Origin of the sequence: Arthrobacter sp. S41, from assembly GCF_004320535.1 — a bacterium.
Lineage (GTDB): Bacteria > Actinomycetota > Actinomycetes > Actinomycetales > Micrococcaceae > Glutamicibacter.
In genome coordinates this window covers 344,693-460,035 of record NZ_SIHY01000002.1, presented here as the reverse complement: position 1 = coordinate 460,035, position 115,343 = coordinate 344,693, and the positions used below count along the sequence as shown (strand labels likewise).

Sequence of the window (115,343 nt, the reverse complement as noted above, 5' to 3'; positions counted from 1 at the left end):
TCTCACCCACGCCGAACTGACGCACACCATCGCTGCGGGCGAGGTTCGCATTGCTTGGCGCATCGAGGACACGCAAGTCTGCGTCGAGGTGAGCATCCCCGCAAACACCACCGCTGAAGTCGTGCTGCCACTGCACACCGATTCGCAGGTCGTTGAGATCGAAGGGGGAGAACACTCGTGGAGTTACGAGATTAATCCGGTGATGCGCCCCGTTCTCAGCCTGGACTCCACGCTGCGTGAAGTGTCGGATGACCCGGCCGGATGGCGCCGCTTCACCGAGACCTTCGCGCGCCACTACCCGGGTGTGCCCTTGGACGGGCGCGCCCCCGAGGCGACAGGAATGTCGATCCGCACGATGCTTGAGTATGTTCCCGGTGCCTCCGAGAAACTCCGCGCCGAACTTGCCGCCGCTCTTGAAGGAGCCAACAAGTGAACACCTCGCACTGCACTGTTCACCGTCACACCGTCCCATCTCTCGACTCCGTGGAGGAACCGATGTCTGCCCTGCCTTACAAGAATCCTGATCTCTCGGTCGAAGAGCGTGTCGAGGACCTGCTTTCGCGCCTGAGCGTCGAAGAGAAAGCGGGGCAGCTGACACAGTACTTCTACACCGGCGACGGAGAACCGCTCCCGGAGGACTTTGATATCGAGTCGCTTCCGCCGGAGCACAGGATCCACGTCGAACTCCCGGCGCTCATCGAAGCGGCGATTCGCGAAGGTCGAGCCGGGTCTCTGCTCTTCCTGCGAGATCCCGCGCTGAGCAATCGCATGCAAAGGTACGCAGTGGAGGAGTCGCGCCTGGGTATACCCCTGTTATTCGGCTTCGACGTCGTCCACGGCTGGCGGACGATCTTCCCTGTGCCGATCGCTCTGGCCGCGACGTGGTCGGAGTCGAGTGTGGAAGCAGTGCAGGCAGCTGCGGCGCGCGAAGCGCGTGCCGCCGGGGTGCACTGGACGTTCGCGCCGATGATCGACATCGCCAGGGATCCACGGTGGGGCCGCATCATCGAGGGCGCAGGGGAGGACCCCGTGTTGGGAGCGGCGATGGCCGCGGCACAGGTGCGCGGTTTCCAGGGGGATCTTGGCGCTGACAGCATCTTGGCCGGGCCCAAGCACTTCGTCGGTTACGGTGCCGCTCGCGGCGGGCGTGACTACGACGACGCCGAGGTGTCGGAGAATGAACTCTGGAACGTTCACATCCCACCGTTCCGGGCGGCCATCGAGGCCGGGGCTGCGAATGTGATGAGCGCCTACATGGACCTCAACGGTGTTCCGGCCTCGGCGAACAGGACGCTGCTCACCAGTATTCTTCGCGACCAGCTCGGCTTCGAAGGATTCGTCGTGTCGGATGCTAACGCGGTCCGCTCGCTCGCCGTTCAGCACTTCGCTAAGGACCAGACCGACGCCGCGATTCGGGCGCTCGGTGCCGGACTGGACATGGAGATGTGCATGTTTGAACCGGCCTTCGATAATATCCCGCAGGCGGTGGCCGATGGCAGGATCAGTGAGAGCGCGCTCGATGAAGCAGTGCGCAGAGTGCTCAGAGCGAAGATTCGACTGGGCCTGTTCGAGAGTCCCTACGCTGAGGAGGAACACACCGCCTCCGTGCTCGCTGCACCTGAACACAGGGAGCTGGCCAAAACGGTGGCGGAGGAGTCTATCGTGCTCCTCAAAAACGATGACTTGGCACTTCCCCTCGACTCGAGCGCTTTGGGACGCATAGCGGTGATTGGCCAACTCGCCGACAGTCAACGCGAAGTGCTCGGGCCTTGGGTTTTCGATCAGGACACGAACGAGACCGTCACGATCGTCGACGCACTGCGCGCCGCACTCGGGGACGCGAGAGTCGGCTACGAGGCAGGAGCAGGAATACCGGAAAGGATCCATCCGTCGATGTTCGACGTGCTTGACACCACTGTCGAACGCACGCCGCCAGACTACGACGACGATGCCGCCATCGACCGCGCGATCGCGCTCGCGGAGGCCGCAGATGTGGCGATCGTTGTGGTCGGACAGCGACAGAACCAGATCGGGGAGAAATCATCCACTAGTACTCTGGATCTGCCCGGTCGCCAACTGGAGCAGTTGCAGCGTATCCATGCCACCGGCACCAAGGTCGTGGTGGTGGTCGTCTCCGGCCGGCCATTGGATCTTCGTTGGGCTGATGAGAATGTCCCAGCGATCGTGCAAGCGTGGTACCCGGGAACACGTGCCGGTGAAGCGATCGCGTCGGTGCTCACAGGCGCGACCAGCCCCGCGGGTCGTCTGCCGTTTACCTGGCCTAGGCATGTAGGTCAGGTGCCGTTGATCTACGCGCACAACCGCACTTTCATTCCGGAAGAGCAGAATGCACGGTACTTCGAAGAGTCCAATGCACCGCTGTATCCGTTCGGGCACGGCCTGTCCTTCTCCTCTTTCAAATACAGCAGTCTTCGTATCGAACGACCGGTGATCGCCAGGGGCGAGTCGACCACGGTGAGTGTCGATATCACTAACATCGGGGATCGTGACGCCGACGAAGTCGCACAGTTGTATATTCACCAGCGGTACGGAACGTCCTCTCGTCCTGTTCGGGAGCTGAAAGGCTTCGCCCGGCTCTGCCTCGCTGCCGGGGAATCGCGTCGGATCGAGTTCATTCTTGGGCCGGACCAACTTCAGTATTGGAGCGCGGTCACGTCGTCGCACATCCAGGACGTCACGACGTTTGATATAGGCATCGGCGGCGACTCCACCGCGCCGTTCACAGCGTCTGTCGAAGTGACGTCGTGACTACTCAAACCGCCATCCTCGGCAAAACAATCATGGCGACAGGAACCGTCTGTCACTGTCGAGCCGGTCAATCATCGGCAACTGCAGAACCTAGCCCAGAACGCTCACGAACCGCTTCCGGCGACACCGCTGGAAGCGGAGACTTCACTGGGCCGGTTCTTGGCCAATCACGAGTTGAAATGGCTGCGGAACGCGATGTCCTGTGACCGGAAAACCAGCAACGAAAGGCAGTCATGACCCGCTCTTCTCTCAACTCCGATTGGTCTTACCGGCCGAAGACCAGCATATTCGCGGATGTGCAGGGTCAGTCGTCGGCAGGTATCCCGGTGCGCCTGCCGCACGATGCGATCATTGGCCTGGAACGCAGTGCTGATGCGCCCAGCGGTGCCGCGGGCGCCTTTTTCCCAGCCGGTGCATTCGAGTATGTCACCTCGCTCGATGTCCCGCTGGAGTGGAGCGATAAGCACGTCGCGCTCGAATTCGAAGGCGTCTATCGCGACGCCATGATTTACGTGAACGGTGCATTCATCGCGCAACGGCCCAACGGCTATGCAGCCTTCGTGGTCTCGCTGGACGGCTTCCTCGAATACGGTGCTCAGAACACCATCCGAGTGGATGCTCGGACGCATGACGATTCGCGGTGGTACACCGGCGCAGGGATTTACCGCGAAGTGCACCTCTGGGTCAGCGATCGAGTGCACATCTTGGAGCAGAACGGTGTCCGGATCACGACACCCGATATCGATGATCAGCTCGCTGTTGTGGAGATTGCTACGCGCGTGCGCAACACCGGAATCCTCACCCGCACGGCAACGGTGTCCACCGAGATCCTTGATCCAGAGGGCAATGTCGTTGGGATTCAGAACAGCCCGATCACGACGCTTCCCCAAACTGAAGGAGTCGTCCGACAAAGGATCTATGTCCCAGAACCGCAACGATGGAGCGTCGATCGTCCAGCCCTCTACACCGCTCGTACGAGGTTAAACGGTATTGCCGACGAACCGGAGATCCGCCACACGACCTTCGGAATTCGAACCCTGCAACTCGACCCCCATCACGGTTTGCGCATCAACGGTGAAACCGTGAAGCTACGAGGCGCATGCATCCATCACGACAACGGCATCATGGGCGCCGCGACATTCGCGGATGCCGAAGAGCGTCGCATCATTCTCCTCAAAGCTGCCGGCTTCAATGCCATTCGCAGCAGCCACAACCCAATGAGTGTTGCGATGCTCGACGCCTGCGACCGTCACGGCGTCCTGGTGATGGACGAGACTTTCGACATGTGGACCGATTCGAAATCGCCCTTCGACTATGCGCTCTCCTTCCCCGAATGGTGGGAAAGGGATGTCGCGGCGATGGTCGCCACGGATTTTAACCACCCCAGCGTGATCATCTACTCGATCGGAAATGAGATCCCCGAAACGGGTAACGCGATCGCAAGTCAATGGGGACGCAAACTCGCAGAAAAGGTCAGGGAGCTCGACGGCACACGCTTCGTCACCAACGGTATCAACGGCTTCGTCTCCGCAATGAGCGAGATCTCCACGGTCATCGAGGAAGCCACCGCCCAGTGCGCAACAGAGGGGGAGCCTGAGAGTGCGGAGGCCGACGGCGGCGTCAACGCACTCATGGGAAGTACCGAGGACTTCATGGACTGGGTGGCCACCTCGCCACTGGTCACCGCTGCCACGGCGGAGTCTTTCGCGATGCTCGATATTGTCGGATTGAACTATGGCGATGCACGATACGAACTGGAACGGCAAGAACACCCAGAGCGCATCGTGGTCGGCACGGAGACGTTCCCCTCGCGTATCGATCGCAACTGGAAACTCGTGACTGATCATCCGCAGGTGATCGGAGATTTCACGTGGTCCGGATGGGATTACCTCGGCGAAGTCGGAGTAGGACGCGTCAAATATGAGGGAGAATCGGACGCGTTCGACGGGCAGTTCCCATGGCTGACGTCTTGGTCGGCTGACCTAGACATCACGGGCCACCGCCGCCCCATGTCGTATTATCGCCAGACCGTATTCGGTCTGCGTTCCACGCCCTATATCGCCGTTAGGCGTCCTGCCAATCATGGTCGTGCGTTCACCCTTGGGCAGTGGAGCTGGACGGATGCCGTCTCCAGCTGGAGCTGGAACATCGCTGACGGATCACCGATGATCGTTGAGGTCTACAGCAATGCTGACGAGATCGAACTGGAGCTGAACGGTCGGGTGATCGCGAGGGAGCTGGTCGGAAGTCGTCGCGCTTTTTTGGCGGACTTCGAGCTTCCGTTCGAGGCGGGTGCGCTCACCGCGATCGCCTTGCGCGAGGGCGAGGAAGTCGGTCGCAGCATACTGCGCACGGCATCCGGCGAGGCGCTTCTTGATGTCAGGCTCGATAAGTCCAGCACCGATTTGCGCGACGGGGCGTTGTTCTTCGTCGAGATCGAGCTTCGAGATGCCGACGGCAACCTCATCAACGATGCTGATCGTCCCGTGACTGTCTCCGTGACCGGGGCAGGATCGCTGGCGGCTTTCGGCAGCGGACGCCCTTGCACGTCGGAGCGTTTTGATAAGGACACGCACGGTACGTATGACGGGCGTGTGCTGGCGGTAATCCGTCCTGATCGTGTCGGTCTCGTTGAGGTCACCGTTTCCGCAGAGGGGGTGGCGGATGTGGTTGTCAGTGCCGAGGTGCATGAGCGTTCTGCCGCTCCCTTTTTGGACAGCATTACACCGTCCAATTTCACAGAATCGATCCAAGCATGAATGGAGTACATATGAACACCCGGCTTACGGAAAAGATCATCATCGTCACCGGAGCAGCGTCCGGTATCGGACGCGGTACCGCCCTGAGGCTGCTGAGCGAGGGGGCGCAGGTCGCGGCCCTCGATCTGCGCGAGGAGGATCTGCGACTACTTCACGAGAGTGCGCCGGACAATGAGCGCTCTCGGCTCTTCACCCAACGAGTCGATATCTCGGACGAACGGTCAGTGCAAGAAGCGGTGGCGGTAGTCATCGCTCGCTTCGGCCGACTCGATGCGATCGTAAATGCCGCCGGCATACTGTACGGCGACCACACGCATGAGATGACTCTGGACCGCTGGAACCGCCTCCTCCAGGTGAACTTGACCGGAACCTTCTTGATGGTTCGGGAGAGCCTGCCTCATTTGCTGGAGAAGAAGGGCGGTGTCATCATCAACTTTGCGTCGACCTCAGCGTTCTTCGCGCACCCATATATGGCGGCCTACGCGGCGACGAAGGGAGCGATCGCCTCCTTCACTCACTCTGTCGCACTCGAGTACGCAAAGCAGGGCTTACGCGCAGTGAACATCGTCCCGGGCGGAATCACGAGCGGAATCACGAACACCACACCGCAGAACCTGCCGGCGGACGCTGACTGGAGCCTGCTTGAGCATCTCGGCGCACCTCTGAACGATGGGCGAATGGGGACTCCCGAGGAGGTCGCTGGAGTGATCGCCATGCTCATCTCCGAGGATGGAGCCTTCATTACGGGCACGGAGATCAGGATCGACGGCGGCGCACACACCTAAGCTGCGGGGGAATAAGTGGCCGATTAGGTTCGCGGGTTCAGTGGATGGTGAGCATGGTGGCACCAAAACTGAACACCGCGAGGTTGCTGGGTGATTCGAACGCGTGAATTCGGCCTGAGCTGACGCATCGAAAAGATCACGAAGACCGTGATGCTGATCGTGCTCCGCGCAGCTAGTAGGTGTATGGCCAGACACCTCGGTGAGACTCCTGCGCCTGCGAGCTCACGGTCACTTCTCGATGAACAGCGTGGCCATCAAAAAGGCGGAGACCGGCGTGGTCCAGCTCGTCTCAGCAGCAGTGCCCCTTGAAGGACGAGGCAATGCGGACGCGGTGTGAAGCCCACAGAGCTCTGGGGGAAGCACGCCCCGCAGTATCCTGGCCGTCATCACGATGTCCGCCGTCCACGATTTGAGGGATCGCTCTCAGGGGCCCGCTAGGCAGCACAAGGTAAGGGTGTTCGACAGGAGCATGATGGGAGACAGTATTTCGATGAAGTGCTTCTAATCTGCATGCGGGGTTTCCCTGAACTGAGTCAAGTTTCCGCAATGCTGAATGAGGCCGGGATGTTTCGGTACTGAAGACGTGAAGTTCACGAAACATAAAATTGTTCAACAACATCTTGCCAAGGTTGTTCAACAACCTGTAATGTCATGTGCGTTACATTGATTCTGTGACAGCTGTCACCACTATCGCATTGGAACGTCACCATGGCACTTCCTGAGTCAAAGACTGAAATGAGCCCCAAAGCGCGGCGCACCGCCCTGCTAGGCGCTATGTTCTTGATGGCCACCAGCGCCATCGGGCCTGGATTCATTACCCAGACCACCGAATTCACAGTGAAAATCGGCGCGGCCTTCGCCTTCGCTATTGTTGTGTCGATCCTCGTCGACATCGCGGTACAGCTGAACGTCTGGCGCGTTATTGGCGTCAGTGGCATGCGAGCACAGGAACTAGGGAACAAAGTCCTACCTGGCATTGGCTGGGTTTTGGCAGCGCTCGTCTTCATCGGCGGCATGGTTTTCAACATCGGTAACATCGCCGGTACAGGTCTTGGCGCGAACGCAATGTTGGGAGTGGACGCCAAAATTGGTGGTGTCGTCTCGGCAGTAGTGGCAATCCTGATCTTCCTGTCCAAAAAGGCAGGGATGGCATTGGACCGAATCGTGGTGCTTCTTGGCGCCATCATGATTCTCTTGATGCTGTACGTAGCCATAGTTGCCGCGCCTCCGGTAGGTGAGGCACTGAAGAACGTCGTTCTGCCCGAGAAGGTCGACTTCCTGATTATCACCACCCTGATCGGTGGCACCGTTGGTGGTTACATCACCTACGCTGGTGCACACCGCATGATCGACTCGGGCACCAGCGGTATTGAGCACGTCAAATCAATTTCCAACATCTCGATCTTGGCTATCATCGTCACCGGTGTCATGCGAGTGCTCTTGTTCCTGGCGATCCTCGGCGTTGTTGCCGGCGGCGTGGTGCTGGCCAGCGATAACAAGGCAGCTGAAGCTTTCGGCCACGCCGCAGGCGATATCGGTATTCGAGCCTTCGGCATCATCCTGTGGGCTGCGGCTCTGACCAGCGTTATCGGCGCCGCCTACACCTCGGTTTCATTCATCACCAAGCGGACCACCTCAGAACGAACCCGCAATTTGATCACGGTCGCCTTCATCGCAGTCTGCGGCATCATCTACCTGTTCCTGGGTAAGGCACCAGCAACCTTGCTGATCTTCGCCGGAGCATTCAACGGCTTGATCTTGCCTGTCGGTTTCGCAGTTCTACTGTGGGTTGCGTGGCGTCGTCGGGATCTCATGGGTGGCTATAAGTACCCGAAGGTCCTGCTTCTGGTGGGCGTGCTCGCATGGCTGTTGAGCGTGTTCCTTGGATGGAACTCGTTGGCCGGGCTAGCAGCGCTCTGGCAGGGCTAAGGCAGGTAGACCGTGAGTAACATCAGTGACATGACCGTGGCCGAACGTTCGGCATTATCCCCAAGCCAAGCTCGTGAGTTCTTCCGCGAAGGCCAAGTGCTTCCCACCGCTGGAATCAGCGCTGGGTATGCGCAGGCGAACCTCATGATCGTGCCGCGAGCACTAGCGTTTGATGTTCTGCTTTTTGCCCAGCGCAACCCCAAATCCTGCCCGGTGCTGGGCGTGCTTGAAGCAGGGGAAGTGTCCGGCGAACTACTGGCTGGCGGAGACATCAGAACCGATGTTCCGAAGTACGCGGTCTATGAAAATGGGGTCAAGGTTGCCGAACCCACCGACCTGACCGAGTATTGGCGCGATGATTTGGTCACCTTCATCATTGGCTGTTCGTTTACCTTTGAGTCAGCCTTGATGGACAACGGAATCTCCGTCGCGCACATTGATCAGGGTGTCAATGTGCCCATGTATAAGACCACTGCGCGCAGCACCACTGCTGGGGTGATCTCCGGTCCAATGGTGGTGTCGATGAGGCCCATACCGGCGTCGCAGGTAGCGGATGCCGTTCGGATTACCTCGCGATATCCAGCGGTGCATGGGGCACCGGTACATATAGGCAATCCGGAAGAGCTGGGAATTACTGACCTGTCGAAGCCAGACTTTGGTGACGCGGTGCAAATTCCGGCAGGAAGTGTCCCGGTGTTCTGGGCTTGCGGCGTCACGCCACAAGCAGCTGTCATGGAGTCGAAGCCATCCTTGGCTATCGGGCATGCACCTGGCCACATGCTGATCACCGACATCAAAGATTCGCAATATCAGGTGCCATAACCAATAAGTGCTGCGGTGTTCATCCCCTAAGGGAAGAACACCGCAGCACTTATTTAGACCGAAAATCTTCTCTAGCGTTGGCTAACCCAAGCCTCTACTTCTGCCAGTCGCTCACTCTTCGCAGAATCGTCAATGAATGAAGATTCAAAAGAATTTCGGGCCAACTGTGCCAATTGCTCGGTGCTGAAATTGAAAGCCTTCATCAGCGAAGCGAAGTTGGCATCCATGTACCCGCCGAAATACGCCGGATCATCGGAATGCACGGAAACCTTCAGCCCCGCCTCAAGCATGGATGGCAATGGGTGATCCGCCATGGTGTCCACCGCACGCAGTCGGATATTTGACAGCGGGCAGACGGTCAGCGGCATCTGTTCTGCAACGAGTCGCTGCACCAGCTTCTCATCGTCCAAGCAACGAATGCCGTGGTCCACTCGCTCTACCTTGAGCAGATCCAAAGCCTGCCAAATGTAGTCAGCTGGGCCTTCTTCGCCGGCATGGGCGACAACGTGCAAACCACTTTCGCGGGCTAAGCCGAAAACGTCAACAAAGAGTTCTGGTGGGAATCCCAGTTCGGAGGAGTCCAAGCCGATTCCATCGATGTCGTGCTTTTCAGCGATCATTAGGCGCAAAAGCTCCAACGCTTCGCTGGCCGGTGCATGACGCCAGAAGCAGGCGATGAGTTTGTGCGAGATTCCCCAGCGTTCCTGCGCTTCGCTCAATGCGTCACGGATCCCGGCGATGATATCGCGCAGGTTCATGCCGCGCTCCACATGGGCTTGGGGGTCAAAGAACAATTCCACGTGGCGCACGCCTGAAGCGTGTGCACGCTGCAAGTAGGCCATGGTGATTTCGTAGAAATCTTCGCGGGTGCGAAGTACCAGCATGTTGGCGTAGAAGAGATCCAGGAATGACTGCAGGTTGCTGAATTCGTACTGTGCCCGCAGCTCGTCGATTGAGCTGTAGGGCAGATCAATTGAATGCTTGGCGGCCAGTGACATGATCATCTCGGGTTCCAGGGTTCCTTCGAGATGGATATGTAATTCGGCAACGGGCAAGTTCACAGGGCGGAACCTTTCAGCAACGACTATAGGGTGCGGTCCTTGGTCTAGCCAGGAACGCGCAAGATTGCCTTAAACCATACGCCGACAAGCTAGGTGCAGGCAGGTCGAAATATCAATCGTGCAGCCAACTTGGCAGGTGAATATCCTTGGATTTTCATCGTGATGACCCATCCGCGAAAAGAACTCATTGCAAGGTGCCGGGGGCGCTAAAAGTGGCGGAATCACAATGAATATTTCGGCTGTTCGTGCCAGGCCAGTCAGGTCTCATTGGTCAAGCGCAACGACGGTGGATCTGGCGTAGCGAAGTCTGAAGAAGCTCAATGGCCATGTTGTCGGTGAGACAGAAATCGCAAGACTGACACGGAGGCGCAACCAGCGTTGACGCTATTCGGATGCCTTGTTGATGTGTTCGAGCAACTCTGCTTCAGCCTTGTCCAAGTACCCGCGCAGGGCCGTCGCTGCTTCATCGCGTTGGCCCTTATTCAGTAGTTCAACCAGGCGGGCATTTTGCTCCACATAGTGCGAGTGGAAATCAGGGGCGTCGCTCATTGCGTGGAAGACCAAACGCATTTTGGCCAGCACACGTCCCATGAGCTCTTGGACCAAAGCGCTGTCAGAGGATCGAACCAGCTGCTGATGGAACGCCTGATTGGCACTAGCCATTCGTGGAATGTCTTTGGCCGCCAAAGCCGCACGAGCTTCGACAATGATCTTGCCCAGCTGCTCCAAATCCAGTTCTGGACCCCAAGCCAGGCAAGCAGGCTCAATGGTGCGTCTCACCGCATAAATTTCGCGCACATCATCAGCATCGGGAGACGCAACAAAAACCCCGCGGTTGGGGATTCGGGTGATGATCAGTTCACTGTCGAGCAGGGTGAAGCTTTCACGCAAGGTATTGCGTGAAAGCCCCAATGACTCCGCCAAGGACTGTTCAGACAGCTTGTCTCCGGGCAACAATTCACCTTCAGCGATGCGAGTGCGCAAAAGGTTCGCGGCCCAAACGCCGCTGTGCGCATGGGGCGCTTTGGCTGGAAGCTTGGAGACATTGCTGCTGGATTTCATTAGTCCAATTTATCCCAACTCGTTGCCTAAAATAGAACGGGCGGAGGTCCAGTTACTGGATACTGCCCAGCGCGTCGGAACGACGTACCGCAGCCCCAACGTCAATACTGCCTGCGGTGAATACTCCGTCGCGATGGGCCGCTACGGCAGACTCCATTTTCATGGCTTCAACCACGGCGACGGTTTGCCCCTTGGAAACGGTCTCACCGTCTTCGACTGCGAAGCGCACGAGATTGCCATCCATTGGGCTGAGTACGGAGGAAGCATCTTGCTCGGCAGTATCCTGGGTCTGAGCTGTCTGGGAGGAACCAGCACCCGATGGGTTGCGCAAGGCGTTGGTGAGAGCGGCGGGTAATCCGAGTTGGACCGCCTTGCCGTCGAGCTCAATGGTGATCGTTTCCCGGCTGGTATCTTGCTGGTCAAGATCCATCTCATCGCTGGCCCCGACTTCATTGAGGAATTCGTCCTCAATCCAGGTCGTGTAGACCTTCAGCTTTTCCCCATTAAAGTCTTCGTGGTCGATGACCGCACGGTGGAACGGTAGGACCGTCGGAACACCGGCAATGGTGATCTCCTCCAGAGCCAGGCGGGCTCGACGCAACGCCTGATTGCGGTCGGCTCCGTGCACAATGAGCTTGGCAATCATTGAGTCGTAGAACGGTGGAATGATTGAACCGCTGCGAACACCAGAATCGATACGCACCCCGGCGCCCGTGGGTGCCTCGAAGCGTTCTACGGTGCCCGGAGCTGGAAGGAATCCGCGGGCAGGGTCCTCGGCGTTGATGCGGAATTCAAAGGCATGGCCCTGGGGAGTTGGGTCTTCGCTCAGTGATAGCGGCAGGCCATCAGCGATGCGGAACTGCTCTGCCACCAAATCCACGCCAGCGGTTTCTTCGGTGATCGGGTGTTCCACCTGCAAACGGGTATTGACCTCCAAGAAGGAGATCAGGCCGTCTTGGGCAACCAGATACTCAACGGTGCCGGCGCCAACGTAGCCAGCTTCCTTGCAGATCGCCTTCGCCGATTCGTGGATGCGGGTTCGCTGCTCATCGCTGAGGAACGGCGCCGGTGCTTCCTCCACCAGCTTCTGGTGACGGCGCTGCAGTGAGCAATCACGGGTACCAACGACGACAACATTGCCGTGGGTATCAGCTAGAACCTGTGCCTCAACATGTCGTGGCTTGGAGAGGAAACGCTCCACGAAGCATTCACCGCGGCCAAAGGCCACGGTGGCCTCACGCGTGGCAGACTCGAAGGCCTCGGAGATCTCATCGAGCGAATACGCGATTTTGATGCCGCGGCCGCCACCGCCAAAGGCAGCCTTGATAGCTACGGGCACACCATATTCCTCGGCAAAGGCACGAACCTCTGCAGCATTTTCGGCAGGACCATCGGTGCCTGGTGCCAATGGTGCCCCGGCACGAACGGCAATCTGACGAGCAGTGACCTTATTGCCCAGTTCCTCAATGGCCTGCGGCGAGGGGCCGATCCATTTCATCCCAGCGTCAATCACCGCCTGGGCAAAGTTGGCGTTCTCCGAAAGGAAACCATAGCCAGGGTGTACCGCGTCGGCCCCGCAGCGCTGGGCGATCTCAATGATCTTCTCGATATTCAAGTAGGTGTCAGCGCCGGTGGATCCATGCAGCGGGTAAGCCTCGTCGGCACGCCGTACGTGCAAGGCGTCGGCGTCTGGGTCCGAGTAAATAGCTACGGAACTAATATTTGTATCAGTGGCCGCCCGGGCAATGCGAACTGCGATTTCGCCGCGGTTGGCGATCAGTACCTTTTTCATGACAATCCTAAGAAGTTACTTGGCCGTCAAAGCGGCGGGGGACTGGAGGACAAATCGAATATTGCTTCCCGGGGGAAGCTGCGCTGCAGCGCTGAGGTCTTCGGCGATCACCGTGGCGATCACCGGGTAGCCACCGGTGACCGGATGATCAGCCAGGAAGAGCACAGGAAGGCCCGACGGTGGAACCTGCAAGGATCCTCTGGCGACGCCTTCACTGGCGAGCTCCCCGGAGAGCACACGCTGTAAGGGCTGCTGGTCGGTCGACAAGCGGATGCCTACGCGGTTCGACTCGCTGGTGACATTCCAGAGTTGTTCGGTCAGCTGTCGCACCCCGGATGGGCCAAACCACTCGGTGCGAGGTCCGGCGATCACTCTGAGCTGGTACACCCCCTGCTCATCGGGAACCGGTAGCGTGCTCGGCTGCGGATTGCCGACTATGCGTCCGATGGCTGGCTGCCTGACCGGAATGACGGATCCGGAAACCAGCGGATCGGGGCCAACCCCAGAGAGTGTGTCGGTGGACAGGGAACCCAGAACTGGTGTGAGCGCAATGGTTCCACGCACCGCGAGGTAGCTGCGCAACCCCAGGCCGTCGGGCTCCACGCTCAGGCGCTCGCCGTTCAGTAGTGCAAAGGGAGCGTTGCTGGCGACCTGCCGTGGGGTGCGTAGCTGGTCATCCTCAGCCGGGGTAATCCACAGCTGCGCTTGCGCCCCGGTATGTGCCAAAACTTGATCGCCGCTGGCTTCGAGGGTGATGCGGCTGCCCAGATTTTCAATGACCGCCTGGCCTGCCGGGTTGCCGACAAGTCGATTGGCTTGGTGGAATGCGGCGGGGTCTGCCGCTCCGGCAACGCCGACTCCGAGGTTTCCGTAACCGATGCGTCCGGCATCCTGGAGCAGGGACTGCAGCCCTGCATCGATGATTTTTAGGCCACCGCCAGGTGCCTGCGCTGGCGCTTCGTCTCGTGCGGCGGGCGCGTGGCTCACCGAAATTTTATGGGTAGCCGGGATGAACTGCACAGTATCTTGTGGTCGGATCAACGCAGGGTTTTCGCGCTGCAGATCCCACATTTGCAGATCGGTATGCCCGATCAACTGCCAGCCACCGGGGGATTGACGCGGATAAACAGCCGAGTATTCGCCGGCCAGGGCCACGGCTCCGGCGGGCACTTTGGTGCGCGGGGAGTTTCGGCGTGGGACATTCAAGACGTGGTTTTCGCCGAGCAGATAGGCGAAGCCGGGAGCGAATCCGCCAAATACTGCCCGCCATTTCTGGCTTGTATGGGCATTGATGACTGCTTCGGTGCTCAGTCCGGTCAGCTCGGCGACTGCCGTCAGATCCTCACCATCATAATGAACTGGTACTTCTACCAGCTTGCCCGCGTTCTGAACTGCAGAAGCGACTTCAAGTTCTGGCAATGTTGCCAGGGCTCGTTCGGCGCTCTGCGGCGAATCGAACTTCAGTAGTACTGTCTGGGCAGCGGCCAAGAGATCGCGCTGTCCGGATAGGGGAGCAGATTCCAAAGCGGCATTGAGCGCAAGGACGGCATCGAGTGAGTCTAGGTCGACGAGCAGATCATTGGATCCAGCCCGGTGGATAGCGCGGATGCTCACGCGAAGCTCCGGATCTGTACTCCGGCGTTTTCTAATCCGGCGCGGACAGCACGAGCCATGGCCACTGCTCCTGCGGTGTCTCCGTGAAGGCAGATGCTTTCGGCTGGCATGGTGATTGTGCTGCCATCGACAGCAACGATGGTTCCTTCGGTGGCCAGACGGATCATATTTTGGGTGACCGCTTCGGGGTCATGCAGTACCGCGTTGGCTTCGCGGCGGGAGACCAAGGTGCCATCTGGGTTGTAATTGCGGTCGGCAAAAGCTTCGGCAACGCCGAGTAGCCCGGCGGCCTCAGCCTTGCGCAGGGCAACGGATCCAGGCAGGAGCAACACCGGAAGGTCCGTGCCGAAAGCCTTGATGGCATCGATGACCGCTTGGGCATGTACCTCGTGGTGCACGATCGTGTTGTAGAGGGCGCCGTGGGGCTTGACGTACTTGATTTCTGCGCCGGCGCTGCGAGCTAGAGCCTGCAAGGCACCGAGTTGGTACAGGACGTCGTCAGCTAGCTCGGTCGCCGAGCAGTCCAGGAAACGACGGCCGAAGCCGGCCAGATCCCGGTAGCCTACGTGCGCGCCGATGGTGACGTTAGCACTGACGGCATCGCGGCAGGTTTGTGCGATGGTGCTTGGGTCCCCGGCATGGAAACCGCAAGCGATATTTGCCGAGGAGACGGAGGTGAAGATGGCGGCGTCATCGCCCATTTTCCAGTTGCCGAATGATTCGCCTACGTCGGAATTCAGGTCTATGAATGGCATTGTGATCCCCGTCTCGTGAACATGTCTTGGTAAAAGAATGCCTTACTTTCGATAATTGTTCAACAATCTGAGAAAGGTTTCGAAAGATTCAACGCTCGACCGGGGATGTTTAAGACAGGCCTACTGCCTTCCCCTGACCGTCAACACCCATGCGCAGGGCAGCCGGCACCTTGGGTAGCCCCGGCATCGTAGTTAATGCTCCGGTAATGGCAACAATGAAGCCCGCGCCGGTTTTGGGAATCAATTCGCGGATCTGCAGCCTGAATCCTTGTGGGGCACCGAGCAGTTGAGGATCATCGGAGAAGGAATACTGCGTTTTCGCTATGCAGACCGGCAATCGATCCCAGCCGTTGGCATGGATCTGCTCCAGCATTCGCTGCGCCTTAACCGAATACTCGACGCCTTCGCCACCGTAGATTTCTTGCGTCAAGGTCAGAATTTTCTCTTCTACACTTTGATCGAGGTCGTACAGGTGCTTGAAATCTGCGGGGGACTGGATGGCCCGCACTACTGCCTCGGCCAGTGCGCCGGCCCCTGCGCCACCCTGACCCCAGACATCGGCCACCGCACAGGCAATTGCATTCTCGGCCGCCCAGTCGGTGACGACCTTGAGCTCAGCCTGGGTGTCCTTGCTGAATTGGTTGATGCCAATGACCGGTGGGATGCCGAACTTCTGGATGATGGAGACATGGCGAGCGAGGTTGGGCAATCCGGCGCGCACGGCGTCGATGTTCTCGGCACCGAGCTCTTCTTTGGCAACTCCACCATGCATTTTTAAGGCACGAATGGTCGCGGTGATCACCACGGCGCTCGGGGCGCAATCGGCATATCGAGCCTTGATGTCCATGAACTTCTCGGCCCCAAGATCGGTGCCGAAGCCTGCCTCGGTCACCACAATGTCCGCCAGAGATCGAGCCGTGTTGGTGGCGATAGCCGAATTGCACCCGTGGGCAATGTTGGCGAAGGGCCCACCATGAATGAACGCTGGGGTGCCGGCGATGCTCTGTACAAGATTCGGTTTGATCGCGTCCTTGAGCAGCAACGTCAAGGCTCCAGCTGCGCCTAAGTCATCGACGGTCACCGGTTTCATCTCATATGTATAGCCGACGGTCATGCGGCCAAGTCGTGCGCGCAAATCTTCAAGACCGGTGGCTAGGCAGAAGACTGCCATGACTTCAGAGGCTGCGGTAATCTCGAATCCGGTCTCGCGCGGGACGCCATCTGTTGGCCCGCCCAGTCCGATCAGCACGGTGCGCAAGGCGCGATCATTCATATCCAGGACGCGCTTGAAGGTGATGCGTTGCGGGTCGAGGCCCAATTGGTTTCCGTGGTGCAGGTGGTTATCGACCAGCGCCATCAGCAGGTTGTTGGCGCTGGTGATGGCGTGGAAGTCCCCGGTGAAATGCAGATTGATTTCATCCATCGGCAGCACCTGCGACTGGCCTCCGCCGGTGGCCCCGCCCTTCATGCCGAAGCTCGGGCCCACCGAAGGCTCGCGCAGGGCGATCATGGTTTTTGCCCCGGTTGCTGCCAAGGCATCGGCCAGGCCGACCACCATGGTAGTTTTCCCCTCACCGGCGGGAGTCGGAGACATTCCGCTGACCAGGACTACCTGTCCGCGGCGTGTCCTATTTCCCGTGAGTAACGAGGGGTCGACCTTGGCCTTGTAGCGTCCGTAGGGTTCCACTGCCTCGTGTTCAATTCCTGCATTCGCGGCAATGTCTGCGATGGGCTTGAGCACCGTTCGTGAAGCGATCGCTAGATCACTCATGTCGGCTTCTGGCGTCGTTGCCATGCTGCGTCCTCTCTGCTGACCCGGAGAATCCGGAATGCGAGGAAGACCAAGGTCAGTGGTATTCCCCGATGTGCCTTCAAGCTACCACCAGAGGTTCCACCGCCCGAGCAACGTGGCCCGCACTTCGCACCACGAAATGCTCAAGCCCCACCGATTCCTATCGACGCTGTGCTGGAGCAGAGCCCTTGATGCACACAGCGAAGACGATCCCTATCGTTGCCAGCACTGCACCGATGATGAACGCGATATGAGCGCCCGAGAACAGGGCCTGCGCAGCGTCAGTACCGGCGTTAATTTTCGCCTTCGAGATCACAGACATCACCGTGACGAAAATGGTGGTGCCGATGGCTCCGCCTAATTGCTGTCCAGTGTTGAAAATGGCAGAACCGTGGCCGAAGAGCCGCGGATCCAGGGTCGCCATGGCCGAGGACATCAACCCGGTCATCAGCAGTGCCAGACCGATGGAGAAGACGATATGGGTGATCATGAACATCCACAATTGCGTTTCCGCGTTGATCAGCGTGTAAAGCCACTGGCCGGCGGCGAGCATGATGGCACCTGGGATCAGGACTGGACGTGGACCGTGCTTGTCATAGATGCGGCCGAAAATGGGAGAGGCAATCGCCTGCGCAACACCGCCAGGAAGCAGCATCATGCCGATCTTCAAAGAATCGATCCCCTTGCCTGATTCCAGCATCAACGGAACGATCATCAACGAGCCGAGCAGGGTGCCAAAGGCGATCATGATCATGATGATCGCAAAGGTGAACCCTCGGGAGCTGAAGGCGGAGAGGTTCAGTAGTTCTCGGCCCCGTCCGGTCAGCTTTAGCTGTCGCTTGATGAAAATCGCTAGCGAAACCAAGCCAACGACAAAGCTGAGAATCGTTAGTGCCGGGTTGGTCGAGGCGTGCTCGATGCTAGAAATGCCGTACACCAAGAAACCAAAAGCCAGTGCGGAGAGGACAACTGACAAGCCGTCCACTCGAATGCTGCGCGCAGTAGATGGAACCTTGAAGAAAATGATTCCCAAGATCAGCACTACCGCAGCGATGGGGAGCATCATCGCAAAGATGTAGTGCCATCCCAGGGCGTGCACTACGGCGCCTGAAACGGTGGGGCCGATCGCAGGACCCACGCCAATGACGATGGAGTTTAAACCCATGATGGTGCCGCGCAGGTGGACCGGTACCAACGTGAGGGTAGTGGTCATGAGCAACGGCAAGATGATGGCCGTGCCCAGCGCCTGGATGATGCGGGCTAAGAGCAAGAAGGCAAAACTCGGGGCAATGACCGCGATGACTGTACCCACCAAGAAGCTGATGATGGCAAACATGAACAGCGAACGGTGGTTGAACCGCTGTAGCAAAAAGCCGGTCGTTGGGATAACCACTGACATGGTGAGCAGGAAGCCGGTGGTGAGCCACTGGCCGGTCGCTGCGGTGATATTCATATCAGCCATGATTCCTGGCAGTGCCACCGTCAACACTGTTTCATTCAGAATCATCATGAAAGCTGCCAACGCGAGCGCGGCAATAATGCCGGTGAGCGCCTTGGTGCTCAACGCTGCTCGAGCGGACTGTGGGGGTGAAGCTTGGGGCTCAGTTTTTGTAGGTTCTGACGTCACTTTTTCTCTTTCTGGGAATCTTCAACTGTCAAATAGTGTCATAGAGTGACACAATTTCGTAAGGAAAAGTGTCAGAGTGTGACAGGAAACTACTTTTCTTCCGGCTTATGAGACGATCGCTAGAAGTTAACAGGTATGGAGGAATGTATGGGGATTCGAGATGAACGCAAGGCTGAGACCTCGCGCAAGATTCAAGCAGCTGCATTGGACCTTGTTGAAGAGTTCGGTTTGGAAGCCACGACCGTTTCACGAATTGCGCAGCAAGTGGGCATCTCGGATCGCACGTTCTTTCGCTATTTTGATTCCAAAGAATCAGCCATCGTCCCTGGACAGGGCGAGCTGGTTACCGCGTTGACGGGCCTTGAACTTGCCGCGGGCGCTACTCCGGCATCGATATTCCAGGCTCTGTTGCAAGTGTGCAGGGATCATTTTTCTGCAGAAATTGAACAGCATGAATTCCGTCGCGTGACGCGCCTGATGGTCTCTGTCCCTAAGCTGCTGTTAATCGCGACCAGTAGGGAACAGGAGCTAGTTGTTGAGCTGAGTCGGTCCCTGGTCGACCGGGGTTTGGTTACACAAATGCAGGCGTTATTGATTGCCGAGATGGTCGCGTCCAGCTGGCGCGTCGCCTGGCAGTGTTTCACCCAAGCTGAAAGATCTGGAACTGGCGCTGTGCCTTCCGAATTCTTTGAGCAGGCGGTCAAAGAGATGGTGCAAATTTCCTCCACTGGCCTAGCGCTTTCCTGAGTAGCGCCGGAAGCAGCATTGAGTTATGGGAGATTAACTTAAATGTGACAAAGTGCTCCCACGCTATTCATCCCGGTATTTCGGGGCAAAAATGAGATTCCCAAAGATCATTCGCACCCCGTGGAAGTGTGGTGCAGAGCAAAATCGGGTAGATTTGGAACGTTGAGTTCAGGGCGGTTAACCCCGCTTCCGCACGAGGTTCAGGGAGACGCCAAACCTATGGCAAAGATTATTTACACCCATACCGACGAAGCGCCAATGTTGGCGACCCACTCGTTCCTGCCAATCGTTGAAGCTTTTGCTTCGACCGCAGGCGTGGAACTGGAGACCCGCGATATCTCGCTGGCAGGCCGCGTTATCGCAACCTTCCCTGACTATGTCACCGAAGAACAGCGCATTTCCGACGCACTGGCCGAACTTGGCGATCTCGCCAAGTCCCCAGAAGCTAATATCATCAAGCTGCCAAACATCTCGGCATCCATTCCTCAGCTCAAGGCTGTTATCGCTGAGTTGCAGGCCGCCGGTTACGCATTGCCTGACTACCCGGACAATCCTTCCTCCGATGAAGAGACCGACGTCCGCGCACGTTACGACAAGATCAAGGGTTCTGCAGTGAACCCAGTGCTGCGTGAAGGTAACTCTGACCGCCGTGCACCACTGAGCGTAAAGAACTACGCACGCAAGTACCCACACTCCATGGGTGCATGGACCGCTGACTCGAAGACCAACGTCGCCACCATGGGTGCTGACGACTTTGCTTCGAATGAGAAGTCGGTTGTTATCGATGCAGACAAGAAGATCTCCATCCGCTTCGTTGGCGAAGACGGCGAAGTTAAGGTTCTGAAGAAGCCTTTCGACGTCCTCAAGGACGAAGTCATCGACGGCACCGTCATGCACGTTGCTGCACTCTCGGAGTTCCTCAAGGCTTCGGTTGCTCGCGCCAAGGAAGAGGGTGTGCTCTTCTCGGCACACCTGAAGGCCACCATGATGAAGGTTTCTGACCCAATCATCTTCGGTCACGTCGTCAAGGCATACTTCTCAGAGCTGTTCGACACCTACGGTGATGAGCTGGCAGCAGCCGGCTTGAACCCAAACAACGGCCTGGCCGCTATCCTCGGCGGCTTGGATGAACTCTCTGACGAGGTTCGCGCAGGCGTTGAGAAGCTGATCGCTAAGGGCCTTGAAGAAGGTCCAGCAGTTGCCATGGTCGATTCCGACAAGGGCATCACCAACCTGCACGTCCCATCGGACGTTATTGTTGACGCTTCCATGCCAGCCATGATCCGCCTGGGCGGCAAGATGTGGGATGCCAAGGGCAACACCGCAGACACCCTGGCTGTTCTGCCAGATTCCTCCTACGCAGGTATCTACCAGGTTGTTATTGATGACTGCCGTGCCAACGGCGCCTACGATCCAACCACCATGGGTACCGTGCCAAACGTTGGTCTGATGGCTCAGAAGGCTGAAGAATACGGTTCCCACGACAAGACCTTCGAATTGGCTGCTAACGGCCACGTTCAGATTGTTGATGAGAACGACACCGTTCTGATTGAACACCAGGTCTTCGCCGGTGACATCTGGCGTGCATGCCAGACCAAGGACGTTGCTATTCGCGACTGGGTCAAGCTGGCAGTGAACCGCTCCCGTGCCTCCCAGACCCCGGCAGTATTCTGGCTGGACGAGAAGCGCGCACACGACGCCGTGCTGATCACCAAGGTCAACGAATACCTGAAGGAACACGATACCGATGGCCTGACCATCGAAATCCTGTCCCCAGTTGAGGCTACCCAGTACTCCATCGAGCGCATCCGCAAGGGCGAGGACACCATCTCGGTGACCGGTAACGTACTGCGCGACTACCTGACCGACCTGTTCCCAATTCTGGAACTGGGTACCTCGGCAAAGATGCTTTCGATTGTTCCACTGCTGGCTGGTGGCGGACTGTTCGAAACCGGTGCCGGTGGATCCGCTCCAAAGCACGTGCAGCAGCTGATCAACGAAAACCACCTGCGTTGGGATTCGCTGGGCGAATTCCTGGCACTGGCAGCTTCCTTCGAGCACCTGGCCGTGAACAACGACAACGCTCGCGCTCAGGTTCTGGCAGACACCCTGGATGCCGCAACCGGCACCTTCCTGCTGGAAGACAAGTCGCCTAAGCGCAAGGTAGGCGAACTGGATAACCGTGGCTCCCACTTCTACCTGGCTAAGTTCTGGGCAGAAGAATTGGCTAAGCAGGACAAGGATGCTCAGCTTGCTGAGGCCTTCTCCGCAGTGGCCAAGGCACTGGGCGAGAACGAGGAAGCTATCGTTTCCGAGCTTGCCGAGGTTCAGGGCAAGGCTGTTGACCTGGGCGGCTACTACCGTCCGGACGAAGCTAAGACCGCAGCAGTTATGCGCCCAAGCGCAACGCTGAACAAGGCTCTGGAGCTGCTGACCAAGTAGTCACCAAAGTTAGCTAGTTTGAGGCGTCCCCTGCGGGTGGCGCCTCAAACTTTTAAGTAATACATCAAAAAGTTTCTAGTGTTCACGTTATTTCGCGGCGCGACTCTTCCTCGTCGGGGCTTCCTACTCTTTTGGGCGCTGCGCTATACCCAGCTGCGCAGACGTCAACCCATCGGTTTGTTCACGCTCGGAGGGCTCGGCGCCTTGAACGTGCTGATGATGCGCAGGCGGTTCAGAAGCAACGGACTCCAGTTCACCAAGTAGGGCGGGGACGTCTTCTGCCGTGACCTCTTCAAAAACCAGGTGACCTACTTCCGCATAGAGCTCAGGGAAGAAATAGTGCCCGGCACTCACTCGATCCATGAGCCACACATCGCGGTAGCTGTTGTAGGTATAGAGCTCTTCAGATCGCTCGTTCAACACGTGCAGGCCCAAGCTATCAGCTGGGTCGGAATAGTCGCCGTGAAATTGGCTCTTGAAGAATCTCATTGTCTCGCCTTGCTCAAGTCGGATCGGGCCCTATACCAACAGTAGCTAGTGGCAGTTCGATAGGCCTGTTCAAGGGCATTCGGCACCAACACTTTGGTGAACTGTCCTAAGTCAGACTTCTTGCGAGTCGACTTCGTGGCGCCTGGCAAGGTGATGGCGCTTATCAAACGAAGGAAAGCGAATCAACAGTGCGCATGTAAAACGCTCATTTTCTGAGTGTAAAAACTTTCTCATTTTGTATAAATCACTTTTGCTTTGAATCCAATGATAATAGTGTCGTAATTGTCAGGAAGAGAATCTGTGACTGGCTGAAAGAAACTACGCAACGAAATCGATTGAGGTATTTTTGATGTTGAGCAATCTCCTTGTGTCCCTGGCCGTGCTGATCCATAGCCTGGGCCTCTAGAACTTTAGACCGCTGCTGTTGAGCAGACAGTATTGACCGTTACTCGTGCAGGGGTAACGGTCAATATTTTTGGCGCAATTAGAGGCGCACCTGACTAGAGGCGATAAGAATACAGTCCGATTCTTCCGGCGCATTACAGTGGGACCTCACGTGGTGAAAGTCGGTACAACGAGGGTCGGTGCTGGAATTGTTGGATTCACTAATTGCTTTTATCGCCAAAGAAACAGGATATTTAACGCGTCAGAAACCAAAGTGTCGGTGAATGGCAGTAGGATCATTTTCAAGTCATTTAGGCGCTAGGAGGAATGATGACTACTCATTTCCCAGGATCTCGGATATCCATAGTTTTAGATGCTGATGGGGTGCGGAGATTTGCTACCGAGGCGCGCCAAACACAACCCACCAGAATTCTTGCCGTTGTAGAGCGCTCCGCATTTACGCGTGACGCAACAGGGCAAAAACATGGCTACGTGCCATTTTCTTCGTCGATAATGTCGCATGGACATCTGGCTCAACGCAGTCAGAGGGGCCTGCACTTCGATTTCGCCGTCACGCTGTGTGATTCCATCCATCGTCCGGTCATCACCCTGACCGGAACTTGTGGCAGCGGCGAGTTAGATGTGGCGATTCTCGATGTCATCGCGGAGTTTACTGGCAGTAGCCGTATTGCTTGTTCCGGTGCGATAGACATTCTCATCTCGAATCGTGACGGACTCGGTCATCAAGAGCTAGCGTCGAACCCAGTTTTTTGCCTGAATCCTGCATGGTTATTCGGCCTCAATATGGAACTTGCAAATCACGTGAACACGCAGGCCCTGGCTGCTACCCGGCAGGCCTATCAATCACGGTCTTCGGTCATTGCTTATACCGACGGTTCGCTTCCTCATCATGGACAAGATCGAGGTGCCGGAGCCATGGTCACCATGCAAGGACATTGGGCTTCGCAAGTTACACCCAAGCGTTTTTCACGTAGTCCGTTGATGGCAGAAACCACGGGGGCATTATTGGCGCTTCGCCACACGCCCGTAGATTCGGACCTCATCATATTCAGCGACTGCAAGGCGTTGGTCAAATCCGTAAATGATGCCGTCAGTGGACTTCAGGGCCAACGGGGCGCTCATGACATCGCGATTGATGTAGCGATGGCGCGTCGCAGGGGAGACACTCGTGCTATTTGGGTGCGTGGGCACAACGGCAATTGCTTTAATGAAGCCGCTGACCGGATGGCTGTACTCATGGCACGACACTTCAACGCAGGAATTAATCCCGAGCAGACCTATTCCTTGATGCAGAAGATTGTTGCTGAGGAACTCTCCGAACTAGCACTAGCCGTGTAGCTCGGGATTGGGCCGAACCGCCAACAGCGGTTACAGCCCTCGGCCTGCTTCCCAAAGACTGTCAGAGGTTCCCGTGAGTAGTGAGTTCAACGAGACTGCTTGTGTATCGGTGAATGAAGCAATGTAATCGACGATGGCTCGTGCCTGACCCAACCGTTGAATTTCGTTCGGCCCAGCCTGAGAGAACAGTTCAGGGTTGGTCTCTCGAAGATGACGGTATTCCTCGGTGGTTGCTTCTACCGAATCTAAAAGCCGTCGCGGTGCGCGGCCGGCGTCATCTGGATCATTGAGCCAGGTATTAAATCCTTCTGCCAACGAGCGGATGATCCTAGTCTGACCGCGCTGATACACGGCCAAGTCGGAACGGTCTAGGACGAAACGTGAATGTACAAACTTGAGGACAACAACGTCATGCCAGGCCTCCTCGCTCAGGCGAATATGGCCGCTACGAACAATAGGTGTCCGATCAACCGTCACCGATGCCTGGAGCCTGTCGATCCAGCGGCGCGTAAATGCGGTCACTGCACGATCGGCCTGCAGCCCTCCGTCGTAAGGAACGGCTAGAAGTCCATCAACCAAGTCATGGTCCACTCGTCGCACGGAATCACGGAATGCATCAGGATTGGCGATCCATGGGTCCTTCGCCACAAGGCGACGCCAAGTTAGTTCCAATGCATGCCCTGGCTGGCGCTGATCCAACTCTGCCGTCTTCAGTGTTTTAAGTTGAGCTGAATGATCAAGCCACGCACGTAATTCGGCCGAGACGCTCGTGTACTGCAAGATTCCGGCGCGGTAGAAATCATCAAGGTCATGGACCGCGTAAGCGATGTCGTCAGCAATATCCATTACCGAGCATTCCAAGGTCTGCTGATATTGGGCTATTCCAGGAAATACCGAAAGTACATCGGCCATCTCTGCGGCTTCGATATCGTAGGCAGAGTATTTCATCGCCCCAGCAGAGGGGTCTGTGCCGATGCCGCGGGGCAGTAGCTCTGGGGAAATTGGTCCCTTGCTTCGCCATTCATTGCGCGTCCATGGGTACTTCAAAACCGCTGCCCGAACTGCTCGCGTGAGGTTCATTCCGCGTGGAGTGGCTCCGCAACTGTCTAAAGCGGTAAGGATGCGAAAGCTCTGAGCATTGCCCTCAAAACCGTCCGGCAGGCCCAACATATTACGGGCGACCCGATCGAGTTCTTGCTCGCCAAGATGACCAAAAGGCGGGTGGCCTAGGTCGTGTGCTGCGGCCGCCGCCTGTACAACTACAGGGTCACAACCGCCCAAATCGGAGATTAGTCTCCTAGTTGATTCATCTGTTGATCTGAGGTTGATCGCGATGGAGCGAGCCACTGCTGAGACTTTGAGCGAATGCGTCAAACGGTTATGCACCAGGGTTCCCGAACCACCCTGCGGAATCACCTGCGTCACCGATGAGAGACGTGAAAAATACGGAGAGAAGCGGATGCGTTCTACATCAACGCGGAACTCATCCTCACCAGCATGATCCTGCTCGGCGATGTCGCGGACTCGTCCGCCGGTCTGATGCGTTTTAACTCTGGTATCCATCGTAGGAACCAGCCTAGGGGATCGGCTGCTCAACGCCGAGTCAATTGATGATTCGGTTGGCGAGTTTTTCACCGTGCGCAAAGGCAATGACCTGATTTACTGCCAGTTCGCTGACCAGAGCAATGAACTGGTCGGTGTCTCCGGCCATGTGAGGGGTGATGATGCAATTCGGTGCGCTCCACAGTGCATGATGTGCCGGCAGCGGCTCGGGGTCGGTGACATCCAAGGCCGCATGCAGCCTGCCGGATTGCAGTTCCTGCACCAGCGCTTCGGTGTCGATGAGGGGCCCGCGTCCCACATTGACCAGTAGCGAGCCGTTTTTCATTGCCGAGAGGAATTCGGCATCGATAAGTTGCTTGGTTTCCGGGGTCTGTGGCAGGGCAACAATCACCACATCGGCGGTAGGAAGAATAGCCCAGAGTCGATTGAAGGAATGAACGGGGTAGCCCTGCTCATGGACTCGTTCGGCGCGCGCAATAGAAGTTAGCTCGGCAGGTTTGAAGGGCAGCAACCGCGAGCGGATTTCGCTGCCCACTCCACCAGCACCAAGGAGCACCACCTTAGACCCGTGCAGCGAGCTGGTCCATGTTCTGGTCCACTGGCGCTCGCGCTGCTGCTGGCCGACTCGCGGCAGCTGGCGCAGAGATGCCAGAACCAAAGCAAGGCAGTGTTCGGCGGTGGCGTCTTCCACGGCACCCTTGGAATTTGTTAATGACACTTGTTTCGGAAGATGCTCCAGAACCCACTCGTATCCGATGGAAAGCAGGTGGACATGCTTCAGTCCCTTGATGCGAGAGACTCTTGAACGTAGACGAGGGTTGCTCGGACGTTCGGTGACCAGGACGTCGGCTTCAGGCGCATCGTGCGGATCATCGTCGATGTGCCACAGGATCGGTTCTATGCCGGGAAGCGTCAACTCGTCGACGAGATCCTGCCAGGGGACGAGAACACGAAGGATCAAGGAAATTCCAATCATCGGTGGGTACATGGCTATTGTGTCTGTTCTGTCTGTAGCTGGACAAGTCCGGCGTCAGAAGTGCACTCAATCGTCGAGCGCCGAGCGTATTGGTCTGCGTGGAAATGATCCAGTGGATAGAATCAGGGTATGACTCAAACTTCAGAGCGCAATGGCCGGAAGGTCTCAGCAGGTTCCACCTCGACAATGGTTATCGGATGGACGTTGGTAGTAATCGGCCTAATCGTTTTCGTGCTCGGAGAACCGGCTGGAGGCGGGCTGCTGGTGGTGTCCGGAGCCGTGCTCCATGCCGGCGCGATGGTTGCCGAGTCCAACCGCCGGTAGGCGCCATATCGGTTCGGGACGTAGTTGTGTGCCGAGGTCAAGAACCAGAGAAGCCGGACAAATCGGAACTTGTACGGGACGCCCATTTAAGTCTTGGCGTGCACTTGCCCAGCCTTGGCAGTGGTGCGGACGCGTAGCAGCCCACGAGGTGCATTCTCGGCTAGCTATCTGTAGTTGCAGTAGGCCTTGGCGAATCAAGAAGCGCCGAGCATGGTTCCAGCGAGGCGCGCTTCGATCTATATCCGCACAATGCGGACTTTTCCGTATCGGCGGCCCACGCATGGTGTGAGTTCATGTTGGACACGGTTCAGGACGCGGGGCGCCGTGGACCAATCTGAACGGTGCATAGTTAGTCCAAAGTGTCGGCGGCACTTCCTATAGTTCAGTTATGACTACAGAAGAGACAACCCTCTGGGTTCAGGCGGCCGCTGTGGTGGTTGCCGTTGGTGCGTCCATTGTTGCGTTGATTGTGTCGGCGTTGGATCGGCGCAACGCCCGATCAATCGCGGCGAAGGACCGCGAACTCGCAGTGAGACAAGCGACGCTCATGTTTGAGCTTGAATCGTTATTGCGCCTTGGACAGCTCCGCCGTCGTGGCGGTCATGTCGACAAGGAAAAGAGCACTGACATGGGTGCCGAAGCGGCGGCGCTGGTCGGCGCGCTAGGTGCGGAGCGATTGCCGAAGAATTGGCTAGGCGCCGTTGATCGTGACGATGCAGGGTTGCGCGCGTTCGTGGACGACGAATCGAACGAAGAATGGAAGAGAAAAGCGGTAGAGGTCCAACTGGCGCTAAATGCCGTGACCGCCGAAATACAAGAACTGCTTCGTGGACAAAAAGCCGAATAGACAGTCATTGATTCGGCGATTGCCCCTAGCGATTTGTGAGAAAATTCCATTGTGGTTCTTCAGTTAATGGGCTACGTTAGATTCAATCATCAATCTATCGGCACAGGTCAGCATGTATTTATTTGCAAATTCATGATTCATGATGACGTGATGCATTACGCCGATTCGCACCCTTTGAAGCAGGATAATTGAAAACTAAATTAGGCACGGCAGCAATGTCCACTGCACTAATCTCAGGATTGGTGCTTTGTGGCCCGGCAGCAAATGCAGAAGTGGTTACGGACGAGGCCAATTCGAGTCCAGCTGAATCTTCAGCGTCAGTTGACTCTCCGACGGAGCCAGTCGTCGTTACTGTTGCACCGGAATCGCCTGTAGAAGAAGTCATCGAATCAGAAGTGGCCGTCGTTTCGACTGAGTCAGAAGCGATTCCAGATGTAGAAGAGCCTGTCGAAACCGCAACGTCAGAACCTGCTATTTCCCCGACACCTGAGCCCTCGGAGACACAAACTGGCCAGCCCGATGAGGCCGCCAAATCTGAGCCTATGGTGGCAGAATCCTCGTCGGCCCCGGAGCCCGAAGCCACAACGGAGGTTACCGCCGAAGCAAGTGAGTCAGCAGAGTCCACGAGCACGCCAACGGACGTTGCAGACCAGGACGAAGACCCTCGCTGGGCCCAAATCGATGCTCTGATGCCTGAGGGCAGCGAGGATTGGGACGAAGCTCAATGGGAAGCTTTCGAGCAAACTGAAGCCGGGCAGGAGATGAACCGTCTTCTTGACGAATTGTTTGCTGAAGATGACATCTGGGACGAAGAATCCGAGCTTTCCGACGAAGAGCTGGCTTTCTGGGAGTCCATTACCGACCTTCTTCCCGAGGAAAGCTTCGACTGGGATGAAGCCCAGTGGGAAGCTTACTTAAGCACCGACCAAGGCCTCGAACTGCTTGACCTGATGCTGCCATTCATCGCCGAAAGTATCGAAAGCGATGAAGACGCCACTGAGTTCCAGGCGTTCCTCGAAGAAGTCTTTGCCCATAATCCCCAACTGCGAGCGTACTACCTTGAATTGTTCTTCGGGATCCAGCCGGAGCAAGAAGACGATGATATCGACGAACCACAAACTGATCAGGAGATGGTTCCATCGGAGAGTGAATCTGCGTCGGCTAGCGCAGAAATCGAGCCTGCCGGTGATGTCAGTGCAGCGCCTTCGGCTAAGAAGCAAGACACAAAGAAGAGCGCCGACTCCGCAACACCAGTACTGGCGAACACTGGCTTTGACGGAGTCACCGCTGGAGTAGCGGGGCTGCTGGTGGCCCTTGCCGGTGCGGTCTTTGTTGCTCTCGGACGTCGAAAGTCGACCAAGCACTAACGCAAAGAGCCATTGGACCAGCTAAAGCTGTTCGGCCGCCGTCTATGAGACGGCGGCCGAAGAGTTTTAACCGTTTAGGCGTGAATTTTCGTTGAGGTGATGCCACGAACGGTTGTGGTAAACCAACGCGTCACCAAGTTCGCCCGGCTGAGCATCACGTTCAATGTGCGCCTGCAGAGCGCGGGCAACAATCACCGTGGAAGTTCCGGCCTGAATCCGTTCAATAACTTCGCAGCGGACCCACGCACGGACGTTGTCAAACACCGTTTCGCCGGTGCTTAAACGTGTCCACGACTGGCTCTGTGCGAAGCGGTCAATGCCGCTGGTTGCACCCAGTTTGGCAACCTCAAGGTCGTGCACATCCAGGCTATGAACGACGATCGTTGCCGCACGAGAAAGAACGTCGGCAGCCGAAGATAACGCCGAGATCGAAAAGACCAATAGCGGTGGATCAACGCTGATTGATGCCACCGAGGTGGCAGTGAGCGCAACGGGCCCGTCGCCAGCATCTGCCGTAATGACGCTGACACCACCCGGATGTCCGCGGAAGACAGCTTTGAAGTCATCCGCGGACAGCGAATCGGTAGCGTCGATGGTGACCTTAGACGCTGGCACCGACGAGCTCCTCGCGCAGGATGGACGCTCCGGCGCTCAAAGCGCTGAGCTTTGCCAGCGCAGTGTCGCGAGGGAACGGTGCCATGCCACAGTTGGTGCTCGCAATCAGCTTGTCCGCGTCCACAAATTCCAACGCCTTGCGCAGGGTCTGTGCGACTTCTTCTGGGCTTTCAACGGTTTCGCTGGCCACATCGATGGCGCCGAGCATGACCTTCTTGCCGCGGACCATCTCAACGACTTCAATCGGCACGTTGGAGTGGTGCGATTCCAAAGATACGGTGTTGATGGTTGAAGCCTGCAACAGTGGGAAGGACTTCTCGTAGTGGCGCCACTGAGCTCCGAGGGTGGCCTTCCAATCGTTATTGGCCTTGATGCCGTAACCGAAACAGATGTGAGCGACGGTTTCAGCTTTTAGCCCTTCGCATGCGCGCTCCAGCGCTGCGATGCCCCAGTCAGCAACTTCGTCAAAGAAGACGTTGAACGCTGGCTCGTCGAACTGGATGACATCCACTCCAGCGGCTTCGAGTTCCTTGGCTTCCTGATTCAGGATGGTAGCGAACTCCCAGGCCAATTTTTCGCGGCTCTGGTAGTGAGCGTCATACAAGGTGTCCACCATGGTCATTGGGCCAGGCAACGTCCACTTAATCTGCTTGTCAGTGTATGAACGCAGGAACTTTGCATCGTCAACAAATACTGGCTTTTTTCGCTCTACTGCACCAACAACAGTGGGCACGCTTGCGTCGTAGCGGTTGCGGATGCGCACGGTCTCACGCTTTTCAAAGTCAACACCGCTCAGGTGCTCAATGAAGGTTGTGACGAAGTGCTGACGGGTCTGTTCGCCATCGCTAATGATGTCGATGCCACGCTGAGTCTGCTCCAGTACGGCAGCGCGCATGGCATCTTGCTTTCCTTCGCTCAGCTCGGAACCTTGGAGCTTCCAATCGGACCACAGGGTCTCAGGTTGGGCCAGCCATGAAGGCTTGGGGAGGCTGCCGACGATTGAGGTTGGAATTAGCTTTGAAGTCATCGTTTATCTTTCGATTCTCAGGCGACAGGAGTTGGGCAGGTGGCGGAAAATTGGTTGAGCAATTCTTGATTAGGGATGATGAAGTGCTCCTGCGTGTACTTACCCTGGCTAGCTCCGAGTCGGGTGCGTTCTTCGCGGTCGTAGTCGATCCGAGTCGGAGCGAAGTCCTGAGCGCTCAGGCTTGGACGGTAGACCGACGGGGCAGCACAATTGGCGTTGTAAATCTCGGGGCGGTAGATCTTCTGAAAGGTCTCCATGGTGCTAATCAGACTGATCAACTGCAGGTTGGTGTAGTCATTGAGTAGATCGCCACGGAAGTAGAAAGCCAGTGGAGCTACGGAACCTGCAGGCATGAAGTAGCGCACCTGCAAACCCATTTTGCCGAAGTAGGTATCGGTCAGGGAGTTCTCGTCCTGCTGGTATTCCAAGCCAAGGACTGGGTGACTATTGCCGGTGCGGTAGTAGGTTTTGGAAGTGGAGACGCTGATGGCGACCACTGGCAACTGGTTAAAACGCTGCTGGTAGGCTTCCGAATCCAAGAAATGCTGGAAGAGCTGGCCGTGAAGGTCGCCGAAATCTTCAGGTAACTTAGGAGCACCCGAGCCGTTGCTGGCCGCCGGAAGCACCACACTGAAGTCATAATCGCGGACGTAAGAAGAGAAATTATTGCCCACCATGCCATGGCTACGGGTACCGGTGAGGCGGTCGACAACGATGGTGTCTAGAACTTCAAGAAGCGGAAAATCCTGCTCTTCATTCTCGGCGGCAAAATGCACGTTGGCCGAGATGATTTCCAGTTCGAGCTCATAACGATCGCCGGCAGGATTGTCCCAGTGAGCCAGCGAATTGAAGCGACGGTTGATCATCGTCAGGGCGTTGCGCAGGTTCTGTTGGCGGTTCTCGCCGCGGGCCAGATTTGCGAAGTTTGTGGTCACTCGTGAGGTGGCACAGGGAGTGTAATTCTCGTCGAATTTGGTGGTGCTAATGCTGAAAGTGAGCTCGTCTGCCATGGCGGCCAATCTTGTGATGAGGGCCTGGGCAGGCCGAAAGTAAGTCGATGCGTCCATCATGCAGGGTCTTCATTGATATCAGGTAACTCGATATAACTATGGATTCATATAGACTGAATCTATGGTTCAAGGAACAAGCGGTTTAACATTGCAACAGCTTCGCTACTTCACCGCGGTCGCTACCGAGGGCTCCATCTCCGGTGCCGCCGACCTAATTTACGTCGCGCAGCCCAGCATGTCCGCGGCCATGAAAGAGCTCGAAGCACGAGTGGGGCGCACCCTGTTGGTCCGCTCCGCAAGGGGAGTGACACTCACCCCCGAGGGGGCAGAATTCCTGGGTTATGCACGCCAGGTCCTGGAGCAGGTGGAGCTTCTTGAACATCGCTACCTCGGCCGGCCTTCGGCTCGGCGCTTGCTTGGTGTCTCCACGCAGCACTACTCATTTTCGGTTGATGCCTTTGTGCGCATGGTTCAGGCCAGCGGCGCAGAGGAGTACCAATTTTCGCTCCGGGAGACCCGCACTGAGGAAATCATCGAGGACGTACGCACTCTACGTAGCGACATTGGGATCTTGTACCGCAACGACTTCAACCGGAAAGTGATCGACAAGCTGCTGCGCGAATCCAGGCTTGTCTTCCATCCGCTGTTCTTGGCCGATCCGCACATTTTTATTTCGCGCAGCAACCCGCTGGCCTCGCGTGCACAGGTGACGCTTGAAGACCTCGAGGACCTGCCGCGGCTTACCTTCGACCAGGGTGCAAACAACTCCTTCTACTTTTCCGAAGAGGTGCTCTCCACCCGTTCAAGCCAACGCGAAATTCAAGTCTCGGACCGCGCCACGATCTTTAACCTCATGATCGGCTTGGGCGGGTACACCATCTCCACCGGCATCATCAGCGACGAGCTTGATCCCTCCATCGTTGCCATCCCGCTGTCCATCGACGAGCGAATCGAGATCGGTTGGATCGACCACGCCGGGATCCCGCTCACCGATCAAGCGCAGCGTTATTTGGAAGAAGTGCGTGCGGTGGTCGCCAGCTTTGACGTTGAGGTGCTGGGCTAAAACCGTAACAGTGTGTCATCTCTAGCCTTCGAGTCGTCACACTAGCAGGGCAAAAATGCTAGATTCCAAGGATTATGCTCAAAGTGGCGCGTCATAAACAGGTCGTAAACCCCGTGTCATCATGACAACTTGGCGACATATGAAGCGTGGCGACCTTGTATGAAGCCGTGAGCCCGATGCCGCTTGCACCGCCCGGGGCAGATATCGAACCATGGAAGAACAACAAACCATCAAGAGCGACTAAGAGATCTGGCTCGAAGACGTCGCAGCAACCATCGGGAAACCGAAAGGTGCTAATGCCAGGGACGATGGAGCAGTTCCGAACGCTTTTAAGCGCACTGTGCCTCGTACCAAGTCAGTGTTCGGGCTTTGGTACGGGTTACATCTTTCGGTGCACTCCCTCGCTAGGAAACGAGAAGGAGCTATGAGCCAAGGAACCGACGCGGTCCACGCAGGGTATCGACCAAGCGGAGATTTCCGCCCGATGCTGCCACCACTACATAACTCCGCAGCGTACCAATTTGAATCCCATGCTGAAGCGATCGAAAAGTTCGCTATGCGCCAGTCCGGGTTCACGTACTCACGCACCGGTAACCCCACCGTTTCGATCCTCGAGCAGCGTGTAGCCGCGCTGGAAGGTGGAGCTCAGGCGGTGGCCACCGCCTCGGGACAGGCAGCTGTTTCACTGTCCCTGTTGGCGCTGACCCAGGGACCTAAGCACATTGTGGCGTCTTCCTCGCTATACGGCGGCACGGTGGACCTACTGACCGACTCCTTCGCCGACTTTGGCATCCGCGTCAGCTTTGTTGACCAAGCCGATCCGGCAGCCTGGGCCGGGGCCATCGAGGATGAGACCCGCGCGTTTTTCCTAGAGTCCGTGTCCAACCCGCTGTGCACGGTGGCCGATCTTCCCGCTATTTCGGCGATCGCCCACGAGCACAACATCCCGGTGGTCGTGGATAACACCCTGGCCACCCCGTTGAACTTCCGCCCACTAGATTTTGGCGCGGATATTGTGGTCCACTCGGCCACCAAGGGTCTGGCCGGCCACGGCTCGGTACTTGGCGGCGTGGTGGTGGATTCGGGAAAGTTCGACTTCTCCGATCCGCTGCGTTGGCCACAGATTGCCGCCCCACGCGTGCGGTTGAACAATACTTCCTTGCTCGAACGCCACGGCTCTGCTGCCTATGCGATGCTGGTGCGTTCCAAGTTCCTGCACGATCTAGGTCCGGCATTAGCTCCGGCCAGCGCCCAAGGCATTTTGGCCGGCATCGAAACTTTGCCGGTGCGTGCAGCGCATGTACAGCGCAGCGTGAGCACCCTGATCCAAGAGCTCTCCGGCCACCCGGGCATCGCGGCCATCCATCACCCCTCACAATCCAGCCACCCGAGCCACACCGTGGCCCAACAGCTCACCCCCAAGGGCACCGGCTGCGTGCTGGCCATCGAGTTGGCACACCCGTCGCTAGTTTCCCCGGTGATTGATGGGCTAGAACTGATCAGTTTGGCCGCGAACGTGGGGGACACCCGCACGATGATTTTGCACCCGGCCACCATGACCCATTGCCGGCTCTCGGCCGATCAGTTGGCCGACGCTGGCCTGAACGCCTCCACCCTGCGCCTTTCGGTCGGGCTTGAAGATCCTGTGGATCTGCTCGCAGACCTGAACCGCGCGCTTGATAATGCACTAAACCGGGCCCTGGCCCCACAAACTCAAGGAGCATGATGACTGGCTTCAACACTCAGGCCGTACACGCAGGCCAGGAAAAAGACCCACACACCGGCGCGGTTGTTCCGCCGATCTACCAGACCAGCACCTTCATCCAGGACGGTATTAACGTACTGCGATCCGGGCACGAATACTCCCGCGGCTCCAACCCCACTCGAGATGGTTTCCAAGACCAGCTCACCATCCTAGAAAACGGCGCGGCCGGTTTTGCCTTCGCCTCAGGTATCGCCGCCGAAGATGCGCTGCTGCGTGCCGTGCTGGAACCGGGCGATCACATCGTTCTGGGCGCCGACGGTTACGGCGGCACCAACCGGTTGATCTCCAAATTGCACAGCAAATGGGGCATCACCTCCTCGGCGGTGGACATCACCAACTTGGATTCGGTGCGAGCTGCACTGCAACCCAATACCGCCCTGCTCTGGGTGGAAACCCCGTCCAACCCACTGCTTGGCATCGCCGATCTAGCCGGCTGGGCCCAGCTGGCCAAGGAAATTGGTGCGCTGCTGGTGGTTGATAACACCTTCGCTACCCCTTATCTACAGCGTCCGCTGGACTTCGGCGCGCACGCGGTAGTTCACTCCACCACCAAGTACATCGGCGGGCACTCCGACGTGCTCGGTGGTGCGGTAATTGTGGCCGATCACCTCTTCCGCGGCCAGTCCCTGGCCGAAGCGGTCGGCTATCAGCAGTTTGCCGGCGGTGCGGTGGCCGGACCGCAGGATTCCTACCTGGCCGCCCGCGGACTGAAAACCCTGGGCCTGCGCATGGAACGTCACTGTTCCACCGCCGATAAGCTGGCCCGCTGGCTTGACGCGCAGCCAGAAGTGACCCGCGTGTACTACCCGGGTCTGGAAACCCACCCCGGGCACGAACTGGCCAAGCGCCAGCAGCGCGGTTTTGGCGGCATTGTTTCGCTGCAGCTCACCGATGAAGCCGGCGCCCGCGCCTTCGCTGAATCCATGGAGTACTTCCAGCTCTCGGTCTCCTTAGGCGGGGTGGAATCGCTGGTCTGTTATCCGCGCGAAATGACTCACGCATCGCTGATTGGCACCGAACTGGAGATCCCGGCCAACCTGGTCCGCCTCTCGGTGGGCATCGAAGAGGTCGAAGATCTGATCGCCGATCTGGAACGTGGACTGCTTGCCGCCCGCGCAGCGTCGAACGCCTCGCGATCCGCGGCCAAGCCCGTAACCCAAAGGACCCGGCAGAGCGCATCCGCCTTCGCTACCGCGTAAATATCCACAGCCCGTTCGAGCTTGCCCCGCAGATCAGTAACTGCGGGGCAAACTCGTTTCCATGGACACAGCACAAGCACTCAAGGATCTGGCCACGGCGGCCCAATTGACCGCCAGCGCTACTGCTGTGTTGTCCCAGACAGATCTGACCGCCGGCCACGCGGCCTATTTTGCACTCTTGACCGAGCACCTCGGCCAGCAGCAATCGCGCACACAGCTTCACGCCGCCCACGCGCTTCGTCGTACCGGCGCGCACAAACTTGATCAAGCCTCCTTTCAAGCCATCACCGACGCCGGCACCAACCCCACGCTGGAACAGATCGAAGCCACCCATGGCCACACCATCGCCGGGCGCACTCACTTCAAAAGTGCCCGCGGGTTGATGCATGACTGGTTGGACATTCCGCGCAGTACCGCGGGGGACCGGTTGGTCCAAGCCGACTGCCTCATTGGCCGGATTGATGAGGCTGGCCAACAGCTCGATCCGTGGCTGCCGGAACTCGCCGCCACGTTCACCGACCCTACCGTGGACCCGCGGCTCGTTGCCGCAACGGCAAGCAAACTGCATTCGGCCCGCAAAGATCTGGGCGAGGGCAAAGCCGGCCGGGACAAACTGCGCCAGCTCCAAGCCAAATCCGTTGCTTTCCTCAACGCCGAACCCAAGTCGGCCCGCAAACACATCAATGACCTTGTCGCCGAAGTGAAATCCGGCAAGCGCCCACTTAAAGCCCTGCTTGAATGCATCGGCATCTTCAAGCGGGGCACGCGCCAGGGACTCGTGGAATATGTTTTGCGAGTTTTGCCCTCGCACGCCGCGTTCATTGAGGCATTTTTTGCCAAGGTGGATAACCCTGCCACCGTGGCCGGCAACCGCGAGCGTCTAAAGGACGCCGAGGCTCATTTCACCGGCGAGCCGGGCAGCGACTGGGACGACGAAGAAACAATGCCCGACTGGGCCAAGGGTGGAAACCGCTCCGGCCCGGACGACGAGGATCCGGACGACTCACCCGCCGCCGACGATCCGGACGAAGATCCGGGCAGCGACGATCCGGACGACGATCCTGACAGCGAGGATCCCGACGACGCACCGGCCGATTCGAGCGACTCACAAACTCCGGAACCCGCAGCTCCGTGGGAAGAGATGAAGCCCGAACGACGACGGCTGATCGGCCTGATGGCCTTACTCATGACTAACCGGACAACTGATTCGCAGCCTGAACCGGGATTCGGCTCAGCGCAGGTGAGCATCGTGATGAACTGGGAAAAGATGCAACGCCAAGCACAAGATTTCGCCGTCACCTCCAGCGGAATCCCGTTATCGCCCGGTGAAGCCAGAGCCGCGCTGTGTACCGCCGGCATTTACCCGCTAGTACTCAATGGCGCTTCTCTGCCCTTGGACCTCGGTCGAACTCAACGGCTCTTCTCCAAAGCCCAAGGCCGAGCGATCCGGGCCGCCTACCGAGGCTGCTCCTACCCTGGCTGCAGTATGCCCGCCGAACGTTGCGAACTGGACCATCTGGATCCGTGGGAAAAGGGCGGACTCACCGACATCGCCTCGGCCGACCTCAATTGCCCGATCCACCACATCGGCCGGCACTGCGGACTCTTCCGGACGGTCAAGATCGCCGGCCACCGGCCACTGGTCTTGCTCTCCACAGAACTTGATCCCGAACAAAAGCTCCGGGTTAATACCTATTTCATGACGCCGAACGAGGCACTTGACGCAGAAGCCATGGCGCAGCAGCTGACGATCGGGTGGCGGGCTGGAGCGCTGGCCCTAGAATTTGCTGAAGCCTAGGCGTTCGCAGCCAAATGCTTGGCAGATAGTTCAAGGTAGTGCTCGGCGTTGACGTTCAGCCCGGCCACTTCCTCATCGCTGAGCTCACGGCGCACCTTGGCCGGCACACCGGCAACCAATGAACGCGGCGGAACCTGTGTGCCTTCGAGTACTAGCGCCCCGGCGGCCACCAACGACTGCTCACCAATGACCGCGCCATTCATAATGGTCGCGCTCATACCCACCAGGCAACCGTCGCCCACGGTGGCACCGTGCACTACCGCCGAATGTCCCACGGATACTCCAGCGCCCAATGTGCAAGGGAAACCCGAATCGGCGTGAAGCACCGCGTTGTCCTGCAAATTGGTGCCAACACCAACGCGAATAGGGGCCGAATCCCCGCGCACAGACACCCCGTAGAAGGCGCTGGCCTGATCGGCCAGGACCACGTCTCCGCTCAACACGGCGGTGGGTGCGATAAATACGTTGTTGCCGACCTGGGGAGTCGACCCGTCAATAGTAATAATGTGGCTCATGCCACCTACTCTAATTGGCGGGCGAGCCCGGTGCGAGTTACGAGAAGACGATTGTGCGCTGACCGTCGAGCATCACGCGATGCTCGGCATGCCACTGCACGGCACGAGTCAGTGTGCGACCCTCAACGCTACGACCCAACTCCACTAATTGCTCGGCGGTGCGGGTGTGCGACACGTGAGTGACTTCCTGATCAATGATCGGCCCCTCATCCAGATCCGCGGTGACGTAGTGTGCGGTCGCGCCGATCAGCTTCACACCGCGAGCGTAGGCCTGGTGATAAGGCTTGGCGCCCTTAAAGGAAGGCAAGAACGAGTGGTGAATGTTGATCACGCGCCCCTCCATCCGCTCGCACAACGAGTCGGAGAGGATCTGCATGTAGCGGGCCAACACCACCAGTTCGATGTTGTAATCTTCGGCGAGCTTAAGCAGCTCCGCTTCAGCCTGCGACTTGTTCTCTTTGGTTACCGGCAGGTGCACAAAGTCCACACCGTAAAAATCTGCCATCGGCTTGAGATCCAGGTGGTTGGAGACGATCACCGGCACGTCGATGGCCAGCGTTCCGGCACGCTGCGCAAACAGCAAGTCATTGAGCGCATGGCCGGCCTTGGAGCACATGATCATGGTGCGCACCCGATCGGCCGCGTCAGCAACCTTCAACGACATCGCAAACTGATCGCGAATCGGTGCCAAAGACGCACGAGCCTGATCCAAGGACTGTTCGGTCTCAACCTGGATCCGCATGAAGAACGTGCCGGTTTCGGGGGAGAGGAACTGCTGCGACTCGGTGATATTGCAACCGGCACCCAAAAGACCTCCGGAAATGGCGTGGACAATACCGGGGCGGTCGAGGCAAGACAGGGTGACGATGTACTGGTTCATGGGTTCTAAGTTAGCGCCCGCCAGCGTTTTTCTACCAATTGCGTGATCTACGTTGCGTCGCCCAAGTACTTCGCGGCAGCCAGCGCAGCCTTTCGACCGGCCCGGGTGGCCCCCAACGTAGAAGCCGAGGCACCGTAGCCGACAAAAAAGATCCCCGGCATCGCGGAAGCCGAAACCCCATCTTCCTCCATCACGATGCCGCCGGCCTCAGTATGAAGTTTGAGGTTGCGCAAATGGCGGTGGGCATGACGGAAGCCGGTCGCCCAGAGTATCGCGTCGATCTTCTCCCGCGTTCCGTCGTCAAACACCACCGCGTCAGATTCCAATCGGGCGATCTTGCCGCGGGAAACCAGCGCCCCGGAAGTGATCCCGGCGCGCATCTTCTCGTTCAGCAGCAAACCGGTGGTACCGACTACCGACTTGGGCGGTAACCCAGCACGAGTGCGCTCATTAACCTGGCGCTCCACATCCAGCCCCCATTCGGCGCCGGCGAATTCCCGCCAATCGGGCGCTCGCCGAGTGGACCAGAGGGTGTCGACCCCGGCCTCACGCAGCTGCACAATAAATTGTGTGGCGCTAGCCCCGGCTCCGACTACTAGCACTCGCCCGGAGAACTGGGACGGGGAGATGAACCCGTTGGTATGCACCTGTGGTCCGTCAAACTGTCCGGGGTACACCGGCCAGAACGGGTTGGACCAGGTGCCGGTCGCGTTGATAACGGTGCGAGCGGTGTAGAGCTGATCGGCGTGCACCTCAAAGTGGTTCTCCAACCGCGTTACCGAGGTGACCGTGGCCGAATGGCGCACCGGTAAGTTGAAGCGTCGCTCGTACTCGCCGTAGTACTCCTTAACCACGGCCGACGCGGGCCGGGTGGAGTCCTGATTCTCCAACGGGAAATCTGGCAGCGGGTGAATATGGTGCGTCGCGCCCAAGGTGAGCGAGTCCCAACGGTTCTGCCACGCGCCTCCAGGACCGGGGTTTGCATCGAGCACGAGGATGTCCACACCGCGCTTGGCCAGATGGTAGGCAGCTGAGAGCCCGGCTTGCCCGGCCCCGATCACAATTGTTGAGTACACATCCAAAGGTAACCCTGCGCACTGCGCTCTCATTCCCGAACCGATTTTCGCTACACTGGAACGCGTGACTGGCGTTAGGTGGGTAACCACCGGGGAGCTAATCGTGCGAGCCGCGCGCCTGGGTTTGCACACCACCCGCCTTGGCAACGAGGCGCCTACGGAAGGATACGCGTGAGCGCACGCATTCTCGACGGAAAGGCCACCGCGGCCACCATCAAGCAGGAACTTGCTGAACGTGTGGCCAAGCTGAAGGCTGCTGGTCACTCCACCGGTCTGGGCACCATCTTGGTCGGCAATGATCCAGGTTCGGCCTGGTACGTCGGCGGCAAGCACAAGGACTGCGCCGAGGTGGGCATCGAGTCGATCCGCGTGGATCTGCCCGAGGAAACCACCCAAGATGAACTGCTGGCCAAGGTCCGCGAACTGAACGAAAATCCGGATTGCACCGGCTACATCGTGCAGCTGCCCTTGCCTAAGCACATCGACCAGGACGTCATCCTCGAGGCGATGGATCCTTCCAAGGACGCCGACGGTCTACACCCAATGAACCTTGGCCGTCTGGTGGCCAACGTGAATCGCCCGATGACTTCGCCGCTGCCTTGCACCCCGCTGGGTTGTGTAGACCTGTTGGCCCGCCACGATATCGATCTGAACGGCAAGCACGTGCTGGTCTTAGGTCGCGGCGTGACCATTGGCCGTCCGGTCGGGCTGTTGCTGACCCGTCGTAGCGTGAACGCGACGGTTACCCTGGCACACACCGGCACCACCAACCTGCCAGAACTTCTGGCTCAGGCCGATGTCATCATCGCCGCCGCCGGCGTGCCACATATTGTGAAGGCCGACGCTATCAAGCCCGGCGCGATCGTGCTCGACGTGGGTGTCTCCCGCGTTGACGGCAAGGTCACCGGCGACGTGGACCCAGCCGTGGCCGAGGTTGCTAGCTGGATCAGCCCGAACCCCGGCGGTGTGGGCCCGATGACTCGCGCGATGCTACTGAACAACGTGGTCGAGGCCGCCGAGCGCAACGCCCGCTAGTCTCAGCCCGCGCCTTCCCTAGGCGTGCGCGCCGTACTCATGCGGGAGTACAGCGCGCACACCGCCAGTAGCATGTGTTGACCCGGCCCGCCAGAGTATCCTCAGTTTCATGAGAAGACGAGCGCTGTTCCTCCCCGTGACCGTCGCCGTCATCCAGATCGTGGGCACGCATATGGCTGCTTGGCACCAAGGCGTCGATCTCACGGCCGGGACGCTGGCGCTGTTGCTGGCCGGGCCGGTCCTCTTGATTTTCCGCCGGCGATCGCCGGGCCTGACCGCCGCCGGATGCGCCGCGGTCGCCCTGGCCCACGTGGTGGCCGGATTCCCGCCGGGCCCTTTCGTCGTATCGATGGCGATCGCCCTGGTGCTCGCCCTGGTTTCCGGGGCGCGGTGGTGGGCCTGGGGATCGGCCGCCGCTTTCGCCGCCGGGGCCGCCGGACTGTTCCAGTGGCGAGGGTCCCCGCCGCTGTTCAGTTTGATCTGGCTGGTGGTGCTCTTGCTGGGTGCGGAGCTGGCCCGGGCCGGGAGGTTGCACCGCATTGAGCGCCACCGCGCCGAAGCCGAGCAGCTTAAGCACCACGCCGATCAGGAACGTCTGGTGATCGCCCGCGACATTCACGACGTGGTCGCGCACTCCCTGTCGATGATCAACGTGCAGGCTTCGGTCGCCCTGCATTTGGCCGAAAAGGATCTCAATCCGGCCAAACTGCTTGAGGCCCTGACCAATATCAAGGCGGGGTCCGCACAGTCGCTGAACGACGTGCGCGAGGTCCTCTCGGTGCTCCGCCAAGACGCCCCGCGCATCCCCAGCCAGCGCCTGGAACAGCTGCCGGATTTGCTCGCCCAGCTCACCGGGCGCCAAACGCACTACTCACCGCCGAGCAGCGCGCCTGTCTGGATGGATGACGCAGTGGAGAACACGATTTATCGGGTGGTGCAGGAATCGCTGAACAACGTCGTACGCCATGCCAAGGCCAGTCGAGTGGAAGTGGCCGTGCAGCTCACCGAAACGCGGGCGCAGGTGAGCGTGGCCGATGACGGGATCGGACTAGGCCCCGCGCAAGAGGGCAACGGCCTACGCGGATTGCGCGAACGTGTTCAGGCCTTAGGCGGTACCGTTACTCTCAGCGCAGGCATCTTACCCGGCACCCCAGGAGAATCCATGAGCATCGGCGTACTGATAGTCGACGACCAGTCGCTGATTCGGGCCGGGTTCAGCGCGTTGCTGGAGGCCGAAGCCGACATGTCGGTGCTGGGCACCGCAGGCAGTGGCACCGAGGCGGTGCAGCTGGCGCGCGCCACCAAACCGGATGTCGTACTGATGGATATCCGCATGCCGCACGGTGACGGAATTTCTGCGACCGCGCAGATCACCGCCGATCTGCCCCCGCGTGATCATGCTGACCACCTTCGAGCTCGAAGAGTACATTCTGGACTCGATCCGCGCCGGAGCCAGCGGGTTCCTGGTTAAAGACACCGAGCCGGCACAGCTGATCGAGGCGGTGCGCATTGTGGCGGCAGGCGATTCGCTGCTCTCGCCCAGTGTCACCCGTACCCTGCTGAGCCAAGTGGCCGCCGGGATCCAGAAGAAGCTTCCCAACGATCCGCGGCTGGCCGAGCTGACCGCCCGGGAGCGCGAAGTGCTGGTGCAGATCGGCACCGGGAAAACCAACGCGGAGATCGCAGCTGAACTTTTTATCACCCCGCTGACCGCAAAAACCCATGTTTCGCGGATCATTGGCAAGCTAGGGGTCCGCGATCGCACCTCGCTGGTGGTCCTGGCCTACGAATCCGGATTGATCGCGCCCGGTCAAGCGCTGGGCAACGCGTAACCCACGCCGGATTGGGACGCAATTCTCAAGTTGTCGGATAAAGTGGTGGAATCATCACACAACGATCACTAGCGAGGTACCCATGACGGAAAATACTGGCGGCCAGCCACAGCGCCCCTACGAGCACCAGCAGCCCATCCAAATTAACAACCACATTGTTGTGGTGAACCAGAAGAGCATGCTGCTGGCCTATGTACTGTGGTTCTTCCTCGGCCAGCTGGGCATCCACAAGTTCTACCTCGGACAGGTAGTGGCGGGCGTCGTGTACCTGGCCCTGGGTGTCGTCGGCTGGGCTACGACCTTCATCCTGATCGGCTGGGTGCCTTTGGGCGTGCTGTGGATCTTGCTGATAATCGACATATTCACCATCCCGGGCACGGTGCAACGCATCAATCAGCGGGGCACCACCCGATACATGGCCTAGCGTACCGGCAGTGTGCCCGGGGGAGTACGCGGTCAGAGCACAGTGTCTTCCGTAGGCGGATGTGCTGGCGGGCGGAACGAGGGAGAGTGGATGCATCAGTTCCCACGATCCAAGGAGCATCATGTTCACGACTCTCGCCCACGCCGCAAGCTACGGACCAGGCCCGTTCTGGTTCTTCCCGATTTTCTGGTTCCTGGTGATCGGCTTGTTGATCTTCACCTTCAAGCGCCGCCGTTGGCAGCACCAAGGTCCGGCCAGTGCAGAAGGGGTGTTGCGCGAACGCTTCGCCCCCGGGGAGATCGACGACACCGAGTACTGGCAGCGTCTGGAAGTCTTACGCACCAAGAAGTAATCCTTAAACACGGAAAGCCCGCTTACAAGGCGTGCCTTCCGTGTTTAATTAGGCGTCTTGCGTGGATTTCACCGGCTGTGCACGGCGCGCGTCGAAGACCAGGGCACCGACTTCCTGCTCGGCCTGGTTGCGGAAGGACAAATCGATGCCGCTGCGATCGCGAATCAGCGAGACCGCGGTGAAGGATACCGCCACCACAATCAGCAGGTACACGGCCACCGCAGTGGTTCCACCGGTGGCCTGCACCAGCGCTTGAGCGATCGTCGGTGCAAACGCGCCGCCGACGATCGCTCCGATCGGGTAGGAGATCGAAACGCCGGAGAAACGCACCGAGGCGGGGAAGAGCTCGGAGTACAGCGCCGCCTGCGGGCCGTAGGTCAGACCCAGGCCGATGGAGAACAGCCCGAAGGCTACGTAGAGCATTCCCAAGGAGCCGGTGTTCACGAGGGCAAAAACCGGGAATAGCGAAAGCGCCAAGACGATGAAGCCCAGCTGGTAGGTGCGCTTGCGGCCGATCTTATCTGACAGCAGCCCGGCCACTAGGGTCATGACCAGCCAGATCGCGGCACCAAAGGCCACCGCCACCAGCACATCGGTGCGCTCCAGGCCAATGGGGCCTTCTGGGTTGGTGGTGTAGGACTGGAAGAACCCGCCGGTGGTCATGTACCCGGCGGCATTGTTGCCGGCAAATACCAGCGCGGCGACGATGACCAGCGGCCAGTGTTTTTTGAACAGCACCAAGACCGGCACCTTGGTCTGCGCCTTGTGCTCGGCGATCTCCTCGAACACCGGGGACTCGTCCACGGACCGGCGGACAAAGTAGCCCACCAGGATCAGCACAATCGAGACGAGGAATGGCACTCGCCAGCCCCAGGCCATAAACGCGTCGCCCGGAGAAACCACCCCGGTCATCAGTGCCATGGTGCCCGAGGCGAGCAGCATGCCCAGCGGCACGCCAACCTGCGGGTAGGAACCATTTCGGCCTCGGTGGCCTTCGGGTGCGTGCTCCACCGCCATGAGCACCGCTCCGCCCCATTCGCCACCGGCCGAGATACCCTGCAAGATGCGCAATAACAAGAGCAGCACCGGCGCCCATAGTCCAGCGGTTTCGTAGGTCGGCAGAACGCCGATCAGCGTGGTGTAGGCACCCATCAGCGCCAGGGTGAGTACCGGCATGGCCCGGCGGCCGATTTTGTCGCCAAAGTGCCCGGCCAAAAACGCACCGAGTGGGCGGAAGAGGAAGGATAGGCCTACCGAGGCGAAGGAGATCAGCAGCGCAATCTCCTGGCCTGCGGGTTCAAAGAAGAGCTTGGAGAAGACCAAGTCGGCGGCGGTGGCGTAGATGAAGAAGTCGTACCACTCCACGGTGGTGCCGATGACGGTGGCGAAGGCGACGCGTCGTTGGTTCGCCTTGATGGCGTGTGCTGTTGTCATGAAGCTTCCCTTGCGAGCGGGGGCTCGGACACCTGTCACTCGACCCTGAGTTGTGGATAACTTCAGTGTGACAGTGGATACAGGTAAGGTAAACTTCAAATTTATGCACAACTTCTGAAGGTGAGCTTATGTATTCGATGCGCCATTTGGAAATCATGGCCGAGCTACCCGGGCACACAACCCTCGGCTCGGCGGCCAGCGAACTACGGATCTCCGAATCGGCGTTGTCCCAGGCCATTACCGCGATCGAAAGACAGGCCGGGGAGAGCCTGTGCCTGCGCCGCAAGGCACACGGCTTTTCGCTCACCGCCTCCGGGCACCACTTCGCGCAGATGGCCCGAAAAATCCTGGTCGACGTTGGCGAACTGAGCGCCACCTTCCCGCAAAGCGACGGAAAATTACGCGGCCCGGTGCGCTTTGGCTGCTTCGCTTCCCTCTCACCCCACCTGATTCCGGCCACGCTCGAAGGATTCAAGCACCCCGACGTGCAGCTGGAAGTGCGCGTGGGAACCCATGCCGAACTGCTGCCGGCACTGCGCAATGGCGAACTGGATGTCGCCTTTGTCTACGACCTCTCGCTGCCCGCGGATCTGGACAAGCAGGAAATCTACCGCACCGAGATGCATGTGGTGCTGCACCCCGAGCACCGGTTGGCCAAGCTCAAGCGCCCGCTGGAATTGGCCGACCTGGCCGAAGAGCCGCTGATCATGTACGAGTCCGAACCGAGCACCGATCACCAGATGCAGCTCTTCGCCTCGCAGGGGCTGACCCCGAAAATCGTCGCCGCCGTCCCGCAGATGATCCTGGTCTCCGCCATGGTCGGGCGCGGGCTGGGCTACGGGCTGCTGATGCGCCGGCCGAATAACGCCGAAGTCTCCGTGGAGGGCCGGCCGCTGGCCTTCCGCGACCTCAAGGCGCCGAACTATCCCAATGCGGTGGTGGCCATCACCCCGCGCGGAGTGCGCATCCCCGCCCGCGTGCAGGCGCTGATCGAGCACTGCGCCTGCGCAATGGCTGAATCCTGGTAGACGCGAGGAAAACCTGCGCGCATAATGGGGCCATGATTGGCACATGGCAGGCCATGGTCATCGACTGCGAAGACCCCGATGCACTGGCCGAATTCTACGAACAGCTCCTGGGAATGGTGCGCATCGACAACGAGCCGGACTGGGTGTCCATCGGCGACGCCCCGGACCACCCGGCGCTCGCCTTCCAGGCGGTCAGCCCGTACGTGGCCCCGCAATGGCCCGGGCACGTGCACCCGCAGCAGGCGCATATCGACGTGAAGGTCAAGGATCTGGACCTGGCCGAAGAACAGGTGCTGCACCTTGGCGCGCGCTGGACCGGCGAAGGGTCCAAGACCTTCAGGGTGTACCTGGATCCGCAGGAGCACCCCTTCTGCCTGGTGAGCTGGTAGCCGCGTAGGCGATCTTCGCCGCCTGCAGCCGGGTCGAGACTCCGAGTTTGGCCAGCACCTGGGAGACATGCGTCTTCACGGTGCTCTGCCCGATGCCCAGCCGCTGCGCCAATTGCGGGTTGCTCAGCCCTTCGGCCAACCCGTCGAGCACCTCGCGTTCCCTGCCGGTCAAGCCATCAGGCAGCTTCGCGATGCCGGGCTCCGGCGCCAGCGCCCGGGCCAGAATCCGCGCAGTCACCTGCGGATCCAGCACCGATTCGCCGCGGCCGGCGGCACGCACGCCCATGATGATCGCCTGCGGTTCGGCGCTCTTGAGCAGGAACCCGTGCGCCCCGGCCTGCAGCGCGCCAAAAAGGTACTGGTCGTCATCGAAGGTCGTGAGCACCACGACGCGGCAGCTGCCATGCAGCGCCTTGGTGGCCTCGATGCCATCGAGCACCGGCATGCGCAGGTCCATCAGGATGACGTCGGGGGACAGGGCACGGGCCATGGAAATGGCCGATCGCCCGTCGGCCGCTTCGCCCACGACTTCCAGGTCTTCCGCGGCCTGCAGCACCAGCCGGATCCCCATGCGCACGGTGGCATGGTCATCGACGATCAGGACTTTCACGGCTTCTCCATTGCTTCAATTGGTCCGGGGAATTCCACGCGCACCTCGAAATCCGGGCCGGTGCGCACCTCGAACCGCCCATCGAGCGCGGCGACTCGGGTCCGGATATTCTCCAGCCCGGTCCCCGCTCCGGGGGCGCGGCCGGCGTCCTGGCGCAGCCCGTTGCTCGCCGTGATCGCCAGGCCCTTCTCCTGGATCACGCTAAGTTCCAGGGTAGTGCCCGGTGCATGCTTGGCGTGGTTGACCAGCAGCTCGCAGACCGTGCGGTGCGCGGCGGTATGCACCGCCGGGCCGAAGCGCTGCGGATGCGCCACCCGGTACTCCCAGCGCACCGGGCTGCCGAATCCGGCCACCAGCTCGGGCAGGTCCTCGATCCGCGCCTGCAGCGCAGGGCCGCCGGCATGCAGCATCCGCACCATTGCGGCCATGTCCTCCAAGCCGGAAACCGACTCATCGCGGATGCTCTGCAACGGAGCCCGCACCGCCGGGGGTGCGGCCGGAAGCAGGGCGCCGGAGAGCAGGGCGATTGAGGAGAACCGGGCCGAGAGCACGTCATGCATCTCGCGGGCCAACGCGGTGCGCTCCTGGACGCGAGAAAACTCGTGCTCGGCGACAAGTTGGTCTTCGCGGGCATCGGCCGCCGACTGGACCGCCTCTGCCCGCTGGGCTTCTGCCCGGGCCAGTTCCTTCGCGGTGCGCACATTCTCCGCCCAGAGCATCGGGGTGAAGAGGATGAAACCGGCCATGAGCAGGGCCAGCACCACTTCCTGCGGATTCCGGGTGCCTAGCCAGGTGGCGATGGCCAGCGAGATGGCGGCCAGGCACAGCAGCGCCAGCGCCACCGTTCGGGTGCGGACCGAACCGAGCAGGAACAGCCCGAAGACGCACTCGAAGACCAGGAAGTATCCGCCGATGCTGCCCACGGCCAGCAGGCCGGCGCCGGCGAGCAGCATGGCCACGGAGCTGGCTACGAGAAAACGGCGACGGACCAGCACGGCGGCCAAGCCGAAGAGCAGCAGGACGATCCATTCGTATCCGCGGATCGCGGACCATGGGGGATTGGCCAGTCCCGAAAGATGCAAGATGACGGTGAGCACCAGATAGGTGCCGACGACCTCGGGTTCCTTGTCTCCGCTGCCCATCCGCCGAATGAAGTTCATGCTTCCAGCATCCCCGAACTGGCTGCCCGCCGGTATCCCCCTTAAGGAGGAGAAAGCGCAGCCCACTGGCCGATACCGCGAATCGGCAGGGCGCGGAACAGTGGAAACCATGGACATCATGACGAGCAATCCCGAACTATCCCTTCTCATCCTGGCGCTGATCGACTCGACTAGCATCGGCACCCTGGTCATTCCGCTGTGGCTGCTGCTGCGGGGGCGCCGCGAAGCCATTGCCAAGGTCCTGGCCTACCTGCTGGTGATCGCCGGATTCTACTGGATCGTCGGGGTGCTGCTGCGCAGCGGGTTACTGCTCATCGATCCCGGCATCTTCCAGCACCGGATCTTCCGGCTGGCCGGAATGGCGGTCGGGGCGCTGATGATCATCTGGGCGCTCACCTACCGCACCGATGCGCAGAAGGAAGCCAGCGCACGGAAGAAAGCCATCGCGCATAGCGGCGCGGCACCTGAAGGACCGGCACCGAGCCCGGCGGACGCAACCGGCCAGGTGCCGCGGCGCTTGCGCAGCCGTTTGGGAACTGCGCTGGATACCCGCACCGGGCTGATTGCCCTGGCCCTGTTCGCCGGCCTCTTGGAACTGCCCACGATGCTTCCCTACCTGGCGGCCGTCGGGGTGATGCAGGGTGCCGGCTGGGGCACCAGCGTGCAGCTGCTCGCGCTGATCGGCTACTGCTTGGTGATGATCGTCCCGGCGTTGGTGCTGGTTGGCGCCCGTGCGCTCGCCGGCCCGCGCATCGAAGCCTGGATGCAGAAGATGGGGGCCAAAGCCTCGGCCTACGCCCAGGAAACCCTTGGCTGGGTGGTGGGCATCGGCGGATACTTGCTCATTCGCGCATGCCTTTCCGGGCAGGACCTGCACAGCTTGTTCGGCTAACCACGCTGTGGGCGAAAGCGCGGGCCGCCAATTGGCTTGCGGTGGGCAGGTGGTGCGAGAATTGGTGCTATGGAACCTCTAGGCAGCAGCGCGAAGCAGGGCAAGAAGATCTCCCTGAACGCATCAACATTGGCAATGGCCGTTATGGTCATCGTTCTTCTGGTGGCAGTGGTCTTCGCCGCCAACTCCAACGAGATCGTCGGCTGGTTTGTTGTCGCGATTTCCGCTGGCTGGCTGCTGCTGGCCGCCTTCATGATGTTCGGCCTCAAGCGTGGGGCCGATCGGATCAACACCTCCTTGCGTGAAGCCACCGCCGCGGCCACCCCGCGTGCCCAGGCCGGCACCGTGGTGGTTGATGAGTCCACCAGCCAGCGCGATATGAAGCTGGACCACTCGTTCAAGATCGTCCAGGTCCAGGCCCGCGTGGTCTCCGAACAGCGTGCGGCCAACGGCCCGGAGTCCGAGGCGATGATCGATCGGGCACTGGAGACAATCCAGATGACCGCCGCCAATGCGCGGGACATGATCAAGCCGGCCAAGCCGATGGACGGCGAAATAATCGACTAACACTTTGGGGCAACGCACACGCGTTGCCCTTTCTCATTCGGCTCAGAGGTGATCAACGCGTAATTGGTCGCAGAATTTTGTAAGCTGGTTAGGTGATACCTACCAGCGTGGAAATTCTGAGCAAGGACGCCGGCGCTTTGCGCGTTGCGTCGGTCAACGTCAACGGCATTCGCGCCGCCTACAAGCGCAATATGGCCGACTGGATCGCCGCCCGCGACGTCGACATCCTGTGCCTGCAAGAAGTGCGCGCACCGGATCAAGTCCTGCGCGATCTGATCGGCGAGGGCTGGCACATTTTGCACGCCGAAGCCAAGGACAAGGGCCGCGCTGGCGTGGCTGTACTCTCGCGCCTTCAACCGGTTGCCGTGCGCGAAAACATCGGCGAGGAGTACTTCGCAGAATCCGGCCGTTGGGTCGAAGCAGACTTCGAGGTCAACGGCGAGATCTTCACCGTCGTCTCCGCCTATGTGCACTCCGGCGAACTGGGCACGCAAAAGCAGGAAGATAAGTACCGCTTTTTGCAGCGCATGAACGTGCGCCTAGTCGAGCTGAAAAATGAGAAGGACCATGTTCTGGTGGTGGGCGATCTGAACGTCGTGCACACCGAGAAGGACATCAAAAACTGGAAGCCAAACCACAATAAGCGCGCCGGTGTGATGGACGAGGAGATCGCCTACTTTGACGGCTTCTTCGGTGAGACGGGCTACAAGGACGTGGCCCGCGAGCTCGCCGGCGATGCACAGGGCCCCTACACCTGGTGGTCCTTCCGTGGGCAGGCCTTCGACAACGACGCAGGTTGGCGTATCGACTACCACATGGCCACCCCCGCCCTTGCCGACAAGGCCATCAAGTCCCACGTAGACCGTGCCTCGGCCTACGATTTGCGCTTCTCCGACCACTCACCGCTGGTCGTCGACTACCAGTTCTAAGGAACCACAATGAACACCAACCGTTCTCGCGTCCTCTCGGGCATGCAGCCATCGGCCGATTCGCTGCACCTAGGCAACTACTTGGGCGCACTGGTCAACTGGGTTAAGGCCCAGGACGAGTACGAGGCGTTTTTCTTCATTCCGGACATGCACGCGATCACCACGCCGCAGGATCCACAAGCGATGCGCACTCGCACCCGGGTGACCGCTGCCCAGTACATCGCTGGCGGCATTGACCTGGACAAGTCCACCTTGTTTGTCCAGTCCCAGGTGCCCGAGCACGCACAGTTGGCCTGGGTGCTCAACTGCATCACCGGCTTTGGCGAAGCCGGCCGGATGACCCAGTTTAAGGACAAGTCCTCCAAGGGTGGCGCGGATGCCGCCAGCGTGGGCCTATTCACCTACCCCATCCTGATGGCTGCGGACATTTTGCTCTACCAGCCACAGGGCGTGCCGGTGGGTGATGACCAGCGTCAGCACGTGGAACTGGCTCGCGACTTGGCCAAGCGCTTTAACCACCGATTTGGTGAGACCTTCACCGTGCCCGAGGCCTTCATTCCCAAAGAGGGCGCACGCATTTATGACCTACAGAACCCGACGTCCAAGATGTCCAAGTCGGCTGAGTCGCCCGCTGGCCTGATCAACGTGCTCGACGAACCGAAGCTGATCGCCAAGCGCATCAAGTCCGCGGTCACCGATGCCGGGTCCGTGGTGGCTTATGACAAGGCCGAAAAGCCTGGGGTATCCAACCTGCTTGATATCCTGGCCGCCGTGACCGGCAAGCACGTTCCGGAACTGGTCAACGAGTTTGAGGGCAAGATGTACGGTCACCTCAAGGTGGCCGTGGCCGAGGCCGTGGTGGAAGCGCTGACCCCGGTCCGCACCCGCACCCTAGAGCTGCTTGATGATCCTGCGGAGCTTGATCGCCTGCTGCTCGCCGGTGCCACCAAGGCCCGCGAAGTCGCCTCGAAGACCGTGGCCGACGTATACCAGAAGGTCGGCTTCCTGCCGCCGTTGGGTATCTAGGAATCAGATGGTTTACACCCTGGGCGTAGTGATCCCGGTGCCACAACCGCACCGGGAGACTTTACGTGCCTGGCGCCGGGAATTCGGGGGAGCGGCGACCGAGGTCATCGCCCCACATATCACCTTGGTCTCGGGCTCGTACCTGCATTCATGGGAGAAGGCGGCGGCCCAGGTGCGCCGAGTAGCAGCCACGGTGGAGCCTTTCACCATCCAGCTGGGTCCGGCTCGAACCTTCCGGCCGGCCAGTGACGTGGTTTTCTTGCCGCTAGAAACCGGCACGGATGAATGCTGGAAGCTGCATCGTGCGCTGCTGGGCGACGCACTGCGGCACGAATCAGCCTTCGCCTACCATCCGCACCTGACGATCGCCCAGAATGTGCCTGCGCGGCAATTGGACGCCGCGGAGGCTGCGTTGGGTCAGGCGCATCTGTCCTTCGCGGCGGATCGCATCCATTTGTTCGATACCCGTGGCGGGGATTGGAACTTCAGCGAGGACATCGCATTGGGCTCCTAGGCTCCCAAAATGCCATGCAGAAAACGCCAGCCTCAAGGCTGGCGTTTTCTGTGCTCACTGGCGGTTTACTTCTGGCGGACGTTGGCCTCGATCTTCGCTCCGGTGTCCGCGTCGATGTTCTTCCAGTACTCGATCGCGTTGGACAGCACCGGTTCGATGACCCCGTCCAGCGCCCCGGTGACAGTTTGGACCAGTTCGGCGCGCTGGGCATCATCCATCACCTCGCGGACCAGAATGCCGGGCTGGACGAAGTCCCCGTCGTCCTTGCGCACCGTGTAGGCCTCGCGGACCAGTTCGCCGTCGGACTCGAAGGAAGTCTCCGCCGGACCGGTTTCATCGCTCCACGAGTCCCCAAAGGAGTTTGGCGCGTAGACGCTGCGATCGCCGGTGTGCTCGTAGGTCATATTCCCTTCGAAGTTGTACGAGTGCACCGGGCACTTGGGCTTGTTCACCGGCAGCTGCTGGAAATTGGTGCCGATGCGGTAGCGCTGTGCGTCAGCATAGGCGAAATTGCGTCCCAGCAGCATCTTGTCCGGGCTCATCCCCATGCCCGGGACCATGTTCCCGGGGGAGAAGGCTGCCTGCTCGATCTGCGCGAAGAAATTCTCCGGGTTCTTATTCAGCGTCATGGTGCCGACCTTGATCCGCGGGTAGTCCTTCTTGGACCAGACCTTGGTCAAATCGAAGGGGTTGAACCGGTAGGTCTTCGCTTCCTCGTACGGCATGACCTGCACGTACAGGTCCCACTGCGGGAAATTGCCGGCCTTGATCGCTTCGAACAGGTCGCGGCGGTGGAAATCGGCGTCGGCCCCGGCCAGTTCCTCGGCCTGTGCCCCGCTCATGGTCTCGAACTTCTCGGACTGCTTGTTCAGGAAGTGGTACTTGACCCAGAACTTCTCGCCGGCTGCGTTGACCCACATGTAGGTGTGCGAGCCGTAGCCGTTCATCTCGCGCCAGGTCTTGGGCAAGCCGCGCTGGCCCATGATGTAGGTGACCTGGTGGGCGGATTCGGGGTTCTGCGTCCAGAAGTCCCACTGCATGGTGCCATCGCGCAACCCGGAATCGGGAAGCCGCTTCTGCGAGCGGATGAAGTGCGGGAACTTCATCGGGTCACGGACAAAGAAGACCGGGGTATTGTTGCCGACCAGATCGAAATTGCCTTCGGTGGTGTAGAACTTCATCGCGAAGCCGCGCACATCGCGCCAGGTGTCCGGTGAGCCCAGCTCGCCGGCGACGGTGGAGAAGCGCATCAGTGCTTCGGTTTTCACCCCGGGCTGGAACAGCGCCGCCTTGGTGTACGCCGAGATATCTTCGGTGGTTTCGAACTCTCCGAAGGCTCCGGCGCCCTTGGCGTGCGGACGGCGTTCGGGCACGTTCATCCGGTTGAAATGCTGCAGGGTCTCGATCAGGTGGTGGTCGTGCAGCACGATCGGCCCGTTGGGGCCCACGGTCAGCGAGTTGCGGTCGCTGGCTGCCGGGATGCCTGCCTGGGTTGTCGATGTTGGTTCACTGGCCATGTTTTGCTCCTGCGCGTTGTGGTGCATTGGGAAAGGGCGAGTACTGCCCATCATGCCACGACACGCGCAGGAGTTGAAGGGGTGCAAAAAGGCCCGAACCATCAATGGTTCGGGCCTCTTGGCGCGTCCTTAGACGGTGCGCGAGAGAATTGCCTGCTTAACCTCGGCGATAGCCTTGGTTACCTGGATGCCACGTGGGCATGCTTCGGAGCAGTTGAAGGTGGTGCGGCAACGCCACACGCCTTCCTTGTCGTTCAGGATTTCCAGACGCATGTCGCCTGCATCATCGCGGGAGTCGAAGATGAAGCGGTGTGCGTTCACGATCGCAGCTGGGCCGAAGTACTGACCGTCGGTCCAGAACACTGGGCAGGAGCTGGTGCACGCGGCGCACAGGATGCACTTGGTGGTGTCATCGAACTTCGCGTGGTCCTCAGCGGACTGGTAGCGTTCCTTGGTTGGTTCGTGGCCCTTGGAGATCAAGAATGGCATGATCTCGCGGTAGGACTGGAAGAACGGTTCCATGTCGACGATGAGGTCCTTTTCAAGGGGCAGGCCCTTGATGGCTTCAACGGTGATCGGCTTGGAGGTGTCAAGGTCCTTGAGCAGGGTCTTGCAGGCCAGGCGGTTACGGCCGTTGATGCGCATCGCGTCGGAGCCACACACACCGTGCGCGCAGGAGCGGCGGAAGGACAGCGAGCCGTCGTGCTCCCACTTGACCTTGTGCAGGGCATCGAGCACACGGTCGGTGCCGTACATGGTCAGCTTGAAGTCTTCCCAGTAAGCATCCGCGGTGGCTTCTGGAAGGAAGCGGCGAACGCGCAGGGTGATGTCGAAGCTAGGGATTTCTCCGCCGCCACCAACACCAGGCTTCAGCTCAATTTTTGATGGGGGTTCTGGCAGTTCGGTGCTCATTAGTACTTACGCTCCATTGGCTGGTAACGGGTAAAGATGACCGGCTTGGTTTCCATGCGGATACCCCGGATGTCTTCGGTGATAGCGTCGGCATCGCGGAAGGACATCGAGTGCTTCATGAAGTTCTCGTCATCACGGTTCGGGAAGTCTTCGCGGTAGTGACCGCCGCGGGATTCCTTGCGGTGAAGGGCAGCGACGATCATAACCTCGGCCAAGTCCAGCAGGAAGCCGAGTTCTACAGCTTCGAGCAGATCCAGGTTGAAGCGCTTGCCCTTATCCTGGATGCCGATGTTCTTGTAGCGGGTGCGCAGTTCTTCAACAACGCCACGGGCTTCCTTCAGGGTGTTCTCATCGCGGAATACCTGGACGTTAGCGTCCATGGTCTCCTGCAAGATGGTGCGCAATTCCGAAACGCGCTCGGTGCCGTTGGAATCCAACAGGGCCGAGAGCTGCTCGGTAACAAATACCTCTGGGTTTTCAGGCAGTTCAACAAATTCAGCGGTCTTGGCGTATTCAGCGGCCGAGATGCCGGCGCGCTTACCAAAGACGTTGATGTCCAACAGCGAGTTGGTGCCCAGACGGTTCGATCCGTGCACCGATACACAAGCAACCTCACCGGCAGCGTACAGACCTGGAACAACGGTGTTGTTGTCCTGCAGTACCTCTGCGTCGATGTTGGTTGGCATGCCACCCATGACGTAGTGGGCGGTTGGGAACACTGGTACTGGCTCGGTGTATGGTTCCACACCCAGGTAGGTACGAGCGAACTCGGTGATGTCTGGAAGCTTGGCATCGATGTGTGCTGGTTCCAGGTGGGTCAAATCCAGAAGGACGTAGTCCTTGTTAGGACCGCAACCGCGGCCTTCGCGCACTTCGTTAGCCATCGAACGAGCCACGATGTCTCGTGGTGCCAAGTCCTTGATGGTTGGAGCGTAGCGCTCCATGAAGCGCTCACCGTCGGAGTTACGCAGGATTGCGCCTTCGCCACGAGCAGCTTCGGAGAGCAGGATGCCCAGGCCGGCCAAGCCGGTTGGGTGGAACTGAACAAACTCCATGTCTTCCAGTGGAAGACCCTTACGGAAGGCAATGCCCATGCCGTCACCGGTCAGGGTGTGTGCGTTGGAGGTGGTCTTGAAGACCTTGCCGGCACCACCGGTTGCGAAGATGATCGACTTTGCCTGGAACACGTGCAGTTCGCCGGTAGCCAGGTCGTAGGAGACAACGCCAGCAACACGCTTCTGCTTGTAGGCGGTGCCGTCCTCGCGGTAAGCATCTTCTTCAACGGTCAACAGGTCAAGTACGTAGAACTCGTTGTAGAACTCAACGTTGTGCTTGACGCAGTTTTGGTACAGGGTCTGCAGAATCATGTGACCGGTGCGGTCTGCTGCGTAGCAAGCGCGGCGCACGGCGGCTTTGCCGTGGTCGCGAGTGTGGCCACCGAAGCGACGCTGGTCAATCTTGCCTTCTGGGGTTCGGTTGAAGGGCAAGCCCATCTTTTCCAGGTCGAGCACGGCGTCGATGGCTTCCTTAGCCATAACCTCGGCTGCGTCCTGATCAACCAGGTAGTCGCCACCCTTAACGGTGTCGAAGGTGTGCCATTCCCAGTTGTCTTCTTCGACGTTGGCAAGTGCTGCACACATACCACCCTGGGCTGCACCGGTGTGCGAGCGGGTTGGGTAAAGCTTGGTTAGCACTGCGGTGCGTGCACGCTGACCGGATTCGATCGCTGCGCGCATACCTGCACCACCGGCACCGACGATGACTACGTCGTACTTATGTACCTGCATTCTTGATGCTCTCTTTTCTAAAAATCTATCTTGCTATCGGCTGAAACGAGGAGTTACAGGCACTGCTGTAGCTGGCTACCAGTGACACAAGGATCGAAGGTGAAGATCACCAGGGAGCCCAGCACGATGATGAAGATTGTTGCGACGTACAGAATGCCCTTGAGCCAAGCGCGGGTTGCGTGCTTTTCTGCGTAGTCGTTGATGACGGTGCGCACTCCGTTGGCGCCGTGCAGCATGGCTAGCCACAGCAGTGCCAAGTCCCAGAACTGCCACAGCGGTGAAGCCCACTTGCCAGCAACAAAGCCGAAGCCGATGCCGGAAATGCCTTCGCCGACCATGAGGTTGGTGAACAGGTGGCCGAAGATCAACACGATCAGTACTACGCCGGAGAGGCGCATGAACAGCCATGCCAGCTTCTCGAAGCTGCCGTGCGACTTCGGTCCGCGCTTGTACTTAGGATCAATGCGCTGGCTGCGGGGAGCAGGAATAGAAACGCTCATGGCTTAGTGGCCTCCCAAAGCGATCGACAGGTGACGGATTGCGAAAGCTGCGAAGACGATAACCCAGAGGATCAAAACACCCCAGAGCATCTGGCGCTGGTACTTGGTACCCTGCTTCCAGAAGTCCACCAGGATCAGACGCAGACCGTTGAATGCGTGGAAAAGGATTGCTGCAACCAGACCGACTTCACCAAAAGCCATCCACGGAGTCTGGTAGGTGCTGATGATGGCGTTGTAGGCGTTAGCATCAACGCGGACCATTGCCGTGTCGAGTACGTGCACCAGCAAATAAAGAAAAATAGCGACACCGGTGACTCGGTGTCCCACCCAGGACCACATGCCTTCATGGCCGCGGTAAAGGGTGCCTGACGAAGTCTTCGACACTGAACTTAACCTCCAAGGCTCGCAACGGCGCATGTGTATATTGCACACAATGAGATTTGACGCACTTGTGCGAGCGTTCCTTGTGCGAGTCTAAACCACATGGCACACTGCAATCTATTTCGTGTCGAGTTCCTGTGAGCATGTTCACCGAATAGCACGAAAAAAGCGCCCAGTGGCTGATATTTCGGGCTTATTACCGCATACTTACCGTTCGTATTTCCGCGCAATGAAAGATGTCAATGGACGGAATTATCCACCGGATGAATTAGTCTGGAATGCGTGAATGCAGACCTATTAGCCAGATTCCACGGCGTGATCCCCGCCGGCGGTGTTGGTACCCGATTGTGGCCGCTGTCCAGGGCTTCGGCTCCCAAGTTTTTGCACGATCTGACAGGCTCCGGATCGACGCTGATTCGTGCCACCTATGACCGCCTGGTCCCGCTGGCCGGTGAACGCATTATGGTGGTCACCGGTCGTGCCCACCGTGGAGCGGTAGTCAGCCAGTTGCCGGAACTGTGCGACGAGGATCTGGTGCTTGAGCCAGAGCCGCGCGACTCCGCGGCAGCGATCGGGCTGGCCGCAGCCATCTTGTACCGCCGCGATCCGAACATCATCATGGGTTCCTTTGCCGCCGACCAGGTCATTGAGCCGGTGCAGGTGTTCCAAGAGGCTTTGAGCGAAGCCATTCATACCGCGGCCACCGGCAAGATCGTGACCATCGGTATCCATCCGACTCATCCATCCACCGCCTTCGGTTATATCCGCACCGGGCAGCTGCTGGATATCCCTAACGCGCCCACCGCTCGTGGTGTGGTGGAGTTTGTGGAGAAGCCGGACGAGGATACCGCACGCAAGTATCTGGCCTCGGGTGGATTCTTCTGGAACGCAGGCATGTTTGTCGCCCCGGTGAGCCTGATGCTTGAGCACCTTGAAGCCAATGAACCTGCGCTGCACGCCGGACTAATGAAAATCGCAGATGCCTGGGAAACCGAAGCACGCGACGAGGTCATGCGTGAAGTCTGGCCCGATCTGCCAAAGATCGCCATCGACTATGCGGTAGCCGAACCCGCAGCCGCCGCAGGAGATGTGGCAGTGATCCCCGGCGTCTTTAACTGGGACGACGTGGGAGACTTCGCCGCGATCGGCCGCTTGAACAAGGCCAGTGCCGAAGAGGGCATCATTAACCTCGGAGACAAGCAGGTCCGCGTGTATGCCGATAACGCTACCGGCGTGGTCTACTCGGATCGTCCGCGGGTCATCGCGCTGGTCGGCATCGAAGACGTGGTGGTCGTTGATACCGCCGACGCGCTGTTGGTCACCACCAAGGAGCACGCGCAGAAGGTCAAGCAGACCGTGGAAGCTCTAAAGGCTGACGGAGCCACCGAGGTGCTCTAGAGCGCACGCGCTGGCAAAAAACACTGTTGGGCCAAGCCGAGATGTACAACAAAAACCGTTGTATGTCTCGGCTTTGTCATTTTTGACGCAATTATGAATTATCTCCCAACTAGGATTTAATATGCCGACCTGACCTCACGTTTTATGTGGCGGTCTGTAGGGGTAAAGCCAAATTGACCGCCAAAAGACGTGGGCGCGTTGATAGGTTGGAAGACATGACTACGGCCAAGATGAACGATGAGTTGTCCAAGTCCGAAAGCAATTCTCCGCCTGGTTCGCCACCGCCAGCGGAGAAAACAAGAATCAACAAGGTGGTGTTTTACGGCTCGGCACTACTGGTGCTGGCCATTGCCCTGTGGGCGATGATCGACCGCGAATCAGCAAGCGCCGTTATTACCACCACGGTGAACTGGATCGGCAAAAACTTCGGCTGGTACTACACCCTGATTGTGGTCTCGGTACTCGTTTTTGTTGTGGGTATCGCAATTTCCAAGGTGGGCAAAACCCGCTTAGGGCCGGATCATTCGCGCCCCACCTTCAACATGTTCACCTGGGCGGCCATGCTTTTTGCCGCCGGCATCGGCATCGATTTGATGTTCTTCTCGGTCTCCGAACCGGTCACCCAATATCTGGCGCCGCCGGCCATTGAAGGCTCGACCGTAGAAGCGGCACGACAGGCGATGGCCTGGACGCTATTCCACTACGGCCTGCTCGGCTGGGGGCTGTACGCACTGATCGGCCTGGCGCTGGGCTACTTCGCCTACCGGCATAACCTTCCACTATCCATCCGCTCGGCGCTGTACCCGATTTTAGGTAAGCGCACCGAGGGCTGGATCGGGCACACCGTGGATATCGCCGCCATGCTCGGCACCATCTTTGGTATCGCCACCTCCTTAGGCATTGGTGTGGCGCAGCTGAACTACGGGCTGAACTTTATGTTCGGCATCCCGGAGAACCGCTCGTGGCAGATCATCCTGATCGTCATTGCGGTCATTATGGCCACCGTCTCGGTACTGACCGGTGTGGAAAAGGGCATCCGCCGGCTCTCCGAGCTGAACGTGGTGCTGTGCATTGCGCTGATGCTCTTTGTACTGATCACCGGTTCCACCGCGTACCTGTTCGACGGCATCGTGAACAACATCGGCGACAGCATCGCCATGTTCCCCTCCATGGCGCTAGATACCTTCGCCTATGACCGTCCGGATGAATGGCTGAACGGTTGGACGTTATTCTTCTGGGCCTGGTGGATCGCTTGGGCCCCATTTGTGGGACTGTTCCTGGCACGTATTTCGCGCGGGCGCACCATCCGCCAGTTTGTCATCGCCGTGCTGGTGATTCCTTTTGCGTTCATTCTGCTGTGGATCTCGATCTTCGGCAATAGCGCACTGGAACTGGTCCGCTCGGGCAATACCGCCTTTGGAGAGGTGGCGATGAATACCCCAGAGCGTGCGTTCTACTCGCTGCTGGAACAGATGCCTTTTGCCCCGGTGACCGCGGCGATCGCAACCTTCACCGGTCTGCTGTTCTACGTCACCAGTGCCGACTCTGGTGCGCTGGTGATGGCCAACTTCACCTCGCACCTCAAAGACCCACAGGCCGACGGCTCCAAACCGGTACGACTGTTCTGGTCGTTGGCCACCGGCCTGCTGACCTTGGGCATGCTCTTTGTTGACGGGGTGCCCACCTTGCAGGGCGCCACGGTGATTATGGGATTGCCCTTCTCCTTTGTTTTGGTGTTGATCATGCTGGGGCTCTTTAAGTCCCTGCGCATGGAAACTGCACTGGCGGATAGCTACCAGAACAACATGCACAAGGTGCTCACCAGCCGCATGGGATCAAATTCGGATCGACGCAATTGGAAGCAGCGCATGACCCGCGCAATGACCTACCCGGGCCGGCGTTCAACTACCCGGTTCCTGAATGAGACCGCGTTGCCTGCCCTGCAGGAAGTCAGCGAGGAATTCACCGTTCGTGGGGCCAAGGTCAGCCTGGAAATCGAACAGGTGGAGCACCTGGGATTGGATTCGCTGGATCTGGTGGTCGCCAACGGAGAAGAACGTCCGTTTAAGTACCAGATCTATCCGGTGCAGCTGCAGGTGCCAAGCTTCGCGCGAGTTTCCTCGGGCAAAAACGATTACTTCCGCGTCGAAGTTTTCTCCCAGGAAGGCAGCCACGGTTATGACCTGATGGGTCTGACCAAGGAGCAACTGATCTGCGATGTGCTTGATCAGTACGAAGCGCACCTGGTGTTCCTCGAAGCGCAGACCGAACTTGCCGCCCCGAGCCAGATCAACGCCAGTGGGGCATCCAAAACCCACTGGGAATCAGATTTTGAAACGACACCGAAAGAGGAAGCATGAGTTTTCCACGCAATGAAAATCCGCGCCTACACAGTGGCGCTACCCTATTTATCAACGGTGAATTCCAGCCGGCCGCTAGTGGTGCCACCCGCACCATCAAGTGCCCGGCCAACGGTATTGAGGTAGCCACGGTCTCGGAGGCTGCCCAAGAGGACTCCGAACGCGCCATCGCTGCCGCTCGCGCTTCCTTTGACTCAGGCATCTGGTCCCAGGTCCCGGCCGGTGAACGTGGAGACTTCCTACTGAAGGTCGCCGATCGTTTGGTTGAGCGCAAGGACGAATTTGCGCTGGCCGAAACCCTGGATACCGGCAAGCGCCTGGTCGAATCCGAAATTGATATGGACGACATCACCAACAGCTTCCGCTACTTCGGCAAGCTCGCCGGAAACGACGCCGGACGTCTGGTGGATGCCGGGGATGCCAATATTCTCAGCCGCATCACCTACGAACCAGTCGGTGTGGCCGCGATGATCACCCCATGGAACTATCCGCTGCTTCAGGCCGCCTGGAAAATTGCGCCGGCCATCGCCGCAGGCTGCTCCTTTGTGCTCAAGCCAGCCGAGCTGAGCCCGTCCACCGCGATCTTGATGATGGAAATCCTCGACGAGCTGGGCCTGCCCAAGGGTGTGGCCAACCTGGTCACCGGTACCGGTGCACAGGCCGGGGCGATCCTCTCCGAGCACCATGATGTAGATCTGGTCTCTTTCACCGGCGGTCTGGTTACCGGTCGCAAGGTGGCTGCAGCCGCAGCGGGCACGGTGAAGAAGGTGGCACTGGAACTGGGTGGCAAAAACCCGAATGTCATTTTTGCCGACGCCGATTTTGATGCCGCCGTTGACAACGCGTTGAACGCAGCATTTGTGCACTCCGGCCAGGTTTGCTCCGCCGGAGCTCGACTGGTGGTTGAAGAGTCGATCGCCGAAAAGTTTGTTGATGAGCTGGTGCGCCGCACCAAAAACATCAAGCTTGGTGGACCCTTTGATGAAGAAGCTGAAACCGGTGCACTGATTTCCGAGGACCACCTGGCCAAGGTGGAAGCCTACGTGCAGGCCGGCATCGCCGAAGGTGTGCGGGTGCGCTGTGGTGGACGCCGTGCTACGGCCGAGGACGGCGCAGGACTAGAAGCAGGCAGCTTCTACCTGCCGACCATTCTGGATCAGGTTCAGCGCGGCATGTCCGTGGTGGTTGATGAAGCCTTCGGTCCGGTAGTGACCGTGGAAACCTTCAGCACCGAAGACGAAGCAGTGCAGATCGCCAATGACACCGACTACGGTCTAGCCGGTGCGGTGTGGAGCCAGGATGCTTCAAAGACCCAGCGTATCGCCGCACGGCTGCGTCACGGCACCATTTGGATCAACGATTTCCACCCATACCTGCCACAGGCAGAGTGGGGCGGCTTTGGCCAGTCCGGTGTAGGCCGCGAGCTCGGCCCGACCGGCCTGGGCGAGTACCAGGAAGCAAAACATATTTACCAGAACCTGGCACCACAGGTCACCGGTTGGTTTAAGTAAGGAGCATCCCAAATGAAGCAGGAATTTGACTACATCGTCATTGGTGGCGGCTCGGCCGGCTCGGCAGTAGCAGCGCGTTTGAGCGAGGACCCCAACGTAGAAGTGGCCCTCGTTGAAGCTGGCCCCGATGATCGTAACTACGACGAAGTGCTGCAGCTAGATCGCTGGATGGAGCTTTTAGAATCTGGTCTGGACTGGGATTACCCGATCGAGGAACAGGAAAACGGCAACTCCTTTATGCGCCACGCTCGCGCCAAGGTGATGGGTGGCTGTTCGAGCCACAACTCGTGCATTGCCTTCTGGGCGCCACGCGAAGATATCGATGAGTGGGAGAGCAAGCACGGGGCTACCGGCTGGAATTCTGCCATGGCCTACCGGCTGTACAAGCAGCTGGAAACCAACGAGGACGCTGGCCCCGACGCACCACACCATGGTGACAGTGGTCCGGTGAAGCTGATGAACGTTCCCGCCAATGACCCTTGCGGTGTGGCTTTGCTTGACGCCTGTGAACAGGCCGGGATTCCGCGAGCCAAGTTCAACAACAACCAGACCGTGCTCAACGGAGCGAACTTCTTCCAGATCAACCGACGTACTGACGGAACCCGTTCTTCCTCCTCGGTCTCGTACATCCACCCCATCTTGGAGCGCAAAAACTTCACGGTGCTCACCGGGTTGCAGGCCAAGAAGCTGAACTTTGATCAGGACAAAAAGTGCACCGGCGTGGATGTTGCCAACGGAGCTTTTGGTCGCACTGTCACCTTGACGGCCCGCCGTGAAGTGGTGCTGAGCGCCGGCGCCATCGATTCGCCTAAGCTGTTGATGCTCTCGGGTATTGGGCCGGCCGAGCATCTGAAGTCCGTGGGTGTTGAGGTACTGGTTGACGCACCGGGCGTGGGTGAACACCTGCAGGATCACCCTGAAGGCGTCATCCAGTGGGAAGCGAAAAAGCCGATGCCTGAAACCTCCACCCAGTGGTGGGAGATTGGTATTTTCACCCCAACCGAAGAAGGTCTGGATCGTCCGGATTTGATGATGCACTACGGTTCGGTTCCATTTGATATGCACACCCTGCGTCAGGGCTACCCCACCGGGGACAACACCTTCTGCCTGACCCCGAACGTCACTCACGCGAAGTCTCGTGGCACGGTGCGTCTGCGCAGCTGCGACTTCCGTGACAAGCCGAAGGTGGATCCGCGGTACTTCACCGATGAGCAGGGTCATGATGCCAGGGTGATGATTGCCGGTATCCGTAAGGCCCGTGAAATCGTTGAGCAGTCGGCCATGGGGCAGTGGGCCGGGGAAGAGCAGTTCCCGGGCAAGGCTGCGCAGAGCGATGAGGAAATCTTCGACTACATCAAGCGCACCCACAACACCGTGTACCACCCGGCTGGCACTGTGCGGATGGGTGCCACCGATGATGAACTCAGCCCGCTTGATCCGCAGCTGAAGGTTAAGGGTGTTACCGGCCTACGCGTCGCAGATGCTTCGGTCATGCCCGAGTTGGTAACCGTGAATCCGAACATCACAGTGATGATGATCGGTGAGCGCTGCGCGGAACTAATTCGCGAAAGCTAGTCTCACGATTCAAGGTGGCGTCCAGCGGGAAACCGATGGGCGCCACCTTTTCTTATGCCTAAACTGTTTCGCGTTGTGGCCAAACATTACGAAGAAATGTTATCTGCGGATGTTGGACGAGTATGTTCGAATGGTGTCCACCGTGAATGAATATGACAATGTTGCCTCCGTCGCCACCTTCACCGTGCCGTTAAACGATCAGCTGATCGACTTTCGGCGTGAATTGCATCGGAACCCGGAGCTGTCGTTCGCGGAGCACCAAACAACAGCCCGGATCATTAAAGCGCTGAGCGCTGCCGGGCTCAACCCGCAAAAAATGGAAGCAACGGGAGCTTTTGTCGACATCGGCGAGGGTCCAATCCGCATTGCCTTCCGCGCAGATATTGATGCGCTACCCGTGGTTGAAGAAACCAATCTTGACTACGCTTCGCTCATTGAGGGAGTGGCCCACGCATGCGGGCATGACATTCACACCACCGTGATGCTCGGCGTTGCCCTGTCGCTGGGCAAGCTGAACGACCAAGGATTGCTCAACGGACGTGTCCGAGTGATCTTCCAGCCAGCCGAGGAGAAACTTCCTGGCGGTGCCTTGTCGGTGATTGAACAAGGATTGCTTGACGAAGTTCCTCGTGTGCTTGCCTTGCACTGTGACCCGAGGATCGATGCTGGCCACATTGGCACCCGTATCGGTGCCATCACTTCGGCCAGCGACACCATTCGTATTGAGGTTAACGGCCGCGGCGGACATACCTCGCGTCCGCATCTGACCGAAGACATCGTTTTTGCTATGAGCCAGATCGCCACCCAGGTTCCCGCAGTGCTGGGGCGCAAGGTCGACGTGCGTTCAGCTGTTTCTGTGGTGTGGGGGCAGATCCACGCAGGCAGCGCGCCAAACGCCATTCCTGCCACCGGCTACTTGGCCGGCACCATGCGCTGCTTGGACGGGGACATTTGGTACGAAGCTGGCGAGCTGTTGGACAACGCTGTACGTCAGGTAGCTGCGCCGTACGGCGTGGAAATCAAGCTGCAGCACACCCGTGGTGTTCCGCCGGTAGTTAACACCCCAGCGGAAACCGCCCTGATTGAAGAAGCTGCGCGCCGCGAATTTGGTGCTGAGGCCATTGAACTGACCCCGCAGTCCATGGGCGGGGAAGATTTTGCCTGGATGACCCAGAAGGTTCCTGGCGCGATGTTGCGCCTAGGTACTCGAACTCCTGGCGGTAAGACCTATGACCTGCATCGTGGAGACTACGTTCCTGATGAATCATGCATTGGTGTAGGCGTGCGTATCATGACTGCGGCCGCCGTGCAGGCCGTCCGAGAGGCTAACGCTAAGTAGTACGTTGGTCACAGTCGGTTCAAAACTTTTTAACAACTCTTTGACAGTTAGTGAATTCTTTTGGTGACTTGGGCGTTGACGTTAAGCGCTTGCCGTTTTGAAGCCACTTAGTTATATGTTTGTAATCTTTATCGTCTTTACCTGTGACATATCTCCGATAGGCTATGGAAACGATGGGTATGCTACGGCATTTGGGGCGCTCGCGTGAGGCTTAGCATGCTGCTAACCGGCACGAGTGGCTGGTGTCTACTTTCCCACACGATCTCGCACCAACTTTGGAGGAACAGATGCGCTTCGTATCGCGCAAGACCGGTATGGCTGCAGCCATGCTCGGCATCTCGGCATTGGCTTTGAGCGCCTGCGGCGCTGCACCGGAAGAGTCCAGCTCAGCTGGCGCAAACGCAGACTACACCGGTTGTATCGTTTCTGACTCCGGTGGATTCGATGACCAGTCCTTCAACGAGTCTTCTTACCGCGGTTTGATGCAGGCCGAAAAGGACCTGGGCATCAAGGTGAAGAAGGCCGAGTCGAAGTCCAACGCTGACTTCTCCACCAACCTCAACGGCATGATGAGCGCCAAGTGCGACCTGACTGTCACCGTGGGCTTCTTGCTGGCAGATGCCACCGCAGATGCTGCGGCAAAGAACCCAGACTCGCACTTCGCTATCGTCGATAACCAGTACGAGAAGCCAATCAAGAACGTCAAGCCAATTATTTACAACACGGCACAGGCAGCTTACCTAGCTGGTTACGCTGCTGCTGCGGCTTCCGAGACCGGCACCGTTGCTACCTTCGGTGGTATGCAGATCCCTACCGTCACCATCTTCATGGACGGCTTTGCTGATGGCGTTGCCAAGTTCAACGAAGACAAGGGCAAGAACGTCAAGCTGCTTGGCTGGGACAAGAAGAAGCAGAACGGTACCTTCTCCGGCGACTTCGAAAAGCAGGATAAGGGCAAGCAGATCACCAAGAACTTCATCTCTGCTGGTGCAGACGTGATCATGCCTGTTGCCGGTCCAGTAGGTAAGGGCGCTGGAGCTGCAGTAGCTGACGCTAACAAGGGCGGCGACAAGACCAAGCTCATCTGGGTTGACTCCGATGGCTACTTGACCGCACCTGACTACAAGGACTACATGCTGACCTCGGTCGTCAAGACCATGGACAAGGCTGTTGAAGATGTCATCAAGGCTGACTCCGAAGACAAGTTCGACGCCACTCCATACGTAGGCACCTTGGAAAACGAAGGTGTCGCACTGGCACCGTTCCACGATTTCGACTCGACTATCGGGGACGACACCAAGAAGGAGATCGAAGCCCTGAAGGCACAGATCATCTCCGGTGACCTCAAGGTCGAATCGGCAGCAAGCCCAAAGTAGGCTTAGGTATCTAATCCATATAGCGCGTCACCCCTTGCCGATACTCGGCGAGTCGGTGACGCGCTTTATGAATGCCTAGAGGCCAAACCGGCCAACTACCTCGCACAACGAACTATGAAGATGGTGGAATCGTGAAACTCGAACTACGGGGAATCTCGAAAGCCTTCGGTTCTTTCTACGCCAACAAGAACATTGACCTCTTGGTTGATGACGCCCAGATTCACTGTCTGCTCGGCGAAAACGGTGCTGGAAAATCCACGCTTATGAACGTGCTCTACGGTCTATACCAACCGACCGAGGGCGAAATCCTGCTTGATGGAAACCCCGTCGAGTTCTCCGGCCCAGGCGACGCCATGGCTGCCGGTATTGGCATGGTGCACCAGCACTTCATGCTCGTGCCGGTATTCACCGTGGCAGAAAATATTGCCCTCGGCTCAGAAACCACCAAAGCTGGCGGCGTGCTAGACCTGCAGGTCACACGAAAGAAGATCCGCGAAATTTCAGACCGCTACGGTTTTGACGTTGATCCGGACGCCATCGTTGAAGATTTGCCAGTGGGCGTTCAACAGCGCGTGGAGATCATCAAGGCATTGGTACGCGAGGCCAAGATCTTAATCCTTGATGAACCAACCGCGGTGCTGACCCCACAGGAAACCGACGAGCTGCTGGAAATCATGCGCCAGCTCAAAGCTAATGGCACGTCCATCGTTTTCATTTCGCACAAGCTACGTGAAGTGCGAGCCGTTTCCGATGTTATTACCGTGATCCGTCGCGGTGAAGTCATCGATTCGGTGTCACCAGAATCCTCCACCACCGAGCTGGCTAACCTGATGGTCGGCCGCTCCGTGGAACTGAACCTGAACAAGGCCGCTGCCACCCCGGGTGAGGCAGTCTTGCAGGTCAAAGACCTCACCGTGATTGATCCGGCGGGCTCCACCACTTTGAACGCAGTAACCTTCGATATCCACGAAGGTGAAATTCTGGCAGTGGCCGGTGTGCAGGGCAACGGACAGACTGAACTGACCGAAGCCATTTTGGGAACCCAAGCGGTGACCGCCGGCTCGGTGAAGTTGGCCGGTGAAGAACTTGTTGGCAAATCGGTAAAGCAGGTTCTGCGCGCAGGCGTCGGTTTTGTTCCCGAAGACCGTTCGGTCCACGGTCTTGTCACCCAGTTCTCCATCGAAGAGAACTTGGTCCTAGATCTTTATGACCGCGCACCTTTTGGCAAGGGCATCTCGATGAACTTGGATGCGATCAAGAAGAACGCAACCCAGCAGATCAAAGACTTTGATGTTCGCACCGACAACGCGCTGAACCCAGCCTCCAGCCTCTCTGGTGGCAACCAGCAAAAGGTTGTCATGGCGCGTGAGCTCAGCCGCGACCTGAAACTATTTATTGCTTCCCAGCCAACCCGTGGCGTGGACGTGGGATCCATCGAGTTCCTGCACCGCCGCATTGTCGCCGAACGCGACAAGGGCACCCCGGTAATGATCGTATCCACCGAGTTGGACGAAGTCATGGAGCTGGCTGACCGCATTGCCGTGCTTTACAAGGGCAAGATCAACGGAATTGTCCCGGGCAATACTTCTCGCGAAGTGCTCGGTTTGATGATGGCCGGAGTTACTGCCGAAGAAGCCGCAGAACAAGCCGAATTCACTAAGTCAGATAATGAGCCCGTGGAAGCAGTACCCACTAGCGAGCGCAGCGAAAACCAGGAAGGAGAAGGCCAGTGAGCGACACAAAATCACCGGTCATTCCCGACTCCGACAAACCGGGCAACGACCTCTTTAAACAAATCACCCAGGGACCGGGACTAGTTTCAGTCCTCGGCGTGATTGTTGCCCTAGTGATCGGCGGTCTGCTGATCGCCGTGACCGATCAGAAGGTTGCCGAGACCGCCGGATACCTCTTCGCCCGGCCTGCCGACTTCTTCGCTGAGGTTTGGCGTGCAGCCACCGAAAGCTACGTGGCACTGTTCAACGGAGCAGTTTACAACTCCACCCAGGGCTTCAAGCCGTTCTTGGAAACCCTCACCGTTTCCACCCCACTAATCTGCGCCGGCCTCGGCGTGGCAGTGGCATTCCGTGCGGGCCTGTTTAACATTGGCGCGCAGGGTCAGATCATCATCGGTTCGGTTTTGGCCGGCTACGTTGGCTTTGCCTGGCACCTTCCAGTTGTTCTGCACCTCTTGCTGGTGATCGTCTTCGGACTGATCGGCGGTGCGATCTGGGGCGGCATCGTTGGTTTGCTTAAGGCCAAGACCGGCGCTCACGAAGTGATCCTTACGATCATGTTCAACTATGTTGCGCTGTATCTGATCGATTACCTGATGAACACTCAGGCGTTCCGTCGTCCAGGCGAAACCAACCCAATTTCTCCGATCTTGGATACCACCGCGACCTTCCCAGCCGTTCCAGGTTCACGCCTGCACTTGGGCTTTGTCATGGCCGTGCTACTGGTGATTCTGGTTTCGTGGATGTTCAAGCGCTCCACCATCGGTTTTGAATTCCGCGCCGTGGGCCACAACCCTGAGGCTGCAAAAACCGCAGGTATCAACGTTGCTCGCAGCACCATCATTGCCATGGCTTTGGCCGGCGCCCTTGCCGGTGCCGCTGGTGTGGCTCAGGTGGCGGGTACCGAAAAGGTACTGACCAACGGTATTGCCGGTTCGCTCGGCTTCGACGCGATTACCGTCGCATTACTCGGCCGTTCCACCCCGTGGGGCACCTTCTTTGCTGGCCTGCTCTTTGGAGCTTTCCAGGCCGGTGCGGTGAACATGCAGATCACTACCGGTACCCCGATCGACATTGTCTCGGTGGTGCAGTCGCTGATCGTTCTGTTCATCGCCGCTCCACCACTGGTCAAGGCGATCTTCGGTATGAACCGCAAGAAGAAGCGCAGCCCTAAGCTCGAAACTACCCAGGCAGGTGCCAAGTGACCTCCTCCACCTTGCAGCCGGCAATCACCGTATTGCCAAGTAAGAAGACCCCGATCATCCTGACGGCGATCGCTGTAATTGTCTTCTTCTGTTTCGGTCTGATGGGCAACAGCCAAAGCGCGCACTTCGCGCTGAACAGCGCCGGCGACGCGTTTAAGCTTCCCGAGCTGGTCTTCCCTGGAAAAGCCAGCAATATTGTTATTGGCCTGCTGCTCATTGCAGCTGCGGTCTACTCATGGTTGCAGCGCAAAAAGAGCAAGACCCTAGCCACCTGGATTATCGCTCTGGCAGCGATCCTCTTTGTCCTAGCCTTCCTCATCTGGGTTGTTGCCGGTGCCGATATCACCACCATCTCGCTGGCAAGTCTGCTGGCCGGTGCTGTGGTGCTGGCGGTCCCACTGGTCTTCGGTTCACTCTCCGGTGTGCTCTGTGAGCGTGCCGGCGTGGTCAACATTGCCATTGAAGGTCAGCTACTGGGTGGTGCATTCACCGCAGCGCTAGTTTCCTCACTGACCAAAAATGCTTTTGCCGGTCTGATCGCAGCCGGTATTGCCGGTGCCTTGGTCTCCTTGATCCTTGCGCTGTTCTCCATCAAATACTTGGTCAACCAGATCATCGTCGGCGTTGTGCTCAACGTTTTGGTTTCCGGTATCACCGGCTTCCTGTTCACCACCGTGATGCAGGAAGATCCAGAGTTGTACAACTCGCCAGCTCACCTTCCAGTGATTGAAATTCCGTTGCTTTCGGCGATCCCAGTGATCGGTCCAATTCTGTTCAAGCAGTCGGTCATCGGTTACCTGATGTACCTTGCGGTCTTCATCGTTTGGTTTGGTTTGTTCAAGACCAAATGGGGTTTGCGCGTGCGTGCCGTGGGCGAACACCCGAAGGCCGCTGACACCCTGGGTATCAAGGTCAACCGCACCCGCTTCTGGAATGTCACCTTGGGTGGCATCGTGGCCGGTATCGGTGGTTCCTTCTTCACCTTGGTCGCCATCGACTCCTTCACCAAGGAAATCTCCGGCGGTCGTGGCTTCATCGCATTGGCCGCAGTCATCTTTGGCCGTTGGAACCCTATTGGGGCATTCCTCGCTGCCTTGCTCTTTGGCTTTGCCGATAACTTGCAGGTCATCTTGACCATCATTGGTACTCCGGTGCCAAGCCAGTTCATGGCCATGATGCCTTACCTCGTGACCATCTTCGCCGTAGCTGGACTGGTGGGACGATCCCGCGGGCCGGCAGCCGCCGGCGAACCCTACGTGAAGGAATAACTGGTACCCATGAATACCAACACCGCGCCGTGGTCGCAGCTTGAAGCTGCCGCCGCGGCCGCGCTGTCTCAGGCCTACGCACCCTACTCCAAGTTCCGGGTAGGGTCCGCGGCTTTGACCAGCGACGGCCGCACAATCTCCGGATGCAACGTCGAAAACGCCGCCTACGGTGTCACCCTGTGCGCCGAATGCGCCATGGTCGGACAGCTCTTTGCTACCGGCGGCGGCACCTTGGAATACTTCGTTTGCTTCGGCCAACTCGAAGAGAACCAACTGGAACTCATCACCCCCTGCGGACGCTGCCGCCAAATCCTCTTTGAACACCGAGGGGCAGATCTAAAGATCAAAACTGCCCGCGGCATCGTGGGGATTGAAGATCTATTGCCTGATGCCTTCGGGCCGCAAAACCTCAACGTGTAACACCGGTTTACCGGTGAACTCCAGAACGAAAGGTGCCAACGATGGCTACCGAAAAATTCAGTGCAGTTGAAGTCATTCGTGCCAAGCGCGACGGCGGAGAACTGAGCAACGAAATGATTGACTGGACCATCGACGCTTATACCCGCGGGGTCATTGCTGAAGAGCAGATGTCCGCGTTGAATATGGCGATCTTTTTCCAGGGCATGAACCGTAGCGAGATTTCCCGCTGGACCACCGCTATGATCAACTCCGGTGAGCGCATGGACTTCTCCACCTTGGCTGATCCTCAGGGCAAAAAACTCGCAACCACCGACAAGCATTCCACCGGCGGCGTGGGAGATAAGATCACCTTGCCGCTAGCGCCATTGGTGGCAAGCTTTGGTGTTGCCGTGCCACAGCTTTCGGGCCGCGGTCTGGGTCATACCGGTGGCACCTTGGACAAGCTTGAAGCGATTCCCGGATGGCGTGCAAACCTATCCAATGAAGAACTCTTCTCCCAGCTTTCCACCGTGGGTGCGGTGATCTGTGCTGCCGGTGCTGGCTTGGCGCCGGCAGATAAGAAGCTCTACGCACTGCGCGACGTCACCGCAACCGTCGAAGCAATCCCGCTGATCGCCTCGTCAATCATGAGCAAGAAGATCGCCGAAGGTACCGGCTCTCTCGTTCTGGACGTGAAGGTTGGCTCCGGCGCGTTCATGAAGGACGAATCCATGGCCCGCGAACTCGCCGAGACCATGGTCAACCTTGGCACCGACGCCGGAGTGAACACCGTCGCCTTGCTGACCAATATGGAAACTCCGCTGGGCCTCACCGCAGGTAATGCGATCGAGGTCGAAGAGTCCGTTGAGGTGCTCGCCGGTGGGGGACCAGAAGACGTTATTGAGCTGACCGTTGCCTTGGCCGTCGAAATGCTGGCTGGTGCCGGCATTCATGATGTTGATGTGCGTGCAGCGCTGAACAATGGACAGGCCATGGACAGCTGGCGTGCCATGATCGCAGCTCAAGGTGGCGATCCGGATGGAAAACTGCCAGTGGCTAAGGAATCGCACACCGTCGTAGCTCCGGCCGAAGGTGTATTGATCAAACTTGATGCCATGGACATTGGTTTGGCCGCGTGGACTTTGGGTGCAGGCCGTGCCCGTAAGGAAGACAGCGTTCAGGCCGGAGCTGGCGTGCGCATGCACGTGAAGCCCGGAGCCATGGTTCGTCGTGGGGAGCCCATCGCGACCCTGCTGACCGACACACCAGAAAAGATGGCACGTGCTATCGAGCTAGTTGAGCACGCCATCATGATCGGCGCCAAGGACGACCGCCCGGATATGCGTCTGATTATGGATCGTATTGCTGCTAGGTAACTGGCTTGAATCATCGAAGGGTCGAAAAACGTCAAAGACGTTTTTCGGCCCTTCTTTTTGCGCATGGGTTGGGAACCATTTTGAGGTACCGAATCGTTGACCCATTAGCTCCTACCTGGGTAGTGGGTAGAAGAAGTCCACATTGACGCAACAGTATGATGCGAACCTGCAGACTCTCGAGCGAAAATGAAGTAGTGGACAACGCTGTAAGCGTTTCGGGAAAGAAGATGTAAGTACGTATGGAACTAGTTAATGAGGCCATTACGCAGGCTGCCAGTGCATGGTGGGTTCTGCCGCTCTTATTTCTGTTCTGCCTTATTGACGCGTTTTTCCCCATCGTTCCCAGCGAATCTTTCCTCGTCTCACTGGCCGTAGTTGGTATCCACTCCGGCACACCTAACCTCATTCTTGTTGGTGTCCTCGGCGCTGCCGGTGCACTGTTGGGGGACCAGATCACCTTTGCGATCGGTCGAAAGATCGGTTCTCGTCGATTTAGCTGGATGCGCGGACGACGTGCTCAACGGGTACTTCACTACGCTGAGAAGAAGTTAGAGACTTCCGGAGCATTGCTGATCTTCACCGCCCGCTACATTCCAGTGGGACGTGTGGCGGTGAACCTCACCGCCGGGGCCACCGGATACAGCCATAAGCGCTTCACGCTCTTTGACACCATCGGGGTGCTGACCTGGGCCACCTACTCGGTGAGCATCGGTGCTCTGGCTGGCAACTGGATGCATGATAATAAACTGCTCGGCATCGCAATCTCGATTGTGATTGCCGTGGTGCTTGGATTCATCATTGATCGGATTGTCAGTTGGGCGCTTGATCGCTATCACCGGCGTGCTGAGCTGGCCAAGGAGCACCGTGAACAAGTTGAACGTGAGACCGTCCCACCAACCACCGACGAGGGTTAACCTGCAGTATTGAGCAGGGTCACATTGTGGCTCGAAGATCTTTACCTGCTGGAACTGTCAGTTCACGGGAATAGCGACTAGGCTCAATGGTGTGACTGAAGAATTGATTCATACTGATTATGATCCTGCGTTCGACTTCCGGGATCTGCCTAAAGTTTCGCTACACGACCACCTTGATGGTGGATTGCGACCTCAAACGATCATCGAACTGGCCGCTGAGGTAAACCACAAACTGCCTGAGACCGAAGCTGAAGCTTTGGGCGATTGGTTCCGTGAATCGGCCGACTCCGGCTCTCTGCCACGTTACTTGGAAACTTTCGAGCACACCCTTGCAGTGATGCAGACCAGTGACGCACTGATCCGCGTAGCCCGCGAGTTTGTTGAAGACCTCGCAGAAGACGGCGTGATCTACGGCGAAGTTCGCTACGCACCAGAGCAGCACCTGCGCGAAGGCCTGAGCCTGGATGACGTTGTGGACGCCGTTCAAGAAGGTCTGGACCAAGCCTGTGAAGTGCTGAACGCCCAAGGCCACCCAATGCAGGTTGGTCAAGTACTTAGCGCCATGCGCCAAAGTGATCAGAGCGTGGAAATCGCCAAGCTGGCGCTGCGCCACCGCGGCCACGGGGTTGTCGCCTTTGACATCGCCGGCCCGGAAGATGGCTTCCCGCCATCACGCCTGAAGGAAGCTTTCGACCTGTTGGCCGAAAACCTGTTCCCAACCACCGTTCACGCTGGCGAGGCCGCAGGCCTAGATTCCATCAAGGAAGCAATCTTGATCGGTCGCGCTCAGCGCTTGGGTCACGGTGTTCGAGTTGCTGAAGACATTGAAATTGAATTCGGCGCCATCGATGAAAACGGTGAAGAGCTCAGTGATGACACCGGTTTGGTTTCGCTGGGTCCAGTGGCAAACTGGGTACGCGAACGCGGTATCCCACTAGAAATCTGCCCATCGTCTAACCTGCAGACCGGCGCTACCGCCAAGTTCGGTGAGGGTATTCGTAACCACCCGATCGATCTGTTGGTCCAGACTGGTTTTAACGTCACCATCTCACCAGATAACCGACTGATGTCCGGCACCAGCCTGTCCGACGAATTTGAGCTACTGGTCGAAGGCTTCGACTACGACCTCGAAGACCTGTTGGACCTGACGCTCAATGCTGCAGAAGCCGCCTTTGTCCCATTGGAAATGCGTGAGTTGCTTGTTGAATACATCAACGACTACTACGACAATCTGTTGGAAGACGACGACGTGCAGGGCGAATTCGACGAAGACGAATACGAAAACGTCGCCGACTAATAAGCGTCAGTCGCTAGAACGTTGATGCTGAAGGCCAGTTCCTCCTTCATCGGAGGTGCTGGTCTTTTGTTTTGCCTTGGGCGGTGCCAGACTTCGCTAGCATGGTCGTTATGGCGCAGAAGCAGACACCGACGCAACAGTTGATTCAGACGATAAACATCTTGCGTGAAAAATGCGCTTGGACCGCAGCACTGACCCACGAGTCCCTGCGCACCTACCTCATTGAGGAAAGCTACGAGGTTCTTGATGCCATCTCCGAAAACAATCCGGAGCTGCTCAAAGAGGAACTAGGCGATCTTTACTTCCAAGTGTTACTGCATGCACTGATTGAAGACGAGCAGGGCAACTTCGGGATAGAAGACATTTCACAAACACTCAATGAAAAATTGTTGCGTCGAAACCAACATGTTTTTGATGCTGATGGCGAAGTTCGCCATTTCATTACCGATGATGTTGACGAGATTATTCGCGTCTGGGACGCAGCCAAACAAGCCGAGCGACAAGGCAAGCCGAAGGCACGCAAAAACGCTGGCCTCCCTGCTGGATTGCCGTCCCTCACACTGGCCCAAAAGCTACTGGAGAGGCATACCAGAGCGGGCTCTGACAAGGTCGATGATCAGTTAGTCAGCCATTCGGTAAGGGAACGAATTACTGATGAAGACACCCTGGCCGCCGAGCTGCTGGCGCTGACGGCAAGGGCAGAAGAACTGGGCCTAGATGCCGAATCTGTTCTGCGCGTAACGCTATCGAAACGCTACGGTTCTGAAATCGACGCCACGATATCGCCTAAATCACCTTCGAAGCGCTAGGCTAGAGACTGGCAAAGGCGCCGACGGTCTTTTCAGCGACTGCTGGCTGACCTTCCTTAGACCACACCTTTCTACAAGGAGCCCATACTCATGGCATTGATTGACGCCATCCACGCGCGCGAAATTCTTGATTCCCGCGGCAACCCAACCGTTGAGGTTGAGGTTCTGCTTTCCGACGGTTCGCACGGCCGTGCAGCAGTTCCATCCGGTGCTTCCACCGGTCAGTTCGAAGCAGTTGAGCGTCGCGACGGTGACAAGGATCGTTACCTGGGCAAGGGTGTTCTCGGAGCAGTAGAGTCCGTCATCGACGAGATCGCTGACGAACTTGAAGGCCTCGATGCAACCGATCAGCGCGCGATCGACCAGGCAATGCTTGAACTGGACGGAACCAGCAACAAGGGCAAGCTTGGCGCAAACGCTATCTTGGGCGTTTCGCTGGCAGTTGCTAACGCAGCAGCAGTGAGCTCCAACCTTCCTCTGTACAAGTACTTGGGCGGCCCGAACGCACACGTACTTCCAGTTCCACTGATGAACATCCTCAACGGTGGCTCCCACGCCGACTCCGATGTGGACATCCAGGAATTCATGATTGTTCCTTTGGGCGCACCAACCTTCTCCGAAGGTCTGCGTTGGGGCGTTGAGGTTTACCACAACCTCAAGTCCGTACTGAAGGAAAAGAACCTGTCCACCGGTCTGGGCGATGAGGGCGGCTTCGCTCCTAACCTGCCAAGCAACCGTGCTGCACTGGAACTGATCACCGAAGCTATCACCCGCGCTGGCTACACCCCAGGTGAGCAGATCGCTTTGGCTTTGGACGTTGCTTCCTCTGAGTTCTTCGAGAACGGTGCATACCAGTTCGAAGGCAAGGCACTGTCCGCTCAGGAGATGAGCGATTACTACGCTGAGCTCGTTGCCGACTTCCCATTGGTTTCCATCGAGGATCCACTGGACGAGAACGACTGGGACGGCTGGAAGACCCTTACCGATGCAATCGGTGACAAGGTTCAGCTGGTTGGTGACGACCTGTTCGTAACCAACCCAGAGCGTCTTGCCGACGGCATTGCCAAGGGCACCGCTAACTCGCTGCTGGTGAAGGTCAACCAGATTGGTTCCCTGACCGAAACCATCGACGCTGTCACCATGGCTCAGCGCGCTGGTTACACCACCATCACCTCGCACCGCTCGGGTGAAACCGAAGACGTCACCATCGCTGACATCTGTGTTGCAACCAACGCAGGTCAGATCAAGACCGGTGCACCAGCTCGTTCCGAGCGCGTAGCTAAGTACAACCAGCTGCTGCGCATCGAGGAAGACTTGGGCGCTTCAGCTGTTTACGCTGGACGCAATGCGTTCCCGCGTTTCAACAGCTAATTAACATTTAAAGCGAATAAGCTCGTCGGTAGTGGATACCGGCGAGCTTTTCGTTATTTAATGGATATATGTGCCGTTTCCACGGCAGTACTGTACGAAAGCACGATGGGAAATTGGGGGAGTATGGCACAGCGACCGCCACGCATGCCTCGGCGTAATACTCCGGAACCGGTAGAGCAGTCTGAAAACATTCCTGCTCAGACGCCTGAGGATTCCGGCCTAGATTCAATGGCTGAACCACCCACCGATGCGTTGCACGTAGTTGCTCCTGTGACTCCAGCCAAAAAAGCTCCAGCGGTGCCGCGTCCTAAGTCTGCTTCAGGTGCCAGCAACAAGGAGGCTTCAACGCCTTCAAAATCTGCACCAAAGCATGAGCAGAGCGAAGATGAAGCGTCAGATGCGTCACCTCGTTCCAAAAAATTTGCTGGCAACGAATCGTCAAAATCTAAGTTGCCTCTGGTTGAGCGTGCCAAGGAAAAGCAGAACGAACGCCGTCGCGATGACCGGATGAAGTTCTCGGCCGCGGTACGCCGTAAACCAGGTGAAAAACCTGTCACCGACAAGCCAGTCCCAGAAGGTGAACCGGTAGCAGCACACCGTTTTTCCGGGCGTATCGCTGCTTTGCTTGTGGTCCTTGCCTTCTTCGCTGTGATGCTGGTGCCAACGGTAAATTACTACCGGAAGCAAATGGCTGAACTCAACGAGCTCAACGCTTCCATCGAGTCCCTTGAAGCTCAGCGTGATGACCTTAAAGCCGAAATCGCGCGCTGGGATGATCCGCTGTACATCAAGCAGCAAGCGCGCGAGCGGATAAACTTGGTCATGCCTGGCGAAAAGCTGTACATGGTTGTGGGCGATCGCCCGGAAGATGACGACACCGCAGCTGAGGGCAATGGCAGCACCTTTGAGGTGCGCCAAGAACTTCCTTGGGTTGATGCATTGCTTGACTCGGTACGTCGTTCCGCCACTGACTAACCACTTTGACTGAAGAGAACTAAGACCCGTGACTGAACAGCCAATCCGCGAAGCCCTTGACGCTGCCGGACGAGTACCAAGTGAATCCGACCTGGAGACTCTCTCCCGCCAGCTGAACCGACCAGTGCGCGACGTGGTGGAAATCGGCGCTCGTTGCGTCTGCGGAAACCCGTTGGTTGCCACCACCGCACCCCGGCTTTCCTCCGGAATCCCATTCCCAACCACGTACTACCTGGCACATCCAGTGATCACCGCGGCGGTCTCCCGTCTAGAAGCCGCCGGGTTGATGAACGAGATGAACGAAAAGCTCGGTGAAGACTCGGCGCTGGCTGCGGCCTACGTACAAGCTCACGAATCTTACCTAGCTAACCGTGCTGCCATTGGTGAGCGTTCGGGCACCGGAGCGGTTCCCGAAATTGATGGTGTTTCCGCCGGTGGCATGCCCACTCGTGTGAAATGCCTGCACGTTTTGGTAGGACATTCACTGGCCGCGGGCGAAGGCGTGAACCCACTGGGTGATGAAGCGCTGAACGGCATTGCCGAGTGGTGGACCAAGGACAAGTGCTACTGCGTTGGCGCATGGGATACCGAGTCTGAGGCGCCAAGCCATGACCGTTCCCGCCACGTGAAGACCCAAGAGATGCAGGACCCTGCAGCTAAACGTGCACAGCGCGCCGCTAAGCGTGCTGAACGTGAAGCCGCTGAACGCGCCGCCGGAGATGACGCGTAATGCGCGTTGCCGGAATTGACTGCGGAACCAACTCCATCCGCCTGCTCATTGCCGATGTGCACCATGAAAGCACCGGAACCACGCTTGTAGATGTTGTGCGCACCATGCGTGTTGTCCGTCTAGGGCAGGGCGTGGATGCCACCGGTGCCTTTGCTCCGGAGGCACTCGAACGTACCTTTGCTGCCGCCCGCGAATACAAAGCGATGTGCGATGAGCATCAGGTTCAGGCCATTCGTTTTGTGGCGACCTCGGCAGCCCGTGATGTTTCAAACCGCGATGTTTTTGCGGAAGAAATTTCCCGTATCCTCGGTGTTGCGCCAGAGGTAATCAGTGGAGATGAAGAAGCCTCGCTATCCTTCAACGGTGCTGCTTCGGTGCGTGCCGGCCAAAGTGGAAAGAGCTTGGTCATTGATCTGGGCGGTGGATCCACCGAATTTGTTGTAGGCGATTCGACTGGTCCCTTGGCAGCCAAGAGCTTGGACATGGGTTGTGTTCGAGTCACCGAGCGGTTCCAAGAATTGGGCCTAGATTCCCCAGCAGCAATTGACTTCATGGACACCACGCTGAGTACCCTCAACGGCCAGGTGGATGTTTCGCAGATTGATGCTGTGATCATGGTTGCCGGAACTTTCACTACCCTGACAGCACAGGCGCTGGGTCTAAAAAAGTATGAATCTGAAAAGATTCATGGCGCAGAACTCAGCTTCGACCAGATGCGTGCTGCTACCCAAGACATGCTGTCGTACTCGCGAGAAGAACGTGAAGCGCTGGGCTTTATGCACCCCGGGCGAGTAGATGTTATTCAGGCCGGCGCGGCCATCGTTGAGCGCATCCTTCATTACTTGGAAACGACTAGCGGCAATCGCCCGATGCGACTAATTGCATCGGAACACGATATTCTCGACGGAATTGCTGCTACAGCAGCATCCAACGCCTAATCCGCAATTTCGGAACCGACCAAGGAGAGATCTCTTGAGCTCAGCTCTGCGCGCCAAGAACAATGCGAGCCTGAAAAAATGTGGCTCCGCACTTGTCGTTGCGATACTCACTTTAGCTATGCTCACCGGGCTCACCCCAGCCCACGCTGACGACATGCGAGATTCTGAGTACTGGTTGAATTCGCTTGAAGTGAATGACGCGCAACAGACCACCAAAGGTGAGGGCGTCAAGGTTGCCGTGATTGACACAGGCATCGATACCTCGCATACGGACCTCAAGGGGGCCGTCGCAGGGGGAGTGGACATGTCGGGCGCTGGCGACGAAAAAGGCAACAAGCCAATTGGCGTCATGAGTGAACACGCCACCCTTGTCGCGACCCTGCTTGCCGGACGCGGCAACAACAAAAGCGAGATCACCAAGGTCAAGTCCGAAAACGAACGCCTCAAAGCAGCGTGGGAAAAATCTAAGAAGTCTGCCGAAGACGAGAACAAAAAGCGCCTAGACGAGGCCAAAGACGACGAAAAAGACGACGTCGAAAAGGTTGAAATCCCCAAAGAGCCTGAGTATGAAGAGGTTCCGAAACCAAGCGGCGGCAGCGACGGTGTACTGGGTGTAGCCCCGGAATCGAAGCTACTGTCCGTTTCGCTGTGGATGGGTGAAGGCAACCCTGCCAACATCCCTGTTGAAGAGCAGATTCCACGCGCTGTGAAGTGGGCAGTTGATAACGGGGCCAAGGTCATCAACATGTCTTTGGGCTCGACTAGTCCAGCCTGGCCCGAAAGTTGGGACGATGCGTTCAAATACGCTGAAGACCACGACGTTGTTATTGTGGCCGCCGCCGGTAACCGTTCCGGTGGCATGAGCCAGGTAGGTGCGCCTGCGACAATTCCGGGTGTGCTCACCGTGGCCGGTGTGGATGAAAGCGGCAAAGCGTCCCAGGATTCTTCCACTGAAGGCATCTCCATCGGTGTAGCGGCTCCTGCCGAACAGCTGGTGGGTGGCCTGCCAGATAATGGTTACGCTCGCTGGTCTGGTACCTCCGGTGCAGCTCCGCTGGTTGCCGGAGTGGCAGCCCTGATCCGCTCAAAGTACCCAGATATGAAGGCTCCGGATGTCATTAACCGGATCCTGAAGACTGCACGGGATACTGGAGCCCCTGGGGTGGACAACCTGTATGGCTACGGAATCATCAATGCCAATGCGGCAGTGAACAACAATGTGCCTTCGGTATCCGAAAATCCACTGGGCACCATTGAAGAATGGATTCGAGTGCATCGCCGCAACGCGTCGGACACCACCGAGGCTCCAGCACCTGGCGTCTCAATGGAAAAGTCCGCGCTTAAGCAGGTAGCCGCTCCGACTCCGATTCAGCCCGAGCAATCTACTCCGATTTTGCAGCCACTGATAATCATCGGTGGTGCGGCATTACTGGTTCTGGTGATCCTGGCTGGCGGGATTCAAACCTTGCTCCGTAAACGCCGCGAACGATATACCGAAAGTGCAGCTTCGGCATCGCTGAGCTCCTTGAAGGTTGGTAAGTCTGCAGGGGATCACGATCTTTTTGATGACATCCCCGAAGACGAAAAATAGCAGAGACTAAAAAATGGGAACGAAACCTCGCGGTTTCGTTCCCATTTTGTGTTGTGGCTTGGATACAGATTTGCTGGCTGAAGTACTCGAAGGCAAGTTCATGAAGTAAGCGTGACGCATCTGACGGAAATTGCTAGTGAATGTTTTCACTAACTCGGAATATCCGCGTAGAATCAAGAGTATGTCGATCATCGAATCCTCCCAGAAGCGTCCACGCATTCTTGTCGTCGGCGGTGGCTACGTTGGCCTTTACGTCGCGATGAAACTGCAGAAGAAGGTCAAGGCCCACGGCGGTATCGTTACCGTTGTTGACCCGAACCCATACATGACTTACCAGCCATTCTTGCCAGAAGTTGCCGGTGGCAATATCGAAGCACGCCACGTTGTGGTTTCGCACCGCCAGCACCTGAAGCACTCCGAACTTGTTAACGGTCGCGTGCTGAGCATCGACCACGCCAACAAGAAGGCAGTAGTTGCTCCAGTCAACGGCGAGCAGTTTGAGCTGGAATACACCGACGTTGTTATGTCGGCTGGCGCCGTCACTCGTACCTTCCCAATCACCGGTCTTGCTGAGACCGGCATTGGTCTGAAGACCATCGAAGAGGCTGTCGCACTGCGCAACAAGGTTGCCGAGCGCATCGAGTCCGCTTCGAACATGACTGACCCAGTAGCCCGCAAGCGCGCACTGACTTTCGTTGTTGTTGGTGGCGGCTTCGCAGGTATCGAAACCATTGCCGAGCTTGAAGATATGGCTCGCGACCTGATCAAGCTCAACGACCGCGTTGACCAGAAGGAAGCTCGCTTCGTTCTTGTTGAGGCCATGGGTCGCATCATGCCAGAAGTTACCGAAGAGCAGGCTGAGTGGGTTGTTGAACACCTGCGTAGCCGCGGCGTAGAGGTACTGCTGAACACCTCGCTGAACAGCGCAGTGGACGGCAACCTTGAGCTGATCAACATGGGCGACAAGTCCTCCGCTGGCGAATTCGGCGCAGACACCCTGATCTGGTGTGCCGGTGTTATGGCTAACCCAATGGTTCGCTCCACCGACTTCCCAATCGAGCAGCGCGGCCGCATCGAGACCCGCACCGACCTGCGCGTCAAGGATGCCAACGGCGATCCACTGGAAGGTGCCTGGGCAGCTGGCGATATCTCGGCAGTCAAGGACGTCACCGGCGGCCTGCCAGACGGAACCTGCGTTCCTAACGCTCAGCACGCCGTACGTCAGGCAAAGCTGTTGGCAAAGAACCTTTATGCTGCTCGCTACGGCGTTGGCACCATCAAGGAATACAAGCACTCAAACCTCGGCGCAGTTGCTGGCTTCGGTCGCAACAAGGGTGTTGCCAAGGTTGTTGGCATCAAGCTCAAGGGCTGGCCAGCATGGATGGCTCACCGCGGTTACCACGGTATGGCCATGCCAACCTTCGAGCGCAAGTTCCGCGTTGTCGGCGACTGGCTAGTTGCAATCTTCTTCAAGCGCGACGGCCTGCAGCTGAACAACCTTGAAGCACCACGCACTGCTTTCGAAGAGTCGGCTAAGCCAAAGAAGTAAGCTTCAGACTTAGCTGATCGACTACGTTGCGAGGGGCCGAATATTCGGCCCCTCGCGCACGTGCGAATTGTGGATTTTATATTTGCTTTCGAGATCACGTAAGATTTGAGAGTCTTGCCCCCATGGTGGAATTGGCATACACGGCTGACTTAAAATCAGCTGCCGAAAGGCTTGCGAGTTCGAGTCTCGCTGGGGGCACCACACAATAAGACCGCTACATCCTTGTAAACACAGGGCAGTAGCGGTCTTTGCTGTTTCCGGAGACAGGTAAGTGGGCGCAATGTGAGCACAGTGTGAGCACACTCGGTTCGCGAATCTTCCCGTGCGGCCTCGCAGTACTATTTCATGGACCGTTTGATGGTTGTTTGTTAGAACCTTCAAGAATATCGCTCAGAGAGTAGTTTTTCCGCGAGAAAACAGCCAATATCATCCTTCCGACTGAGCCATTTCACAGTAATGCTCAATAGGATTGACAGCAACGAACTCTCGCTTTCTGCGAGTCTGCACAATCGCAACCTATGGGGGAATGACGTTGAGCAACCCGGTATTTGGTTCAAAGAGCCAATCTGACGCTTGGGGAACCAAGCCTGGAAGTCCTGTTGGCTTCCGTGACAATGCAAATATGAGTGCCGACCAGCTGCAAAACATGTACCAGCAGCCTGCAGCGACCAGTGCTGATACTGGTCGAATGACTATCGGCGACACCATCAACAAGACCATCTTCTGTCTCGCACTTGTTGTCATCGGTGCAGCAGCCGGTTGGATCATGCCAGCGCTCATGCTGCCAGGTGCCCTCGTAGGTTTTGTTCTTGGCCTGGTTAACATCTTCAAGAAGCGCCCATCGCCAGTGCTGATTCTTTTGTACTCGGCTGCTCAGGGTCTGTTCCTTGGTGGACTATCTAGCGTTCTGGAACACCGTCCGGGTATGGAAGGCATTGCCATCCAGGCTGTCTTGGCAACGATCTGCGTTGCCGGTGTCACCTTGGCGCTGTACCGCTCAGGTAAGTACCGTATGACTCCAAAGCTGAACAAGATCTTCATGGTCGGCATGATCGGTCTTATCGTCTTCTCGCTGCTGAACATGGTTCTCTCGATGACCGGTGTTGTTGACGGAATGTTCGGCATGCGCAGTGGCGTACTTGGTCTAGTCATCGGTGTTGTCGCCGTCTTGCTGGCGACCTACGCACTGGTTTCTGACTTCACCATGATCGAGGAACTGTCCAACCAGGGTGCTCCAGCCATCATGTCTTGGCGAGGTGCTTTCGGCCTGACGATGACCCTCATCTGGCTCTACACCGAGATTCTGCGCATTCTGGCCATCTTGCGTGGCGACGATTAACCAAATTGAATCCGAATTCAAGGACCAGTGCCCAAATCGGGCACTGGTCCTTGTTTTTTGTCACAATTCCGACATGGATCAAGAAGCTAGGTTTTAAACGCGGTAGCGTAGACGCATGAAGAGTAGCCGGTTGGAACGTTTACGACGCATACGCGTCTCCCTTCCGGGCAGGATCGCAGAAAAAACTGCAGAGCCCCGCGCTGAAACTGTAGATTTTAAGAGCGCTGAAGATATGCCGTATGCCGTACGTTTGGCAGCGAGCTGGGCTTGGCGCTTCTTGATCATTGTGGCGGCACTCGGTGTGCTTGTCTGGGCGCTTTCGAAGATCTCACTGCTAGTGATTCCCGTCCTTGTCGCTGCCCTTCTATCCGGCCTACTTTCGCCGGTGGTCAATGCGTTGAACCGACGAATGGCAGTACCGCGTGGACTAGCCGTGGGCATTACGCTCATTGGCTTCCTAGCCTTGGTGATCGCCGGGCTATCCATGGCCGGACAGAAACTGACCTCTGGCTTTAACGCCCTGTGGAGCCAAGCCCTATTTGGTATCGAGCAGGTCCAAGACTGGCTGTTTAACGGTCCGCTGAAGCTGACCAACGCAGACCTGCAGAGCGTCATCGATGACATGATCGCCCAGCTGCGCGGCAACGCTACCAACATCCTGAGCGAAGCTTTGGGTTGGACATCTTTCATTGGCCAATTCCTCACCGGAACCTTGCTGGCACTCTTTGTGCTGATTTTCTTACTACTCGACGGCCGGAAAATCGGTCTGTTCCTGATCAACCTTTTGCCACGACGCGCTCGTCCAGCCATGGACGGAGCGCTGACCCGCGGATGGGCATCTTTGGTCAGTTACGTACGAGTGCAAATGCTCGTGGCGCTCATCGACGCCATCGGTATTGGGCTCGGTGCGTTGTTCCTTGGCGTTCCGCTCGCATTGCCACTGGGCGTACTGGTCTTCATCGGATCCTTTATCCCGGTAGTTGGTGCACTGATTACCGGCGCCTTGGCAGTGCTGCTGGCCCTGGTAGCCAACGGCTGGGTGAACGCACTGATCATGCTCGCGGTGGTCCTGCTAGTACAGCAGGCGGAGTCCAACGTTCTGCAGCCATTGATCATGGGCAAGGCAGTAAGCCTGCATCCACTGGCAGTTGTGCTGGCAGTAGCCGGCGGCACCATGCTGGCCGGAATCCCCGGTGCGCTCTTCGCAGTACCGCTGTTGGCTGTAGTCAACGCCGTCGTCAAATACCTTTCGGCCAGAGCTTGGGAGAGTGATCCGATAGTGCTAGAGCACTATGGAACTCAACCCATAACCGAGCCACCAGCACAAGATGCAGCAGCGACTCCACCGCCAAAGCCTGCGTCAACCCAACCACCAACTTCGCCGGAGACCCGGCATCCTGAGCAGACATCAGACGAGGACTAAGCCATGACCACAGAAACTAAGTTGCCAATCACCCTGGCCGACATCGAGTCCGCTGCCCAGGTCTTGAAGCCAGTTATTGCTTTGACCCCTGTGGAGCATTCCAGGGTACTGTCCCAGCACATTGGTGCCGAAGTCTTCCTCAAATGCGAAAACATGCAGCGTGCCGGATCCTTCAAGGTGCGAGGCGCCTACGTTCGCATGTCCAAACTCAGCGATGAAGAGAAAGCACGCGGTGTTGTCGCAGCTTCCGCCGGTAACCACGCCCAAGGCGTAGCGCAGGCCGCCAGCCAGCTGGGTATCAAGGCTCGTATCTACATGCCTCGTGGAGTTGCACTGCCCAAGCTCACCGCCACTCGCGATCACGGTGCGGAAGTAGTGCTCTTTGGAGACACCGTGGACCAAGCACTGGCCGAAGCCCAGCGCTTCGCCGATAAATCAGGCGCAGTATTTGTTCACCCCTTTGACCACCCGGACATCATCGCCGGCCAGGGAACCATCGGCCTGGAGCTACTAGAACAACTTCCAGAAGTGGAAACGGTTCTTATGGGCGTCGGCGGTGGCGGTCTGCTTGCCGGTGTAGCCATTGCGTTGAAGGAAAAAGCGCGAGAACTGGGACGAACCATCAAGGTGATTGGGGTGCAGGCAGAAAATGCTGCAGCCTACCCACCGTCACTGGCAGCTGACGCATTAGTTCCGCTGGATACCGTGCACACTATCGCTGACGGCATTGCAGTGGGCAAGCCAGGGCAACTGCCGTTCACCATCATCAAGGAACTTGTTGATGATGTGGTGACAGTATCTGAAGACGCACTAGCTCGCGCCTTGGTGGTCCTGTTAGAACGCAACAAGCTGGTGGTTGAACCAGCTGGTGCCGTGGGTGTTGCCGCGCTGCTGGAGAACCGTCTGGAAGAACATGGAATCAATCCAGCGACCACCGCGGTGATCCTCTCGGGCGGCAACATCGATCCGTTGCTGATGCTTAAGGTTATTCAGCGTGGTCTGTCGGCGGCCGGGCGATTCTTGACCGTGCGAATGATGCTTCCGGATCGTCCCGGCGCGCTGGCTCAGATCTCGCGTATCATCGCTGAATCAGATGCCAACGTGACGCGCCTGGACCACACCCGTATCGGTGGCTCGTTGTCCATGGGCGACGTGGCCATCACCATTGATCTGGAAACCAAGGGACACGAACATTCCAAGGCAGTGCTCAATAATCTTCGTGCCGAGGGATTTGATCCACAGATCACTAACAACGCCGGCGGATCAGTCGGCTAATCTCAACGCATAAAAGTCCACGGGCCGCTAACTCAATTGAGTTAGCGGCCCGTGGACTTTGTGCTTATTAGCTTTATTAGGAAGCTTGGTAAGGCTTAGCCGAGATGATTTCGACCTTGATGTCTCGGCCGTTTGGAGCCACGTAGGAAAGCTTGTCGCCAACCTTGGCGCCGTGAACGGCTACGCCGATAGGCGACTGCTCCGAGTAAACTTCCAGATCGGTGTCGCCAGCAACTTCGCGGGAACCGAAGAGGAATGAGGTCTCGTCACCAGCGATGTTGGCAACAACCATCATGCCTGGTTCAACGATGCCATCATCGGCAGGTGCTTCGCCAACGTTGGCGCGACGCAGTAGGTCCTTGAGGTACAGGATGCGTGCTTCGGCCTTACCCTGCTCTTCACGAGCGGCGTGGTAGCCACCGTTCTCCTTGAGGTCACCTTCGGAACGGGCCTGCTCGATACGCGCAACGATCTCGGCGCGTCCCGGGCCGGAGAGGAAGGTCAATTCGGTCTGGAGGCGGTCGAAGGCTTCCTGAGTCAGCCAAACGACAGGTTCGTTGCTGTTGGTGCTCACGTTGTACTTCCTTTGGTCAGTTAGGACTTCGCGGCGGCCGTTGAGGCTCAAAGAGCCACAAAAGCCGAACGCCACCAGTGCGGTGGCGTCGACGAAGTCGAATTCGGTACAGTTTTGCGGGCTTGCGTTGTTCTAGCGTTGCAAGCAAAGACCCCGCCAGCTGCATGAAACAGTTCGAAGCTGGCTCATTCACCGATGCGGGGCAAAACGTATCTTTTCAACGATAGTAGTCGCCAAAACGCTTTAAGCCCAATAGGTTCAGCTATTAGGGAATGAACTGGCAGAAATATTAACCCTTGAAGTTCTGCGGAACCTTATAGCAGGATTCAACACCGGATGTCACCGCAAGGTTGTCGGTATGAAGGTCAACATCGATTTGCTGTTTGATCACGCCTGACTGCTCGCCCGGATCAAGCAACACGGTCTTGTAACCGACAACAGCTTTGGACTCGTTCATGGCCCGGATATCACACTGAACACGATCTTTGGAGTTGTACTCAACGACGATGCTGCTCTTGGCCAAGGTTGGAGAAACAACCTCAAAGTTCACGTCCTGAGCCGTGATGGCACTGTAGTTATTGAACCCGACGTATGCAGCTCCAACAACACCAATGCTCAGCGCAGCGCCAATAAGCCAGTTACGTGCTCGTTTGCTGAGGTTGCGTTTCTTGGGGTTGTTGTAGCGAGCCGTTAAGCTTGGATCAGACATTGCTTGTCTTGCACCACTCTCTATATGCCTTGGCGGCATTTGAACAGGGAATGCCGTATGTTGGTTCCTTCGACAAGTTTACCGCCTGAGCTGAATCGGGAATAACCGGCAGTCGAGTATCAGTTGTTATGAGTGGTGGACAGTCATCAATATTTTCGACTGTGCAGCATAGTGACGAAGGAAAGTAGATAAGTGGAGATTCACAACGTGAAGAAAATTGCCCCATCGCAAGGTTTGCGTCTCATGGCGATTCACGCGCACCCGGATGATGAATCTTCGAAGGGCGCTGCCACCATGGCTGCCTACGTTGACGCCGGCGCTGAGGTCATGGTCGTTTCCTGCACAGGCGGCGAACGTGGCGACATTCTTAATGCAGCTGCAGGCGAGTTGGCTCACGCGCACCGCGATCTACCAGGGGTTCGCCGTACCGAGATGGCAGAAGCCGCTTCGGTGCTGGGCATTAAGCACCGCTGGCTCGGCTACGTTGACTCCGGCCTGCCTGAAGGTGACCCGCTACCGGAACTTCCCTTTGGCGCTTTTGCGCTACAACCAGTGGAGGTGGCTGCCGCTGGCATCATTAAGCTGATCCGCGAATTCCGTCCACATGTCATCACTACTTATGACGAAAACGGTGGCTACCCGCACCCGGATCACATCCACAGCCACAAGGTGGCAACCTTCGCATTTGAGCATGCCGATAACCCAGAGATGTACCCAGAACTGGGGGAGCCATGGTCGGTAGGCAAACTGTACTACGACCGTGCTTTTGCACCGGACCGTTTCCGCGCATTGCACTACGCGATGGTCGAGGCCGGCATCGAGTCCCCGTACGCAGAACGTGTTGCGCAGTGGGAAACCGATGAAGATAACCAGATGTTCCAGTGGGTTTCACCACATACGACCACTACTCAGATTCACTGCGCAGACTTTTTCTCGCAGCGTGATCAAGCGTTGCTGGCTCACCGAACCCAGATTGACCCGGAGGGTTTCTTCTTCGCGGTCCCTGAACATGTGTACGCAGAGCGCTGGCCGTGGGAGGATTACACCTTGATCTCTTCGAAGGTGGCTACCGAGTTGCCCGAGTCGGACCTGTTTGCCGGACTAAGATAGCACTAAGCACTTCCCAGTTGTAGAAAAGAGTTGTCCGTATATCGTGAATACGATTTTCGCGTCCTTCGCAGTAGCCTCCGAGACCACCAAATTGGGCACGGAGACCAGTAGCGACTACGGTCCCGGATTCCTTGGATTTATTTTCACCGCGGTCATGGTCATCGCAGTGATTTTCCTGATCCGTGACATGGTTCGCCGTGTTCGCCGGGTGCGCTACACCTCGGAAGCTGAAGCCAAGCAGCAGGAAATGGTTACCAAGGGCAACGAACGCAAACTTCAGGAGCCTGAAGAGCCGATCGACCCTAAGACCAGCGAAGAGCGGTAAACAGTTGTGTGAGCTGCGCGATAGCATTATTGCGTGGCTCAACGACTCGCTGGCGCTGCCAGCCAATATCTTAGACAACATGCGCATCAACTAGTGGACTGGTTCCCTTATGGGGACGAAGCCTTTGAACAGGCTCGGTTGCGCGATGTACCAGTGATGCTCTCCATCGGTTATGCCGCGTGCCACTGGTGCCATGTGATGAGCCACGAATCTTTTGACGATCCCCAAATCGCTGAATTACTCAACGAAAATTTTGTGGCCATCAAGGTGGACCGTGAAGAGCACCCCTTGGTGGATGACACGTACATGATGGCCACCCAAGCGCTCACCGGTGCTGGTGGCTGGCCTATGACCATCTTCGCTATGCCTGATGGACGCGCGGTGCACGCTGGGACTTATTACCCAGCACAGCAGCGCGGCAAAACTCCTGGCTTCAGGCAAGTACTTGATGCTGTGCACCAAGCGTGGGAATCCAAGCGCGAGGGCTTAGAAGAACAAGCCCAGATGCTCGCGGATCACCTAGCTGAACTTGGTACCCGGCAGAGTGCGTTGCTGTCCTTAGAATCTGCAGAACCAGCGGCGCAGGCACTGAGCACTGCCACCGAACGCTGGCTGGCTGCAACAAATCCTGAAGGCGGATTTACGCCTGCGCCTAAGTTCCCTCCCACCTGGGCTTTGAAGACCATGTGGCGTTCGGTCTTTACCCGTCCAGACACCGCCGAAGACGCCTTTGGCGCCGTAGCAACTCACCTTGAAGCAATTTTCTTGGGCGGATTACAAGACCATATTGATGGCGGATTCGCCCGGTACTGTGTGGATGAAAATTGGTCGGTCCCACACTTTGAAAAGATGCTCTACGACAATGCTGGCTTGCTTTCGCTAGCTGCGCGCAGCGCGGTGCTGGCCAAAGAAGTTGCCTCGAATACGCAGCGCGAATCGGCCCCTCGTGCACAAGCGCTAGCAACACTGGCGGCAAGCAGCGCGCGGGGAATTATCACGTTCCTCAAGGAAGAACTGCTGGTAGATTCCACTTCAGCACCGGCCTTTGCCGCCTCACTGGACGCGGATTCCACCCGAGATGGCGCCCAAGTTGAAGGCGCTTACTACAGCTACAGCCGCGAAGAGATCAACAGCGTCACTTCATCGCTGACGCAGGTTTTGCCTCAGGGGCTGATCCGTTTTGCGCCTATCGCCGAGGACGCCGAGCACTTCTGCTTCTCCTTCGCCAGAATGCCAAAGCCTGGCGAGCAAGCTGTGATCACCGAGCTGATAACTGCCCTACGCAATATGCGCACCTCACGCATCAGGCCGGTCCGTGATGAGAAAATCATCGCTGGCTGGAACGGGCTAGCCATTCAAGCATTGTGCGATGCCGCCGTACTGCTTGATAATTCAGAAGCATTAGAACTGGCCAAGCAAGTTGGAAATAGTGTGTGGCAAACACAATGGGATTCATCCACCCAACGTCTAGCGCGGGTAAGTTTTGCGTCGCATGCGGCCACCGGCAACGAAGCAACCCTGCAAGACTATGCCGCTTTAGCTGTTGGTTTCCTGGCCCTGGGACAAGCTACGAAAGATGACCAATGGTCCGAACGAGCAGGACAGTTATTAGTACGGGCCAAGGATTTTGTGGATCCGGAATCTGGAGTGCCACGCGATAGCGTTCAAGCTGATGAGCGCATTACCGCGCAACGCAGTGATGTTGCCTCCGTGAGCGTGCTTGACGATGCGTTGCCAGCAGCCGGAGCGCTTTATGCCAAGGCGTTGTCCATGCATGCAATTAGGGCCATGGCCAAGGGAGAATACTCCCAAACCCATGCAGAAGAACTAGAACGTGCACGCAAGCTAAGCGCCCACGCTGCAGCGTTGGCTGCTGACGCGCCTACCCAGGTAGCTACCGCCCTAGAAGTCCAGAACATCATCTCTAGCACCGTGCACTACGTGGGACTCTCCGACTGGGAAGGTCCTCAAGCTGCGCAAGCGCGCAAGATCGCCTGGGCCCTAGACCTCAATGCCCATCACGATCCGCAGCTCGCTGGTTCAGGCTCAACACTGAAGATTCAACCCTGCCGTGAAGAACTGTGCCAAATGCCGGTTGAATCCATTGAAGATCTACTGGAGCTGCTGCGCGTGAGCCACAACAACTAGGCGAAAAAACGGTGAGCGAGGAGTGTCTTTGGACTGCTGGGATTGCAAGATCCGCAAAGCAACGAGTGATTCGCGGTAGATTTAGAACCTAGACTTTTTGAATCGATTGAAAGGCAGTGCCACGGTGCAGCTTCCCAACCTTGCGTATCGTTACTACGAACGGCGCTTGGCGAAGTCACTGCCTGCCGACAAGCTCCCTCACCACATCGGGGTTATGGTCGATGGCAACCGGCGCTGGGCCAAGCTTGCCGGTTCGCCCACCATGGCCGGTCATCAGGCCGGAGCAGACAAGATTCTTGAATTCCTGGACTGGTGCGAAGACCTCAACATCAAGATGGTCACGCTCTACATGCTCTCCACCGACAATCTGAACCGCGAGGCCAGCGAACTGCGAGACCTCTTGGAGGTCATCGGTGGAACCCTGGATCGACTGGGCGAAACCAACCGGGTGAAAGTTCAACAGGTTGGCGCCAAGGATTTGCTGCCACCTCAATTGGCTCAGAAGCTGTCCGCCTTGGAAACCATTACCGCAAACCGTACTGGTGTCCACGTGAACGTGGCCATCGGTTATGGCGGACGCCGTGAAATCTTGGATGCTTTTAAAGAGCTCTTGGGGCAGGCCGCCCATGACGGACGCACCATCGAAGAGCTGGCCGAAAACCTGTCCACCGACGACATCGAATCGGCCCTGTATACCAAAGGTCAGCCAGACCCAGACTTGGTTATCCGCACCAGCGGTGAGCAGCGCCTGAGCGGATTCTTGACCTGGCAGAGTGCGTACTCAGAGTTCTACTTCTGCGAAGCCTTGTGGCCTGACTTCCGCCGTGTTGACTTCCTGCGAGCCTTGCGCGACTTTGCGGATCGCCAACGCCGATTCGGCGCCTAGTTTCTTTCTCGGTTTAGCGTGTCAAATCTTTGTGCAGCGCGCAGAGTTAAAATAATCGTTACCCAGCTGTTGCTTACTGGTGACCTTCACAGGTCTATGGTGTTCATAAGGCCGGGGCATCAAGCCCTAGCTGACTGAAGGGTTCCGCACTAGATGACCAAAAGCAGCGCAAGCCGGTACCACTGCCGGAAACGCCTTGGACATCCGGTGTTGGGGTTCCCCACTGACGCGTGGGGAAATTCCTCACGCCGGATTCGAGATTGGGTGCGCTGCCATGAGCCGAACTGCCGAACAAGGTGTACGAACCTACGTCATTGACACCTCGGTTTTGCTTTCAGATCCGAAAGCAATGTTCCACTTCGAAGAGCACCATGTGGTGATTCCATTAACCGTGGTCACCGAGTTGGAACAGAAACGCAAAGACCCTGAGCTGGGTTACTTTGCCCGTCAAGCCTTGCGCCTGCTTGATGATTTGATTGCCAACCACGGCGGACTCGCCCAAGCGGTTCCCGTCTCTTCTTCCGGTGGCACGCTGCGCATTGAACTAAACCATATTGCCCCTGACGTGCTTCCGGTAGGAATGCGTTCGGGAGATAACGACGCCCGTATTCTCGCCGTGGCAAAACACCTCTTGGATTCCGGTCTCGACGTTGCCCTAGTGACCAAAGATCTGCCGATGCGAATCAAAGCATCAGCCATGGGTCTGCACGCAGAGGTGTACCGCAACGAGCTGATCGCCTCCACCGGTTGGACCGGCATTGAACAGCTGGAGCTTGACGAAGAATCCATGGCGACGCTTTATGAGCACGAACAGCTCTTGAACCTTAAAGCCGTCGCTGATGCGCCGATCAATACCGGTTTTGTCATCACTTCAACGCGCGGAAGCGCCTTGGCTCGCAAGACCGACGCCACCACGTTGAAATTGGTTCGCGGAGACCAGCAAGCGTTTGGACTACATGGCCGCAGCGCAGAACAGCGCATCGCATTGGACTTGCTCATGGATCCTTCGGTGGGGATTGTATCCCTCGGTGGTAACGCCGGTACCGGTAAGTCAGCGCTGGCGCTCTGTGCCGGCATGGAGGCGGTGCTGGAGCGTCGAGAACATCGTAAGATCACGGTGTTCCGTCCGCTGTATGCCGTGGGCGGCCAGGAGCTAGGCTATTTGCCCGGTTCCGAAGGTGAGAAGATGGGCCCCTGGGCGCAAGCGGTATTCGATACTCTCGGATCAATCGTGTCAAAGAACGCCATCGATGAAGTCATGGAACGTGGCATGCTCGAGGTCCTTCCGCTCACGCACATTCGAGGCCGTTCCCTGCATGACTCTTATGTCATCGTTGATGAGGCTCAGTCACTGGAACGCAATGTGCTGCTCACGGTGCTTTCGCGCATCGGTCAGAATTCAAAAGTGGTGTTGACCCACGATGTGGCCCAGCGCGACAACCTGCATGTTGGACGACACGACGGTATCGCCGCGGTGGTGGAGCAGCTCAAGGGCCACTCGCTGTTCGGCCACGTAACGCTGACTCGATCTGAACGTTCTGCTATCGCTGCGTTGGTGACCCAAATGCTGGACTCGCCAACTCTTCCCTAACCGTCGATAGTTCTCCGGCTCCTCCTGTCTCAAAGAATAACGGGACAGGGGGAGCCCACGCTATTGCGAGCTGTGGAACGGGGTCCTTAGGGTTCGAGAACCTTAGGGATTGACGGTCGGCTGATCTAGCCAGTGAACCTTCTGGAACTGAGAATTGATGTAGTACTCGTCTTGCGCAATGACTCTAGCCGTTAGATCGGGAGCAACCGGGGCCGAACCATCCTCAGTTATTACCTTTCGCAGCAGACAAATTCCCGTGTGCTGATCTAAGACCACCAAGGTGCGGGTGTTTTCTGGCACGAGTGGGCAGTGGGCGACTGCAGGTTGATAAGTATGTCCGGCGCTGAGCACGGCGGCTAGTGCAGGGCGACCCTCATGGATCAGCTCGACGGCCTCATGGATATACGTCGGGTGATCAAAAGCCAAATCCAGCGAAGCTGGTTCAGCGCCAGCAAGTTCTACTGGATCCAGAATTGCTTGCCAGTACTCTATTGGCAGCAGCGTGCCAAACCCGGAGATTTCAGGTCGTCGAAGGACCAATTGATCTGCGGTGAACACTGGAGTGCTAAGTTCGGAAGGCAACTGCCAGGAAGCGTTGGTGGATGCCACGTACCCGCGGCTTCGTTGCGCGCTGAAAGTTTCCTTTTGGAAGAGCAGTTCGCCTTCAGCGCTGTGCACAGCGATTGCTTCGCGCCCACGGATTTTTACCGTGACGGTGCCGGCCAAATTGAGTTGCTGTTGCGCCAGCTGCGTTGGCACCTGAATTTCTAGGTTTATTGAAGTGCTCAGCCAAGGGGCCGAACGAGCCAGCGCGCGGTACCTTCGCCGGGTGGCCGAATCGGGAACCGGATGGCCGGGGAAGTAAAGCGGAGCTGATGGTACGTCCATACTTCAATTGTAGAAGTGTCCCTATTATTCACAAGGGCAATCTCCTTCTCCCACTGGGCGCAGAAGTTGCCTATGCTCTTTACATGTCAGAGATTTGGAGCGTATCCCACGAAGGACCGGTCATCGGCGTCCTAGTTGCGCTCCAGTTGCTGTGCTTTGTGATCTTTGGATTCTTGTTATCAAAGGAGGACATTTCCAGCCACCGTTTACCCAACCGGCTGGTGGGCTATTGGCTGGTAGCCAGCACCCTAGTGATCGTAGGTTTGGGCATCGCACGCGGCGATGGGTTGGGCATCGTGCAAGGGGTCCTGGGTCTGGTCTTACTTGGTGGCGCCTACCTGTTGATCAGTGTCGTGTCCTTAGGAGCAATGGGCATGGGAGATGTAAAACTTGCCGCTGTTCTCGGGATAAATCTTGGCTACTATTCGTTGGCGTCCTTGTTTCTGGCCACGCTGGTAACTTTTGTGCTCTCTACGCTGTGGGTTCTTGGGGGAGTGATTGCTAGAAGGCTGACCTTAAAATCAGCTGTTCCTTTCGGACCGTTCATGATCATTGGCGCCTTAGCGGTGCTGCTTGTGGCACGATGAAATTATGGCAACTCCGGAATTCATCACTAGTCTTCGTACGCATATTGGACACGAAATGCTTTGGCTCTCGGGGGTGAAAGTCGTGGTTTTCCAAGATAATAAAGTTCTGTTGGTTCGTCGCGCGGATAACGGGTTGTGGACCCTGCCAGCGGGAATCATTGACCCCGGCGAAGAACCATCGTTGTCGGCTGCGCGAGAGGTTTTAGAAGAGACCGGGGTATCGTGCGAAGTTACGGATCTGATTGGTGTTGGGGTGACAGCCCCGACCGTTTATCCCAATGGGGATCACGCCCAGTATCTAGATATCGTCTTTAGAGCACGCCACGTTTCTGGAAAGGCAAAAATCAACGATGATGAAAACCTTGAAGTGGGTTACTTCGACCTAGCGGACCGTCCAAAACTACCTCCACTTCACGAACGAGCCTTGGCGTGGGCGCTGGATCCGCGTCCCGGTGGTTACTTCGCGTAGAGACAAAAGAAAAGGCAGCTGGGGTGCGAACCAATAATGGTTCGCACCCCAGCTGCCTTTCGACGCTTTAGCTACAGGCTAAGGCAGTCTTATTTGATGTCGCTATCGGCTTCGCCTGTTGGCTTTTCAGCTACGAGGACAGAGCCTTCGGCCTCTAAGGCCGGGTCAACCGAATCAGTGTGCTGTACGAGGTGGGCTTCTTCGTAAGCGATTGCTTCTTCGCCGCCGATAGCCTCGCCACGAGCCACCATGCCGGCGGTGTCGGACAGTGGAATCTGCTTGAGGAACAGTGCCAAAGCAAACGCGACAACCAGGAATGGAACCAGGTACCAGAACACTGGAGCCAACGAACCTGCGTAGGCATCCACGATGCCGTCACGCAGTGCCTGAGGCAACGAGGAAAGTGTTTGTGGGTCCAAGGACGAAGTTGCTTGACCAGCTTCGGCAGCGCTGGCGCCAGCACCGGAGAACACGTCCATCAGCTTCTCGGAGAGGCGGTTGGTGAATAGTGCACCGAAGATCGCAACACCGAGCGAAGCGCCAACTTCACGGAAGTAGTTGTTGGTCGAGGTTGCGGTACCGATCATCTCGGGATCCACCGCGTTCTGTACCACCAGGACAACAACCTGCATGATCAGACCCATGCCGGCGCCCAATACGAAGAGGTAAACGCAGATCAGCCACAGTGGGGTCTGAGCAGTCAGCGTGGTGAAAGCCAGCAGTGCCACGATGGTCACCAGGGTGCCCGCAATTGGGTACGCCTTGTATCGACCGGACTTGGAGATTGCGATACCGGAGTAGATGGAGGTACCCATCATGCCGACCATCATTGGAACCATCAGCAAGCCGGATACCGCAGCCGAGGTGCCCGAGGACATCTGCAGGAAGGTTGGCACGAAGGCAATAGCCGAGAACATGCCAATACCCAAGGTGAAGCCGATGGCGGTGGCGGTAATAAAGACCCGGTTCTTGAATAGGCTCAGCGGGATGATTGGATCTTGTGCCTTGGCTTCAGCAAAGACAAACAACGAAGCAGCAACAACCAGTCCTGCGCCCCATGCCCAGGTTTCCGGTGCGTTCCAACCGTGGGTTGCAGATCCACCGAAGTCGGTGAAGAAGATCAAGCAGGTAGTTGCAATCGACAGCAGTAGAACACCGAAGTAGTCAATCTTCTTTTCGGCCTTCTTGTTTGGCAGGGTCAGTGCGAACCATGCAATGGCGAAAGCGGCGATACCAACAGGGATGTTGATGTAGAAAGCCCATTCCCAAGTGAGGTGGTCAACGAAGAATCCACCCAGCAGTGGGCCGGCGACTGCGGACAAGCCGAAGATGCCACCTAGTGGACCCATGTACTTGCCACGCTCGGAAGCGGGAACGATGTCAGCGATGATGGCCTGCGACAGGATCATCAAGCCACCGCCACCCAGACCTTGAAGGGCGCGGAAAATCACGAACATCCAGAAGGTGGTGGAGAAGGCTGCGCCAACCGATGCCAAGGTGAACAGGGCAATAGCGATTAGGAACAGATTGCGTCGCCCAAGGACGTCGCCAAATTTGCCATAAATCGGCATCACGATAGTGGTTGCCAGCAAGTAGGCAGTGGTGATCCAGGCCTGGTGCTCAACGCCACCGAGCTTGCCAACGATGGTTGGCATCGCGGTGGAAACGATGGTCTGGTCCAGTGAGGACAGGAGCATGCCTGCGATCAGGGCCGAGAAGATGATCCAGATGCGCCGCTGAGTTAATACCAGTGGCGCGTCGCCCGGGGTTTTCCGGGAACTAACGGTTGTAGCCATGTTTATCCTTGCGAGATTTTGTGCGAAAAGTTTTTAGTCGTTGGTGCGACGTAGCTGCTGGCCCATGATGCTTTGAACTTGGGACATCAAATTCAGGAATTCTTCGCTAAGTGAGCGTTTCCCGGATCCTGCAACGTAGGCATCGATAGCTTGAAGCATGGTGTGTTTCAGGATGTGCATCAGGCTGCTGAGTCGTGGATCTTGGGGATCCACTCCTTCACGCGAAGCGATGAGCTCACGGAACTTTGCCTCTTTTTTCGGGCCGGTCTGAACCATGTGTTGGAGTAGCTCCGGTTCGCGGTGGGCCATGGTGAAGAACCCGTGAGTGCTCACGATCTCGTTCTCATCGATGCTTAGTCGTTCAAGGACTAATTCCACCAAGTCGGCCAGCAATGTTGGGGAGATTCCTTCAATGCCTTCAGGACGTGCGGCCATAAAACGTTCAATGCTTCCCTCTGGCAAAGCATCGGATTCATGGCCAAAGACGGCATCAAGCTTGCTGGGGAAGTAGTTGAAGAAGGTGCGACGCGATATGCCTACGCGTTCGCAAACATTTTCAATAGTGAACCCAGTAAATCCAAGATCTGCGGTCAACTCGCGACAGTGGCGGGTGATGGCCGTTTTGGTTTTTTGCATGCGATCGCTAAGCGTTGGTGCCCCGCAAGGTACCTCAGTTTCGCTTGTTGCACTATTGTTCATATAGTGCAGTATTGCACTATGGGAACGAGGGTGCAACTTATGTGATCTGCAACATTGTGGCCTTCAGGGTCACCGAAAACAGCTCATAGTCTTGGTGTCATAGGGTTGGGTTATGGCCCAAATAGAACTGCGCAAACCAAGTCCTGAACTCCATGCATCATTTATGCAAAGTACTGCCGAATGGAACGGCGTCGACCAAGATGGCGCCTCAGTCTTCTTCGCCGAAAAGTATGGCTGGGACTTGGCTGACCGCACTGATTTTGAGCATTGGGTGCAGTTGCTCAATGACTTGGCAAAGCCGGATTTCACACCCCTGCCGGGATTCGTCTCGCAAAGCACGCTATGGGTCGTGGAAAACGGCGAATACTTAGGTGCCGTGAGCTTGAGGCACGAGTTAGGCAATGACTACTTGTTGGAAGTCGGCGGCCACATCGGTTACGGCATTCGCCCTAGCGCCAGACGAAGAGGGCTCGCCAAATTTGCGCTCGCCGGATCATTGGAGCAAGCGCGAGCACTGGGTCTCTCGAAAGTACTGATTACCTGTAGTGACTCCAACATCGGCTCCGCTCGCACCATTGAATCCAGCGGGGGAGTACTCGAAGAAATTCGCCCTCTCAGCGAGGTTGGGCCACGCTTTGGTTCGGTCGATTCAGTTCGACGTTATTGGATCAATCTGTAGATTGATCAGAATCCGCTGGAGTTTCATCTGCCACAAACCAAGCCCTCGAATGCTTGTAGCGCACTGCGAAACCGGAGAAGCCTGAGCCATGAAGGTCAATTTTGTCGATGCCTCCCAGGGGAGGTGCCGAAAGTGCCTCAGGCTCATCAAGCTGCTGGCCTATGAATTCTTCGGCGCGGTCCGAATCTTCACCAGTATCCACTCGGCCGTCTTTATCGATTGATGCGTAATAGCCAGTAAACGCAGCCCCAGTGAAGCCTAGAACTACCGTTGACCCTGACCCCTGACCATTTCGTGAAGGCCACGGCGATTCTGCCGCCCAGAGCCATGCCTGATCAGCAGCGTGCGTAAACTCAGTCGGGCTCATTGAATTGATGGCATCAATGCCGTGAATTGGGCAATGAGGGCTGGCAACAACGTCAAGACTTTCCCGGATTTCCTCAGCATCGTGCGGGTACATCTGAACAAGTTCAGCAGTGCAGATGCAACGGGCAACAGCATGCTTAGGGTCATTAGATACCCATCCGGTGGGCACCCCCTGCAGTGAGCCAAAGTCAACCAATGGCCCCTGAAGCAGAGGAATACGCCAGACGTGTAGTCCGACTGTGGATCGTGCCCACCACCCGGTGACTGCTCTAAGAAGTAGCAATAGGCCAAAGGCCGTGGCGATTACTGATGCCGCTGCAATGAAGTCGGCATAAGATGTTTCTTCGATCTGTGCTGCGGTGGCACCTTTTTCGTCGGCGAACACCTTGAAAGTCCACCACCAGCCTGCAGCAGCAAGGCCGAACCATACGGCGGCCAATGCGACATCTACGAAGGCACTAAAGCGTAAGTCGTCGCGTGAATCTTCAGTCAGCGCAACAGTCTTGCTGCCGCTGAGAGCCTGGGCTAGGTTGCCGACCTGCTTCGTCTGATGGACGAGTGAACCTAGATCGTATAGTCCCCACGCCAGGGCGGTAAGGGCTCCGAGCCACCAGAAAGGTGCCTCAGCGCTGCTATCCAAAGTGTGAAGCGTTGCCGCGTAGCCTAGAAATAGCGGGGCTAGAAACACCATGTAGCGCGCGAAAAACCAACCGAACATGGCCGTGGCCATAATCAGTGAAATGCTGGAGAGCCCAACATGTCGAGCAGCCGGTACTCACCCGTCCACGAAGGCACGTCACCATCAAGCCAATGCTTGAAGCCAAGGAAAATGCCCAGCAGGGTTGCCGCCAAGATGGCAAGCGCGACATTACCGGCGAATCGCCTTGAGCGACGCAAGGGAAGCGAAGACCATTGCGCCGAATTAGGCGTCAGCAAATACCGGTTGGAAGTCCGGTTTTCATCGTTCATTTATACAGTTTGACTTGCAATACTGCGGCAAACAAATGTTTTGTAATCAAGAATGGGGCTCCGCGCCAGTTCGACGCGAAACCCCATGAAATCCCTGATTAGTGCTTACCAACCATGGTGGAAACATCGAGCAACTGATCTAGCTGTTCTTCGGTGACTTCGCCACGCTCGACAAAGCCCAAAGCGACGGTAGCTTCACGCACTGTCAGCCCTTCGGAAACGGCCTTCTTGGCAATCTTTGCGGCGTTCTCGTAGCCAATCAACTTGTTCAGTGGTGTCACGATCGATGGTGAGGCCTCGGCCAAGAATCGAGCACGCTCAACGTTGGCTTTGATGCCGTCAATCATCTTCTCAGCCATGACCTTAGTGGTGTTGGAGAGCAAACGAATTGACTCAAGCAGGTTCGAGGCGATCACTGGAATGCCGACGTTCAGTTCAAAGGCACCGTTCGTTCCGGCCCAGGCGATAGCGGTGTCATTGCCGATCACCTGAGCCGCAACCTGAATGGTGGCTTCAGAGATGACTGGGTTGACCTTGCCCGGCATGATCGATGATCCTGGCTGCAGATCTGGAATGGCAATTTCACCCAAACCAGTGTTTGGACCGGAGCCCATCCAGCGCAAGTCGTTGGCAATCTTGATCAGCGAAATTGCGATGGTGCGAAGAGCGGCGGATGCTTCCACCAGGCCATCACGGTTTGCCTGCGCCTCAAAGTGGTTGCGGGCTTCGGTGATAGGTAGGCCAGTATCTTCGCGGAGGAACTCGATGACCTTCTGTGGGAAACCGTCCGGGGTGTTGATGCCGGTACCCACCGCAGTGCCGCCCAGAGGAACTTCGGCCACTCGTGGCAAGGCAGCCTCGATACGTTCAATGCCGTAACGAACCTGTGCAGCGTAGCCACCAAATTCCTGACCCAAAGTCACCGGGGTAGCGTCCATGAGGTGAGTACGTCCGGACTTTACAACGTCCTTGAATTCGGTCGACTTGGACTCCAACGAGGAAGCGAGCTGGCCCAAGGCTGGAATCAGGTCGTTGATCAATGCGCTGGTAGCTGCCACGTGCACCGAAGTAGGGAACACGTCGTTGGAAGACTGCGAAGCATTCACGTGATCATTCGGATGAACTTCGGTGTCACTGTTCTTGGCCTTCAACGCGCGGGTGGCAAGCTCAGCTAGAACCTCGTTGGTGTTCATATTTGAGCTGGTGCCGGAGCCGGTCTGAAAGACGTCAATAGGGAACTGCGCATCGTATTTACCGCTGGCCACTTCTTGGGCCGCATCGGTAATTGCTTCGGCGCGTTCGGCATCCAAGACGCCCAAAGCGAGGTTGGCGGCAGCTGCGGCCTTTTTTACCTGCGCGAGAGCCTTGATGTGCGATGGCTCTAGGGTTTTGCCTGAGATGGGAAAGTTCTCCACCGCACGCTGAGTTTGTGCGCGATACAAAGCCTGAGCTGGAACTCGGACTTCGCCCATGGTGTCGTGTTCAATGCGGAAATCGTCACTGTTAGTCATGCGCCCAGATTACGCCTGTTTGGCAGGCGAAAGACAGGACCCTGATGCAAACATCACAACCCACAGTGACGCTTCAGAAAATCGGGAATAAATGTTGATCTACAAGGCAGTTTGCAAAGTGCGCGGGTGCTTAGTCCAGACCCAAGCTGGAGACCAGCTGTGCTCGCCCGTCGTGCAAGTGATAGGCCACGCCAGCTACTGCCGTGCGGCCTTCTTCGATGGCTTGCGCAATGATGGTGGACAAATCAACAAGACGATCGGTGGTCTGCTTGACGTGCTCGACGGCGGTGCCGTTTACATCGGTGATGCCCTTGCGCTCAGCGGCCAGTACCGACGGGGTAATGTGCTCAACCAAGTCCCGAACAAAGCCCTTGGGCATGTTGCCGGTTTCTTTAACCTTGATGGCGCTGGTGATTGCACCACAGGAGTTGTGGCCAAGGATCACAATCAACGGGACGTTCAGGCTCTCAACCGCGAATTCCAATGAGCCCAAGCTAGCCGGGTCAATCACGTGACCGGCGGTGCGCACCACAAACATGTCACCCAAACCGGCATCAAAAATGATTTCAGCAGCAAGTCGGGAATCCGAGCAACCAAAAATCACTGCATAGGGTTCTTGACCAGTGAGCAAGGACTGGCGTCGTGCACTGTCCTGATTGGGGTGCTCGGTCTCTTCGTTGACGAAGCGTAAGTTGCCGGCGCTGAGTTTTTCCCATGCCTCGTTGGGCGACAGGGACTGAGCATTTGAATCAGATGGCATAAGCCAAAGTCTACGGGAACAAATTCGAATATCGAATTCGTCGCGTCAGGTCGCAGTCATAATGCGAACTAATTCATCGTCGATTCTGCCAACTTTGCGACGTTCTCCAACTCTTCGGTGGAAGTGTCGGTCGAAAGGATGAGAGTCGAGTCTTTGCGCTCTGAGATCAGGTAGGTAGTTTTGTCTTTCACACGTTCTTCCCACTTCCAGCCACCAATTGTTTTGGTGCCCGTAGGAACGGCAGCGTCCGTGGTCAAAGCGATCCACGTTTGGTTGGCCTTGGCAGCTTGGCGAACCCATACAAAATTCTTGTCATCGGAGACAACGCCAAATTCCCAGTACGGAACGCCCTGGGCATTGTTAGCCTGCCAACGCGCAAAATTCGCGTACTCGTCTTCGGCCAGCTCGGGTGCAAAAATCTTGAATCCTGCGATGGATTCAGTCTGCTCGGCAGTCTGGGCCAGGTTAACATCGCTCTTAAAGGCTTGTTCTTTAGGAGCCGGGTTGAGAAGAATCAACGGAATGAGAATCGCCAGGGTGAAACCGACCGAAAGAATCATGCCCTTGTAAGTCTGATTGGCACGCTTGGCGGCTTTTTCGGTGAGCTGTGGCTTGAACGGAAGATCGTCAAAGGTAGCTTCGGGATCGTTTAGATCGCGCCGTGGGGCCGAATCTAGCTCGGCGTTTTGATCCAGCGGTTCGTTGACAGGCACGTTGTTCCCGTTGTTGTTCTCAAGTTGCACGTCTTCTATTCTCCCTGAAGAGTCTGTGTAATTCGAACTTGCGTGCCCAAGCCCATGCTGATGTGTTGCAGGGACCGTCGACATGAACTGTCACGTAATTTTCTAAAGAGCTAGAATGTCAGTGTTTGCATAGGCGCAATGACTACGACTCAGTGATGGGATCTTTCGTGACCGAAAAGAACAATTATGCCCAACTTTCTCCGCGATTGTCGTTAACCGACGCGGAGCCGGACCGCAACCTAGCACTGGAGTTGGTGCGCGCTACAGAAGCGGCCGCTATCGCTTCCACGCCATGGGTTGGCTTCGGAGACAAAAACGCGGCAGACGGCGCTGCAGTTGATGCAATGCGTGGTCTGCTCTCCACCGTGAACTTCAATGGCGTTGTTGTTATCGGTGAAGGCGAAAAAGACGAAGCACCAATGCTCTTCAACGGCGAGGAAGTTGGCAACGGCACCGGTGCGGAGTGCGACGTAGCCGTTGACCCAATCGACGGAACCCGTTTGACGGCCCTGGGCCTGAACAACGCACTTTCGGTCTTGGCAGTAGCTGACCGCGGATCCATGTTTGATCCGTCAGCAGTGTTCTACATGGAAAAGCTGGTCACCGGACCAGAAGCAGCAGACCTAGTTGACCTACGTCTGCCTGTGAAGCAAAACCTGCACCTGATCGCTAAGGCCAAAGGCAAGAAGATCAGCCAGATTACCGTCACCATCTTGGACCGCCCGCGTCACGCTGGGTTGATCGAAGAGATCCGTGCTGCTGGTGCTCGCACCAAGCTGCTCATGGATGGCGACGTAGCCGGTGCTATCGCGGCAACTCGTGAAGGCACGGGTGTTGACGCACTGATGGGTATCGGTGGAACTCCAGAAGGCATTGTGACCGCCTGCGCTATCAAGGCACTGGGCGGTGTCATCCAGGGACGTCTATGGCCTACCGACGATGACGAGAAGCAGAAGGCGCTGGACGCTGGCCACAAGTTGGACCGCGTTCTCACCACCAACGATTTGGTGACCTCGGATAACTGCTACTTCGCAGCTACCGGCATCACCGACGGCGACCTGCTGCGCGGTGTGCGCTACAAGGGCAACCGCATCAGCACCCAGTCGATCGTTATGCGCGCGAAGTCCGGAACCATCCGCTTCGTTGAAGGCGAACACCACCAGGACAAGTGGGAAGCTTACACCCGCTAAATCCAGGTAAGACAAAGACCTGCGGCCATGGACTCAAGTAAGTCCATGGCCGCAGGTGTTTAATCGCTCAACGTTCGTAGCGGCTGGTGTCAGAGATGTCAGTCCAGCTGCGAGCTGGAAGCAAAGAGCTGGCCCCGAGTATCACCTTGGAGAGTTGCTGAAGCTGGTAGTTCCGCAGCGGTGATGAACAAGGATTGGCCCCGGGTAATTGTCCGTTGGCCTTCTTGGGTTCTGATCAAGAATTCGCCTGCGGTGCACAAGATAATGGCGGCCCCGTGCAATTGCAGATCCGATGCTTGGCCTGGTTGTGTCGGATCCAGAACCTGCAACTGGAACTCTTCAAACTCTGGCTTGTACAAGCGGTCATGGTTAGCCAACGCTACCGGCTCCAGAATTGGTGCGGGGGAGGGCTGGGCTATGGTGACGTCCAAGAGCTCTGGAACATCAATGTGCTTGCTGGTTAGTCCGCCTCGCAATACATTGTCCGAATTGGCCATGACCTCGATGCCGAGTCCACGCAGATAAGCGTGTACGTTTCCGGCACCCAAACTGATGGCCTGTCCTGGCTCCAAGAAAACCAAATTCAGCAACAGAGCAACAAGTACGCCCGGATCGTTCGGGTAGATCTTGTTGATCGAGACAAGCTCCGCAAAGTGAATATTAGAGCTCAACTTTGCCGAAGACTCGATGGCTGCGCAGATCTGCTCAACGGCTTGGGCCACGGGTACACCCGCGGTGAGAATGTGCTTAAAGGTCTGCGCCAACGGATCCGATCCTTGCAACAGACCGATGATCCGCTTGACCTCACCCAGCTGATTGGCTGGGAGCTCACCGGATACCAAGCGTAGATCTTTGATGATTTGAGCTGGCTGACGGAATCCAGACAGAGCCACAAAATCGGTGAGCGCATAAAGCATCTCCGGTTTGTGATTGTCATCCTTGTAGTTACGATCAGCTGCATCCAAAGCCTTGCCACTGGCATTTTCCGAGGCAAAACGTTCTTGAGCTTGCTTGAGCGTTGGATGGGTTTGGATTGATAGCGGCTGGGTGGCCGAGAGTACTTTGAACAAGTATGGCAATCGGCCAAAACGCTGGGCCACAGTAGTACCCAAGATGTGTTGTGGGTCTTGCGCGATGAAGTCATTAAGCGCAACATCTTCATCCGCCACACGGCTTGGGCACCCAGGATGAGCACCAAGCCACATCTCTGCCTGCGGAGTAATCTCCGCAGGCAGATTCAGCAAGTCAGAGATCTCAGAATCGGATCCCCAGTGGTAGTCCCTGATCGCGTTATTCAACTCGAACACGTCGCTTGACCATAGCCTTTCATTAACAGTGATTGGGTTGCGTTGCGGTCGGGGGGTCTAACCGTTGGTACTGCAGTGCATGATCCGTCTAAGGAACGGTGCACTCGTCGTTGTTGGCGGCAATCTGAGAAATTCTGGTGGTTGCGCCGGCCATTTCCAGCTCAACCAAGTATTCCTCGGTGATCGGGCTGCCATCAGGCTGGGTGAACTCCGCGTCGCCACTGTCGGACAGCTTCGGCGCGTTATTGATATCTCCAGCATCTGAAGCGTCCTCGGAAGCCTCGGTACTCTCAGTGCTCTCTTCAGACTTGGAGGAATCCGTTGAGTCTTCACTTGCTTCAGCCGCGGCGCTCTTCTTAGCCTTCTTCTCATCATCCGATTCGTTTTGCTTTGCAATCAAGGTCTGAATTCGACCCTGCAACTTATCAAAATCTGGGTAGGTGGAGAAGGTGCGTTCGAAGTCCGGAGCGCCGAGGGTCAGTCGAGCCATTGGCTGCGAGGAGACCTTTTCTGCCAAGGAGACAAAGGAACCGAGCTGACCGGCTGGAATGTTGGTTTCCACCAGCTGTTCACCGGCGGACATGATGCTGGTGAAGTTGCTCAGAATGGTCTGCGGAGTGAACTGCTTGATGATTGCCTGCTGTAAGCACTGCTGGCGCTTGATGCGGTGGTAGTCATCGGTGAAGTCACGGGAGCGAGCAAACCACAGGGCCTGCTTTCCGGTGAAGGTCTGGTTGCCCGGAGCGAACCAGTGGGTACGAATGGTGCTGTTTTCGTAGCGCTTACCGTTGTAAGGAACCCAGCCACCCGAATCGATGTTCACGCCGCCGAGGGCATCAACAAACTGCTCGAAGCCAGCCATGTCGACCATGACGTAACCCTGAACAGGTAGGCCAGTGGTGCCTTCCAAAGCGTCCATCGCGGCCTGCGCACCGACGTTCTTAACTGTGCTTGGGAAAGCGTCAGCGTGCTCGTCGGTTGCGTTGCGGTAGATGGCGTTAAAGATGCATTCGTCACCGCAGTTGTAGCCGTCAGGCCAGATCTTCTTCATCGGTGAGTCATCGGCAAAGCGAGCACCCTGGAAGTTACGCGGGATGGAGATCAATAGGGTCTTGCCGGTCTTGGCATCCACCGAAAGCAGTGCCACTGAGTCAGTACGCACACCTTCGCGGTCGCTACCGGAGTCGGCACCGAACACGGCGACGTTATAGCGCCCGTTGACCGGTTCAAAGGCCGGTCCTTCGTCAAAGACGGACACGATGGTTTCGCGACCGGTGTTCAGAATCGATGCTCCGTAAATGAACACGCCACTGGTGGCCACAACCGCAGCTAGCGTAAACACGGTCACGATAGCGCGCATACCTGGTGCCAACATTCTTGGCTTGATGATCACCAAGGTGTTAACGAACATGACGAACCAACCGACGGCCAATACTGAGAGCACGATGATCAGGAACATCTGGAAGTTCGGGTGCGCGACCCAGCCAAGGATCACCGAACGGTTAATGAAATAGATTGCGAGGACGGCAAGGATAGCCACCCAGCAAATCATGGTGACCGTGACGGCGATACGTCCAAGTTTGCGGTTTCCGGCAACGAGCTGAGCGCTGCCCGGGAAGAAAATGGTCAAGAGGACCAAGATCAGCGCACGTTTGCTGCGTTGCGGAGCGCTTATGGTCTCCGGACTGCGCAACGGACCTTGTGCGCGATGATTGGCAGAACCCATGTACTTATGTGACTTTCCCTAGGAAGCGAAATTCTCGTTGGCAACTTCTTCGCGCAGTGCAGCACCCTTAGCGTGGGCTGATTCGCGCAGAGATTCTGCGAACTCAAGCAACTTTACCTGCAATGACTGTGCAAGCTCGTCGGTTCCCGATGCGAGAGTGCGCACTGCAAGCAATCCTGCATTGCGTGCACCACCGATGGAAACAGTTGCTACGGGGACTCCTGCAGGCATCTGAACGATGGACAGCAAAGAATCCATTCCATCAAGTTTAGCCAGTGGAACTGGCACTCCGATGACAGGAAGCGGAGTAACTGCTGCGAGCATGCCCGGCAGGTGAGCTGCGCCACCAGCGCCAGCAATGATCACACGCAGTCCGCGTTCGTGAGCTTTTGTACCGTACTCAATCATTTCGGTGGGCATCCGGTGAGCAGAGACAACGTCAGCTTCAAAGGGAATGCCAAATTCAGCCAGGGCTTGTGCGGCGAGGCGCAGTACTGGCCAATCGGAATCCGAACCCATGACAAGGCCAACAAGAGGTGCAACAGACATCAGAATATTCCTTGGGATAAGTAAGTGTAAGAGCCACTGCGTTGTTGGGTGCAGTGGCTCTTGGCGGTCAAAAGATTAGTGGTCAGCATCCACGCCGTCGCGGATTATCGCGGCGACCTTATTGGCTTGGGAGCGAAGTTCATCCACGCTCTGCCCGGCATTAGCGACTACGTTTACGTGTCCGATCTTGCGTCCCGGACGCACCGATTTGCCGTAGGCATGGACCTTCACCTCGGGCGCGGCGGCCAGGGCAGCGCTAAACGCAGAGTAAAGATCTTGGTTGGCGCCGCCAAGGTAATTCTTCATGACGGTCAGACCCAACTCGCTCGTTTCACCCAGCGGCAAATCTAGAACCGCCCGCAGGTGCTGTTCGAACTGGCTGGTAATAGAACCATTCATGGTCCAGTGCCCGGTGTTGTGTGGACGCATGGCCAATTCATTAATCACAAAACCAGCCCCTTGGCCGGGCGTTTCGAAAAGTTCTGCAGCCATGACACCGGTGACACCAAATTCATTGGCGATCAGCAGTGCCGCCTGCGCAGCGGCTTGGGCCGTAGCCTGATCCAGTTCCTGGGCCGGTGCAATAACTTCGTCGCAGACTCCATCAACCTGGATGGTGTGCACTACTGGCCAGGCCTTGGCTTCACCGGAGGGGGTGCGTGCCACCATGGCTGAAAGTTCTCGGGAGAAATCGACTTTGTCTTCGGCCAGCAGTGGACCGTTGGCGAACCAGTCGGCAGAGTCTTTGGCGTCTTGTGCGTTATCCAGCATGCGCACGCCCTTGCCGTCATATCCGCCGCGAGGGGTTTTGAGCACGATGGGCCAGCCGGTTTGATCACCAAAAGCGATCAGCTGCTCAACATCATCTACCTTGGCCCACGCAGGATTGGGCAAGCCCAGAGCTTCGATAGCTTCACGCATTACCAGCTTGTCCTGTGCATGAATCAGGGCGGCCGGGCGCGGCTGAATGTTTACGCCTTCATTGATTAGCGTGGTGAGAAATTCGTTGGGAACATGTTCATGGTCAAAGGTGACCACGTCCTTACCCTGAGCAAATTTGCGCAGGGTTTCGAGGTCCTTGTAGTCACCAATGGGTGCATCAGGAACACTTCGGGCTGCCGACACCTCGGGCCCTTCGGCCAGAACATGAAGTTCAAAACCTAGGTTCAGGGCCTCGGGGGCCATCATTCGGGCTAGCTGCCCGCCACCAATCACACCAATTTTTGGAAAGCTCACGATATCTAGGGTATCGAAATCACGCGGTAGATTCGCATGCGCGTTGTCTGATTACTCTCAGAATTCGGTCAATCACCAGAAACTACCGATAAAATAGCAAGGTCGCGTGCTCTGAGTTCTGCTCTGCGCGCCCTGTTACTGCTAGCCAGACGGGAACTTGATTCCCTGGAGGACCCTTGCTCGAGCGCATCAAATCAAAAATTGCCGGACTCATATCGCTGTTTTGGCGTGAAGTTGCGAAGTTCGGTGTCGTCGGTGGCGTCGCGTTCATCATTGACTCGGGCATCTATGTCTGGCTATTGCATGGCTCAATGAGCGATTCGCAGGTTAAGGCAAAAATCGTTGCAGGTGTCGTTGCGACCATCTTCTCGTGGGTCGCTAACCGATACTGGACCTTCCGCCATCGTCGCCAAGCGAATGTGGTGCGCGAGCTGGTGATGTTCATCATCATGAACGCAATCGGTCTGGGCATTGCGGCCGCGTGTGTTTGGGTCACCAAGTACTGGCTGGGTCTAACCGATGCAACTTCGGTCTTCATTGCCGGTTCGGTCGTCGGCCTGATCCTGGGCACCATCTTCCGCTTCTTCGCTTACCGCTTCTGGGTCTTTGGTAAGGAAATGGATCAGGAAGAAGAGTTCGCCCACGACCACGAGATTTTGGGTCGACCACAGAGCGAAACCGGTGCGGACGGCAAGGACCTAGCAACAGGTTCCAATGGACCGACCGACACCGGCTCTACTCCTAAGGTCTTTCGTTAGGCCCCAGGCACGTAGTCGAAGGTGATGCGCTCACCATCTCGTAGGCGGTCGCTGACCTCTAGAGAATCTTCAACCAGAACTACGCCGTCCCCGGCTTTCCACTGCCCAATTAGGTAGGGGAGTAGTTTCAAAATTGGCTGATCCGCACGTACCAAGATCGTGCCCTTGGGATCTGCCGCCGGTGCGAAGAGCTCTTCGATGCTCAGCTCTGCGCCAGCAGGGGTGGCAATGGCCGCGGTAGAACCAGCTACTGCCGATGGGTAGAACTGGTCGCCATAAGAACGTACCGTGGCATTAAAATCTTCAGCAACGGGCCCCAGATCCGAACCGAAGGACAGCGCGAGAGCTGCCGGGTTCACTGCGAGGATCTCGCTACTTGCTGGAATGTTTTCATCGTTGGGCGTGGCCGTAATAAACAGGGCCGCGCTCTGCGCATCTTGATGAGCTGGGTCGACAAGTTTGGCGCCGTGGTGCAATGCAGCTAGGGCCAGAACCAGCGATTTCCAGTGTGGGGCGAGGCCTATGACGACGATGGATTCTTCGCCGAGGTCGTAAAGGTCGCCCAGCAAATTCGCGCTTTTAGCCACCCAGTTGTCAAATACCCGTCCAGAGAGCTCGATGCGTTCACCACTTTGAGAATGCCAAGTAAGCCAAGGAGACGCCGAGGACCGTCGCACCGCGAGCAGTGCTTCGACGAAAGTTCCAAGTTGTTGGTTGCTACTCATTGATCGTCCTTTGAAACTAGTTACTGAGAATTCACCGGGAATTCAAGCAAGTCGAGACTCGCCCGCTCTTCTGCCCGTTTTGACGGCGTGTTGTGCCGGGAGTTTCCTGAAAATTGTTCTTAGAATGACCTCCCCACTTGACTCTAGCGGAGTTACACGGATGTAATTAGATGGTGAGTCCGGCGGAATCCATCACATTCTCTAGTTTGATGGAATAAATGCTGCCGGATGGGTAGGCGCCATAGATGGCCCAATCCACTCAAACCAATCGAAAGGTCAACATCACCATGGCGAATCTGGAGCAGGGGTACTCCGAATTTTCGACCTCGGCTGTTGCGTCCGCTCAGTACGGGCTCGAAGACGCACCGTCTGACTGGTTTGTCGACCCTCAAGCCGGTGAGTCCGCACGAGTGGCGCTCGCAGCTGATCTTGAAACTGCAGCCGACAATTATCTTAAAGAGCATGACTCATCTCAGGATGCTGAAGAGATCCCTTCCGTAGGATCTTGGGCACCGGAGCTTGACGAGGACGACGACGTACGCGAGAGCATCAAGGCCGTTTGGCTTGGTGTCGGCGGCGAAGTTGATGAAGGTGAATTGGGCTGGCAAGCCCGCGCACTGTGTGCACAAACAGACCCAGAAGCGTTTTTCCCTGAAAAGGGCGGATCGACTCGAGACGCGAAACGCGTCTGCGGCGCATGTGTTGTTCGCTCAGAATGTCTAGAATATGCCTTGAGCAATGATGAGCGCTTCGGCATATGGGGAGGGCTCTCAGAGCGCGAACGTCGCCGTCTACGGAAACGAGCAATCTAATTCGTCCGCCAATTCATGTCACCGCCATCGTTGCCTCGCACGATGGCGCTGACTTTTTACCACGCACTTTGGCCGCACTGCGAAACCAGTCGAGGCCTATTGAACGCTTTGTTGGAGTAGACGCTTCTTCCTCCGACGCTTCCCTTGAGGTATTGCGTGCCAATCTGCCTTCCAACGCTGCTTTACTGCAAGCCGAGGAAGGCTCTTTGGGCCTATCGATGGAAGCGGCAGTCTCGCAACTGCCAGAAGCACGAGAAGACCGCGACGAATGGTTATGGATCGTCCATGATGACTCCATGCCGGCACCCGAGGCACTTGAAGCACTGACCCGAGCCGTTGAAGCGTCAGAATCGGTGTCCATTGCCGGGTGCAAACTGCTGGACATTGATAACCCCCGCCACCTCGTCGAGGTGGGACTGAGCGTAGACCGCAAGGCTCAGCGACTGACCATGATCGATACCGACGAAGTTGATCAGGGACAGTACGACGCACGCAGCGACTACTTCGCAGTGTCCTCTGCCGGTATGTTCATCCGCCGCGACGTTTTTGAATACCTTGGCGGATTTGATCCAGCAATTCCAGGCCGTGGCGACGACGTGGACCTGTGCTGGCGCAACCGCCTGGCCGGATACCGTGTTGTTGTTGTCCCCGAAGCCAAGATGTACCACCAGGTTGAGGTAGTTGACTCCCTGGCCGGGCCTAGCGAAGCCAAGCGTTCGGAAGTATTCCAGCGTTTGAAGTTTGCCGCCCCACTAACTTTGCCGTTCCTCTGGATCGGCCTTTTGCTCGGCGGTATCGGCCACTTCCTGCTGGCTCTGCTGGCTAAGGACCCAGGCCACGGTTTTGGTCACCTGCGCGCAACGCTGCGCGGTCTATTCACCCCGGGCAAGCTGTCGGCCTCCCGGCGCAATGTGCGCACAATTCGTGAGATTCCACGCCGCCAGGTCCGCAAGCTGATGACCTCGGCGTCGCAGGTTCGCGAATATCGACGCAATCTGACCACCGGCCGCGATGATGCAGAAGTCTTTGGCGACGGAAGCGGTGCCGATGCCATGGTTGAACCCAGTGGCGACAACTTCTCGGACTTTGTTCGCATCGCCCGCCCACCGCGTACCACCGCGGTACTGTCACTGATTTTTGCCCTGCTGATTTCCACGGCCGCTTCGCTAATCGCTTGGCGCAACGTACTTGGTGCGTCTGCGCTTTCGGGTGGCGCCTTGCGTCCGTTCTCGCAGAGCACCAAGGAAATCGGAGCCAATGCGATTTCCTGGTGGCAGAGCATTGGGACCGGGCTGAGTGCTCCACCAGATAATACGGATGCGTTGTTCTGGCTGTACTCGGTAGTGACCTTTGGCCACGCCAACCAGGTAGCTCCTTACCTCTTCCTTGCCGCCATGCCATTGGCTGCCTTGAGCGCTTGGTGGGGCATCGGGGTAGTCAGCCGATCGCGCGCTGTGCGATTCTTTGCCGCACTGGTGTGGGCCCTGCTTCCATCACTCACCTCTTCACTGGCCTCGGGCCGAATCGGCTCAGCTTTGGTTCACATCGTGCTGCCGGTATTTGTGATGGCAGTGATCCGCTCCATGAACGCGCAGGTTGCCGTTGAGGGAGCCAGGCCAAAGACGGCCAAGGCGCAGTCAGTTTCTGCATGGACCGCGTCGGCCTGTGCCGCATTGTTGCTGTGGGTAGTTTCCGCCGGTTCAATGGCGTTCTTCCTGTCAGCGACCATCTTGATTTACGCTCTGGCTCTGTCCTCCCTCCACCGGGCACGTAGCCTGTGGTGGATCCCGTTGCCAGCTGTTGTGTGGAACTTGCCTTTGCTCTTCGCAGCATTGAGCGAACCACGTTTGCTGTTCACCGAGCCAGGAGCTCCTACCGCTTTCTCGCCAGCATTGCCATGGCAGATGCTTCTTGGTTTCCCAGAAGCTTTTGATGCCAAGGCGGGCTTGGTCGGTTGGGATATGTTGCCCGCTGGCCCTTGGGCGCTCGTAGCAGCTTTGCTTATTGGCGCACCGGTGATCATCATGGCCCTTATTGGTACGTTGAGCTCGGCTTTCAGCCACAACGCCACCATGCGCCGCAACTCGCGCCGTCTGCTCTGGGCCGGCGTGATCTCGTTGGCCGCTGGTTGGGCTGTTGGATTTATTCCGGTTAGCCTTCAATCGCATACTTCGGTAACCGCCTACACCGGACCGTTTGTCTCGTTCACCGTTTTTGCTTTGATGGCCGCAGCTGCCAACGCATTGGCTGCACTGCGTCACGAAAACCAGCCTCGCACCCTGCGTGCACGCGCACCACGATCCTTGGTTTCGCTGATGGCAGTCCTGAGCGTGATCGCTGTTGCCGGCTCAGGAAGCGTACTTTTGGCCTCCCAGCTGAACCCAACGGCAGCTTCGCAGGAGCTGACCAAGCTGGTGGATACCCAGCAAGTTCAGTCCTCCCAGCCACGCACCTTGCCGGCCACGGCCGCTGACGCCGGACGCTCTGAATTCCAAGAGCGCACCTTGGTACTCAGCCCACGTTCATCGGGTGAAATCGACAGCCAGCTGGTTTCCAGCTCAGGTGAGACCCTCGATAGCATCAGCCGCTACTCGCAGGTTAAGCAGCTTGATGGAAGCTTGCTAAACCCGGAACGCAACGAAAGCTCGATTACCTCCTCGACCCAGAGCAAGGCAGTTGCCAAGTTGCTCTCCGAGTCCGCACTGGATTCTCGCGATTCCCTGCGTGACTTAGGTATTGGTTACGTTGTACTGAACGAAACCGGTGAGTCCGTTCCCGCCACCGTGCGCACCCTGAACGCAGCTACCGGTTTGGCTTCAGTAGGACAGACCGACAGCGGTTGGCTGTGGCGTGTGGATTACAAAACTTCGGGTGAAACCGAAGGCGCTGGATTTGCTCGCATCGTTGATGAAAATAGTGGCGTGACCGTACTGCCAACCGAGCGTGGCAAGATGAGCAACGTTGAGCTGCCGGAGTC

At 57.6% G+C, this 115,343-nt stretch carries 103 protein-coding genes, 1 tRNA gene and 1 riboswitch (2 of these 105 running past the window's edge); of the genes, 65 read left to right on the top strand and 39 right to left on the bottom strand.

Annotated features, from left to right (window positions below):
* The 7 genes from EYR88_RS13430 to EYR88_RS13400 form a co-directional block, all read left to right on the top strand.
* A protein-coding gene (locus EYR88_RS13430; RefSeq protein WP_131090381.1) for a glycoside hydrolase family 78 protein crosses the window boundary here: on the top strand, positions 1 to 433 show its 3' end. The gene continues 2,051 nt to the left of window position 1, outside the view; only the last 433 of its 2,484 coding nucleotides appear in the window; its start codon lies off the left edge, out of view; its stop codon occupies positions 431 to 433.
* Between the two features lie 62 nt (positions 434 to 495).
* Positions 496 to 2,769, top strand: a complete 2,274-nt coding sequence (locus tag EYR88_RS13425; RefSeq protein ID WP_131090259.1) for a glycoside hydrolase family 3 N-terminal domain-containing protein — start codon at positions 496 to 498, stop codon at positions 2,767 to 2,769.
* Positions 2,766 to 2,975, top strand: a complete 210-nt coding sequence (locus EYR88_RS13420) for a hypothetical protein (protein WP_131090258.1) — start codon at positions 2,766 to 2,768, stop codon at positions 2,973 to 2,975. Before EYR88_RS13425 ends, EYR88_RS13420 begins: the two co-directional genes overlap by 4 nt.
* A gap of 27 nt (positions 2,976 to 3,002) precedes the next feature.
* On the top strand, positions 3,003 to 5,528 hold the full coding sequence (locus EYR88_RS13415) for a glycoside hydrolase family 2 TIM barrel-domain containing protein (RefSeq protein WP_131090257.1): 2,526 nt from the start codon (positions 3,003 to 3,005) through the stop codon (positions 5,526 to 5,528).
* Between the two features lie 11 nt (positions 5,529 to 5,539).
* Positions 5,540 to 6,313 (top strand): SDR family oxidoreductase, encoded by a 774-nt coding sequence (locus tag EYR88_RS13410; RefSeq protein WP_131090256.1) that lies wholly within the window; start codon positions 5,540 to 5,542, stop codon positions 6,311 to 6,313.
* Between the two features lie 708 nt (positions 6,314 to 7,021).
* Positions 7,022 to 8,242, top strand: a complete 1,221-nt coding sequence (locus EYR88_RS13405) for an NRAMP family divalent metal transporter (protein WP_131090255.1) — start codon at positions 7,022 to 7,024, stop codon at positions 8,240 to 8,242.
* Positions 8,243 to 8,272: 30 nt separating this feature from the next.
* Positions 8,273 to 9,064 (top strand): putative hydro-lyase, encoded by a 792-nt coding sequence (locus EYR88_RS13400; protein WP_131090380.1) that lies wholly within the window; start codon positions 8,273 to 8,275, stop codon positions 9,062 to 9,064.
* Positions 9,065 to 9,135: 71 nt separating this feature from the next.
* On the opposite strand, the gene EYR88_RS13395 is transcribed toward EYR88_RS13400, so the two are convergent.
* The 7 genes from EYR88_RS13395 to EYR88_RS13365 all read right to left on the bottom strand — a co-directional run bounded on the left by EYR88_RS13395 (position 9,136) and on the right by EYR88_RS13365 (position 18,767).
* Positions 9,136 to 10,125, bottom strand: coding sequence for an adenosine deaminase (locus EYR88_RS13395; RefSeq protein ID WP_131090254.1), 990 nt, complete (start codon positions 10,123 to 10,125; stop codon positions 9,136 to 9,138).
* A 384-nt stretch (positions 10,126 to 10,509) separates the two neighbouring features.
* Positions 10,510 to 11,187, bottom strand: coding sequence for a GntR family transcriptional regulator (locus tag EYR88_RS13390; RefSeq protein ID WP_131090253.1), 678 nt, complete (start codon positions 11,185 to 11,187; stop codon positions 10,510 to 10,512).
* Between the two features lie 52 nt (positions 11,188 to 11,239).
* On the bottom strand, positions 11,240 to 12,979 hold the full coding sequence (locus tag EYR88_RS13385; RefSeq protein ID WP_131090252.1) for a biotin carboxylase N-terminal domain-containing protein: 1,740 nt from the start codon (positions 12,977 to 12,979) through the stop codon (positions 11,240 to 11,242).
* A gap of 15 nt (positions 12,980 to 12,994) precedes the next feature.
* Complete coding sequence (locus EYR88_RS13380) at positions 12,995 to 14,593, bottom strand: carboxyltransferase domain-containing protein (RefSeq protein WP_131090251.1); 1,599 nt, start codon at positions 14,591 to 14,593, stop codon at positions 12,995 to 12,997.
* Entirely contained in the window at positions 14,590 to 15,348 is a 759-nt protein-coding gene (locus tag EYR88_RS13375; protein WP_131090250.1) for a 5-oxoprolinase subunit PxpA, read from the bottom strand. Before EYR88_RS13375 ends, EYR88_RS13380 begins: the two co-directional genes overlap by 4 nt.
* Positions 15,349 to 15,457: 109 nt before the next feature.
* Positions 15,458 to 17,143: a formate--tetrahydrofolate ligase gene (locus EYR88_RS13370; protein WP_131090249.1), complete on the bottom strand. Its 1,686-nt coding sequence runs from the start codon at positions 17,141 to 17,143 to the stop codon at positions 15,458 to 15,460.
* A gap of 157 nt (positions 17,144 to 17,300) precedes the next feature.
* A complete protein-coding gene (locus tag EYR88_RS13365; protein ID WP_131090248.1) occupies positions 17,301 to 18,767 on the bottom strand; it encodes a DHA2 family efflux MFS transporter permease subunit in 1,467 nt (488 codons plus the stop codon).
* A 147-nt stretch (positions 18,768 to 18,914) separates the two neighbouring features.
* On the opposite strand from EYR88_RS13365, the gene EYR88_RS13360 reads away from it, so the two are divergent.
* Positions 18,915 to 19,514 (top strand): TetR family transcriptional regulator, encoded by a 600-nt coding sequence (locus tag EYR88_RS13360; protein ID WP_165477371.1) that lies wholly within the window; start codon positions 18,915 to 18,917, stop codon positions 19,512 to 19,514.
* 219 nt (positions 19,515 to 19,733) lie between these two features.
* Positions 19,734 to 21,956: an NADP-dependent isocitrate dehydrogenase gene (locus tag EYR88_RS13355; protein WP_131090246.1), complete on the top strand. Its 2,223-nt coding sequence runs from the start codon at positions 19,734 to 19,736 to the stop codon at positions 21,954 to 21,956.
* A gap of 123 nt (positions 21,957 to 22,079) precedes the next feature.
* Here the strand turns inward: EYR88_RS13355 and EYR88_RS13350 are convergent, their stop codons facing one another.
* Entirely contained in the window at positions 22,080 to 22,445 is a 366-nt protein-coding gene (locus tag EYR88_RS13350; RefSeq protein ID WP_131090245.1) for a hypothetical protein, read from the bottom strand.
* Between the two features lie 714 nt (positions 22,446 to 23,159).
* On the opposite strand from EYR88_RS13350, the gene EYR88_RS13345 reads away from it, so the two are divergent.
* Positions 23,160 to 24,188, top strand: coding sequence for an RNase H family protein (locus EYR88_RS13345; RefSeq protein WP_165477370.1), 1,029 nt, complete (start codon positions 23,160 to 23,162; stop codon positions 24,186 to 24,188).
* 30 nt (positions 24,189 to 24,218) lie between these two features.
* Here EYR88_RS13345 and dgt read toward each other — a convergent pair whose 3' ends face one another.
* Positions 24,219 to 25,751 carry a dGTP triphosphohydrolase gene (gene dgt, locus EYR88_RS13340; RefSeq protein WP_131090243.1) on the bottom strand — a complete coding sequence of 511 codons (1,533 nt, stop codon included), beginning with the start codon at positions 25,749 to 25,751 and terminating at the stop codon, positions 24,219 to 24,221.
* A 40-nt stretch (positions 25,752 to 25,791) separates the two neighbouring features.
* Positions 25,792 to 26,739, bottom strand: coding sequence for a 2-hydroxyacid dehydrogenase (locus EYR88_RS13335; protein WP_131090242.1), 948 nt, complete (start codon positions 26,737 to 26,739; stop codon positions 25,792 to 25,794).
* Between the two features lie 117 nt (positions 26,740 to 26,856).
* Here EYR88_RS13335 and EYR88_RS13330 point away from each other — a divergent pair, with 117 nt between their 5' ends.
* The 3 genes from EYR88_RS13330 to EYR88_RS13320 all read left to right on the top strand — a co-directional run bounded on the left by EYR88_RS13330 (position 26,857) and on the right by EYR88_RS13320 (position 29,265).
* Complete coding sequence (locus EYR88_RS13330) at positions 26,857 to 27,051, top strand: hypothetical protein (RefSeq protein WP_131090241.1); 195 nt, start codon at positions 26,857 to 26,859, stop codon at positions 27,049 to 27,051.
* Between the two features lie 388 nt (positions 27,052 to 27,439).
* Positions 27,440 to 27,898, top strand: a complete 459-nt coding sequence (locus EYR88_RS13325) for a hypothetical protein (RefSeq protein WP_131090240.1) — start codon at positions 27,440 to 27,442, stop codon at positions 27,896 to 27,898.
* A 215-nt stretch (positions 27,899 to 28,113) separates the two neighbouring features.
* Entirely contained in the window at positions 28,114 to 29,265 is a 1,152-nt protein-coding gene (locus EYR88_RS13320) for a hypothetical protein (RefSeq protein WP_131090239.1), read from the top strand.
* A 66-nt stretch (positions 29,266 to 29,331) separates the two neighbouring features.
* Here the strand turns inward: EYR88_RS13320 and EYR88_RS13315 are convergent, their stop codons facing one another.
* From EYR88_RS13315 to EYR88_RS13305, 3 genes are read right to left on the bottom strand one after another with little or no spacing between them, the layout of a single operon-like run.
* Positions 29,332 to 29,880, bottom strand: coding sequence for a flavin reductase family protein (locus EYR88_RS13315; protein WP_131090238.1), 549 nt, complete (start codon positions 29,878 to 29,880; stop codon positions 29,332 to 29,334).
* Positions 29,867 to 30,907: a methionine synthase gene (locus tag EYR88_RS13310; protein ID WP_131090237.1), complete on the bottom strand. Its 1,041-nt coding sequence runs from the start codon at positions 30,905 to 30,907 to the stop codon at positions 29,867 to 29,869. The genes EYR88_RS13315 and EYR88_RS13310 overlap by 14 nt, the downstream gene beginning before the upstream one ends.
* A gap of 17 nt (positions 30,908 to 30,924) precedes the next feature.
* Positions 30,925 to 31,917 (bottom strand): putative oxygenase MesX, encoded by a 993-nt coding sequence (locus EYR88_RS13305; RefSeq protein WP_131090236.1) that lies wholly within the window; start codon positions 31,915 to 31,917, stop codon positions 30,925 to 30,927.
* Positions 31,918 to 32,038: 121 nt separating this feature from the next.
* Between EYR88_RS13305 and EYR88_RS13300 the strand changes: the two genes are divergently transcribed.
* The 4 genes from EYR88_RS13300 (at position 32,039) to EYR88_RS13285 (ending at position 37,742) form a co-directional block, all read left to right on the top strand.
* The gene (locus EYR88_RS13300) at positions 32,039 to 32,980 is read left to right on the top strand and encodes a LysR family transcriptional regulator (protein ID WP_131090235.1); all 942 of its coding nucleotides are present in this window, start codon (positions 32,039 to 32,041) and stop codon (positions 32,978 to 32,980) included.
* Between the two features lie 224 nt (positions 32,981 to 33,204).
* A riboswitch (SAM riboswitch) is annotated at positions 33,205 to 33,295 on the top strand.
* Between the two features lie 109 nt (positions 33,296 to 33,404).
* The gene (locus EYR88_RS13295; protein WP_131090234.1) at positions 33,405 to 34,706 is read left to right on the top strand and encodes an aminotransferase class I/II-fold pyridoxal phosphate-dependent enzyme; all 1,302 of its coding nucleotides are present in this window, start codon (positions 33,405 to 33,407) and stop codon (positions 34,704 to 34,706) included.
* Positions 34,706 to 35,944 carry a cystathionine gamma-synthase gene (locus EYR88_RS13290; RefSeq protein ID WP_131090233.1) on the top strand — a complete coding sequence of 413 codons (1,239 nt, stop codon included), beginning with the start codon at positions 34,706 to 34,708 and terminating at the stop codon, positions 35,942 to 35,944. Before EYR88_RS13295 ends, EYR88_RS13290 begins: the two co-directional genes overlap by 1 nt.
* Before the next feature lie 61 nt (positions 35,945 to 36,005).
* Positions 36,006 to 37,742 carry an HNH endonuclease signature motif containing protein gene (locus EYR88_RS13285; protein WP_131090232.1) on the top strand — a complete coding sequence of 579 codons (1,737 nt, stop codon included), beginning with the start codon at positions 36,006 to 36,008 and terminating at the stop codon, positions 37,740 to 37,742.
* Here EYR88_RS13285 and EYR88_RS13280 read toward each other — a convergent pair.
* From EYR88_RS13280 to EYR88_RS13270, 3 genes are read right to left on the bottom strand one after another with little or no spacing between them, the layout of a single operon-like run.
* A complete protein-coding gene (locus EYR88_RS13280; RefSeq protein ID WP_131090231.1) occupies positions 37,739 to 38,257 on the bottom strand; it encodes a gamma carbonic anhydrase family protein in 519 nt (172 codons plus the stop codon). The two genes, EYR88_RS13285 and EYR88_RS13280, sit on opposite strands and share 4 nt — an antisense overlap.
* 37 nt (positions 38,258 to 38,294) lie before the next feature.
* Positions 38,295 to 39,137, bottom strand: coding sequence for a formyltetrahydrofolate deformylase (gene purU / locus EYR88_RS13275; protein ID WP_131090230.1), 843 nt, complete (start codon positions 39,135 to 39,137; stop codon positions 38,295 to 38,297).
* Between the two features lie 47 nt (positions 39,138 to 39,184).
* Entirely contained in the window at positions 39,185 to 40,213 is a 1,029-nt protein-coding gene (locus EYR88_RS13270) for an FAD-dependent oxidoreductase (protein ID WP_242632583.1), read from the bottom strand.
* 171 nt (positions 40,214 to 40,384) lie between these two features.
* Here EYR88_RS13270 and EYR88_RS13265 point away from each other — a divergent pair, with 171 nt between their 5' ends.
* The 5 genes from EYR88_RS13265 (at position 40,385) to EYR88_RS13240 (ending at position 43,856) form a co-directional block, all read left to right on the top strand.
* A complete protein-coding gene (locus EYR88_RS13265; protein WP_131090228.1) occupies positions 40,385 to 41,248 on the top strand; it encodes a bifunctional methylenetetrahydrofolate dehydrogenase/methenyltetrahydrofolate cyclohydrolase in 864 nt (287 codons plus the stop codon).
* A gap of 109 nt (positions 41,249 to 41,357) precedes the next feature.
* The gene (locus tag EYR88_RS16425) at positions 41,358 to 42,719 is read left to right on the top strand and encodes a histidine kinase (protein WP_347559259.1); all 1,362 of its coding nucleotides are present in this window, start codon (positions 41,358 to 41,360) and stop codon (positions 42,717 to 42,719) included.
* Positions 42,646 to 43,080, top strand: coding sequence for a response regulator transcription factor (locus tag EYR88_RS16420; RefSeq protein ID WP_347559260.1), 435 nt, complete (start codon positions 42,646 to 42,648; stop codon positions 43,078 to 43,080). Before EYR88_RS16425 ends, EYR88_RS16420 begins: the two co-directional genes overlap by 74 nt.
* A gap of 82 nt (positions 43,081 to 43,162) precedes the next feature.
* Positions 43,163 to 43,504, top strand: coding sequence for a TM2 domain-containing protein (locus tag EYR88_RS13245; protein WP_131090227.1), 342 nt, complete (start codon positions 43,163 to 43,165; stop codon positions 43,502 to 43,504).
* A gap of 121 nt (positions 43,505 to 43,625) precedes the next feature.
* The gene (locus EYR88_RS13240; RefSeq protein WP_131090226.1) at positions 43,626 to 43,856 is read left to right on the top strand and encodes an SHOCT domain-containing protein; all 231 of its coding nucleotides are present in this window, start codon (positions 43,626 to 43,628) and stop codon (positions 43,854 to 43,856) included.
* Positions 43,857 to 43,904: 48 nt separating this feature from the next.
* On the opposite strand, the gene EYR88_RS13235 is transcribed toward EYR88_RS13240, so the two are convergent.
* Positions 43,905 to 45,290, bottom strand: coding sequence for an MFS transporter (locus EYR88_RS13235; protein ID WP_131090225.1), 1,386 nt, complete (start codon positions 45,288 to 45,290; stop codon positions 43,905 to 43,907).
* 128 nt (positions 45,291 to 45,418) lie between these two features.
* Between EYR88_RS13235 and EYR88_RS13230 the strand changes: the two genes are divergently transcribed.
* Positions 45,419 to 46,318, top strand: coding sequence for a LysR family transcriptional regulator (locus tag EYR88_RS13230; protein ID WP_131090224.1), 900 nt, complete (start codon positions 45,419 to 45,421; stop codon positions 46,316 to 46,318).
* A gap of 32 nt (positions 46,319 to 46,350) precedes the next feature.
* Complete coding sequence (locus EYR88_RS13225; RefSeq protein ID WP_131090223.1) at positions 46,351 to 46,707, top strand: VOC family protein; 357 nt, start codon at positions 46,351 to 46,353, stop codon at positions 46,705 to 46,707.
* Here the strand turns inward: EYR88_RS13225 and EYR88_RS13220 are convergent.
* On the bottom strand, positions 46,655 to 47,317 hold the full coding sequence (locus tag EYR88_RS13220; RefSeq protein ID WP_131090222.1) for a response regulator transcription factor: 663 nt from the start codon (positions 47,315 to 47,317) through the stop codon (positions 46,655 to 46,657). The two genes, EYR88_RS13225 and EYR88_RS13220, sit on opposite strands and share 53 nt — an antisense overlap.
* Positions 47,314 to 48,477, bottom strand: coding sequence for a histidine kinase (locus tag EYR88_RS13215; RefSeq protein WP_165477369.1), 1,164 nt, complete (start codon positions 48,475 to 48,477; stop codon positions 47,314 to 47,316). Before EYR88_RS13215 ends, EYR88_RS13220 begins: the two co-directional genes overlap by 4 nt.
* 109 nt (positions 48,478 to 48,586) lie before the next feature.
* Here EYR88_RS13215 and EYR88_RS13210 point away from each other — a divergent pair, with 109 nt between their 5' ends.
* The 5 genes from EYR88_RS13210 to EYR88_RS13190 all read left to right on the top strand — a co-directional run bounded on the left by EYR88_RS13210 (position 48,587) and on the right by EYR88_RS13190 (position 52,405).
* On the top strand, positions 48,587 to 49,369 hold the full coding sequence (locus EYR88_RS13210; protein WP_165477368.1) for a GAP family protein: 783 nt from the start codon (positions 48,587 to 48,589) through the stop codon (positions 49,367 to 49,369).
* Positions 49,370 to 49,438: 69 nt separating this feature from the next.
* Positions 49,439 to 49,936, top strand: a complete 498-nt coding sequence (locus EYR88_RS13205) for a hypothetical protein (RefSeq protein WP_131090219.1) — start codon at positions 49,439 to 49,441, stop codon at positions 49,934 to 49,936.
* 92 nt (positions 49,937 to 50,028) lie between these two features.
* Positions 50,029 to 50,865 (top strand): exodeoxyribonuclease III, encoded by an 837-nt coding sequence (locus EYR88_RS13200; protein ID WP_131090218.1) that lies wholly within the window; start codon positions 50,029 to 50,031, stop codon positions 50,863 to 50,865.
* A 9-nt stretch (positions 50,866 to 50,874) separates the two neighbouring features.
* The gene (gene trpS / locus EYR88_RS13195) at positions 50,875 to 51,891 is read left to right on the top strand and encodes a tryptophan--tRNA ligase (protein WP_131090217.1); all 1,017 of its coding nucleotides are present in this window, start codon (positions 50,875 to 50,877) and stop codon (positions 51,889 to 51,891) included.
* 7 nt (positions 51,892 to 51,898) lie between these two features.
* Positions 51,899 to 52,405 carry a 2'-5' RNA ligase family protein gene (locus tag EYR88_RS13190; RefSeq protein ID WP_165477367.1) on the top strand — a complete coding sequence of 169 codons (507 nt, stop codon included), beginning with the start codon at positions 51,899 to 51,901 and terminating at the stop codon, positions 52,403 to 52,405.
* 65 nt (positions 52,406 to 52,470) lie between these two features.
* On the opposite strand, the gene EYR88_RS13185 is transcribed toward EYR88_RS13190, so the two are convergent.
* The 5 genes from EYR88_RS13185 to sdhC all read right to left on the bottom strand — a co-directional run bounded on the left by EYR88_RS13185 (position 52,471) and on the right by sdhC (position 57,505).
* A complete protein-coding gene (locus tag EYR88_RS13185; RefSeq protein WP_131090215.1) occupies positions 52,471 to 53,922 on the bottom strand; it encodes a catalase in 1,452 nt (483 codons plus the stop codon).
* A 129-nt stretch (positions 53,923 to 54,051) separates the two neighbouring features.
* Complete coding sequence (locus tag EYR88_RS13180; RefSeq protein ID WP_131090214.1) at positions 54,052 to 54,834, bottom strand: succinate dehydrogenase iron-sulfur subunit; 783 nt, start codon at positions 54,832 to 54,834, stop codon at positions 54,052 to 54,054.
* Entirely contained in the window at positions 54,834 to 56,621 is a 1,788-nt protein-coding gene (gene sdhA, locus EYR88_RS13175) for a succinate dehydrogenase flavoprotein subunit (RefSeq protein ID WP_131090213.1), read from the bottom strand. The genes EYR88_RS13180 and sdhA overlap by 1 nt, the downstream gene beginning before the upstream one ends.
* Positions 56,622 to 56,674: 53 nt before the next feature.
* Complete coding sequence (locus tag EYR88_RS13170) at positions 56,675 to 57,121, bottom strand: succinate dehydrogenase hydrophobic membrane anchor subunit (protein ID WP_131090212.1); 447 nt, start codon at positions 57,119 to 57,121, stop codon at positions 56,675 to 56,677.
* Between the two features lie 3 nt (positions 57,122 to 57,124).
* Positions 57,125 to 57,505, bottom strand: coding sequence for a succinate dehydrogenase, cytochrome b556 subunit (gene sdhC, locus EYR88_RS13165; RefSeq protein ID WP_131090211.1), 381 nt, complete (start codon positions 57,503 to 57,505; stop codon positions 57,125 to 57,127).
* Positions 57,506 to 57,784: 279 nt separating this feature from the next.
* Here sdhC and EYR88_RS13160 point away from each other — a divergent pair, with 279 nt between their 5' ends.
* The 24 genes from EYR88_RS13160 (at position 57,785) to ilvA (ending at position 87,253) form a co-directional block, all read left to right on the top strand.
* A complete protein-coding gene (locus EYR88_RS13160) occupies positions 57,785 to 58,900 on the top strand; it encodes a mannose-1-phosphate guanylyltransferase (RefSeq protein ID WP_131090210.1) in 1,116 nt (371 codons plus the stop codon).
* A 215-nt stretch (positions 58,901 to 59,115) separates the two neighbouring features.
* The gene (gene betT, locus EYR88_RS13155; protein ID WP_131090209.1) at positions 59,116 to 61,260 is read left to right on the top strand and encodes a choline BCCT transporter BetT; all 2,145 of its coding nucleotides are present in this window, start codon (positions 59,116 to 59,118) and stop codon (positions 61,258 to 61,260) included.
* Positions 61,257 to 62,771, top strand: coding sequence for an aldehyde dehydrogenase family protein (locus tag EYR88_RS13150; RefSeq protein WP_131090208.1), 1,515 nt, complete (start codon positions 61,257 to 61,259; stop codon positions 62,769 to 62,771). Before betT ends, EYR88_RS13150 begins: the two co-directional genes overlap by 4 nt.
* A gap of 12 nt (positions 62,772 to 62,783) precedes the next feature.
* Positions 62,784 to 64,346: a GMC family oxidoreductase N-terminal domain-containing protein gene (locus tag EYR88_RS13145; protein ID WP_131090207.1), complete on the top strand. Its 1,563-nt coding sequence runs from the start codon at positions 62,784 to 62,786 to the stop codon at positions 64,344 to 64,346.
* Positions 64,347 to 64,488: 142 nt separating this feature from the next.
* Entirely contained in the window at positions 64,489 to 65,685 is a 1,197-nt protein-coding gene (locus EYR88_RS13140; RefSeq protein ID WP_242632582.1) for an amidohydrolase, read from the top strand.
* Positions 65,686 to 65,972: 287 nt separating this feature from the next.
* On the top strand, positions 65,973 to 67,061 hold the full coding sequence (locus EYR88_RS13135) for a BMP family ABC transporter substrate-binding protein (RefSeq protein WP_131090205.1): 1,089 nt from the start codon (positions 65,973 to 65,975) through the stop codon (positions 67,059 to 67,061).
* A gap of 131 nt (positions 67,062 to 67,192) precedes the next feature.
* Positions 67,193 to 68,794 carry an ABC transporter ATP-binding protein gene (locus tag EYR88_RS13130; RefSeq protein WP_131090204.1) on the top strand — a complete coding sequence of 534 codons (1,602 nt, stop codon included), beginning with the start codon at positions 67,193 to 67,195 and terminating at the stop codon, positions 68,792 to 68,794.
* A complete protein-coding gene (locus EYR88_RS13125; RefSeq protein ID WP_131090203.1) occupies positions 68,791 to 69,999 on the top strand; it encodes an ABC transporter permease in 1,209 nt (402 codons plus the stop codon). Before EYR88_RS13130 ends, EYR88_RS13125 begins: the two co-directional genes overlap by 4 nt.
* The gene (locus EYR88_RS13120) at positions 69,996 to 71,267 is read left to right on the top strand and encodes an ABC transporter permease (protein ID WP_131090202.1); all 1,272 of its coding nucleotides are present in this window, start codon (positions 69,996 to 69,998) and stop codon (positions 71,265 to 71,267) included. Before EYR88_RS13125 ends, EYR88_RS13120 begins: the two co-directional genes overlap by 4 nt.
* Before the next feature lie 9 nt (positions 71,268 to 71,276).
* Positions 71,277 to 71,687, top strand: coding sequence for a cytidine deaminase (locus EYR88_RS13115; protein ID WP_131090201.1), 411 nt, complete (start codon positions 71,277 to 71,279; stop codon positions 71,685 to 71,687).
* Between the two features lie 41 nt (positions 71,688 to 71,728).
* Complete coding sequence (locus EYR88_RS13110) at positions 71,729 to 73,042, top strand: thymidine phosphorylase (RefSeq protein ID WP_131090200.1); 1,314 nt, start codon at positions 71,729 to 71,731, stop codon at positions 73,040 to 73,042.
* A 239-nt stretch (positions 73,043 to 73,281) separates the two neighbouring features.
* Entirely contained in the window at positions 73,282 to 73,956 is a 675-nt protein-coding gene (locus EYR88_RS13105) for a DedA family protein (RefSeq protein ID WP_131090199.1), read from the top strand.
* Positions 73,957 to 74,047: 91 nt separating this feature from the next.
* Entirely contained in the window at positions 74,048 to 75,253 is a 1,206-nt protein-coding gene (locus EYR88_RS13100; RefSeq protein WP_131090198.1) for an adenosine deaminase, read from the top strand.
* Between the two features lie 110 nt (positions 75,254 to 75,363).
* The gene (locus tag EYR88_RS13095; RefSeq protein ID WP_242632581.1) at positions 75,364 to 76,062 is read left to right on the top strand and encodes a MazG nucleotide pyrophosphohydrolase domain-containing protein; all 699 of its coding nucleotides are present in this window, start codon (positions 75,364 to 75,366) and stop codon (positions 76,060 to 76,062) included.
* Positions 76,063 to 76,152: 90 nt separating this feature from the next.
* Complete coding sequence (gene eno, locus EYR88_RS13090; protein WP_131090197.1) at positions 76,153 to 77,433, top strand: phosphopyruvate hydratase; 1,281 nt, start codon at positions 76,153 to 76,155, stop codon at positions 77,431 to 77,433.
* Positions 77,434 to 77,556: 123 nt separating this feature from the next.
* A complete protein-coding gene (locus EYR88_RS16265; protein WP_242632580.1) occupies positions 77,557 to 78,408 on the top strand; it encodes a septum formation initiator family protein in 852 nt (283 codons plus the stop codon).
* 28 nt (positions 78,409 to 78,436) lie between these two features.
* Positions 78,437 to 79,138 (top strand): DUF501 domain-containing protein, encoded by a 702-nt coding sequence (locus EYR88_RS13080; protein WP_131090196.1) that lies wholly within the window; start codon positions 78,437 to 78,439, stop codon positions 79,136 to 79,138.
* Complete coding sequence (locus EYR88_RS13075; RefSeq protein ID WP_131090195.1) at positions 79,138 to 80,076, top strand: Ppx/GppA phosphatase family protein; 939 nt, start codon at positions 79,138 to 79,140, stop codon at positions 80,074 to 80,076. Before EYR88_RS13080 ends, EYR88_RS13075 begins: the two co-directional genes overlap by 1 nt.
* 34 nt (positions 80,077 to 80,110) lie before the next feature.
* A complete protein-coding gene (locus EYR88_RS13070; protein WP_242632579.1) occupies positions 80,111 to 81,667 on the top strand; it encodes a S8 family serine peptidase in 1,557 nt (518 codons plus the stop codon).
* A gap of 181 nt (positions 81,668 to 81,848) precedes the next feature.
* On the top strand, positions 81,849 to 83,216 hold the full coding sequence (locus tag EYR88_RS13065; protein ID WP_131090194.1) for an FAD-dependent oxidoreductase: 1,368 nt from the start codon (positions 81,849 to 81,851) through the stop codon (positions 83,214 to 83,216).
* Positions 83,217 to 83,332: 116 nt separating this feature from the next.
* Positions 83,333 to 83,417, top strand: a tRNA-Leu gene (locus EYR88_RS13060).
* A gap of 421 nt (positions 83,418 to 83,838) precedes the next feature.
* Complete coding sequence (locus EYR88_RS13055; protein WP_347559258.1) at positions 83,839 to 84,555, top strand: Bax inhibitor-1/YccA family protein; 717 nt, start codon at positions 83,839 to 83,841, stop codon at positions 84,553 to 84,555.
* 115 nt (positions 84,556 to 84,670) lie between these two features.
* The gene (locus EYR88_RS13050; RefSeq protein ID WP_131090192.1) at positions 84,671 to 85,978 is read left to right on the top strand and encodes an AI-2E family transporter; all 1,308 of its coding nucleotides are present in this window, start codon (positions 84,671 to 84,673) and stop codon (positions 85,976 to 85,978) included.
* 3 nt (positions 85,979 to 85,981) lie between these two features.
* A complete protein-coding gene (ilvA, locus tag EYR88_RS13045) occupies positions 85,982 to 87,253 on the top strand; it encodes a threonine ammonia-lyase (protein WP_131090191.1) in 1,272 nt (423 codons plus the stop codon).
* Positions 87,254 to 87,329: 76 nt separating this feature from the next.
* On the opposite strand, the gene greA is transcribed toward ilvA, so the two are convergent.
* Complete coding sequence (gene greA, locus EYR88_RS13040) at positions 87,330 to 87,827, bottom strand: transcription elongation factor GreA (protein ID WP_131090190.1); 498 nt, start codon at positions 87,825 to 87,827, stop codon at positions 87,330 to 87,332.
* Between the two features lie 289 nt (positions 87,828 to 88,116).
* A complete protein-coding gene (locus tag EYR88_RS13035) occupies positions 88,117 to 88,536 on the bottom strand; it encodes a DUF4307 domain-containing protein (protein ID WP_165477366.1) in 420 nt (139 codons plus the stop codon).
* A 243-nt stretch (positions 88,537 to 88,779) separates the two neighbouring features.
* Here EYR88_RS13035 and mca point away from each other — a divergent pair, with 243 nt between their 5' ends.
* The 5 genes from mca (at position 88,780) to EYR88_RS13010 (ending at position 94,596) form a co-directional block, all read left to right on the top strand.
* Positions 88,780 to 89,646 (top strand): mycothiol conjugate amidase Mca, encoded by an 867-nt coding sequence (gene mca / locus EYR88_RS13030; RefSeq protein ID WP_131090376.1) that lies wholly within the window; start codon positions 88,780 to 88,782, stop codon positions 89,644 to 89,646.
* A gap of 43 nt (positions 89,647 to 89,689) precedes the next feature.
* Positions 89,690 to 89,971, top strand: coding sequence for a hypothetical protein (locus tag EYR88_RS13025; RefSeq protein WP_131090188.1), 282 nt, complete (start codon positions 89,690 to 89,692; stop codon positions 89,969 to 89,971).
* Between the two features lie 33 nt (positions 89,972 to 90,004).
* The gene (locus EYR88_RS13020) at positions 90,005 to 92,119 is read left to right on the top strand and encodes a DUF255 domain-containing protein (RefSeq protein ID WP_131090187.1); all 2,115 of its coding nucleotides are present in this window, start codon (positions 90,005 to 90,007) and stop codon (positions 92,117 to 92,119) included.
* A gap of 124 nt (positions 92,120 to 92,243) precedes the next feature.
* Positions 92,244 to 93,005: an isoprenyl transferase gene (locus EYR88_RS13015; protein WP_131090375.1), complete on the top strand. Its 762-nt coding sequence runs from the start codon at positions 92,244 to 92,246 to the stop codon at positions 93,003 to 93,005.
* Positions 93,006 to 93,279: 274 nt separating this feature from the next.
* Entirely contained in the window at positions 93,280 to 94,596 is a 1,317-nt protein-coding gene (locus EYR88_RS13010) for a PhoH family protein (RefSeq protein WP_131090186.1), read from the top strand.
* Between the two features lie 102 nt (positions 94,597 to 94,698).
* Here the strand turns inward: EYR88_RS13010 and EYR88_RS13005 are convergent, their stop codons facing one another.
* The gene (locus EYR88_RS13005; protein WP_131090185.1) at positions 94,699 to 95,484 is read right to left on the bottom strand and encodes a hypothetical protein; all 786 of its coding nucleotides are present in this window, start codon (positions 95,482 to 95,484) and stop codon (positions 94,699 to 94,701) included.
* 83 nt (positions 95,485 to 95,567) lie between these two features.
* On the opposite strand from EYR88_RS13005, the gene EYR88_RS13000 reads away from it, so the two are divergent.
* Together EYR88_RS13000 and EYR88_RS12995 are read left to right on the top strand one after the other, a co-directional pair.
* Positions 95,568 to 96,071 carry a prepilin peptidase gene (locus EYR88_RS13000; RefSeq protein ID WP_165477365.1) on the top strand — a complete coding sequence of 168 codons (504 nt, stop codon included), beginning with the start codon at positions 95,568 to 95,570 and terminating at the stop codon, positions 96,069 to 96,071.
* A gap of 4 nt (positions 96,072 to 96,075) precedes the next feature.
* Positions 96,076 to 96,540: an NUDIX domain-containing protein gene (locus EYR88_RS12995; RefSeq protein WP_131090183.1), complete on the top strand. Its 465-nt coding sequence runs from the start codon at positions 96,076 to 96,078 to the stop codon at positions 96,538 to 96,540.
* Positions 96,541 to 96,629: 89 nt separating this feature from the next.
* Here the strand turns inward: EYR88_RS12995 and EYR88_RS12990 are convergent, their stop codons facing one another.
* Both EYR88_RS12990 and EYR88_RS12985 read right to left on the bottom strand, forming a co-directional pair.
* Positions 96,630 to 98,336, bottom strand: a complete 1,707-nt coding sequence (locus EYR88_RS12990; protein WP_131090182.1) for an MDR family MFS transporter — start codon at positions 98,334 to 98,336, stop codon at positions 96,630 to 96,632.
* 33 nt (positions 98,337 to 98,369) lie between these two features.
* Positions 98,370 to 98,972: a TetR family transcriptional regulator gene (locus tag EYR88_RS12985; RefSeq protein WP_242632578.1), complete on the bottom strand. Its 603-nt coding sequence runs from the start codon at positions 98,970 to 98,972 to the stop codon at positions 98,370 to 98,372.
* A gap of 175 nt (positions 98,973 to 99,147) precedes the next feature.
* On the opposite strand from EYR88_RS12985, the gene EYR88_RS12980 reads away from it, so the two are divergent.
* Positions 99,148 to 99,714 carry a GNAT family N-acetyltransferase gene (locus tag EYR88_RS12980; protein ID WP_131090180.1) on the top strand — a complete coding sequence of 189 codons (567 nt, stop codon included), beginning with the start codon at positions 99,148 to 99,150 and terminating at the stop codon, positions 99,712 to 99,714.
* Here EYR88_RS12980 and EYR88_RS12975 read toward each other — a convergent pair.
* The 5 genes from EYR88_RS12975 to EYR88_RS12955 form a co-directional block, all read right to left on the bottom strand.
* Entirely contained in the window at positions 99,704 to 100,720 is a 1,017-nt protein-coding gene (locus EYR88_RS12975) for a hypothetical protein (protein ID WP_131090179.1), read from the bottom strand. The genes EYR88_RS12980 and EYR88_RS12975 overlap by 11 nt on opposite strands.
* 92 nt (positions 100,721 to 100,812) lie before the next feature.
* Positions 100,813 to 101,049: a hypothetical protein gene (locus EYR88_RS12970; protein WP_131090178.1), complete on the bottom strand. Its 237-nt coding sequence runs from the start codon at positions 101,047 to 101,049 to the stop codon at positions 100,813 to 100,815.
* 98 nt (positions 101,050 to 101,147) lie between these two features.
* Positions 101,148 to 102,560: a class II fumarate hydratase gene (locus tag EYR88_RS12965; protein ID WP_131090177.1), complete on the bottom strand. Its 1,413-nt coding sequence runs from the start codon at positions 102,558 to 102,560 to the stop codon at positions 101,148 to 101,150.
* Between the two features lie 130 nt (positions 102,561 to 102,690).
* On the bottom strand, positions 102,691 to 103,320 hold the full coding sequence (locus EYR88_RS12960; RefSeq protein ID WP_131090176.1) for a carbonic anhydrase: 630 nt from the start codon (positions 103,318 to 103,320) through the stop codon (positions 102,691 to 102,693).
* Positions 103,321 to 103,388: 68 nt separating this feature from the next.
* A complete protein-coding gene (locus tag EYR88_RS12955; protein WP_165477364.1) occupies positions 103,389 to 104,063 on the bottom strand; it encodes a DUF4245 domain-containing protein in 675 nt (224 codons plus the stop codon).
* Between the two features lie 155 nt (positions 104,064 to 104,218).
* On the opposite strand from EYR88_RS12955, the gene glpX reads away from it, so the two are divergent.
* Complete coding sequence (glpX, locus tag EYR88_RS12950; protein WP_131090374.1) at positions 104,219 to 105,253, top strand: class II fructose-bisphosphatase; 1,035 nt, start codon at positions 104,219 to 104,221, stop codon at positions 105,251 to 105,253.
* A gap of 98 nt (positions 105,254 to 105,351) precedes the next feature.
* Here glpX and manA read toward each other — a convergent pair whose 3' ends face one another.
* The 4 genes from manA to EYR88_RS12930 form a co-directional block, all read right to left on the bottom strand.
* Complete coding sequence (manA, locus tag EYR88_RS12945; RefSeq protein WP_165477363.1) at positions 105,352 to 106,560, bottom strand: mannose-6-phosphate isomerase, class I; 1,209 nt, start codon at positions 106,558 to 106,560, stop codon at positions 105,352 to 105,354.
* An 88-nt stretch (positions 106,561 to 106,648) separates the two neighbouring features.
* Positions 106,649 to 108,286, bottom strand: coding sequence for an LCP family protein (locus tag EYR88_RS12940; RefSeq protein WP_131090173.1), 1,638 nt, complete (start codon positions 108,284 to 108,286; stop codon positions 106,649 to 106,651).
* A gap of 18 nt (positions 108,287 to 108,304) precedes the next feature.
* A complete protein-coding gene (purE, locus tag EYR88_RS12935) occupies positions 108,305 to 108,835 on the bottom strand; it encodes a 5-(carboxyamino)imidazole ribonucleotide mutase (RefSeq protein ID WP_131090172.1) in 531 nt (176 codons plus the stop codon).
* A 75-nt stretch (positions 108,836 to 108,910) separates the two neighbouring features.
* The gene (locus tag EYR88_RS12930; RefSeq protein WP_131090171.1) at positions 108,911 to 110,071 is read right to left on the bottom strand and encodes a 5-(carboxyamino)imidazole ribonucleotide synthase; all 1,161 of its coding nucleotides are present in this window, start codon (positions 110,069 to 110,071) and stop codon (positions 108,911 to 108,913) included.
* A gap of 176 nt (positions 110,072 to 110,247) precedes the next feature.
* Here EYR88_RS12930 and EYR88_RS12925 point away from each other — a divergent pair, with 176 nt between their 5' ends.
* Entirely contained in the window at positions 110,248 to 110,829 is a 582-nt protein-coding gene (locus EYR88_RS12925) for a GtrA family protein (protein WP_131090170.1), read from the top strand.
* Here EYR88_RS12925 and EYR88_RS12920 read toward each other — a convergent pair.
* A complete protein-coding gene (locus EYR88_RS12920; protein WP_131090169.1) occupies positions 110,826 to 111,554 on the bottom strand; it encodes a TIGR03089 family protein in 729 nt (242 codons plus the stop codon). The genes EYR88_RS12925 and EYR88_RS12920 overlap by 4 nt on opposite strands.
* 287 nt (positions 111,555 to 111,841) lie before the next feature.
* Between EYR88_RS12920 and EYR88_RS16390 the strand changes: the two genes are divergently transcribed.
* Both EYR88_RS16390 and EYR88_RS12910 read left to right on the top strand, forming a co-directional pair.
* Positions 111,842 to 112,366 carry a WhiB family transcriptional regulator gene (locus tag EYR88_RS16390; protein ID WP_131090373.1) on the top strand — a complete coding sequence of 175 codons (525 nt, stop codon included), beginning with the start codon at positions 111,842 to 111,844 and terminating at the stop codon, positions 112,364 to 112,366.
* Positions 112,312 to 115,343, top strand: partial view of a glycosyltransferase family 2 protein gene (locus tag EYR88_RS12910; RefSeq protein ID WP_131090168.1) — the 5' portion only. Its footprint extends 499 nt past the window's final position; 3,032 of the gene's 3,531 nt are visible here — the first part of the coding sequence; its start codon is at positions 112,312 to 112,314; the stop codon falls past the right edge of the window. The genes EYR88_RS16390 and EYR88_RS12910 overlap by 55 nt, the downstream gene beginning before the upstream one ends.

Excerpts from the sequence above, each read along its gene's own strand:
- EYR88_RS13425 (WP_131090259.1), top strand. The coding sequence starts at position 496 with ATGTCTGCCCTGCCTTACAAGAATCCTGATCTCTCGGTCGAAGAGCGT.
- EYR88_RS13415 (WP_131090257.1), top strand. The coding sequence starts at position 3,003 with ATGACCCGCTCTTCTCTCAACTCCGATTGGTCTTACCGGCCGAAGACC.
- EYR88_RS13410 (WP_131090256.1), top strand. The coding sequence starts at position 5,540 with ATGAACACCCGGCTTACGGAAAAGATCATCATCGTCACCGGAGCAGCG.
- EYR88_RS13405 (WP_131090255.1), top strand. The coding sequence starts at position 7,022 with ATGGCACTTCCTGAGTCAAAGACTGAAATGAGCCCCAAAGCGCGGCGC.
- EYR88_RS13400 (WP_131090380.1), top strand. The coding sequence starts at position 8,273 with ATGACCGTGGCCGAACGTTCGGCATTATCCCCAAGCCAAGCTCGTGAG.
- EYR88_RS13390 (WP_131090253.1), bottom strand. The coding sequence starts at position 11,187 with ATGAAATCCAGCAGCAATGTCTCCAAGCTTCCAGCCAAAGCGCCCCAT.
- EYR88_RS13385 (WP_131090252.1), bottom strand. The coding sequence starts at position 12,979 with ATGAAAAAGGTACTGATCGCCAACCGCGGCGAAATCGCAGTTCGCATT.
- EYR88_RS13375 (WP_131090250.1), bottom strand. The coding sequence starts at position 15,348 with ATGCCATTCATAGACCTGAATTCCGACGTAGGCGAATCATTCGGCAAC.
- EYR88_RS13370 (WP_131090249.1), bottom strand. The coding sequence starts at position 17,143 with ATGGCAACGACGCCAGAAGCCGACATGAGTGATCTAGCGATCGCTTCA.
- EYR88_RS13360 (WP_165477371.1), top strand. The coding sequence starts at position 18,915 with ATGGGGATTCGAGATGAACGCAAGGCTGAGACCTCGCGCAAGATTCAA.
- EYR88_RS13355 (WP_131090246.1), top strand. The coding sequence starts at position 19,734 with ATGGCAAAGATTATTTACACCCATACCGACGAAGCGCCAATGTTGGCG.
- EYR88_RS13350 (WP_131090245.1), bottom strand. The coding sequence starts at position 22,445 with ATGAGATTCTTCAAGAGCCAATTTCACGGCGACTATTCCGACCCAGCT.
- EYR88_RS13345 (WP_165477370.1), top strand. The coding sequence starts at position 23,160 with ATGACTACTCATTTCCCAGGATCTCGGATATCCATAGTTTTAGATGCT.
- dgt (WP_131090243.1), bottom strand. The coding sequence starts at position 25,751 with ATGGATACCAGAGTTAAAACGCATCAGACCGGCGGACGAGTCCGCGAC.
- EYR88_RS13335 (WP_131090242.1), bottom strand. The coding sequence starts at position 26,739 with ATGTACCCACCGATGATTGGAATTTCCTTGATCCTTCGTGTTCTCGTC.
- EYR88_RS13330 (WP_131090241.1), top strand. The coding sequence starts at position 26,857 with ATGACTCAAACTTCAGAGCGCAATGGCCGGAAGGTCTCAGCAGGTTCC.
- EYR88_RS13325 (WP_131090240.1), top strand. The coding sequence starts at position 27,440 with ATGACTACAGAAGAGACAACCCTCTGGGTTCAGGCGGCCGCTGTGGTG.
- EYR88_RS13320 (WP_131090239.1), top strand. The coding sequence starts at position 28,114 with ATGTCCACTGCACTAATCTCAGGATTGGTGCTTTGTGGCCCGGCAGCA.
- EYR88_RS13310 (WP_131090237.1), bottom strand. The coding sequence starts at position 30,907 with ATGACTTCAAAGCTAATTCCAACCTCAATCGTCGGCAGCCTCCCCAAG.
- EYR88_RS13305 (WP_131090236.1), bottom strand. The coding sequence starts at position 31,917 with ATGGCAGACGAGCTCACTTTCAGCATTAGCACCACCAAATTCGACGAG.
- EYR88_RS13300 (WP_131090235.1), top strand. The coding sequence starts at position 32,039 with ATGGTTCAAGGAACAAGCGGTTTAACATTGCAACAGCTTCGCTACTTC.
- EYR88_RS13295 (WP_131090234.1), top strand. The coding sequence starts at position 33,405 with ATGAGCCAAGGAACCGACGCGGTCCACGCAGGGTATCGACCAAGCGGA.
- EYR88_RS13290 (WP_131090233.1), top strand. The coding sequence starts at position 34,706 with ATGACTGGCTTCAACACTCAGGCCGTACACGCAGGCCAGGAAAAAGAC.
- EYR88_RS13285 (WP_131090232.1), top strand. The coding sequence starts at position 36,006 with ATGGACACAGCACAAGCACTCAAGGATCTGGCCACGGCGGCCCAATTG.
- EYR88_RS13280 (WP_131090231.1), bottom strand. The coding sequence starts at position 38,257 with ATGAGCCACATTATTACTATTGACGGGTCGACTCCCCAGGTCGGCAAC.
- purU (WP_131090230.1), bottom strand. The coding sequence starts at position 39,137 with ATGAACCAGTACATCGTCACCCTGTCTTGCCTCGACCGCCCCGGTATT.
- EYR88_RS16425 (WP_347559259.1), top strand. The coding sequence starts at position 41,358 with ATGAGAAGACGAGCGCTGTTCCTCCCCGTGACCGTCGCCGTCATCCAG.
- EYR88_RS16420 (WP_347559260.1), top strand. The coding sequence starts at position 42,646 with ATGCTGACCACCTTCGAGCTCGAAGAGTACATTCTGGACTCGATCCGC.
- EYR88_RS13245 (WP_131090227.1), top strand. The coding sequence starts at position 43,163 with ATGACGGAAAATACTGGCGGCCAGCCACAGCGCCCCTACGAGCACCAG.
- EYR88_RS13240 (WP_131090226.1), top strand. The coding sequence starts at position 43,626 with ATGTTCACGACTCTCGCCCACGCCGCAAGCTACGGACCAGGCCCGTTC.
- EYR88_RS13235 (WP_131090225.1), bottom strand. The coding sequence starts at position 45,290 with ATGACAACAGCACACGCCATCAAGGCGAACCAACGACGCGTCGCCTTC.
- EYR88_RS13230 (WP_131090224.1), top strand. The coding sequence starts at position 45,419 with ATGTATTCGATGCGCCATTTGGAAATCATGGCCGAGCTACCCGGGCAC.
- EYR88_RS13225 (WP_131090223.1), top strand. The coding sequence starts at position 46,351 with ATGATTGGCACATGGCAGGCCATGGTCATCGACTGCGAAGACCCCGAT.
- EYR88_RS13215 (WP_165477369.1), bottom strand. The coding sequence starts at position 48,477 with ATGAACTTCATTCGGCGGATGGGCAGCGGAGACAAGGAACCCGAGGTC.
- EYR88_RS13210 (WP_165477368.1), top strand. The coding sequence starts at position 48,587 with ATGGACATCATGACGAGCAATCCCGAACTATCCCTTCTCATCCTGGCG.
- EYR88_RS13205 (WP_131090219.1), top strand. The coding sequence starts at position 49,439 with ATGGAACCTCTAGGCAGCAGCGCGAAGCAGGGCAAGAAGATCTCCCTG.
- trpS (WP_131090217.1), top strand. The coding sequence starts at position 50,875 with ATGAACACCAACCGTTCTCGCGTCCTCTCGGGCATGCAGCCATCGGCC.
- EYR88_RS13190 (WP_165477367.1), top strand. The coding sequence starts at position 51,899 with ATGGTTTACACCCTGGGCGTAGTGATCCCGGTGCCACAACCGCACCGG.
- EYR88_RS13185 (WP_131090215.1), bottom strand. The coding sequence starts at position 53,922 with ATGGCCAGTGAACCAACATCGACAACCCAGGCAGGCATCCCGGCAGCC.
- EYR88_RS13180 (WP_131090214.1), bottom strand. The coding sequence starts at position 54,834 with ATGAGCACCGAACTGCCAGAACCCCCATCAAAAATTGAGCTGAAGCCT.
- sdhA (WP_131090213.1), bottom strand. The coding sequence starts at position 56,621 with ATGCAGGTACATAAGTACGACGTAGTCATCGTCGGTGCCGGTGGTGCA.
- EYR88_RS13170 (WP_131090212.1), bottom strand. The coding sequence starts at position 57,121 with ATGAGCGTTTCTATTCCTGCTCCCCGCAGCCAGCGCATTGATCCTAAG.
- betT (WP_131090209.1), top strand. The coding sequence starts at position 59,116 with ATGACTACGGCCAAGATGAACGATGAGTTGTCCAAGTCCGAAAGCAAT.
- EYR88_RS13150 (WP_131090208.1), top strand. The coding sequence starts at position 61,257 with ATGAGTTTTCCACGCAATGAAAATCCGCGCCTACACAGTGGCGCTACC.
- EYR88_RS13145 (WP_131090207.1), top strand. The coding sequence starts at position 62,784 with ATGAAGCAGGAATTTGACTACATCGTCATTGGTGGCGGCTCGGCCGGC.
- EYR88_RS13135 (WP_131090205.1), top strand. The coding sequence starts at position 65,973 with ATGCGCTTCGTATCGCGCAAGACCGGTATGGCTGCAGCCATGCTCGGC.
- EYR88_RS13115 (WP_131090201.1), top strand. The coding sequence starts at position 71,277 with ATGAATACCAACACCGCGCCGTGGTCGCAGCTTGAAGCTGCCGCCGCG.
- EYR88_RS13110 (WP_131090200.1), top strand. The coding sequence starts at position 71,729 with ATGGCTACCGAAAAATTCAGTGCAGTTGAAGTCATTCGTGCCAAGCGC.
- EYR88_RS13105 (WP_131090199.1), top strand. The coding sequence starts at position 73,282 with ATGGAACTAGTTAATGAGGCCATTACGCAGGCTGCCAGTGCATGGTGG.
- EYR88_RS13095 (WP_242632581.1), top strand. The coding sequence starts at position 75,364 with ATGGCGCAGAAGCAGACACCGACGCAACAGTTGATTCAGACGATAAAC.
- eno (WP_131090197.1), top strand. The coding sequence starts at position 76,153 with ATGGCATTGATTGACGCCATCCACGCGCGCGAAATTCTTGATTCCCGC.
- EYR88_RS16265 (WP_242632580.1), top strand. The coding sequence starts at position 77,557 with ATGGCACAGCGACCGCCACGCATGCCTCGGCGTAATACTCCGGAACCG.
- EYR88_RS13075 (WP_131090195.1), top strand. The coding sequence starts at position 79,138 with ATGCGCGTTGCCGGAATTGACTGCGGAACCAACTCCATCCGCCTGCTC.
- EYR88_RS13065 (WP_131090194.1), top strand. The coding sequence starts at position 81,849 with ATGTCGATCATCGAATCCTCCCAGAAGCGTCCACGCATTCTTGTCGTC.
- EYR88_RS13055 (WP_347559258.1), top strand. The coding sequence starts at position 83,839 with ATGAGTGCCGACCAGCTGCAAAACATGTACCAGCAGCCTGCAGCGACC.
- EYR88_RS13050 (WP_131090192.1), top strand. The coding sequence starts at position 84,671 with ATGAAGAGTAGCCGGTTGGAACGTTTACGACGCATACGCGTCTCCCTT.
- ilvA (WP_131090191.1), top strand. The coding sequence starts at position 85,982 with ATGACCACAGAAACTAAGTTGCCAATCACCCTGGCCGACATCGAGTCC.
- EYR88_RS13035 (WP_165477366.1), bottom strand. The coding sequence starts at position 88,536 with ATGTCTGATCCAAGCTTAACGGCTCGCTACAACAACCCCAAGAAACGC.
- mca (WP_131090376.1), top strand. The coding sequence starts at position 88,780 with ATGGCGATTCACGCGCACCCGGATGATGAATCTTCGAAGGGCGCTGCC.
- EYR88_RS13010 (WP_131090186.1), top strand. The coding sequence starts at position 93,280 with ATGAGCCGAACTGCCGAACAAGGTGTACGAACCTACGTCATTGACACC.
- EYR88_RS13005 (WP_131090185.1), bottom strand. The coding sequence starts at position 95,484 with ATGGACGTACCATCAGCTCCGCTTTACTTCCCCGGCCATCCGGTTCCC.
- EYR88_RS13000 (WP_165477365.1), top strand. The coding sequence starts at position 95,568 with ATGTCAGAGATTTGGAGCGTATCCCACGAAGGACCGGTCATCGGCGTC.
- EYR88_RS12995 (WP_131090183.1), top strand. The coding sequence starts at position 96,076 with ATGGCAACTCCGGAATTCATCACTAGTCTTCGTACGCATATTGGACAC.
- EYR88_RS12990 (WP_131090182.1), bottom strand. The coding sequence starts at position 98,336 with ATGGCTACAACCGTTAGTTCCCGGAAAACCCCGGGCGACGCGCCACTG.
- EYR88_RS12985 (WP_242632578.1), bottom strand. The coding sequence starts at position 98,972 with ATGCAAAAAACCAAAACGGCCATCACCCGCCACTGTCGCGAGTTGACC.
- EYR88_RS12980 (WP_131090180.1), top strand. The coding sequence starts at position 99,148 with ATGGCCCAAATAGAACTGCGCAAACCAAGTCCTGAACTCCATGCATCA.
- EYR88_RS12970 (WP_131090178.1), bottom strand. The coding sequence starts at position 101,049 with ATGAACGATGAAAACCGGACTTCCAACCGGTATTTGCTGACGCCTAAT.
- EYR88_RS12965 (WP_131090177.1), bottom strand. The coding sequence starts at position 102,560 with ATGACTAACAGTGACGATTTCCGCATTGAACACGACACCATGGGCGAA.
- EYR88_RS12960 (WP_131090176.1), bottom strand. The coding sequence starts at position 103,320 with ATGCCATCTGATTCAAATGCTCAGTCCCTGTCGCCCAACGAGGCATGG.
- glpX (WP_131090374.1), top strand. The coding sequence starts at position 104,219 with ATGGGATCTTTCGTGACCGAAAAGAACAATTATGCCCAACTTTCTCCG.
- EYR88_RS12940 (WP_131090173.1), bottom strand. The coding sequence starts at position 108,286 with ATGGGTTCTGCCAATCATCGCGCACAAGGTCCGTTGCGCAGTCCGGAG.
- purE (WP_131090172.1), bottom strand. The coding sequence starts at position 108,835 with ATGTCTGTTGCACCTCTTGTTGGCCTTGTCATGGGTTCGGATTCCGAT.
- EYR88_RS12920 (WP_131090169.1), bottom strand. The coding sequence starts at position 111,554 with ATGAGTAGCAACCAACAACTTGGAACTTTCGTCGAAGCACTGCTCGCG.
- EYR88_RS16390 (WP_131090373.1), top strand. The coding sequence starts at position 111,842 with ATGGCGAATCTGGAGCAGGGGTACTCCGAATTTTCGACCTCGGCTGTT.